General features: G+C 44.2%; 118 protein-coding genes and 1 tRNA gene (1 of these 119 only partly in view). 58 read left to right on the top strand and 61 right to left on the bottom strand.

What is annotated here, in order from left to right:
• The 6 genes from B3V56_RS02590 to ylqF form a co-directional block, all read right to left on the bottom strand.
• Positions 1 to 1,674 carry the 5' portion of a TonB-dependent receptor family protein gene (locus B3V56_RS02590; RefSeq protein WP_289283935.1) on the bottom strand. Its footprint begins 486 nt before the window's first position, so 1,674 of the gene's 2,160 nt are visible here — the first part of the coding sequence; the start codon lies at positions 1,672 to 1,674; its stop codon lies off the left edge, out of view.
• 124 nt (positions 1,675 to 1,798) lie between these two features.
• A complete protein-coding gene (locus B3V56_RS02585) occupies positions 1,799 to 2,017 on the bottom strand; it encodes a hypothetical protein (RefSeq protein ID WP_286303710.1) in 219 nt (72 codons plus the stop codon).
• 18 nt (positions 2,018 to 2,035) lie between these two features.
• Entirely contained in the window at positions 2,036 to 2,290 is a 255-nt protein-coding gene (locus B3V56_RS02580; protein WP_289282013.1) for a hypothetical protein, read from the bottom strand.
• Entirely contained in the window at positions 2,287 to 2,475 is a 189-nt protein-coding gene (locus tag B3V56_RS02575) for a hypothetical protein (protein WP_286303708.1), read from the bottom strand. The genes B3V56_RS02580 and B3V56_RS02575 overlap by 4 nt, the downstream gene beginning before the upstream one ends.
• Before the next feature lie 95 nt (positions 2,476 to 2,570).
• Positions 2,571 to 3,092, bottom strand: coding sequence for a Slp family lipoprotein (locus B3V56_RS02570; protein ID WP_289282014.1), 522 nt, complete (start codon positions 3,090 to 3,092; stop codon positions 2,571 to 2,573).
• A gap of 54 nt (positions 3,093 to 3,146) precedes the next feature.
• Positions 3,147 to 4,064: a ribosome biogenesis GTPase YlqF gene (gene ylqF / locus B3V56_RS02565; RefSeq protein ID WP_289282015.1), complete on the bottom strand. Its 918-nt coding sequence runs from the start codon at positions 4,062 to 4,064 to the stop codon at positions 3,147 to 3,149.
• A gap of 158 nt (positions 4,065 to 4,222) precedes the next feature.
• On the opposite strand from ylqF, the gene yeiP reads away from it, so the two are divergent.
• The 3 genes from yeiP (at position 4,223) to B3V56_RS02550 (ending at position 5,690) form a co-directional block, all read left to right on the top strand.
• Complete coding sequence (gene yeiP / locus B3V56_RS02560) at positions 4,223 to 4,789, top strand: elongation factor P-like protein YeiP (protein ID WP_286303705.1); 567 nt, start codon at positions 4,223 to 4,225, stop codon at positions 4,787 to 4,789.
• A 10-nt stretch (positions 4,790 to 4,799) separates the two neighbouring features.
• Entirely contained in the window at positions 4,800 to 5,174 is a 375-nt protein-coding gene (locus tag B3V56_RS02555; RefSeq protein ID WP_286303704.1) for a YbaN family protein, read from the top strand.
• Between the two features lie 78 nt (positions 5,175 to 5,252).
• Entirely contained in the window at positions 5,253 to 5,690 is a 438-nt protein-coding gene (locus B3V56_RS02550) for a HopJ type III effector protein (protein ID WP_343749522.1), read from the top strand.
• Positions 5,691 to 5,754: 64 nt separating this feature from the next.
• Here B3V56_RS02550 and B3V56_RS02545 read toward each other — a convergent pair whose 3' ends face one another.
• Positions 5,755 to 9,612 (bottom strand): FAD/FMN-binding oxidoreductase, encoded by a 3,858-nt coding sequence (locus B3V56_RS02545; RefSeq protein WP_289283934.1) that lies wholly within the window; start codon positions 9,610 to 9,612, stop codon positions 5,755 to 5,757.
• A gap of 129 nt (positions 9,613 to 9,741) precedes the next feature.
• On the opposite strand from B3V56_RS02545, the gene B3V56_RS02540 reads away from it, so the two are divergent.
• The 4 genes from B3V56_RS02540 to B3V56_RS02525 all read left to right on the top strand — a co-directional run bounded on the left by B3V56_RS02540 (position 9,742) and on the right by B3V56_RS02525 (position 12,066).
• Positions 9,742 to 10,539: an undecaprenyl-diphosphate phosphatase gene (locus B3V56_RS02540; protein ID WP_286303702.1), complete on the top strand. Its 798-nt coding sequence runs from the start codon at positions 9,742 to 9,744 to the stop codon at positions 10,537 to 10,539.
• A gap of 85 nt (positions 10,540 to 10,624) precedes the next feature.
• Entirely contained in the window at positions 10,625 to 11,053 is a 429-nt protein-coding gene (gene rplM, locus B3V56_RS02535) for a 50S ribosomal protein L13 (protein ID WP_286303701.1), read from the top strand.
• 12 nt (positions 11,054 to 11,065) lie between these two features.
• On the top strand, positions 11,066 to 11,455 hold the full coding sequence (rpsI, locus tag B3V56_RS02530) for a 30S ribosomal protein S9 (protein ID WP_007146943.1): 390 nt from the start codon (positions 11,066 to 11,068) through the stop codon (positions 11,453 to 11,455).
• A gap of 128 nt (positions 11,456 to 11,583) precedes the next feature.
• The gene (locus tag B3V56_RS02525) at positions 11,584 to 12,066 is read left to right on the top strand and encodes an acyloxyacyl hydrolase (protein ID WP_286303700.1); all 483 of its coding nucleotides are present in this window, start codon (positions 11,584 to 11,586) and stop codon (positions 12,064 to 12,066) included.
• On the opposite strand, the gene lpxL is transcribed toward B3V56_RS02525, so the two are convergent.
• Positions 12,067 to 12,984: an LpxL/LpxP family Kdo(2)-lipid IV(A) lauroyl/palmitoleoyl acyltransferase gene (gene lpxL / locus B3V56_RS02520; protein ID WP_286303699.1), complete on the bottom strand. Its 918-nt coding sequence runs from the start codon at positions 12,982 to 12,984 to the stop codon at positions 12,067 to 12,069.
• A 76-nt stretch (positions 12,985 to 13,060) separates the two neighbouring features.
• On the opposite strand from lpxL, the gene waaA reads away from it, so the two are divergent.
• Positions 13,061 to 14,329 (top strand): lipid IV(A) 3-deoxy-D-manno-octulosonic acid transferase, encoded by a 1,269-nt coding sequence (gene waaA / locus B3V56_RS02515; protein ID WP_286303698.1) that lies wholly within the window; start codon positions 13,061 to 13,063, stop codon positions 14,327 to 14,329.
• Positions 14,322 to 14,774 (top strand): tRNA adenosine(34) deaminase TadA, encoded by a 453-nt coding sequence (gene tadA / locus B3V56_RS02510; RefSeq protein ID WP_289244465.1) that lies wholly within the window; start codon positions 14,322 to 14,324, stop codon positions 14,772 to 14,774. The genes waaA and tadA overlap by 8 nt, the downstream gene beginning before the upstream one ends.
• On the opposite strand, the gene yegQ is transcribed toward tadA, so the two are convergent.
• Positions 14,771 to 16,117 (bottom strand): tRNA 5-hydroxyuridine modification protein YegQ, encoded by a 1,347-nt coding sequence (yegQ, locus tag B3V56_RS02505; RefSeq protein ID WP_289283933.1) that lies wholly within the window; start codon positions 16,115 to 16,117, stop codon positions 14,771 to 14,773. The two genes, tadA and yegQ, sit on opposite strands and share 4 nt — an antisense overlap.
• 158 nt (positions 16,118 to 16,275) lie before the next feature.
• On the opposite strand from yegQ, the gene mltF reads away from it, so the two are divergent.
• On the top strand, positions 16,276 to 17,676 hold the full coding sequence (gene mltF, locus B3V56_RS02500) for a membrane-bound lytic murein transglycosylase MltF (protein WP_289282019.1): 1,401 nt from the start codon (positions 16,276 to 16,278) through the stop codon (positions 17,674 to 17,676).
• A 184-nt stretch (positions 17,677 to 17,860) separates the two neighbouring features.
• Here mltF and B3V56_RS02495 read toward each other — a convergent pair whose 3' ends face one another.
• From B3V56_RS02495 to B3V56_RS02480, 4 genes are all read right to left on the bottom strand, one after another.
• Positions 17,861 to 18,496 (bottom strand): thiol:disulfide interchange protein DsbA/DsbL, encoded by a 636-nt coding sequence (locus B3V56_RS02495; protein WP_289282020.1) that lies wholly within the window; start codon positions 18,494 to 18,496, stop codon positions 17,861 to 17,863.
• Positions 18,497 to 18,526: 30 nt separating this feature from the next.
• A complete protein-coding gene (gene ccsB / locus B3V56_RS02490; RefSeq protein WP_286303693.1) occupies positions 18,527 to 19,684 on the bottom strand; it encodes a c-type cytochrome biogenesis protein CcsB in 1,158 nt (385 codons plus the stop codon).
• A 37-nt stretch (positions 19,685 to 19,721) separates the two neighbouring features.
• Complete coding sequence (locus B3V56_RS02485) at positions 19,722 to 21,734, bottom strand: cytochrome c biogenesis protein ResB (RefSeq protein WP_289283932.1); 2,013 nt, start codon at positions 21,732 to 21,734, stop codon at positions 19,722 to 19,724.
• A gap of 87 nt (positions 21,735 to 21,821) precedes the next feature.
• On the bottom strand, positions 21,822 to 22,430 hold the full coding sequence (locus B3V56_RS02480) for a c-type cytochrome (protein WP_286303691.1): 609 nt from the start codon (positions 22,428 to 22,430) through the stop codon (positions 21,822 to 21,824).
• Between the two features lie 91 nt (positions 22,431 to 22,521).
• Here B3V56_RS02480 and yihA point away from each other — a divergent pair, with 91 nt between their 5' ends.
• The 5 genes from yihA (at position 22,522) to B3V56_RS02455 (ending at position 27,630) form a co-directional block, all read left to right on the top strand.
• The gene (gene yihA / locus B3V56_RS02475) at positions 22,522 to 23,148 is read left to right on the top strand and encodes a ribosome biogenesis GTP-binding protein YihA/YsxC (protein ID WP_289282024.1); all 627 of its coding nucleotides are present in this window, start codon (positions 22,522 to 22,524) and stop codon (positions 23,146 to 23,148) included.
• A gap of 11 nt (positions 23,149 to 23,159) precedes the next feature.
• Positions 23,160 to 24,416, top strand: coding sequence for a sulfite dehydrogenase (gene soxC / locus B3V56_RS02470; RefSeq protein ID WP_289282025.1), 1,257 nt, complete (start codon positions 23,160 to 23,162; stop codon positions 24,414 to 24,416).
• Complete coding sequence (locus B3V56_RS02465; protein ID WP_289283931.1) at positions 24,382 to 24,930, top strand: c-type cytochrome; 549 nt, start codon at positions 24,382 to 24,384, stop codon at positions 24,928 to 24,930. Before soxC ends, B3V56_RS02465 begins: the two co-directional genes overlap by 35 nt.
• Positions 24,931 to 24,950: 20 nt before the next feature.
• On the top strand, positions 24,951 to 27,452 hold the full coding sequence (locus tag B3V56_RS02460; RefSeq protein ID WP_286303687.1) for a glycogen/starch/alpha-glucan phosphorylase: 2,502 nt from the start codon (positions 24,951 to 24,953) through the stop codon (positions 27,450 to 27,452).
• A 101-nt stretch (positions 27,453 to 27,553) separates the two neighbouring features.
• Positions 27,554 to 27,630: transfer RNA gene (locus B3V56_RS02455), tRNA-Arg, on the top strand.
• Positions 27,631 to 27,718: 88 nt separating this feature from the next.
• On the opposite strand, the gene B3V56_RS02450 is transcribed toward B3V56_RS02455, so the two are convergent.
• The 5 genes from B3V56_RS02450 to B3V56_RS02430 all read right to left on the bottom strand — a co-directional run bounded on the left by B3V56_RS02450 (position 27,719) and on the right by B3V56_RS02430 (position 32,461).
• Positions 27,719 to 29,821: a methyl-accepting chemotaxis protein gene (locus tag B3V56_RS02450; protein ID WP_289282030.1), complete on the bottom strand. Its 2,103-nt coding sequence runs from the start codon at positions 29,819 to 29,821 to the stop codon at positions 27,719 to 27,721.
• Between the two features lie 227 nt (positions 29,822 to 30,048).
• Positions 30,049 to 30,789: a twin-arginine translocase subunit TatC gene (tatC, locus tag B3V56_RS02445; RefSeq protein ID WP_286303685.1), complete on the bottom strand. Its 741-nt coding sequence runs from the start codon at positions 30,787 to 30,789 to the stop codon at positions 30,049 to 30,051.
• Complete coding sequence (gene tatB, locus B3V56_RS02440; protein WP_286303684.1) at positions 30,782 to 31,162, bottom strand: Sec-independent protein translocase protein TatB; 381 nt, start codon at positions 31,160 to 31,162, stop codon at positions 30,782 to 30,784. Before tatB ends, tatC begins: the two co-directional genes overlap by 8 nt.
• Before the next feature lie 17 nt (positions 31,163 to 31,179).
• A complete protein-coding gene (gene tatA / locus B3V56_RS02435) occupies positions 31,180 to 31,392 on the bottom strand; it encodes a Sec-independent protein translocase subunit TatA (protein ID WP_286303683.1) in 213 nt (70 codons plus the stop codon).
• Between the two features lie 64 nt (positions 31,393 to 31,456).
• Positions 31,457 to 32,461 (bottom strand): helix-turn-helix domain-containing protein, encoded by a 1,005-nt coding sequence (locus B3V56_RS02430; protein WP_286303682.1) that lies wholly within the window; start codon positions 32,459 to 32,461, stop codon positions 31,457 to 31,459.
• Between the two features lie 540 nt (positions 32,462 to 33,001).
• On the opposite strand from B3V56_RS02430, the gene B3V56_RS02425 reads away from it, so the two are divergent.
• Genes B3V56_RS02425 through napH form a run of 9 tightly spaced genes read left to right on the top strand, consistent with a single transcriptional unit; the run spans position 33,002 to position 39,866 of the window.
• Positions 33,002 to 33,853, top strand: a complete 852-nt coding sequence (locus B3V56_RS02425) for a methylamine utilization protein MauF (RefSeq protein ID WP_286303681.1) — start codon at positions 33,002 to 33,004, stop codon at positions 33,851 to 33,853.
• A gap of 56 nt (positions 33,854 to 33,909) precedes the next feature.
• Positions 33,910 to 35,088 (top strand): methylamine dehydrogenase (amicyanin) large subunit, encoded by a 1,179-nt coding sequence (gene mauB, locus B3V56_RS02420; RefSeq protein WP_289244471.1) that lies wholly within the window; start codon positions 33,910 to 33,912, stop codon positions 35,086 to 35,088.
• A gap of 3 nt (positions 35,089 to 35,091) precedes the next feature.
• Positions 35,092 to 35,640: a MauE/DoxX family redox-associated membrane protein gene (locus B3V56_RS02415; RefSeq protein ID WP_286303679.1), complete on the top strand. Its 549-nt coding sequence runs from the start codon at positions 35,092 to 35,094 to the stop codon at positions 35,638 to 35,640.
• Between the two features lie 23 nt (positions 35,641 to 35,663).
• Complete coding sequence (mauD, locus tag B3V56_RS02410; RefSeq protein ID WP_286303678.1) at positions 35,664 to 36,296, top strand: methylamine dehydrogenase accessory protein MauD; 633 nt, start codon at positions 35,664 to 35,666, stop codon at positions 36,294 to 36,296.
• 45 nt (positions 36,297 to 36,341) lie between these two features.
• Positions 36,342 to 36,908, top strand: a complete 567-nt coding sequence (gene mauA / locus B3V56_RS02405; protein WP_286303677.1) for a methylamine dehydrogenase (amicyanin) small subunit — start codon at positions 36,342 to 36,344, stop codon at positions 36,906 to 36,908.
• 24 nt (positions 36,909 to 36,932) lie between these two features.
• Positions 36,933 to 37,937 carry a tryptophan tryptophylquinone biosynthesis enzyme MauG gene (gene mauG, locus B3V56_RS02400; protein ID WP_286303676.1) on the top strand — a complete coding sequence of 335 codons (1,005 nt, stop codon included), beginning with the start codon at positions 36,933 to 36,935 and terminating at the stop codon, positions 37,935 to 37,937.
• Between the two features lie 50 nt (positions 37,938 to 37,987).
• Complete coding sequence (locus B3V56_RS02395) at positions 37,988 to 38,305, top strand: hypothetical protein (RefSeq protein ID WP_289244472.1); 318 nt, start codon at positions 37,988 to 37,990, stop codon at positions 38,303 to 38,305.
• A 29-nt stretch (positions 38,306 to 38,334) separates the two neighbouring features.
• Positions 38,335 to 39,018 (top strand): ferredoxin-type protein NapG, encoded by a 684-nt coding sequence (napG, locus tag B3V56_RS02390; RefSeq protein ID WP_286303674.1) that lies wholly within the window; start codon positions 38,335 to 38,337, stop codon positions 39,016 to 39,018.
• Positions 39,019 to 39,020: 2 nt separating this feature from the next.
• Positions 39,021 to 39,866: a quinol dehydrogenase ferredoxin subunit NapH gene (gene napH, locus B3V56_RS02385; protein ID WP_289282035.1), complete on the top strand. Its 846-nt coding sequence runs from the start codon at positions 39,021 to 39,023 to the stop codon at positions 39,864 to 39,866.
• Positions 39,867 to 39,941: 75 nt separating this feature from the next.
• Here napH and azu read toward each other — a convergent pair whose 3' ends face one another.
• Positions 39,942 to 40,391 (bottom strand): azurin, encoded by a 450-nt coding sequence (gene azu, locus B3V56_RS02380; protein ID WP_286303672.1) that lies wholly within the window; start codon positions 40,389 to 40,391, stop codon positions 39,942 to 39,944.
• A 356-nt stretch (positions 40,392 to 40,747) separates the two neighbouring features.
• On the opposite strand from azu, the gene B3V56_RS02375 reads away from it, so the two are divergent.
• From B3V56_RS02375 to B3V56_RS02350, 6 genes are all read left to right on the top strand, one after another.
• Positions 40,748 to 40,960, top strand: a complete 213-nt coding sequence (locus B3V56_RS02375; RefSeq protein WP_289282036.1) for a hypothetical protein — start codon at positions 40,748 to 40,750, stop codon at positions 40,958 to 40,960.
• Positions 40,961 to 41,455: 495 nt separating this feature from the next.
• Positions 41,456 to 42,514: a phosphate ABC transporter substrate-binding protein PstS gene (pstS, locus tag B3V56_RS02370; RefSeq protein WP_286303670.1), complete on the top strand. Its 1,059-nt coding sequence runs from the start codon at positions 41,456 to 41,458 to the stop codon at positions 42,512 to 42,514.
• Between the two features lie 123 nt (positions 42,515 to 42,637).
• Positions 42,638 to 43,615 (top strand): phosphate ABC transporter permease subunit PstC, encoded by a 978-nt coding sequence (gene pstC / locus B3V56_RS02365; RefSeq protein ID WP_289244475.1) that lies wholly within the window; start codon positions 42,638 to 42,640, stop codon positions 43,613 to 43,615.
• Positions 43,612 to 44,517, top strand: a complete 906-nt coding sequence (gene pstA / locus B3V56_RS02360; protein ID WP_286303668.1) for a phosphate ABC transporter permease PstA — start codon at positions 43,612 to 43,614, stop codon at positions 44,515 to 44,517. The genes pstC and pstA overlap by 4 nt, the downstream gene beginning before the upstream one ends.
• Positions 44,518 to 44,537: 20 nt before the next feature.
• Complete coding sequence (gene pstB / locus B3V56_RS02355; RefSeq protein ID WP_414673374.1) at positions 44,538 to 45,359, top strand: phosphate ABC transporter ATP-binding protein PstB; 822 nt, start codon at positions 44,538 to 44,540, stop codon at positions 45,357 to 45,359.
• A gap of 14 nt (positions 45,360 to 45,373) precedes the next feature.
• Positions 45,374 to 46,090, top strand: coding sequence for a hypothetical protein (locus B3V56_RS02350; protein ID WP_289282037.1), 717 nt, complete (start codon positions 45,374 to 45,376; stop codon positions 46,088 to 46,090).
• Here the strand turns inward: B3V56_RS02350 and B3V56_RS02345 are convergent, their stop codons facing one another.
• From B3V56_RS02345 to B3V56_RS02255, 19 genes are all read right to left on the bottom strand, one after another.
• On the bottom strand, positions 46,091 to 46,390 hold the full coding sequence (locus B3V56_RS02345; protein WP_289282038.1) for a hypothetical protein: 300 nt from the start codon (positions 46,388 to 46,390) through the stop codon (positions 46,091 to 46,093). It abuts the gene before it with no gap.
• A 66-nt stretch (positions 46,391 to 46,456) separates the two neighbouring features.
• A complete protein-coding gene (locus B3V56_RS02340) occupies positions 46,457 to 47,188 on the bottom strand; it encodes a hypothetical protein (RefSeq protein ID WP_289282039.1) in 732 nt (243 codons plus the stop codon).
• 11 nt (positions 47,189 to 47,199) lie between these two features.
• Entirely contained in the window at positions 47,200 to 48,426 is a 1,227-nt protein-coding gene (locus tag B3V56_RS02335; RefSeq protein WP_339608399.1) for a beta-ketoacyl-ACP synthase, read from the bottom strand.
• Positions 48,426 to 49,151, bottom strand: a complete 726-nt coding sequence (locus B3V56_RS02330) for a 3-ketoacyl-ACP reductase FabG2 (RefSeq protein WP_286303663.1) — start codon at positions 49,149 to 49,151, stop codon at positions 48,426 to 48,428. Before B3V56_RS02330 ends, B3V56_RS02335 begins: the two co-directional genes overlap by 1 nt.
• Positions 49,148 to 49,600, bottom strand: a complete 453-nt coding sequence (locus B3V56_RS02325; protein WP_289282040.1) for a hypothetical protein — start codon at positions 49,598 to 49,600, stop codon at positions 49,148 to 49,150. The genes B3V56_RS02330 and B3V56_RS02325 overlap by 4 nt, the downstream gene beginning before the upstream one ends.
• Positions 49,597 to 50,778 (bottom strand): beta-ketoacyl-[acyl-carrier-protein] synthase family protein, encoded by a 1,182-nt coding sequence (locus tag B3V56_RS02320; RefSeq protein WP_289282041.1) that lies wholly within the window; start codon positions 50,776 to 50,778, stop codon positions 49,597 to 49,599. Before B3V56_RS02320 ends, B3V56_RS02325 begins: the two co-directional genes overlap by 4 nt.
• 7 nt (positions 50,779 to 50,785) lie before the next feature.
• Positions 50,786 to 51,334 carry a DUF3261 domain-containing protein gene (locus B3V56_RS02315; RefSeq protein WP_289282042.1) on the bottom strand — a complete coding sequence of 183 codons (549 nt, stop codon included), beginning with the start codon at positions 51,332 to 51,334 and terminating at the stop codon, positions 50,786 to 50,788.
• Positions 51,319 to 52,554: an NAD(P)/FAD-dependent oxidoreductase gene (locus tag B3V56_RS02310; RefSeq protein WP_289282043.1), complete on the bottom strand. Its 1,236-nt coding sequence runs from the start codon at positions 52,552 to 52,554 to the stop codon at positions 51,319 to 51,321. Before B3V56_RS02310 ends, B3V56_RS02315 begins: the two co-directional genes overlap by 16 nt.
• Complete coding sequence (locus tag B3V56_RS02305; RefSeq protein WP_289283930.1) at positions 52,529 to 54,847, bottom strand: MMPL family transporter; 2,319 nt, start codon at positions 54,845 to 54,847, stop codon at positions 52,529 to 52,531. Before B3V56_RS02305 ends, B3V56_RS02310 begins: the two co-directional genes overlap by 26 nt.
• Entirely contained in the window at positions 54,847 to 55,413 is a 567-nt protein-coding gene (locus B3V56_RS02300; protein WP_286303656.1) for an outer membrane lipoprotein carrier protein LolA, read from the bottom strand. Before B3V56_RS02300 ends, B3V56_RS02305 begins: the two co-directional genes overlap by 1 nt.
• A complete protein-coding gene (locus B3V56_RS02295) occupies positions 55,410 to 55,817 on the bottom strand; it encodes an acyl-CoA thioesterase (protein ID WP_286303655.1) in 408 nt (135 codons plus the stop codon). The genes B3V56_RS02300 and B3V56_RS02295 overlap by 4 nt, the downstream gene beginning before the upstream one ends.
• On the bottom strand, positions 55,814 to 56,761 hold the full coding sequence (locus B3V56_RS02290) for a hypothetical protein (protein WP_289283929.1): 948 nt from the start codon (positions 56,759 to 56,761) through the stop codon (positions 55,814 to 55,816). The genes B3V56_RS02295 and B3V56_RS02290 overlap by 4 nt, the downstream gene beginning before the upstream one ends.
• Positions 56,751 to 57,500, bottom strand: a complete 750-nt coding sequence (locus B3V56_RS02285; RefSeq protein WP_289282046.1) for a glycosyltransferase family 2 protein — start codon at positions 57,498 to 57,500, stop codon at positions 56,751 to 56,753. Before B3V56_RS02285 ends, B3V56_RS02290 begins: the two co-directional genes overlap by 11 nt.
• Positions 57,493 to 59,178 carry an AMP-binding protein gene (locus B3V56_RS02280; protein ID WP_289282047.1) on the bottom strand — a complete coding sequence of 562 codons (1,686 nt, stop codon included), beginning with the start codon at positions 59,176 to 59,178 and terminating at the stop codon, positions 57,493 to 57,495. The genes B3V56_RS02285 and B3V56_RS02280 overlap by 8 nt, the downstream gene beginning before the upstream one ends.
• A complete protein-coding gene (locus B3V56_RS02275; RefSeq protein WP_289282048.1) occupies positions 59,175 to 59,717 on the bottom strand; it encodes a hypothetical protein in 543 nt (180 codons plus the stop codon). Before B3V56_RS02275 ends, B3V56_RS02280 begins: the two co-directional genes overlap by 4 nt.
• Positions 59,714 to 59,968 (bottom strand): acyl carrier protein, encoded by a 255-nt coding sequence (locus B3V56_RS02270; RefSeq protein WP_289282049.1) that lies wholly within the window; start codon positions 59,966 to 59,968, stop codon positions 59,714 to 59,716. Before B3V56_RS02270 ends, B3V56_RS02275 begins: the two co-directional genes overlap by 4 nt.
• A gap of 9 nt (positions 59,969 to 59,977) precedes the next feature.
• Positions 59,978 to 60,238 (bottom strand): phosphopantetheine-binding protein, encoded by a 261-nt coding sequence (locus B3V56_RS02265; protein ID WP_289244491.1) that lies wholly within the window; start codon positions 60,236 to 60,238, stop codon positions 59,978 to 59,980.
• Positions 60,222 to 60,989 (bottom strand): lysophospholipid acyltransferase family protein, encoded by a 768-nt coding sequence (locus B3V56_RS02260; RefSeq protein ID WP_289244492.1) that lies wholly within the window; start codon positions 60,987 to 60,989, stop codon positions 60,222 to 60,224. Before B3V56_RS02260 ends, B3V56_RS02265 begins: the two co-directional genes overlap by 17 nt.
• 5 nt (positions 60,990 to 60,994) lie before the next feature.
• A complete protein-coding gene (locus B3V56_RS02255) occupies positions 60,995 to 61,678 on the bottom strand; it encodes a beta-ketoacyl synthase chain length factor (RefSeq protein WP_289282050.1) in 684 nt (227 codons plus the stop codon).
• 232 nt (positions 61,679 to 61,910) lie between these two features.
• On the opposite strand from B3V56_RS02255, the gene B3V56_RS02250 reads away from it, so the two are divergent.
• From B3V56_RS02250 to B3V56_RS02240, 3 genes are all read left to right on the top strand, one after another.
• Complete coding sequence (locus B3V56_RS02250) at positions 61,911 to 62,351, top strand: hypothetical protein (protein WP_289244494.1); 441 nt, start codon at positions 61,911 to 61,913, stop codon at positions 62,349 to 62,351.
• Entirely contained in the window at positions 62,341 to 63,072 is a 732-nt protein-coding gene (locus B3V56_RS02245; protein ID WP_286303645.1) for a 4'-phosphopantetheinyl transferase family protein, read from the top strand. Before B3V56_RS02250 ends, B3V56_RS02245 begins: the two co-directional genes overlap by 11 nt.
• Before the next feature lie 261 nt (positions 63,073 to 63,333).
• Entirely contained in the window at positions 63,334 to 65,106 is a 1,773-nt protein-coding gene (locus B3V56_RS02240) for a methanol/ethanol family PQQ-dependent dehydrogenase (RefSeq protein ID WP_289283928.1), read from the top strand.
• Between the two features lie 588 nt (positions 65,107 to 65,694).
• Here the strand turns inward: B3V56_RS02240 and B3V56_RS02235 are convergent.
• The 3 genes from B3V56_RS02235 to B3V56_RS02225 form a co-directional block, all read right to left on the bottom strand.
• On the bottom strand, positions 65,695 to 66,528 hold the full coding sequence (locus B3V56_RS02235; protein ID WP_286303644.1) for an OmpA family protein: 834 nt from the start codon (positions 66,526 to 66,528) through the stop codon (positions 65,695 to 65,697).
• A gap of 160 nt (positions 66,529 to 66,688) precedes the next feature.
• The gene (locus B3V56_RS02230; protein WP_289244497.1) at positions 66,689 to 67,831 is read right to left on the bottom strand and encodes a PilT/PilU family type 4a pilus ATPase; all 1,143 of its coding nucleotides are present in this window, start codon (positions 67,829 to 67,831) and stop codon (positions 66,689 to 66,691) included.
• An 11-nt stretch (positions 67,832 to 67,842) separates the two neighbouring features.
• Complete coding sequence (locus B3V56_RS02225) at positions 67,843 to 68,880, bottom strand: type IV pilus twitching motility protein PilT (RefSeq protein ID WP_286303641.1); 1,038 nt, start codon at positions 68,878 to 68,880, stop codon at positions 67,843 to 67,845.
• A 90-nt stretch (positions 68,881 to 68,970) separates the two neighbouring features.
• Between B3V56_RS02225 and B3V56_RS02220 the strand changes: the two genes are divergently transcribed.
• The 6 genes from B3V56_RS02220 to pyrE all read left to right on the top strand — a co-directional run bounded on the left by B3V56_RS02220 (position 68,971) and on the right by pyrE (position 73,558).
• Positions 68,971 to 69,660, top strand: a complete 690-nt coding sequence (locus B3V56_RS02220; protein WP_286303640.1) for a YggS family pyridoxal phosphate-dependent enzyme — start codon at positions 68,971 to 68,973, stop codon at positions 69,658 to 69,660.
• Positions 69,661 to 69,708: 48 nt separating this feature from the next.
• Positions 69,709 to 70,542: a pyrroline-5-carboxylate reductase gene (gene proC / locus B3V56_RS02215; RefSeq protein ID WP_289282414.1), complete on the top strand. Its 834-nt coding sequence runs from the start codon at positions 69,709 to 69,711 to the stop codon at positions 70,540 to 70,542.
• A complete protein-coding gene (locus B3V56_RS02210) occupies positions 70,535 to 71,104 on the top strand; it encodes a YggT family protein (protein WP_289282413.1) in 570 nt (189 codons plus the stop codon). Before proC ends, B3V56_RS02210 begins: the two co-directional genes overlap by 8 nt.
• Before the next feature lie 63 nt (positions 71,105 to 71,167).
• Positions 71,168 to 72,316 carry a homoserine O-succinyltransferase MetX gene (metX, locus tag B3V56_RS02205; protein WP_289282412.1) on the top strand — a complete coding sequence of 383 codons (1,149 nt, stop codon included), beginning with the start codon at positions 71,168 to 71,170 and terminating at the stop codon, positions 72,314 to 72,316.
• Positions 72,316 to 72,918 carry a methionine biosynthesis protein MetW gene (metW, locus tag B3V56_RS02200; protein ID WP_286303636.1) on the top strand — a complete coding sequence of 201 codons (603 nt, stop codon included), beginning with the start codon at positions 72,316 to 72,318 and terminating at the stop codon, positions 72,916 to 72,918. The genes metX and metW overlap by 1 nt, the downstream gene beginning before the upstream one ends.
• A complete protein-coding gene (gene pyrE / locus B3V56_RS02195) occupies positions 72,914 to 73,558 on the top strand; it encodes an orotate phosphoribosyltransferase (RefSeq protein WP_289244543.1) in 645 nt (214 codons plus the stop codon). Before metW ends, pyrE begins: the two co-directional genes overlap by 5 nt.
• Positions 73,559 to 73,561: 3 nt before the next feature.
• Here pyrE and B3V56_RS02190 read toward each other — a convergent pair whose 3' ends face one another.
• A complete protein-coding gene (locus B3V56_RS02190; RefSeq protein ID WP_289244501.1) occupies positions 73,562 to 74,317 on the bottom strand; it encodes a sulfite exporter TauE/SafE family protein in 756 nt (251 codons plus the stop codon).
• Between the two features lie 28 nt (positions 74,318 to 74,345).
• Here B3V56_RS02190 and B3V56_RS02185 point away from each other — a divergent pair, with 28 nt between their 5' ends.
• Positions 74,346 to 74,999, top strand: a complete 654-nt coding sequence (locus tag B3V56_RS02185) for a DUF4124 domain-containing protein (RefSeq protein ID WP_289244502.1) — start codon at positions 74,346 to 74,348, stop codon at positions 74,997 to 74,999.
• On the opposite strand, the gene hisC is transcribed toward B3V56_RS02185, so the two are convergent.
• From hisC to B3V56_RS02135, 10 genes are read right to left on the bottom strand one after another with little or no spacing between them, the layout of a single operon-like run.
• Positions 75,000 to 76,055, bottom strand: a complete 1,056-nt coding sequence (hisC, locus tag B3V56_RS02180; RefSeq protein ID WP_289282410.1) for a histidinol-phosphate transaminase — start codon at positions 76,053 to 76,055, stop codon at positions 75,000 to 75,002.
• 2 nt (positions 76,056 to 76,057) lie between these two features.
• Positions 76,058 to 77,359: a histidinol dehydrogenase gene (gene hisD / locus B3V56_RS02175; RefSeq protein ID WP_289283927.1), complete on the bottom strand. Its 1,302-nt coding sequence runs from the start codon at positions 77,357 to 77,359 to the stop codon at positions 76,058 to 76,060.
• Entirely contained in the window at positions 77,352 to 77,996 is a 645-nt protein-coding gene (gene hisG, locus B3V56_RS02170) for an ATP phosphoribosyltransferase (protein ID WP_289244505.1), read from the bottom strand. Before hisG ends, hisD begins: the two co-directional genes overlap by 8 nt.
• A complete protein-coding gene (murA, locus tag B3V56_RS02165; protein ID WP_286303629.1) occupies positions 77,989 to 79,272 on the bottom strand; it encodes a UDP-N-acetylglucosamine 1-carboxyvinyltransferase in 1,284 nt (427 codons plus the stop codon). Before murA ends, hisG begins: the two co-directional genes overlap by 8 nt.
• A gap of 23 nt (positions 79,273 to 79,295) precedes the next feature.
• On the bottom strand, positions 79,296 to 79,517 hold the full coding sequence (locus B3V56_RS02160; RefSeq protein WP_286303628.1) for a BolA family protein: 222 nt from the start codon (positions 79,515 to 79,517) through the stop codon (positions 79,296 to 79,298).
• A gap of 18 nt (positions 79,518 to 79,535) precedes the next feature.
• Entirely contained in the window at positions 79,536 to 79,841 is a 306-nt protein-coding gene (locus B3V56_RS02155) for an STAS domain-containing protein (protein ID WP_289282407.1), read from the bottom strand.
• The gene (locus tag B3V56_RS02150) at positions 79,838 to 80,473 is read right to left on the bottom strand and encodes an MlaC/ttg2D family ABC transporter substrate-binding protein (protein ID WP_289282406.1); all 636 of its coding nucleotides are present in this window, start codon (positions 80,471 to 80,473) and stop codon (positions 79,838 to 79,840) included. Before B3V56_RS02150 ends, B3V56_RS02155 begins: the two co-directional genes overlap by 4 nt.
• Positions 80,474 to 80,935 (bottom strand): outer membrane lipid asymmetry maintenance protein MlaD, encoded by a 462-nt coding sequence (mlaD, locus tag B3V56_RS02145; RefSeq protein ID WP_349676202.1) that lies wholly within the window; start codon positions 80,933 to 80,935, stop codon positions 80,474 to 80,476.
• A gap of 8 nt (positions 80,936 to 80,943) precedes the next feature.
• On the bottom strand, positions 80,944 to 81,723 hold the full coding sequence (gene mlaE, locus B3V56_RS02140) for a lipid asymmetry maintenance ABC transporter permease subunit MlaE (RefSeq protein ID WP_286303624.1): 780 nt from the start codon (positions 81,721 to 81,723) through the stop codon (positions 80,944 to 80,946).
• Complete coding sequence (locus tag B3V56_RS02135) at positions 81,720 to 82,523, bottom strand: ABC transporter ATP-binding protein (protein ID WP_289244510.1); 804 nt, start codon at positions 82,521 to 82,523, stop codon at positions 81,720 to 81,722. The genes mlaE and B3V56_RS02135 overlap by 4 nt, the downstream gene beginning before the upstream one ends.
• 216 nt (positions 82,524 to 82,739) lie before the next feature.
• On the opposite strand from B3V56_RS02135, the gene B3V56_RS02130 reads away from it, so the two are divergent.
• The 3 genes from B3V56_RS02130 (at position 82,740) to B3V56_RS02120 (ending at position 85,039) form a co-directional block, all read left to right on the top strand.
• Positions 82,740 to 83,303: an SRPBCC family protein gene (locus B3V56_RS02130; RefSeq protein WP_289244511.1), complete on the top strand. Its 564-nt coding sequence runs from the start codon at positions 82,740 to 82,742 to the stop codon at positions 83,301 to 83,303.
• A gap of 7 nt (positions 83,304 to 83,310) precedes the next feature.
• The gene (locus B3V56_RS02125; protein WP_289244512.1) at positions 83,311 to 84,294 is read left to right on the top strand and encodes a glutaminyl-peptide cyclotransferase; all 984 of its coding nucleotides are present in this window, start codon (positions 83,311 to 83,313) and stop codon (positions 84,292 to 84,294) included.
• Between the two features lie 130 nt (positions 84,295 to 84,424).
• Positions 84,425 to 85,039: a class I SAM-dependent methyltransferase gene (locus B3V56_RS02120; RefSeq protein WP_414673373.1), complete on the top strand. Its 615-nt coding sequence runs from the start codon at positions 84,425 to 84,427 to the stop codon at positions 85,037 to 85,039.
• Position 85,040: 1 nt separating this feature from the next.
• On the opposite strand, the gene B3V56_RS02115 is transcribed toward B3V56_RS02120, so the two are convergent.
• The 3 genes from B3V56_RS02115 to B3V56_RS02105 form a co-directional block, all read right to left on the bottom strand.
• The gene (locus tag B3V56_RS02115; protein ID WP_289282402.1) at positions 85,041 to 86,369 is read right to left on the bottom strand and encodes a replication-associated recombination protein A; all 1,329 of its coding nucleotides are present in this window, start codon (positions 86,367 to 86,369) and stop codon (positions 85,041 to 85,043) included.
• Complete coding sequence (gene lolA / locus B3V56_RS02110) at positions 86,366 to 86,998, bottom strand: outer membrane lipoprotein chaperone LolA (protein WP_289282401.1); 633 nt, start codon at positions 86,996 to 86,998, stop codon at positions 86,366 to 86,368. Before lolA ends, B3V56_RS02115 begins: the two co-directional genes overlap by 4 nt.
• 64 nt (positions 86,999 to 87,062) lie before the next feature.
• Positions 87,063 to 89,360, bottom strand: a complete 2,298-nt coding sequence (locus B3V56_RS02105) for a DNA translocase FtsK (RefSeq protein ID WP_286303618.1) — start codon at positions 89,358 to 89,360, stop codon at positions 87,063 to 87,065.
• Positions 89,361 to 89,494: 134 nt separating this feature from the next.
• Between B3V56_RS02105 and trxB the strand changes: the two genes are divergently transcribed.
• From trxB to B3V56_RS02085, 4 genes are read left to right on the top strand one after another with little or no spacing between them, the layout of a single operon-like run.
• On the top strand, positions 89,495 to 90,430 hold the full coding sequence (trxB, locus tag B3V56_RS02100) for a thioredoxin-disulfide reductase (protein WP_286303617.1): 936 nt from the start codon (positions 89,495 to 89,497) through the stop codon (positions 90,428 to 90,430).
• 50 nt (positions 90,431 to 90,480) lie between these two features.
• On the top strand, positions 90,481 to 90,921 hold the full coding sequence (locus B3V56_RS02095) for a universal stress protein (RefSeq protein WP_289283926.1): 441 nt from the start codon (positions 90,481 to 90,483) through the stop codon (positions 90,919 to 90,921).
• A gap of 4 nt (positions 90,922 to 90,925) precedes the next feature.
• A complete protein-coding gene (locus B3V56_RS02090) occupies positions 90,926 to 92,203 on the top strand; it encodes an MFS transporter (protein WP_286303614.1) in 1,278 nt (425 codons plus the stop codon).
• A gap of 56 nt (positions 92,204 to 92,259) precedes the next feature.
• Complete coding sequence (locus tag B3V56_RS02085; RefSeq protein WP_289282398.1) at positions 92,260 to 93,291, top strand: GGDEF domain-containing protein; 1,032 nt, start codon at positions 92,260 to 92,262, stop codon at positions 93,289 to 93,291.
• On the opposite strand, the gene B3V56_RS02080 is transcribed toward B3V56_RS02085, so the two are convergent.
• The gene (locus tag B3V56_RS02080; protein ID WP_289283925.1) at positions 93,284 to 93,568 is read right to left on the bottom strand and encodes a hypothetical protein; all 285 of its coding nucleotides are present in this window, start codon (positions 93,566 to 93,568) and stop codon (positions 93,284 to 93,286) included. The two genes, B3V56_RS02085 and B3V56_RS02080, sit on opposite strands and share 8 nt — an antisense overlap.
• A gap of 1 nt (position 93,569) precedes the next feature.
• Positions 93,570 to 94,814, bottom strand: coding sequence for a M48 family metallopeptidase (locus B3V56_RS02075; protein ID WP_289282396.1), 1,245 nt, complete (start codon positions 94,812 to 94,814; stop codon positions 93,570 to 93,572).
• A gap of 114 nt (positions 94,815 to 94,928) precedes the next feature.
• Here B3V56_RS02075 and orn point away from each other — a divergent pair, with 114 nt between their 5' ends.
• The 6 genes from orn to B3V56_RS02045 all read left to right on the top strand — a co-directional run bounded on the left by orn (position 94,929) and on the right by B3V56_RS02045 (position 101,550).
• Complete coding sequence (gene orn / locus B3V56_RS02070) at positions 94,929 to 95,486, top strand: oligoribonuclease (RefSeq protein ID WP_289244523.1); 558 nt, start codon at positions 94,929 to 94,931, stop codon at positions 95,484 to 95,486.
• 64 nt (positions 95,487 to 95,550) lie between these two features.
• Positions 95,551 to 95,709 carry a DUF2256 domain-containing protein gene (locus B3V56_RS02065; RefSeq protein WP_289244524.1) on the top strand — a complete coding sequence of 53 codons (159 nt, stop codon included), beginning with the start codon at positions 95,551 to 95,553 and terminating at the stop codon, positions 95,707 to 95,709.
• Positions 95,645 to 97,177: an exonuclease domain-containing protein gene (locus B3V56_RS02060; RefSeq protein ID WP_289283924.1), complete on the top strand. Its 1,533-nt coding sequence runs from the start codon at positions 95,645 to 95,647 to the stop codon at positions 97,175 to 97,177. The genes B3V56_RS02065 and B3V56_RS02060 overlap by 65 nt, the downstream gene beginning before the upstream one ends.
• A 5-nt stretch (positions 97,178 to 97,182) precedes the next feature.
• The gene (locus tag B3V56_RS02055; protein WP_289282393.1) at positions 97,183 to 98,721 is read left to right on the top strand and encodes a cryptochrome/photolyase family protein; all 1,539 of its coding nucleotides are present in this window, start codon (positions 97,183 to 97,185) and stop codon (positions 98,719 to 98,721) included.
• Positions 98,721 to 100,112: a deoxyribodipyrimidine photo-lyase gene (gene phrB, locus B3V56_RS02050; RefSeq protein WP_289283923.1), complete on the top strand. Its 1,392-nt coding sequence runs from the start codon at positions 98,721 to 98,723 to the stop codon at positions 100,110 to 100,112. The genes B3V56_RS02055 and phrB overlap by 1 nt, the downstream gene beginning before the upstream one ends.
• Before the next feature lie 58 nt (positions 100,113 to 100,170).
• Positions 100,171 to 101,550: a sensor histidine kinase gene (locus B3V56_RS02045; protein WP_289283922.1), complete on the top strand. Its 1,380-nt coding sequence runs from the start codon at positions 100,171 to 100,173 to the stop codon at positions 101,548 to 101,550.
• Here B3V56_RS02045 and B3V56_RS02040 read toward each other — a convergent pair whose 3' ends face one another.
• Both B3V56_RS02040 and queG read right to left on the bottom strand, forming a co-directional pair.
• On the bottom strand, positions 101,551 to 103,488 hold the full coding sequence (locus tag B3V56_RS02040) for a methyl-accepting chemotaxis protein (protein WP_289282388.1): 1,938 nt from the start codon (positions 103,486 to 103,488) through the stop codon (positions 101,551 to 101,553). It abuts the gene before it with no gap.
• Between the two features lie 54 nt (positions 103,489 to 103,542).
• Positions 103,543 to 104,613 carry a tRNA epoxyqueuosine(34) reductase QueG gene (queG, locus tag B3V56_RS02035; RefSeq protein WP_289282387.1) on the bottom strand — a complete coding sequence of 357 codons (1,071 nt, stop codon included), beginning with the start codon at positions 104,611 to 104,613 and terminating at the stop codon, positions 103,543 to 103,545.
• 45 nt (positions 104,614 to 104,658) lie between these two features.
• On the opposite strand from queG, the gene B3V56_RS02030 reads away from it, so the two are divergent.
• The 5 genes from B3V56_RS02030 (at position 104,659) to B3V56_RS02010 (ending at position 110,872) form a co-directional block, all read left to right on the top strand.
• Positions 104,659 to 106,140 (top strand): NAD(P)H-hydrate dehydratase, encoded by a 1,482-nt coding sequence (locus tag B3V56_RS02030; RefSeq protein WP_289282386.1) that lies wholly within the window; start codon positions 104,659 to 104,661, stop codon positions 106,138 to 106,140.
• A gap of 9 nt (positions 106,141 to 106,149) precedes the next feature.
• Positions 106,150 to 106,605, top strand: coding sequence for a tRNA (adenosine(37)-N6)-threonylcarbamoyltransferase complex ATPase subunit type 1 TsaE (gene tsaE, locus B3V56_RS02025; RefSeq protein ID WP_289282385.1), 456 nt, complete (start codon positions 106,150 to 106,152; stop codon positions 106,603 to 106,605).
• Between the two features lie 98 nt (positions 106,606 to 106,703).
• On the top strand, positions 106,704 to 108,050 hold the full coding sequence (locus B3V56_RS02020; protein WP_289282384.1) for an N-acetylmuramoyl-L-alanine amidase: 1,347 nt from the start codon (positions 106,704 to 106,706) through the stop codon (positions 108,048 to 108,050).
• Positions 108,051 to 108,083: 33 nt separating this feature from the next.
• Positions 108,084 to 109,739 carry a DNA mismatch repair endonuclease MutL gene (mutL, locus tag B3V56_RS02015; protein WP_289282383.1) on the top strand — a complete coding sequence of 552 codons (1,656 nt, stop codon included), beginning with the start codon at positions 108,084 to 108,086 and terminating at the stop codon, positions 109,737 to 109,739.
• 32 nt (positions 109,740 to 109,771) lie between these two features.
• Entirely contained in the window at positions 109,772 to 110,872 is a 1,101-nt protein-coding gene (locus B3V56_RS02010; RefSeq protein WP_289283921.1) for a hypothetical protein, read from the top strand.
• Positions 110,873 to 110,953: 81 nt separating this feature from the next.
• Here B3V56_RS02010 and B3V56_RS02005 read toward each other — a convergent pair whose 3' ends face one another.
• Positions 110,954 to 114,055 (bottom strand): efflux RND transporter permease subunit, encoded by a 3,102-nt coding sequence (locus tag B3V56_RS02005; protein ID WP_289283920.1) that lies wholly within the window; start codon positions 114,053 to 114,055, stop codon positions 110,954 to 110,956.
• A 41-nt stretch (positions 114,056 to 114,096) separates the two neighbouring features.
• Entirely contained in the window at positions 114,097 to 115,179 is a 1,083-nt protein-coding gene (locus B3V56_RS02000) for a hypothetical protein (RefSeq protein WP_289282379.1), read from the bottom strand.
• Positions 115,180 to 115,343 lie beyond the last annotated feature (164 nt).

The following is a 115,343-nucleotide window of genomic DNA, read 5'->3' as shown; positions in this document are numbered from 1 at the left end:
ACCATTGCTACATTGCACGGCGACTGAACATTGCTCCACCAGGTTGCTGAAATCTGAATAGAAAGCAATGGCTTCACCATAGAATACGCCATGGTTGAAGCGCAGACCAAATTCATAGTTGTCACTTTTACCCGGCTCAGTACCATCTTTTTCACCGGCACTAAGTGGAATCATCCCTTCGTGAAAACCTGCGAGAACCTGCCAGTTGTCGGTCAGATCAAACGTCCCGGAGATACCAGCCAGATATTCACGGTAATCATTATCCACTCTATCGGTCACTAATGAACGAGCCGCACCACCAGCATACCGACGAGCTTTGGTCTCAACATCTTCCATTCGCAATGACAAGTTCAATAACAGACGGTCTGTGACTTGATAGTCATCTGTAATCCAGAGACTGAGTGCTTGAGCTTCTTCAAGACGGTTGTCACTGGAGCCAACTGCATTTGTGCCCTGATAGACAAGCTGACCATTAACCTGGTCATACACTTCTACTGGTTGGAAACGATCCGTCTCATCATAATGCTGGCGGGCACCAAAGTTGACATCATGCTCACCTACCAGCCAGTTGAAGTTAGCCTGCACACCGTATGAATCATAGGTGCGATCATTATTCTTGTAACGTAAGCCAGTGACATCACGAGTCCCATCCAGAATTGCTTGTGCGTTAGTGTTGCCATTATTAGCATCTTCAAGAATATTGTCACCGGTTTCCGGGTTACGACCATCAAATTTAAACCAGTTACGCTTGAACTCATTACGATAGGCTGTGACGGTAGAGGTAAGGTTATCGCTCCAGTCAAACACATGAGTCAGGTTAATACCAGTGTGTTGGTTATCCATCTCATCGATATGAGTCAGCCCATAGCGACGGTTTTCATCACGATGGAAATCTACATCAGTCAACCCGGCATAAGTTTCATCAGAGTTTTCCATCGAACGTTGAATTTTAAATAAGAACTTATTACGTTCACCTTCCCATGAGAGTTTAGCGACGTAATCTTCAAGTTGAAAGCCACTGTTATCATCATTACGGTCAATATCTTTAAACCCTTGATAATGGCGCTGAGCTGTTTCAATAGAGTAGCCCCATGGACCAGTTTTACCGCCATAATTGAGATGCAAATCAGCAGAGCCGCGATCGTTCATCATAAACATCGCACTGCCTTGATTAGTTTCAGGAATCGGAGTGGATACTAAATTGACAACACCGCCCACGGTTTGAGGACCGTAACGCAGTAATGGCGCCCCTTTAAGCACTTCAATAGAGTGCAATCTTGATGTGGTAGGAAAATAATATGCTGCGGGATTTGAGTATGGAGCCGGCGCAATCAGCACACCATCTTCCATCAAAGTAATATTCTGACTGCGTTCTGGCGAGGCTGCACGGATACCAATATTAGGACGAAGCCCAAACCCATCTTCTTCTTGAATATAAACGCCTGGTACAGTTTTCAACACCTGATGAATATCTGTTGTTGCTTCGGTCCTTAATTGCTCATGACTAACGACAGCTGCTGAACCTGGTAATTTACGTGCAGCTTCATCGTCACCAATAACCGTTACAGTATCTAACTCGGCAGCCTTACCCTCAGCAATTGACGATGATGAATAAAGGCCGATAGAAGTCGCAAGCGCTACACCACTTGCCAACACAGTCAGTCTTGATTTCACTTATATTCCCCTAATGTTAAATCTTTACAAAACTTTACAGAGGGGAAACATACACTAGTTAATAATGATTATCATTATTTCTTCTTGTTTTTTTAATAAATTTCTGCTTATTGTTGCAAAATTGCTACATCATCACGCGCAAACTTGGTTGCTCATTGATCGTTGTGTTGAATTCAAATAAGCCGCGGCTAAGGTCTTTAGCAAACTCAGAAAAATGATGTTCACTCATTCTGACTGTAATCGACCCCATTGTGAGATGAATCATTTTGCAATCAGGACAATGTTGGATATCAACTGTTTTTGATTCGAAAATGGTCGCTGGTTTACATGCTCTACTGGCCATGGTGACTCCGTAAAAAAATTAAGAAAAGGAAAATGCTGTGCGCTGCTTGAGGTTCCGGTGACGACAGTAAACATTCCACCAACTTTTCGCATAAGATTGCCAAAGTGTTTTGATAGAAAGACCATCGTCTTGTGTGATCAACAAACGGTAGTTACGGCTTATTTGTAATGCCAAGCATGCTGATGGACTAAGTTGATAGTAAGCCACCAGTTCCTTGATGGCGACTAACAGACAGTCACGCTGCCACTCGGGTCGACTAAGTGGCATATTCATGATTGTAATTTCCTTGCTGCTGCAGACAGCAACATATTCCAAACGGTTTTCTTTGAGCTTCTATCCAGGCAATTGAAGTCTGCTGCGTGGAGCTTACCTTCACGGATTAGGGTTTCAAGTGTCGTCTCATCAAATGCCAGATGAATGCTGTGTCTTCCATGTGTATTAAATTGTGCCGTTTTCATAACTCACCTCGTCCTGACAATGTGGAGATGAGTATAGATACATTTAAATCTAAATGCAAATCATTCTTATTTAATTAAATAGATTTCACTCATTTTTATGGGGAGTAGGATCCCGTTCCATAGTAGCCATAACCGACAAATGGCCAGTCATGTTTCGGATTATATGGCAGACCTGAAACGGGATTATTGGCAGGCCAACGCTGATCTTTGAGTAATTGAATCACAGGTAAAGTGAGTTGCTTTTGATCAACGATCATTTTTTTCTCGTCAACGACCTGCCCTAAAACGGTAATAAAACTATCTGGTTTGTAGACTTCCGGATCAAGGAAGTTGGCACTCCGCACATAAAACCGACCATCGCTATTAAGGCTATCATCAGGTCGTCCAGCGCGATTAAGAGGAAATTGGACAACCAGTATTTCTGATTGTTGGTCGGTGTTCTCGACGGCAATAATTTTGCCTCCCCAACGAACACGTTTACCGCTATTAGCTTGAATATCCATAGCGACTTGTTGAAGTGATAAATCCCCCTCTGCCGGTGGTTTTATCGAGGGTGACATATGACTACAGGCCACCAATAAAGATAAAGACAGTATGCTTGTTAATAAACGTATCATAGGTCGTTCTCCTATTATTTGTATGCGATGCCGATGTGATTCAACAGACGTCGCTTATCTCTTCTTTCTATTATTTTTTCTGGCTGCTTTTTTTGCTGCTTTTTCTTCCCGAGCCACTAAAACCTGCAGCCATTCAGCTTCAATCATCTCAGGTGTTTCCATCGTTATCCTACCCAACATACCGGCTCTCAGCTCTGTCAGAATAATTTTCGCTGTGCGATCTAAGTCCACTCGGCCACCAGCTCGTAAACACCCGCGTTTTGTGCCTATAGTTTCCATGTTTTCAAGTGCATGCTCTGAAAGTTCAGACAAGCCAAATCGTTCTTTGAGTTGAGCCGGATAGGCTTTCATTAGATATTCAACGGCATATAAAGCAATATCATCATTATCAATTGCTGTTTCTTTGATTGCACCTGTGACTGCCAGACGATAGCCGCTATGAGGATTTTCCAGGTTTGGCCATAACACGCCAGGGGTATCATGCAAAACGACACCTTGCTCCAGGCGAATCCGCTGCTGCATTTTGGTGATAGCAGGTTCATTTCCTGTCTTAGCAATTTGCCTACCGGCCAGGCTATTAATCAATGTCGATTTTCCCACATTGGGAATCCCCATTATCATCGTATTGATTGGTCTACCCGCTTCTGCTTTTGCTGGCACCATATTTCTACATAGTGTAAGCAAATCAGCGATACCGTCATATTGCTGAGCCACCATGGTTAATGTCTTGGTATGACTCTGTTGTTCAAAATACTGCTGCCAGCGCTCAGTGAGAGAAACATCCGCGAGATCAAATTTATTTAATAATTTGATGCAAGGTTTATCCTTGCGAATCTCTGCCAGCATAGGATTCTGGCTACTGAAAGGAATTCGGGCATCCAGCACTTCAATAATCAGATCCACCTGAGGCAGAATCTCTTTTATTTCTTTACTGGCTTTGTGCATATGGCCGGGATACCACTGAATTGCCATTCATGTTCCTTTTTAATTATCGATAAACAATAGGTAACATTCTAACGTAAAGCCGCAATAACGCCGATTTGCTTTAATGACTTCTAGATGAAGACGCATTCCGCTGTGACTTGGGTAACGTATAATGCGGATTTTTCTATGATAACCGGAACAAAAATATGCCCAAGGCCAGTGATCTTAAACGTGGAATGGTAGTCGAAGTGCATGATGAGCCTTATGTTGTTAAGGATATTGATATTCGTAACCCATCTTCACGCGGCGCATCCACACTTTATAAAGTTCGTTTTAACCATCTTAAAACCAAACAAAAACGTGATGAATCTTTCAAAGGGGAGGACTTCCTTAAAGAAGTCGACTGTGAGCGTCTGCTAGTGCAGTTCTCTTATCAGGATGGTGACAGTTATATTTTCATGAATAACGAAAGCTATGAACAATATGCGATTAATGCTGCTGATATTGAAGATGCGCTAGGCTTTATTCATGATGGCTTGGACAATATTGTGGCGGTTTTATTAGAACAACAACTCGTTGCTATTGAGTTGCCAGCCGCGGTGTCATTGACTATCGTTGAAACTTCACCGGGTATAAAAGGTGCTACTGCTGCGGCGCGAACTAAACCAGCCACATTATCAACAGGACTGGAAGTTCAAGTGCCAGAGTATATCGAGAATGGTGAAATTATCAGGGTCAATACTGACACAGGTAAATTTATGTCGAGAGCGTAAACCGGGCAATATGAAGACACGCATCAAACATCTCATTTTAATCTGCTTGGGTTGGATGTTTGTCAGTCTTGGCATCATTGGCGTTATTTTACCTTTGATGCCAACCACGATTTTTCTGATTTTAGCGCTGGGATGTTTTGCTGAAAGCTCACCTCGTTTTCACCAAATGCTGCTCGATCATAAGTGGTTTGGTCCCCCTTTGAAGCAGTGGCAACACACGCATAGCATGCGTCGTGATGTAAAAAAGAAAGTCTATCTAATTGTCGTTTTGTCTTTTGCTATTTCAATCGGTGCTGTCTGGGGTCATGTCTGGTTACAGCTCATGTTGTTTGTCATAGGGCTGGTTCTGTTAGCTTGTCTTTCTCGTATAAAAGAATCCAATTGAAACATGAGTGGTATGACGCTCTTACAGCGTCTCTGATACAGTGCCCGGATTCAAATATACAAGCCATGACAGATGGCTATGAAAGAGACTATACCGACCTTAATTAAGTTAGATCAGAGCACCAAATTAGAGAAAATTTCACCCGATTTATTAATGAACAATGGAGATAATATGGAATTGCAGTCTTTTATCACGCAATTAAAAACTCAACCAGAAAGTATAGAGTTTGAAGACACAATGTCGGTCATCGATGCAAATTATGTCTTTACGCCTACCGCATTTAAAAATGGTGGAACCACGAATGAAGCCGGACAAAATAACGGCTCATGCAAAATTCTTGGATTTGGCAAAAAGCATTCTCTAAGCGTTGACGACACTTTGGCTTGCTTTGGTAAGTATTATCGAGAGGATGTATTAGCTAACCCAACAGGTGATGATCATCAAAATATCCGTCATTTTATGAAGACGGGTTGGGATGGTGTCATCTTTGAAGGCGATCCATTAACTGCTCTTTAATATTCACCCGGCAAAAACAAAAAAGGGAGCAATTGCTCCCTTTTTTTGGTTATGTCATCACGCATTAAAGTAAGACGCGTTCGATACCACCTTGTTTCACACTGTCGATAAAGTCTTTATGCCAGTTATCCCCTTTCAGATGCTTGGCAATTTCCACGACGATGTAGTCAGTATCAATCCCAGTATCTTCACTATAACGGCTCAGACCTTGTTGGCAGGCCGGACATGAGGTCAGCATTTTCACATTGCCATTTTTCGCTTTATCCTGACCCGTCAGATCCTGAATCCCTTTAGTGATTTCCTCTTCTTTACGGAAACGCACCTGAGTCGCAATATCTGGACGCGCCACAGCAAACGAGCCGGCTTCACCACAGCAACGGTCATTTAATGCCACATCTTGTCCCATCAATGTGCTCGCTACCGAAGTCGGCTGATAGGTCTTCATTGGTGTATGGCAAGGATCATGGTACATATACTGTACCCCTTCCACACCTTCTAGCTTCACGCCTTTTTCCATCAGATATTCGTGAATATCCAACAGACGACAGCCAGGGAAGATCGCTTCAAACTGATACTTCAGCAATTGATCCATACAGGTACCACAAGACACAATAACCGTCTTAATATCCATATAATTCAGTGTATTAGCCAGACGATGGAATAATACCTGATTAGATGTCGAAATCGATGTCGCTTTTTCCTGATCACCCGTTGATGCTTGTGGGTAACCACAGCATAGATAGCCTGGTGGTAACACGGTTTCAGTCCCCACTTCGTAGAGCATAGCTAAAGTAGCCAAGCCTACCTGACTGAACAAGCGCTCAGAACCACAACCTGGGAAATAGAACACCGCATCTGATTCATCATTGACCTTTTTCGGGTCACGGAGAATCGGGATCATCTTCTCATCTTCGACCCCCAACATCGCACGTGTTGTTTGCGTTGGTAAGCCAGTTGGCATCGGTTTTTTCATGAAATGAACGACTTGCTCACGAATCGGCGTTTTACCCGTTGTCGGCATGGGTCGTTTTTTCTTACTTCCCAATAAGCCCAGCGTTTTGGCAACACCATGTGCCATTTTCTGAGCCTGATAGCCCCATTCGATCATGGTTTTACGCATGATTTTCACGGTGAGTGGATCAGTCGCATTTAGATACGCCATTGACGTCCAGGTACCAATATTAGGTCGACGTTTGCCTTGTTTCTTCAGCACTTCGCGTAACTTAATACTGACATCACCAAAGTCGATATTGACCGGACAAGGGTTCAGACAACGATGACACACCGTACAGTGGTCCGCCACATCATTCATTTCTTCAAAGTGACGTACTGAGATACCACGACGTGTTTGTTCTTCGTACAGGAAGGCTTCAATAATCAAACCAGTACCAAGAATCTTATTTCGTGGTGAATACAGCAAGTTGGCTCGAGGCACGTGTGTTGTACACTCTGGTTTACATTTACCGCATCTCAGACAATCTTTAATATCATTGTTGATATCACCCAGATCACTGGCTTCAAGAATCAAAGCTTCCTGTTCTAACAAACGCAATGACGGTGTATAAGCATTATCCAGACCAGAACCTGCCAATAATTTACCCGCATTGAAATGACCGTTCGGGTCCACTTTCTGTTTATAACTAGCAAATGCATCGATCGTGGCTTTATCCAGATACTGCATTTTGGTCAGACCGATACCATGCTCACCAGAAATAACACCACCCAGCCGTGAAGCCAGCTCCATGACTTCATCCACAATACCTTCAGCATCATGCATCATTTCATAATCATTGGAGTTAACCGGAATATTCGTATGAACATTACCATCACCAGCATGCATATGAGTGGCGACAAATAAACGACCTGAACGGTTTTCTTTGTGAATACTATCCAGTTTATTCCTTAATACACTCAACGCTTGTCCCTGGAATAACTCTTTTAAGGGTTTTTCCATTTCCTCGCGATAGGAAATGCGTAAATCACGACGTTGCAGTACATCAAATAAGGTATCGCCATCAACGATATTTGCTTTTGCTGTATCCGATAGTAAGTCAGCCAGCTCAACAGCAGGTGTATCCAGACTATCTAATATTTTCTGCCAGCGGGCCATGACCACATCAACATGTTTACATGCGGCTTCATTCTTGGAATTCACGATGGCATCGTTTTCAGCGCTATCACCCAAATCTTTATTGCCACAGTCTTTCAGTTCTTTTGGATTAGAACTCAAATACGTTTTCACGGCTTTTGCTGTTTTCAGCTTATTGCGTGTGGACTGAACAATATTGATGCGTTCAATACCGTCATTGTATTCAGCCAGGCGGTCCAGAGGAATAACCACATCTTCGTTAATTTTGAAGGCATTAGTATGACGCGCAATCGCTGCAGTCCGTGAACGGTCGGCCCAAAAACGCTTGCGAGCTTCAGGACTGGCAGCCACAAAACCTTCACCATCACGGGCATTAGCCAGTCGAACCACTTCAGAGCATGCTTCTGCTACCGCATCTTCATCATCACCAACCACATCAATCAGCAAGACCATCTTCGGTGCGACAGAGCGTGGGGCTTTAGTTGAATAGTCAACCGCTTTGACATAGCGCTCATCAAGATGCTCCATCCCTGCCAGCAGCACGTTTTTGTTATTGTCGAGATAGTCTTTCGTCTCCACAATTGCTGGCACAGCTTTACTCAGATCGTTACCAAAAAACTCCAGACAAACGGTACGGATATAATCCGGCATGCGGTGCAGAACAAAAACCGAAGACGTGATTAAGCCATCACAGCCTTCTTTTTGTATGCCTGGCAAACCACCAAGAAATTTATTGGTGACATCTTTCCCTAAGCCAATTTTTCGTAACTCTTTGGCTGGAATTTTCATCACCTCGGGTTCGCCAATAACCGTTTTACCGTCCGGTTGAAAACGCGTTACTTTGAACTCAGCGAACTCGATATCATGAATTTTGCTCAGATTATGATTAAGCCGTTCGACTTCCATCCAGGTAGCATCCGGCGTCACCATTCTCCATGAGAGCAGATTGTCGAGCGCCGTGCCCCACATCACAGCTTTTTTACCGCCTGCATTCATCGCGACATTACCACCGATAGTCGAGGCATCTTGCGAGGTGGGATCAACAGCAAACACTAATCCATTACGATCGGCTAGATCAGATACGCGGCGTGTGACCACGCCCGCTTCAGCGCGGACGGTTGGTACTTTTTCTTCACGACCAGGAATATGGCGGTAAACAACATCACCTAATCCTTCCAGTTTTTCGGTGTTGACGACAACACTCTCTGCCGTTAATGGAATAGCACCACCGGTATAACCAGTACCGCCACCACGCGGAATGACTGTCAGACCTAGGTCGATACAGGCAGCAATAATTTTTGCCATCTCTTCTTCTGAATCGGGCGTGACTACCGCAAGTGGATATTCAACACGCCAGTCGGTCGCATCAGTGACGTGGGAAACACGTGCCAGACCGTCAAACTGGATGTTGTGTTTTTTTGTCGTTTTCGATAAACGACGCATCACCATTTTTCTACGCTCAGCAGTGCTTAATAAGTTACGTTCGAAGCGTTCTACAGCTTGTCGAGCACTTTTCTCCAGCTGTAAAGCCAATTCATTGTTATTTTCTTCAGCGCGATTGCGAATTTGGTCCAATCGATGATGCAAAGCATGACGAAGTGAGCCCCAGCGTTTTTGGTTTTCAACTAAATCATCCTGAATAAATGGGTTACGTTGAATGACCCACATATCACCTAATACTTCAAACAGCATTTTTGCTGAGCGGCCAGTTTTGCGCTGCTCACTTAGCTGCTGCAAAACCTCCCACATTGGTTCCCCTAGGAAACGAATGACGATTTCACGATCAGAAAATGAGGTATAGTTGTACGGAATCTCGCGAATTCGGTTAGACATGTTGACTGATAAGCCTCTTTCTAAATAAGAGTGATTTTAAGAGCGGCAATTTTAACACGGGCGCGACTATAATATGACCCACATAAAATAAGCCTTTTCTAAATTACGCTTTTGGACGACAGTTTCTCTATGGATTTGCTACATATTATTGCCTTGGCCTTATTACAAGGTCTGACTGAGTTCTTGCCCATCTCCAGCTCAGCTCACCTTATTTTATTACCCATTATTGCTAACTGGCAGGATCAAGGACTTGCTTTTGATGTGGCCGTTCATGTCGGCACATTGTTGGCTGTCATGATTTATTTTCGCCAGACCATAAAAACATTGATCGCTGACTGGTTTCAATCCCTTGCGCAAAAACAAACCGTAGGGGACAGCAAATTAGCTTGGGCAGTATTGTTTGGCACCATTCCTGTTGGCTTGGCAGGCTTACTTTTAGGTGATTTGGTCGAAACCAGCTTACGTAGTCCTCTTGTCATAGCCACTACAACTGTTGTGTTTGGTTTACTGTTAGGTTGGGCGGACTGGCGAGGAAAGCGTATTCGAAGTGAAAATAAACTCAATTGGTTTGATGTCTTGTTTATCGGTATCGCTCAAGCGATTGCACTCATCCCTGGTACATCACGCTCTGGAATTACAATTACAGCAGGCTTGATGCTCGGTTTAACGCGCGAAGCTGCTGCCCGTTTCTCCTTTTTATTGTCCATCCCCGTTATCGTTCTAGCGGGTGGATTGAAAATTATTGAACTAATAGAGTCACAACTTGTGATAGACTGGTTTTCTTTATGTGCTGGCGCATTATTTTCTGCCGTTAGCGCCTATCTGTGCATTTTCTTATTTCTTAAAATGCTTGATCGTATAGGGATGTGGCCATTCGTCATATATCGTTTGGTGCTTGGCGCAATATTGTTTTGGTTGTTTACTTAAATAAGGTTGACAGCTTTTTCCTTAATGCGTAATATTCTCCCTCTTTATTTAGCCCGCCTGCGTAATTATCAGGAGCAACTCGCGGATGAAAACCATAAGTGCAAAACCAGCAGAAGTTCGTCGTGACTGGTTCGTTATTGATGCTGACGGCAAAACATTAGGCCGTATGGCTACTGAAATCGCACGTCGTTTACGTGGAAAGCATAAAGCTATCTACACACCACATGTCGACACTGGCGATTACATTGTTGTTATCAACGCTGAAAAACTGCGTGTATCTGGTAACAAAATGAAAGATAAAATTTATTATCACCACACAGGTCATATCGGTGGTATCAAGTCTATCTCGCTGGAAAAACAACTCGATAAAGCACCTGAGCGTGTTATCCAGACGGCTGTCAAAGGTATGCTTCCTAAAAACCCGCTGGGTCGCGCAATGTTCGGCAAACTGAAAGTTTACGCTGGCGCAGAACACCCTCACACAGCTCAACAGCCTAAAGTGCTGGAAATCTAATCGGATATTGTCATGGCAGATTCATACTACGCTACAGGTCGCCGCAAAAGCTCAACAGCTCGAGTTTTCCTGAAACCAGGCAGCGGCAACATTTCAATTAATACTCGCACACTTGAAGATTATTTCGGTCGTGAAACTTCTCGCATGGTGGTTCGTCAGCCGTTAGAGCTAGTCGACATGCTTGAAAAATTTGACCTTAAAATCACCGTTCGTGGCGGTGGTAACAATGGTCAAGCTGGCGCGATTCGTCACGGCATCAGTCGTGCATTGGTCGAATACGACAACGAATTAAAAGCAGAGTTACGTAAAGCTGGCTTCATCACTCGTGATGCTCGTGCCGTTGAACGTAAGAAAATTGGTCTTCACAAAGCACGTAAACGTCCACAGTTCTCAAAACGTTAATTGTTGGCTGCTTTGCAGGATCAAAAAAAGGTCACTTCGGTGGCCTTTTTTTCTGTCTGAAGTTATTGCCTGCGAAATAAGCAGCATGATATAAAACGTTTTTATTTTATATGTCATGGAACCTGACAATGAGTAGAAATCTTCGTTATGCTTCAATTGCTCTCGCCTTTCTTTTCCCCTCCATTGCTCTTGCAGAACAAGAATCTCAAATCGCATTATCTCTAGGTGCCTTTGAGGTATTCGACGATAATACCGCTGCTGAAGTCGGTGTAGAGTATCGTTTTGCACCGCAGTCATCCATTTTTGGTTTAATTCCTACTCTTGGGGCAACATTAACTTCTGATGGTGGTTATTGGGGCTACGCTGGTGTGAGATATGACATTTATCTTAATGCCAACTGGATACTCACTCCTAACTTCGCTATTGCTGCTTACGAGCAAGGTGGCGGCGTTGATTTAGGATACGATATGGAGTTTAGAACAGGCGCCGAATTAGCGTATCAATTCAATGATAAAAGCCGACTTGGTCTAGGCTTGTATCATTTATCTAATGGCAATATTGGTGAAAATAATCCGGGTGCAGAATCATTGATTTTGAGTTACAGTTTCTGATTATCGAACTTTCTTATATAAACGCCCTTTCCCATCAGGTTGTGTTTTAAAGCGGCGATGAAGCCAGAAATATTGCTCTGGCATGAGTCGAATCTGGGACTCAAGCCAATCATTGATACGTTGAGCATCGGCAACATCATCACCTGATGGATAGTCCCGCCACGCGGGGAATATTTGAATATGGTAACTACCATCTTCGTTGCGTTTAGGTACAAAAGGGACAACCTGTGCACTGGTCATTTTGACCATACGTGCTGTCGCCGGAACAGTCGCCGCGGTCACGCCAAAGAACTTGGCGAAAATACTATTTCTCGGGCCAAAATCTTGATCGGGTGCATACCACACGACCTTATTTTTTCGTAATGCACGTAACATCGCCCTCACATCATCTCGCATCACAATACCCTCACTATGATAAATCCGCGAACGCATCATGACAGCATTAAAGAGTGGATTTTTTAGGTGTCTGAACATTACATAGGCAGGGGTTTGTAGCATAATTAATCGCCCACCTATTTCCATACTGGTGAAGTGTCCGGTTAGTAAAATAACACCTTTGCCTTTTTGTTTTGCCGCTTCCAAATGTTCCAGCCCATCGTAAGTCACGCGTGGGAAGAGTTGTTTGTCTGATGCCCACCAGCTTACTGCTGTTTCGATCATCATCATCCCCGTATTATTCAGGATGCTTTTGACCAGGGTTTCTCTTTCTTCCTGACTCATTTCAGGAAAGCAGAGTTCTAAATTTCTTCGCACCACTTTTGCTCTGGAACGCATAAAGGGTTGCATCATCTGCCCAAGCAACAAGCCTAAACGGTACTGTAATTTAGCCGGCAAATAGACTGATAAGCGCATGAGTAACAGTCCAAGCCAGCTCGGCCAATAGCGAGGGTGTAAAAATTGTTTCTGGAAAATATTCATTCAGGCTATGTTGCTTTCACAAAGTAGCGCCTATGCTATCATTCCTGCTTACTTTTCGCTGCTTTATGAGTCTGATTTGAGAGTTTTTTATAATATCGTCTTTACTTTGGCTGTGCCTCTGATCCTGCTGCGGTTGATATGGCGAGGAACAAAAGCCAGTGCCTATTTCAAACGTTGGAATGAACGGTTCGCTATCAGCCTGCCCAAGCTTGAGAAAAGTAAATCGCTTATCTGGGTTCATGCTGTTTCCATGGGAGAGGTAGAAGCTTGCCGACCTTTAGTGGCCGCTATTCAATCGTCATTCCCAGGCCATCAGATACTCATCACCACAATGACACCAACGGGAAGTGCTCGAGTAAAAGATCTTTACGCTGATGATGTGCTGCACTGCTATCTGCCGTATGATCTGCCGATACTCATGCGGCGTTTTATCGATGCGATTCAGCCTGCATTTGCTGTCATTATGGAAACAGAACTTTGGCCTAATCTTATCTATCATTGTCATAAAAAAAGCATTCCCTTAGTGCTGGCCAACGCTCGAATGTCAGAGCGTTCTTTAAAAGGCTATCAACGCATTCCTAACTTAACACGCGACATTCTGCAAAGCTTTACCTTGATAGCCGCTCAAGCTCAGCAAGATAAAGAGCGTTTTATAGCGCTTGGTGCCAACAGAGAAAAAGTGCATGCTGTCGGAAACCTTAAATTCGAAGTGAATTTATCGGCAAGTATTGTCGAACAGGCTGAGGCGATTCGTTCAATGTGGGGAAACCGCCCGGTTTTTATTGCCGCCAGTACACATGAAGGCGAAGATGAGATTATTCTGAATGCCTCTCGCCAGATTCGTGCACAGGTACCCGATCTCTTGCTGATTATTGTCCCTCGTCACCCTGAGCGCTTTGACAAAGTGGCAGCGCTTTGCCAACGCTCTGGCTTTAAAATTCTCAGACGAAGTGAAAATGGCTTATGCCGAAGTGATATTCAAATTCTTGTGATTGATAGCATGGGTGAGCTACCTATATTCTATGCCTGTTCTGATGTTGCTTTTGTGGGTGGGAGTTTGGTACCTACTGGTGGACATAATATCCTTGAGCCAGCCGCATTAGCTCGTCCCGTTATTGTTGGTCCGCATGTATTTAATTTCGCTGAAATTACACAACAGTTTATTGATGCCTATGCAGTGATTCAGGTAGATAACGCTGAAAGCCTAGCGACAACAGTCACTGATTTATTAAAAAACCCACCCAAACGCACCTCTATGGGTGAAGCCGGACAACAACTGATTAAGCAAAGCCAGGGCGCAAGCCAGCGCTTACTTAACTTAATCAAATACAATATCCATGTCTGATAAAGACCATTATTGGATGCAAAGAGCCTTGGAGCTTGCCCGTAATGCAGAAGCAAATGGCGAAGTCCCTGTTGGGGCTGTCATTGTTTTAGATGATCGTATTATTGGTGAAGGTTGGAACCAACCTATAGCCGGTCAGGATGCAACAGCACATGCAGAAATAATGGCATTAAGGCAGGCATGCCAAACAATGCAAAACTACCGCCTACCGGGAGCAGATATTTATATCACACTCGAGCCTTGCCTCATGTGTGCTGGCGCATTGATACATGCCCGTATCGCTCGCTGTATTTATGCCACACCAGAGCCTAAAACAGGGGCCGCAGGGAGTTGTATCGATGCCTTTTCTCTGCCTAATATCAACCACCGAGTGGAATGTAAAACCGGTATTTTACAAGAAGAAAGCAGCCAACTGATTAAACAGTTTTTTAAAGCCAGGCGTTAAAGATAGCGAGCCAGCAGTGCTTTCTCCGGTGCGTGTCCATGATATGGAATATAGACTTTGTGGCCGCTACCTGGCGCTAGTTGAATATCATGAAGCTCCTTATCGAATAACTTATCCAACACTAAGGTTTTGTTTCCTTCAGGCATTACCAATTCTAACTTATCTCCTATGGCAAACCGGTTTTTTACATCAATCTCCAGACACTGCTTATCTTCATCATAAGCTAATACTTCGCCTACATATTGTTGTTGTTTATTACTGGAGTAGCCGTGTAAATAATTTTGCTGTTCTTGTGTGGGATGCCGCTGATAGAAACCATCGGTATAACCACGGTTGGACAGGTTATCAAGCTGACCGATAAGTGCTGGATTAAAGCGTCGTCCTGCCAGAGCATCATCTATCGCCTGACGATATATCTGTGCTGTGCGGGCGACATAATAAACTGACTTCGTTCGCCCTTCTATTTTTAATGAATCTACACCGATATTGACCAGTCTTTCAATATGCTGAATAGCACGGAGATCTTTGGAGTTCATGATATAAGTGCCATGCTCATCTTCAAAAATCGGCATGAGTTCGCCAGGGCGGTTGGCTTCCTCTATTAAATACACATCATCCGCCAAAGGATGCCTTTCTTGCTGACCGCAGTCAGAGAAACTATGCTGATTCATGGCATCAAAAGCTTTAAATTCGATTTTTTGTGGCGAATCATCATTATTATCGCTGGCGTGTGTTTTATAATCCCAACGACAAGCATTGGTGCAGGTACCTTGGTTCGGATCGCGATGGTTGAAGTAACCAGACAATAAACAACGCCCTGAATACGCAATACACAATGCACCGTGGACAAACACTTCCAGTTCCATGTCTGGACAAAGCTGGCGTATTTCCTCAATTTCATCCAACGATAATTCACGAGACAAGATAACTCTGGACAAGCCCATAGACTGCCAGAATTTTACTGCCTGGTAATTGACTGTATTGGCTTGTACAGATAAGTGAACCGGCATTTCCGGCCAACGCTCACGCACCATCATAATTAACCCCGGATCCGCCATGATAAGCGCATCAGGCTTCATCTCAATCACCGGTTCCATGTCGGCCATATAGGTCTTAATTTTTGCATTATGTGGCATCAGATTGCTTGCCACAAAAAACTGCTTACCCAAGGCATGTGCTTCTTCAATACCTTGCTGCAAGACGGGTAATTTATGGAAATCATTATTACGCACTCGTAAACTATAGCGCGGCTGACCGGCATAAACGGCATCGGCACCATATGCATAGGCATAACGCATATGTTGCAAGCTTCCTGCTGGTAATAGTAATTCCGGCGCATTCATCGCATGATTTCCCATATAAAAAAAGTGGGTAATTATAATCTAAATCTACAAAAAACCAATAAAAACAGTAGTCTCATCACAAATACAGCTCACGCATGGATGCATTCAATTCAATATAAGGTAATAATCATCGCCAAGTAATACATTAAGGAAGCTCTTTGAGAATATTGATCATTTCTCTACTAGCAACCGTTCTATTAACGGCATGTCGAGAAACACCACCACAACTCGAGCAAATAAAAGAACGTGGCAAGTTACGTGTACTGAGTCGCTATAGTCTCACCAGCTATTATGTTAAGGGCAATGAAGCTCTGGCAGGTTTTGAATACGAGCTGGCTGAGCGATTTGCCGATCGCCTCGGTGTCAAACTCAAGATTATCGTGCCGGATAACCTTGGCACGATGCTGCATATGATTGAACAAGGTCGAGCAGATATCGCGGCGGCCGGTTTAACCGTTACAGAGCAGCGTAAAGAGTTATTACGTTTTGGTCCCGTTTATCATGAAGTCACACAGCAGCTTGTTTATAAACACGGCAGCAAAAAACCAAAAGACATCACTGACATCATCACTGGCACACTTGAAGTGGTCGCAGATAGCAGTCACGTCGAACAATTACATGAATTACAGCAAGAAATACCCGAACTCAGCTGGCGTGAAAATCAAGAGTTAGATAGTCGAGGCTTACTTGAACTGGTTCAGCTAGAACTGATTGATTACACGATTGTTGACTCAAATGAGATGTCTGCCAACCAGTCTTTGTTCCCTGAGTTACGTGTAGCCTTTGATATATCTGAACCGCAACCGCTTGCATGGGCCATGTCGCCAACAAATGACGAGTCACTCTATCTCGAAGTCGTGGACTTCTTTCATGATATGGAAGCATCAGGCGAGCTCGATAAACTGATTGAGAAATACTATGGGCACATCCGGCGCTTTGATTATGTCGACACACGTGCCATCCATCGTCGTATCCAGACGCATTTACCACTCTATAAAGACCTATTCCAAGCAGCAGCGGATGAGTATGGCTTCGACTGGCACTTACTGGCTGCGATGGCTTATCAAGAATCCCATTGGAACCCTGAAGCCGTATCCAGCACAGGTGTGAGGGGATTGATGATGCTTACCCGCGCCACAGCCAAGCAGATGGGCGTCACTGACCGGGAAGATCCTGAACAAAGTATTTTTGCAGGCGCAGCCTACCTAGCCTCATTGTATAGTCGACTGCCTAAACGTATTAAAGATCCTGACCGCACCTGGTTTGCGTTGGCTGCATACAACACCGGGCTCGGTCATCTTGAAGATGCACGAGTCATCACTCAGACTCGTGGCAAAAATCCTGATTCCTGGACAGATGTTAGAGAAAACCTGCCCTTACTTTCTAAGAAAAAATGGTACTCAAAGACTCGACATGGTTATGCACGTGGCAATGAACCCGTGAGGTATGTACAAAATACTCGACGCTATTTAAATATTATTTTGCATCATGAAGATATCATCACACCAATAGAACAATCTATTCCGGCTGTTGATGAAAAGTTACCCGCTGCATTGTAAAAAATGCCGGCTGAGCGGCAGTGACCGAAAAGAGATCATGATCACTCTGCTATATCTGATAGGAAGGCATGAATGGAAATAAAAAAACTCCAGTGATATGACTATCACTGGAGTCTTATCTGTTTACTGAATCAGTCAAGTTTTCTTAACTGATCAGCATTGCGGTTAAACCCGGCGTTTTTATTTAGTTGTCTGATGACTCTTGAATAAGAAAGTTAATCACATTAAACAATTCAGGCACGCCACCTGCTGTGCTGGCATCGGTGCGATAAGCACCATTCACAATAAATGATGGTACACCAGTAATGCCTGATGTCTGACTCATAACCAGCGCTTTTTTCACTTTGCTTTTTACGCTGAAAGAATTCATGGTTTTTTTGAATTCATCACGGTCAATACCTTGCTCAGCCACAAAATCAAGTAATTGATCTTCTGTACTAAGACGACGTTTTTCGACATGGATAGCGTTAAATAATTTTGAATGAACTTTATCAAAATTACCTATGGCTTGAGCAGCGTAATAGACTTTTGCTAACTCTAACCAACTGTCTCTGAAAATAGCAGGCACCTTCACAAAATGCACATTCTCTGGCAGTGTTTCTTTCCATGCTTCCACTTCTGGCTCTAACTTAAAGCAATGTGGGCAGGTATAAGAAAACATTTCTACGACTTCGATCTTGCCATTGTCAGGTGTTGCTAACTTCTCAGCTGTTGGAAAATAATGGGTTCCTTCAACGAAGTTCATCGGAACAGCTGATGCTGCCGTTGAAATCAGACCCAGAAAGAGTCCTGTTGCAAGGGTTTTCACTAATCTCATCATCGTTGAGTATCCTTTACTTTCAATTAATTATTACAACGTACCATAGGAATGAAGGCCGCTCAGGAACATATTGACACCAAGAAAGGCAAATAGCGTCACAAATAATCCGACTATTGCCCACCAGGCCATAGGTTTACCATTCCAGCCTTTGGTTAAGCGCATGTGTAACCAGGCCGCATAATTCAACCAAACGATCAATGCCCAGGTTTCTTTAGGATCCCATGACCAATAACCACCCCAAGCTTCTGCGGCCCACAATGCTCCTAAAATGGTTGCCAGGGTAAAAAAGGCAAAGCCAAGAGCAATTGTCTTGTACATCAAATCATCCATCAGACTTAACTCTGGCATGGCTTTCACCCAACGGCTATCAGGGTTTACCTCTTGTCTCCAGACGACCAACACGTAGGCCACACCAATCATGGCAGCCATAGCAAAAGCACCATAACCGATAAAGTTGGCTGGCACATGGATTTTCATCCAATAACTCTGTAACGCAGGTACTAAAGGTTGGATTTCATGAGCATTGCGTTCAAAGCTGTACCAAAGCTGAAATACTACCGCTGCACTAATCACCAGTAAAACAAAGCCACCCAGACTACGTGTCTGATAACGACGTTCGTAAAAGAGGTATAACAAGGCTGTTACAACAGAAAACAGTATAAAGACTTCGTATAAGTTACTGACAGGAATGTATCCAATGTCTGCACCATGTAGATAGGTTTCACGCCAACGCACCATTAGACCAATCATGCCCATAGTGACAGCGGCCCAGGTTAACCCGGTGCCTACTTTTTCTGTGAAACTCGAGCGGAAAACGGTGCCGGCAAAATAAGTCAATGTCGCCATCACAAATAAGGCACTCATCCACATAAAGGCAGATTGACTCGCCAGAATATAGTTGAGCCAAAAGTTCGACTCAGCGGCGTCTAAACTTTGACCATACAAAGAAACAGCAAACAAACTGAATACGGCGACAGCCAGACTATGCCAGCGGAAACCTGGCCAGTATTGGCCCAGGAATCCCATTCCAATCGCTGTTAATACAATGATAGTAATTTCATAATAATCGAGAATATCGTAATACGTACCAATAAGCCCTATAGCTGTGACCAACATTAAGATTCGCCAGAACCAAACAGACCAAGGTGTCTGTAGTGTTGATTTCATTGTTGAGAGGTGTGCCGTCATATTTTAATGCCTCATCGCATAGCAGAAACTAAGAACATCATCCTTCGTCAGAGTTCCGTGACTTTGACTGTAGTTTTGCTTTGATATCCTCAAAGTAATTATCAAATTCTCGAGGATTTCTATTCGTCATCCCCGCCAAATAAACCTGTGATTTGCCGTCTTTTTCTCTTACCCAGACCCAGAAACGCCGCTGAGGCAGATAGAACAATAAGAAGACACCGGCAATTAAAAATGCACAACCAAGATAGACTATGCTTTTGCCTGGTGCATGTGCTATTTGCAAGCCGGTTGATTGGATTTGCGTGAAATCAGTCATTTCTAAATACACAGGAGAGCCATATCGAGGTAATGTGCCAATCGCATCAATCGCATCCTGTAAAAACAGAACCTCGGATTGATCAACCGTTTCCCCCTGCTTGAGCTCTAAACCTGAAAAATAAATACGTCCAAGCATTTCTCTGAGCATGGCCAGATATGCCGGAGCTAAAGCATCACGTTCAGCTTCCGGTAGCGTTTTTTCAATGAACTCACTGACCTCACCAAAACCGCCACGATTAAACATCTCGATGAGTGTTTCTAAGGTTTTTTGTAGGCTATCAGCCAAAACAACATCGTCTGTTGTTTGCAAGCTAGATAATGTAGCGAGTTTCATTTCCTCAGCGATATCCTTCACAACACTTTTATTATGAAGTCGTTTCAAAAACTGATAGAAGCCCTCAATGCTGTCATTCTCATCAGCAGGTATATACAAATAAGCAAATTCTTCAGATGGCGAGCCACGTACACCACTCAAGAAATAATATCGGCCATCCCGTTCAACCGGATTCATATAGTTTTGATATTCAAGTGCCTCACCAGTAGGTTGACGTAGCTTAAAAGTCACACTAGGACCAAAATTACGAACATTGTTAGGATTATCATCCGTAGGATCAGGGTTAATATTGAAAGGTCTGAAATCGGTGATTTCTAACTGCATTTCTTTATCACCCCAGAGCATCTGCTGTGTGTTAAAGACTTTTGTTTCTAAGCTAACGGGCTCACCTTTATCAGAAAATAAAGGCCAGGCTTTCAAAGTCAGTTCAGAGCCACCATCCCCAAAACTAGCTTGATAAATGGCATAACCTTTATATATAAGCGGATGATTCACCGCGATGGTAGATTCAAGCGGTTTCTCCAAATCAGTATCATGAATCACTAGATCTGACTCAAATGATTTCGGCTGCCCTGTTGGATAGTGCTCTATACGGAATTCCTTTACTTCAATAGTGAAAGGTAAATTTTGCACTAAATACCCATCGCGCATGGCTAGATAAGCCACACTCGCCGCTCTTCCTTCTGGAATACTGACACTGCCTCTAAAGGCTTGTGGCCCAACAGGAAGACGGCTTTCTTTTGGAACCTGGGGAAGAGGTAAATTTCGGGTTTCAACCTGAATTTTGCCCTGCCATTCGGCAAGTTTCAGTGGCAGGTTACTATCAAACAGGCCGCCAACACAGATCACAATAATCGCAACATGTGTCAGGATATAGCCAAGGCGATTCATGCCACCACGCATTGCTGAGACTAAGGTATTTCCTTCACTTTTCTCAGTGACTCGTGTCCTAAAGCCATCAGAGGCGAGCGCTGCGTTTACGGCATCGACAGTCTGCTCTGGTGACGTCGGAGTTTCCCACTCACTACGGTGATGCATGGAACGTAAAGATTTAAGCTGCACATGTGTTCTCAGATTAAACATATCTTTGAACATGGAAGGCGCGTGGCGGATGACACAGACAGTTGTGGAAACCACCAGCAATGCCAATATGGCTAAAAACCACAAAGCACTGTAAACATCATACAAACCCAGTTTTTCAAATACTTCAAACCAATAAGGACCGAATTTGATTAGATAATCAGGATAAGGTTGATTTTGCTGAAGAACAGTACCTATGACAGAGGCGATAGCTAAGGTAATTAGCAATGTAATTGCCAATTCCATCGTGCCTAAAAAATGAAAAACTCGCCAAGCTAAACTGCGATGAGAAACTGATGAATCCTGATTTTGTGACATGAAGTGAGCCTTAAAACGAGTTCGTTACTCGATTTTAATCTCTCTACATAGCTAAGAATGATTAGCTATGTAGAGAAAGTGTGACGATTATTTCAAACCAAAGACATAAGCTGAAACCGCTTTAATTTCGGCTTCACTCATTTTGCTGGCAATATCACGCATCATGCTATTAGGATCATTGGCTCTTTCCCCTTTAGCAAATGCATGAAGCTGTGCTTCCACATACGTGCTGTATTGTGATGATAACTTAGGCCATTTCGCCGCAGGCACGCCATTACCATTTGGTCCATGACAAGCCATACAAGCGGGCACGCCTGTTTCTTTGTTGCCGGCACGGTAGATTTGCTCGCCTTGTTTAACTAGTTCTTCAGAAACAGCACCTGGTGCCATTTTTTTACTCGCAAAATATGCCGCCAAATCAGCCATATCTTGTTCTGATAAGTTGGCCACCATCGGTGCCATCAACGCATTCTGGCGCTCACCACTCTTGAAGTTGGCTAATTGTTTTTCGAGGTAACCGGCACCTTGTCCGGCTAATTTGGGAAAAGCATCAGAAGGACTATTTCCATCTGCGCCATGACAGCTTGCACATACAGCCGCTTTTTTCTTACCAGCATTGATATCGCCGGCCGCCATCACTTGAGTGCTCATCGTAACCGCCACACCGAGCATGGCTATCTTCACTAATTTTTTCATTATTTTATTACCTGAAAACTAAGCTAAATCATCATCGAGAACTTTGGGTATGCTACTCTTGTTAGGATAATTTTTCACCCAAAATGGTTCCATGTCACAACTATATAGAAAAGCCTATTATAACGGCAGTGCTACTGAGCTGTCCCAGTTACCTGAAGATCAAGGTTATGAGGTGGCATTTGCTGGTAGATCCAATGCCGGAAAATCCAGTGCGATCAATTGCATAACGGAAATCAGCGCGCTCGCCAGGACAAGTAAAACGCCTGGCCGTACACAAATGATTAATTTTTTTAGCTTCGACGATGAGCGAGCGTTAGTCGATCTTCCTGGTTATGGCTATGCCAAAGTCCCTGAGAAAATGAAGCTAAAATGGCAGCATACTTTGGCTCAATATCTTGAAACCAGGCAGTGTTTGCAGGGAATGATGTTAATGATGGATATTCGTCACCCATTAAAACCATTCGATATACAGATGCTAACCTGGGCTAACCAAGCTGATTTGCCAGTACATATACTGCTCACTAAGTCTGACAAACTCAAAAAAGGCGCGGGTAAACAAAGTCTGTTATCTGTACGCAATGAACTTAAAAAGCTCTCCTTAAACGCCTCTGTACAGCTATTTTCATCCTTGAACAAATCGGGCAAAGAGGAAGCCACTCAAAAGCTTGATGATTGGTTCGAAGTGAATCAGGGAATAGACTCTTCCCCAGGTGACTGAAGGATATCTAAATGAATAAATCACTACTTAAAAGCCGACGCCAGTTTCTACAAGGTACGGCTTTGAGTAGTGTTTTTCTCGGTTTCAGCTTACCTGTGCAAGCACAGCCAGTCTCAGCAGAGTTACAGCAACCCCTCCCCGACTCTATGCTGAAAGCGGGAGCGAATTTCAGTAACTATAGTCAACCTTCTATTTACGAAAAAGATATTATTCGCTGGATATCTGCCAACCCAAACGTACCCGGTAATGGTGTGTCATGGACACCATTAGAAGAGTTACAAGGTACTATTACGCCTAATGGTTTGCATTATGAACGGCACCATAATGGTGTGCCTGATATCAATCCATCCTCACATGAAATCATGATTGATGGTTTAGTAGACAAGCCACTAACATTTTCGATTGATGCCTTAAAACGCTACCCGCAAATAACAAAAATCTGCTTTATCGAGTGCGGAGGCAATAGTAATGCTGGCTGGCGTAGCGCTCCCATTCAATCAGCTGCAGGCTATGTGCATGGCCTTGTCTCTAATGCCGAGTGGACTGGTGTTCCACTCAGACTGCTCTTAAATGAATGTGGCATTCAAGCTGAAGCGAAATGGGCCATTGCTGAAGCAGCGGATGGTGCCGCATTAAATGTGAGCCTTCCCATTGAAAAATTACTCGATGATGCAATTTTGGCCCTATACCAGAACGGCGAACGCCTGCGACCTGAAAATGGTTATCCGGTTCGATTGTTACTCCCGGGTTGGGAAGGCATCGTCAATGTGAAGTGGTTAAGACAGTTAAAGTTAGTTGATCAACCTGCGATGACCCGGGATGAAACGGCCCAGTACACTGACTTACTGCCTACAAGTAAAGCAAGACAATTCAGCTTCACTATGCAAGCCAAGTCACTTATTACCAGTCCTTCAGTTGGGATGACACTGCCGGATAACCCCGGCATTTATCAGGTCACCGGGCTTGCCTGGTCAGGTAATGGCAAAATCCGCAAAGTCGAGGTATCAGCAGATGGCGGTGATACATGGGTCCAAGCAGAACTAAGCGATCCTGTTTTAGATAGAGCTTTTACTCGTTTTAGTCTGCCGTGGCAGTGGCAAGGTCAATACGCAATATTACAAAGCCGAGCTACCGATGAAACGGGTTATCAGCAACCATCTCGAAATACGCTCATTTCAGAGCGCGGTGACAATAGTTTTTTTCATTACAACGCGATTGTCAGCTGGGAAATCAATGAAGACGGTCAGATTAGTCATATTTATGTATAGACACATTCTATTCTTTTTACTGTTTTCTCCAGCACTTGTCGCCGAGCCATTAGTCCAGCCATTGGGTAAAGATGCTGTGCAACAATCACAGCAAACAGCATGGAACCTTACTATAACCCCTGATGGCAAAAATTTACCTGTGGGACATGGCACTGCAGAGCAAGGCAAACAACTATTTAATCAGCACTGTGCCAGCTGTCATGGATTTGGTGCCATCGGCGCCAGCGCTATGCCGCTGGTCGGTTACGTTGGCTCGCTCACGGATGACTACCCAGAGAAAACCGTAAATAGCTATTGGCCTTATGCAACAACACTTTATGACTACATTCGGCGAGCCATGCCCCCCTCAGCACCTTTTTCTTTGAGTAGTAATGAAATCTACGCACTTTGCGCTTATATTTTAAATCAGGATGATATACTCGAGAACGATGTGGAACTCAATGAAGTCACACTACCTCAGGTAAAGATGCCTAATCGGGATGGGTTTTCTCCCATCTATCCAAACAAACGCTGAAATAATTTAAGGATCTGTCTATGAGCCCACGTTACGCATGTACTGCTAACCCCGCCCCGGAATTATTCGACACTGAAAAACTGGGAATGAATAGCGATGCTCTCATCAAAGATTTCAAACGTTATTACGGTACACACTTAGCTCAGGATAAAGGCTGTGCTTCGGGTCATTATCTCTATTCGTCATTAGCACTGACATTAAGAGATCGCCTGTTCAACCGAATGAAACACACCAAGCACACCTATGCAGAAAAGCACTGTAAACATGCTTATTACTTATCAATGGAATTTCTGATGGGCCGAGCCATGGGTAATGCCGTGCTCAACTTAGGCCTGGAAAAAGAAACGACCAAAGCATTGAATGAGCTGAATTTGGATTTTGAAAACCTGATTGAAATGGAACATGACGCCGGTCTCGGTAATGGTGGCTTGGGTCGCTTAGCCGCCTGCTTCATAGATAGTTGTGCCACGTTACAATTACCGGTAACAGGTTATGGTCTGCGTTATGAATATGGCATGTTCCAACAACGCATCGAAAATGGATTTCAGGTAGAAAAACCTGATCACTGGTTGCAAGATGGTAACCCGTGGGAATTGGAGCGGCCTGAATTTACTCAGCGCATTAAATTTGGGGGTCATACCGAGTATCATCCAAGTGATAGTGGTGATATGCGTGTTCACTGGGTAAACACCAATGATGTCTTAGCTATCCCATTTGATCTGCCCATCCCCGGTTATCAAAATGGCACTGTTAATGTGCTGCGGTTATGGAAAGCCGGTGCCACTGATGAGTTCAACTTGGAAGACTTCAACTCCGGCTCCTACACAGAAGCCGTGGCGGCTAAAAATGAAGCTGAAAATATCAGCATGGTGCTCTATCCGAATGATGCCAGCGAGAATGGTAAAGAGCTCCGTCTACGCCAGCAGTACTTCTTAGCCTCAGCCAGTTTGCAAGACATTATCGACTACTGGGTCACCACCCATGGTGAGTCATTCGATAATTTTGCCGAGAAAAATTGTTTCCAGCTAAATGATACTCACCCTACTGTGGCAGTTGCCGAACTCATGCGTTTATTAATGGATGAACATGGACTGAGCTGGGATAAAGCCTGGGACATCACCTCCAACACGATGGCCTATACTAACCATACTCTGTTACCAGAAGCTTTGGAGCGCTGGCCGGTCAATATGTTTGGGCGTCTGCTGCCACGCATTCTGGAAATTATTTACGAAATTAATGCCCGCTTCCTGCGTGAAGTCGCCAGACGCTGGCCGGGAGATAAAACCAGATTAGCAAGAATGTCGATTATTGAGGAAGGCGATGAAAAGCAAGTGCGCATGGCCCATCTTGCCATTATCGGCAGTTACTCGATAAACGGTGTCGCCGCCTTGCACTCTGAGTTACTGAAAAAAGGCTTATTCCATGATTTTTATGAACTCTGGCCGCATAAATTCAATAATAAAACCAACGGTGTAACCCAACGTCGCTGGCTAGCCTGGTGTAATCCGGACTTAAGTGAACTGATTACAGACACCATTGGTGATAAATGGATTACTCAACTCACCGAGCTGAAAAAACTGGAAGAGTATGCCCATGACAAAACGTTCCAGAAGAAATGGCATGCGGCTAAACTTGCTAATAAACAGCGCTTGGCAAAATTAGTGAAAGATAGCTGCGGCGTCGAGTTTAATCCTGAAGCGATGTTTGATATTCAGGTTAAACGTATTCACGAATACAAACGTCAGTTACTTAACATCCTGCATGTTATTCATCTCTATGACCGTATCAAACGTGGCGATACGAAAAACATGACGCCACGTTGTGTCCTATTCGGTGGCAAAGCCGCACCGGGTTATGTCATGGCAAAACGTATCATTAAATTGATAAATAATGTCGCCAGTACAGTAAATAATGATCCGGATGTGGGTGATCTGTTAAAAGTCGTGTTTTTGCCAAACTACCAGGTCTCAGCCATGGAAGTGATTTGTCCTGCAGCTGATTTATCTGAGCAAATTTCTACTGCCGGTAAAGAAGCCTCTGGTACAGGCAATATGAAATTTATGATGAACGGTGCAATGACCATTGGTACGCTCGATGGTGCCAATATTGAAATTCGTGATGAAGCCGGCGCAGAAAACTTCTTCCTGTTCGGCCTGACTGAAGATGAAGTAACTGAGCTTAAACCAACATATAATCCACGGTTTATTATTGATAACGATGCTGACCTGAAACGTGTTGTCGACTTATTGGAGTCTGGACACTTCAACCAATGTGAAGAAGGCTGTTTTGATGACATCATTGCTGCCTTTACCAGCCCCAATGATCCGTGGATGACCGTCGCCGATTTCCATAGCTATGTCGAAGCCCAACAACGCGCCGCAGAAGTTTATCAAGACAAAGAACGCTGGATTGCAATGAGTATTATGAACAGTGCCAATAGCGGTATGTTCTCTACTGACAGAACCATGGAAGAGTACAACAACGATATCTGGAAGCTGGAAAAAATTAACCCACGCTATTAATTGATTGATGCCAAGAGAGTGTTATCACTCTCTTGGTAAAAGACACTGTGAGCCGTAGCAGATTACGGGCAAAGTCCGTATAATCTTCGGCTCAACTTCACGCGCCTGTAGCTCAGTTGGATAGAGTACCAGTTTCCGAAGCTGGGGGTCACAGGTTCGATTCCTGTCAGGCGCGCCATTTTGTTTATCAAACACCTTCTCCCAATCATAAGAAGGCCGGCTTGGTTATGAATCCATTTGCCAGCATATCAGAGCTGGAAAAAAACCTAAACCTTGAATAACACCAGTTTCTCTTGCAGTCTGCCAGCAGCTAGATCCAGTTCATTCCCCACGCCACGCAATTGTTGCGCTCCTTTTGAGGTCAGGTGCACCAGTCGCGAAACCTCGGAAAGATTATGATTAACTTCATCACAAGCGGCTGACTGTTGTTCTGTGGCTGCAGCAATTTCCAGCGTCATTTCAGTCACTTCTTCGATAGCCTGATTAATATCATTTAACGCTGATTCTGCCTGCTGTGCCAACTCTACTGTTTCTGATACGTGTTGACCGCTTAGATCTATTGTATTTAATGCTAGCTGATTACTTTGCTGCATGATGGTTAGTTGCTTACGCATATCAGCCACAACCTGGTGAGTCTGACTCGCCAGATTTCTAATCTGCTCTGTAACGGGGTCTGACTCAGCTTTATTCTTACTGACCGTAGGATTATCTGTGGATTGGCTCGCCAGATGATTGATTTTTAGTGCAATCTCATCAAAAACTGAGATAACTTTCAATATATTATCGACATTTTTTGCCATACTCTGCACGGCAACTTCCGACTGGCGAACCGACTGACTGATGTGATCAATGGTTACAGTTCTTTTTTGAAGAACTTCTGTCCCTACTGTTGTTGCATCATTAGCATATTGCACAAATTGTGATGTTCGTTCAGCACTTGCAGCGATTTGCTGTGCTGATGCAGCCATCTCATTCATCATCAGTACCATATCCTCGATCAGGCTTTCTTGTTCTAACATCTGAATGCTCGTTTCTACACTGATCTGTCGGCCTTCCGAAGATAATTCACTGACATCACTGGCAACTGGAAGCAACTGCTTAACCAGATTTTGTAGCTTTTCAATAAAGGTATTTAATAGAAGAGATAGTTTGCCTGTTTCATCACGATAACTAATATTCAATCGCTGTGTGAGATCGCCTTCTCCTTCAGCTATGGAAGTCACCAGTGTGGTCATTTCTGTCAGTGGTCGGATACTTTTGCGAGCCACCAGCCATATCGTAAACACCCCAAGTAGTGAAAGAAATAAGCCTAATATTGTTGTTGTCGTTATAAACCGTTCTTGTGCGAGTTCAAGGAACTGATTTTGCTTGATTACATCAGCCATCACAATTTCTTCGGGTACTTCCATATATGCAATCCAACGTTGCTCATTGCCCGGCAGATGGAATGGTTTCATGACGATGAATTGTTGCTTGGAGTGTAGAATTCTGGTTTCATCACTGGCCGCCACTTCTCTGAGATTGTCGCGTATTGATGCTTCCAACACTCTCAAGTTCTGACCAATTAAATAAGGATGTTGACTATGTCCTGAGATCACACCTCTGGGACTGACCAATAATGTCCTTCCCCGGCCATCGTATAGTCGTGACTCAACGTCACTGATCACTGATTGCAAGAAGCTGGCAGAGATATCCACACCAGCAATACCGATAAATTGCTCATGCACTTTTATCGGAGCGACAAGACTACTCAATAAGACTTCCTTGTCATCTACAGGGTAAAGATAGGGATCAATTACACAACTTTTGCCACTCTCTTTTGAACAGAGATAATATTCCCCAACTCTGTTGCCGTTCTCATCCAGGTTTTTGTCCTCCAACCCTTCCAGCAAAGCCACCATAAAATCATTATTGTCTCTCGTCACATAGGGCATGAAGCGACCTGCAGCATCACTTCCCTTTGTCTGTTTTGCCAGTTTATCTGCCCCATCAAGTGCATTGGGTTCAAAAGCCACGTAGGTCGCCAGAAAGTTTGGGTGGTCCGATAAAGTTTGCTCAAGCATGCGAATGGCCAACTCTCGTCTATCATGGTTGCCTTCGGACTTCACAACAGCATTCATTGCAGAGGCAACACCCTGTATTGAATGCATTGCAGATAAAAGCGGTGTAGATAATTCCCCGGCTGTATCACTAGCCAGTACCTGAAGATAGTCTTCAACCTGACCACGTGTCACCTCATAACTCTGAGCAGCAAGCGTTTGTTTTATCTTGTCAAACTGCCATAGTCCGACCAAGACCGCCATCAAAACAACGCTAAGAAGCCCGAGTCCAGCCCAGATGCTAAAACGTTGTTGAATGGAAAAATGCATTGTTTATTCCCGACATGTCACATACCGAACACTGGCTGATGCCAGAGCTATCTCAGAGCACTCTAATTACGGTGGACAAATCTGTCACATTTTCTATTACAGCGCAATTATCCCCCCCCCTTTCTCCAAAGGAATCACATACGCTTCAATCAAACGGTGTTGCTCTTAAACCCCATTCAGCAAGGAGCACATGAAAGACATTTTAAGAGTAGGCTAATCATTAACTTTCAGGATGTATGCTCATACTGATGATGCTTTTTTTGCTGTAAGGCATGGGCGACTAATATGCCAATTTCGTACAACACCCACATGGGAATAGCCAACATAAACTGAGAAATAATGTCAGGCGGCGTAATAATAGCGCCAATAACAAACGCACCAACAATGACGTAGGAACGCGCTTGCTTCAATGCCGTCACACTTACCATCCCAGCCGCGACCATCAGTACCACCGCGATAGGTGTTTCAAATGCCAGGCTGAAAGCAATAAAAAGCACAATGATGAAATCTAAATATTTACCAATATCAGTCATCACCGCGACTCCTTCGGGAGCTGTACTGGTGATAAAACCGAACACGACAGGAAAGACCAAGAAAAAAGCAAAAGCCATCCCACAAATAAATAGAAAAACACTGGTGATGACTAAAGGTGCAATAAGATGGCGCTCATTGCTATACAAACCAGGCGCGATGAAAGCCCAGATCTGGTAAAGCGTATAGGGAGATGAAATGATAAAGGCGGCTAACATCACCACCTTGAGAGGAACAAAGAAAGGGGTAGTCACTTCAGTGGCAATCATTTGTCCCCCTGCTGGCAAAGCTTGTAGTAAAGGGGTTGCCAAAAACTGATAAATATCATTTGCAAAGGGAAATAATGCGAGCATGATGAAGAAAATCCCAGCCACAATTTTCAGCAATCGTTGTCGAAGTTCTAACAAGTGACTGAAAAATTCTTCTTTACTACTCACTTAGCGATTCCTTCTGTTGGGTCACACTTTTTTTATGCTCAGCGACTTTGGTTGTTGTAGCACTAGGGTTTTCCCTGGCTGTTTCTGAAGCAGGCGTTTCAGAGCGGCGAATCACTTCGGCAACCGGCTGCATGCCTTTACGAAGCTCATCATTCAAGCCTTCTTTTTGTTGTTTTAGCTCTTCCTGCAACCGTAAAAGATCGTCAGATCTCATTTCTTGATCGATATCGTCTTTAACAGCCGTCATAAACCGTTGAATACGCCCCACCATCACACCTAGAGTCTGCGCTACCTTTGGAAGTTTATCGGGACCAATAACAACCAGCGATACCAATAGAATGACGATAAGCTCGGGGAAGGCGATATTAAACATAGTCAAATACGCTGGTGTTACTGTTTATGCCTGGCTTTGTTATTCACACTGTCAGTTTGATTGACAGCATGATCGATAACACTGATGTCTTGCTCTTCACTCATCGCTTGTTTAAATCCTTTGACAGCACCGCCCAAATCTCCACCTAAATTCCGTAATTTTTTGGTGCCAAAAACAAGCGCTACAACCGCCAGAACAACGAGCCAATGCCAAATACTAAAAGACCCCATTTAACTGTCTCCTTAAATGATGTGGATATACTAAGTTTCTATAATTATGATTGGGCGTACGTAATCAAAGCCGTGATCGCTCCAGTGTCTCACTCGGACACTCCCCGAATAGCTCACGGTAATAACGTGCGAACAAACTCATATGCCAAAACCCCCAATGCGATGCCACACAGGCGATATTACTGATTTGCTCCGACTTGTATTGAAGCTCAGCCCGAATCTTGTGAAGACGAATATTTCGCATATAAGCAACAGGAGTGATGCCAAGCACTTGCTGAAAAGCATGGTTCAATGTCCGGCGACTAATATTCAGAGTGGTACAAATTTCACCAATGGTAATGGGATCACAATGCTGGGCTAGCGTGAGCTCACGTACACTTTTGACGATATAGCGATGTACTCTGTACTCATGTCGTCGGCCGTTGTTGTTGCTGACCGCTGACAGTGCCTGCACACACACACTGAAAACGGTATCTTCAAAGTGTCGCCAACTGTTTGGATGACTGGTGCCATCATCAAGATTTTTCGCCATATGCTCTGTGCCGATGTATAAGATTGCCAACAAACGGCTTTGTATAGCAGGAGGAAGCGCCTCTACTGGATTTGCCCTATCCATAATGGGGCGAAGATCCACCTTTTCTACTCTTTCTGCATATTCCTCTAGCCTTTGCTCAGCAATGACGGCAACATTGATTTCAGACGAATGTGAAGTCCTGAATAAGAGTTCATCATTTTTATCCAGAGTAATCAGCGAATTTTTGTCTAGCTTACTGCCACACCATAAAGCCTCACCCTCAACAATAGTTGGTAATCCAATCACATAACTGCCTGGTGGTGGACTGGCAAGCTCATCCACAGAACGATTCATCGCTTCACGAAAGATCTGTACTCCCTGACAAGCAACACTGGTCACCGTACCTGAAAACTGCCCTTTATCTAGTTGCGTGTAATCTTGTGACCACATTGGCAAAGCTGCTGCTTGCTCTAAGACATCAGTTAATTTAGAGCGTACTGCTTTTATTTCAATTTTAGCTAGGTCGTCATCTACCCATATCTTTTCTTGATTCATATTTCTCTCCCTCGGAACCAAGCCATCAAACAAACCATAACTTATTATTTTTATTAAGAATATATTGGTTTACCTGTCTTATTATTTTTATCAGGTTGATAACTGGCACTTACGATAATAGGCCTTTTCTGGGATAGCTAATAGTAGAAATCGGCAATATGTCAGTCTGAATAATGAACTGAGTTTGATCATGGCTGTAGGGAGAGGACCAGTATCATCACTCAGACCATCGATGAACCATCATGGCATGAGCGAAGAATTGAGCAGATGACAGACTATCGAAGGTAAAACAGACAGTTAGCCCAATCATCACTCATCCACTCACATGTTAGATAACATCCTCACTGTGTTATGCCGTTAACACAAAGTTTCAATTGAAATAGCGTTTGACTAGCAAGAATCGGCAACATCAATAGTAGTTATCCCCATTCTGATACTTCAATGCCAGTTTTTGATACGGCAGGGATTTCCCTCTGGCTATAGTTGTTACGAAATTATTTCATCAACAACAAGTGACCGGCAGGTCCGAGGAGGTAGAGAGTGAGAGCAGATACACACGCTGGTGATTATAGCCAGACATCGACTGTTGAGAACAGCTCAACATGTGTGCCTGATGCGATTAGTTTTTCTGAGTCAAAATCATCAGGACAGCGATTTGCCATTATGTTATCGGCAATAACCATAGGTGTTGCAACAGGCATTGCACTGAATACACAAGCGTCATCGATGCTGACGGCAATGTTTTTCGTTTTAACTTTTGTTGGTGGCCTGTTATCCACTTGGTCTCCATGTGGGTACTCAAGCCTGAGCCTGCTGCGACCAGCCGGGAAATATTCTTTTGGTTCAGTCGCTCGCTGGACCCCCACCTTCATTACTCATGCGATTGGCTATGCCATCGGTGCACTCATGTTGGGTGGTGCACTAGGTTTAGTGGGTGCTTTCTTATTCGAACAGTTAGCTTTCAGTCATATGATAATGGGACTGGCGATACTAGCAATTGGTTATGGGGCACATCAACTTGGCTTTCTAAAAATGCCCTACCCACAGCGTCGAGCTCAGGTTCCACATGATGCTCGTTTTCGTTTTCGCTCCTCAACAATTGGCCTGCTTTATGGCTATGCGCTGGGGATGAACTACCTGACTTACGTACAGACACCGATCCTCTACATCGTGACCGGTGCTGCGTTGCTGAGTGCTGATGTCACTACAGCAATCACTATCATCGCCATCTTCAACATCGGGCGCTGTCTGCCTGTTGCGGTGAACTTTCTGCCTATTTCCAACCAGTCCGTTCAAGCTTGGCTAGCGAAATGGCAGGAACGTGCTGTTGAACTGGATGGGTTTCTTCTGCTGTCAATCGGTGCAGCCGCATTAACCATGTTATCGCTGTAAACACAGGTGAGACCTCATCCTTAACTCATAATAAACCAAAATAGTTTGGAGAAGATATGACACTATTTAACCTTAAATCAAAGCTGCGACAAAAAAGTCTAGCAGGGGGCATTGCTACGGCAGCGCTGATGGCTACCACTTATCCAGCACTAGCTGATATTGCTGTTGAACAACAGACCATTGAAGTTGCCCCAGCCAGTGACTCAAAGCGTGTTTATGTCACTGACCCTGGCCATTTCCAGATGACCTCTCAGGTGTTCACCATCGACGGTAACAACAACAAGATCCTGGGTATGTCTGATGCCGGTAAGCTGCCTCATGTGCTGCTCGGTGACCAGGGTAACTTCATGGCGATTGCTAACACCTGGTATGACCGCATCGCCCGGGGTAACCGTGATGATTACATCGAAGTCTTTGATACACAGACTCACGATGTGACAGCAGACATTGATATCCCTGAAGGTCGCTTCCTGACCGCTGTTTTTACCCACATGGCAACGCTGAGCACTGATGACAAGCACATGATGTTCCAGCAGTTTTCACCGATACCGGCAGTGGGTCTGGTTGATCTGGAACAAAACAAGTTCGTCAAAATGATGGATACCCCGGACTGTTACCACCTGTTCCCGGCACCGGAACAGAACGTGTATATGCACTGCCGTGACGGTTCAATGCTGAAAATCAATTACGACGATGAGGGTAATTCCACTCAGACTCACAGCGAAGTGTTCCATCCGGAAGACAGTTATCTGGTCAATGAGCCTTACTACTCGGATGTCACTAACCGTCTGGTATGGCCGGATTACGAAGGCCGTATCTATCGGGCAACCCTGACTGCTGATGGCGCTGAATTCAAGGAGCCTATCGAAGTCTTCACTGAAGAAGAGAAAGCAGACAGATGGCGTCCAGGTGGCTGGCAGCTGGTCACTGTTCATAACGACAGTAATGAACTGTACCTGCTGGCAGATCAGCGTGGTGAATTCACCCACAAAACACCAAGCCGTTACGTGTTTGTAGTCGACGCCGATACCGGTGAACGCCTGCGCAAGATGGAACTGAACCATGAAATCGATTCCATTGCTGTCAGCCAGGACGACAAACCGTATCTGTTCGCCTTATCCGCTAACGAACAGACTCTGTACACCTTTGATGCTAAGACAGGTAAGAAAATCGGCGAAACGGCAGGACTCGGCCGCTATCCGCACATTCTCACCCTGCCTCAGGATAGCGAGTAAGACATGAACTGGCTTACTAACGATCCTGCCCTGTCAGTACTGGCCACACTTTTTGTGGGGCTGGTACTGGCGGTAGCAGCCATTTCCAAGTTGCGTAGCCCTGACGAGTTCCAGGGTGTGGTCGACAACTACCGTTTGTTGCCGGGCTTTCTGGTTAAACCGGTAGCCAAGCTTCTGCCTTGGATTGAACTGGCATGTGCCGTCGCTTTGATGGTGCCGCCTGTACGTGAAATAGCTGCCTGGGTAGCAGTGGGACTGTTCGTGATGTTCTCGCTGGCATTGGCCATCAATGTCGGCAGGGGCCGAACCCATATTGACTGCGGTTGTGTAAGACGTCCGACCAGTCGGAGCCGAATCGGCATGTTCCATGTGCTGCGTGCGCTCTTTCTTGCCGGCGTCAGCATCTACATCGCTTTTAGTTCACTGGAAATAGCCAATATCTCCCTCGCATCGTGGCTGATTGGTATGGCCTCAGCAGCACTGCTGGCCATGCTTTATATAGCTGCAGATGTGATGGTGGGATTGCCAAATTCCCGTGAATCAAGAACTTAATTTTTTAGTAAGGAAAATTTACAATGAGTTTCGATATTCTTATTGCTTCAAATGTGTTGCTTTGGGCAGCTTTTCTGGCTCTGGCTGCACTTATGGTAGGTGTTATTCGCCAAATTGGTCTGCTACACGAACGGTCAGCACCACTGGGTGCCATGATGGTCGATCACGGACCCGATATTGGTGACAAATCACCTGTGTTCAACGTGAAAACCTTCACCGATGAAAAAGACTTGCTGGTCGGTCGCGCTATCACGCCTGGACGTCCAAGCCTGTTGATGTTCACCGGTCCTTCCTGCCCTGTTTGTGCCAAGCTGCTGCCAATTATTCGTGATGTCGCAGCAAGTGAAGGCGCAGATGTCATTCTGATCAGTGACGGTACGGCTGCTGAACACCGTGAGTTCCTGAGCAACCACCCACTGAAAAATGAGTATTACGTGAACTCACCAGAAATTGGCATGCGCTACCAGGTTTCCAAAGTCCCTTACGGTGTACTGCTGGATGCCGATGGCGTGATAAAAGGCAAAGGTCTGTGCAACACACGTGAGCATGTTGAAAGCCTGTTTGAAACCGTACGACTGGGTCACGCTTCACTGCAGAGCTACCTCAAAGACAGCTCTACTGCCAAGGAAGTGACAGTGGGCGAGCAACTGCACTAATCATTGATTTGAGAGTAGAACCAAAAAACATAACGGAGAAGGCAAATGACAAAGAAATTAGGATTTGACGCTGCTATTGAGAAACTGAGCCGTCGTACCGCAAACAAAACCGGTCGTCGTGGCTTCGTGGGTAAACTGGGTGGCTTCCTGGTAGGTGCGACACTGCTTCCCTTGCTGCCAGTTGATCGCCGTGGTCGTCTGAACAGCGCCCACGCCGCTGACGCCAGTGACCTGGATGCGGCCAGAGCAGGTTGGCAACCACAGGATCAGGATCCACAAGCCTGTGACTACTGGCGGCACTGTTCTATCGACGGGAACGTCTGTGACTGCTGTGGTGGTACGCTGACTTCCTGTCCTCCGGGCACCAGCCTGTCACCGAGCTCATGGGTGGCCAGCTGTTACAACCCGGGTGACGGTCAGACTTACCTGATCGCTTACCGTGACTGCTGTGGTAAGCAAACCTGTGGTCAATGTGCGTGTCTGAACACAGAAGGTGAACTGCCGGTTTACCGTCCTGAGTTCTCCAACGACATCGTATGGTGCTTCGGTGCAGAAAATGATGATATGACCTATCACTGCACCATCTCACCAGTCGTTGGTAAAGCCAGCTAAGTTGGCCTGAGGCATTCTTACATCATGAAGATCAGAATCCTCGTCATGTTGGCATGCACGGTATTTTCCGTGCATGCCAGTTTGGCTGATGACACAATCAAGCGGAGTGATTATCAACGTCCCGAGGCCATTCCGGCGCCGGACTCCAACCCGCTTACTATAGAAAAAACAACGCTGGGTAAAGCCCTGTTTTTTGACCCGCGTTTGTCCCGAGATAAAGGTATGTCCTGTGCGACCTGCCACTCACCGGATCATCGCTGGAGCGATGGCCGCGTTGTGCCGCTGGGTTCGGAAGAACTTGAGCAGCCGAGACGAACGCCCACTGTCATGAACAGCGCCTGGCTTAAAGCATTAATGTGGGATGGCCGAGCCAACTCACTGGAAGCGCAGGCAGTGCTTCCCATCACCACGCCACACGAAATGAACTACAACATGGATGAATTAGTTCAGCGACTAGGTGAAATTAAAGGTTATCGCCCCTTATTTGAGTCTGCCTATGGTGATGCAGAAATCACTACACAGCGCATTGCGATGGCATTAGCGACTTTTCAACGTACCTTGGTCTCCAATGTTTCAAGCTTTGATCGTTGGGTAGAAGGTGATGATGAAGCTATCAGTGTCAGTGCTCAACGTGGTTTTCAAGTATTTAACAATAAAGCCCAGTGCGCCGCTTGTCATAAGTCATGGCGTTTTACTGATGATAGTTTCCATGACATTGGGCTGGATAGCCCGGATCTGGGTCGTGGCAATACCATCCCTGTCGAGGTGACGATTATGCAGCATGCTTTTAAAACCCCGACCTTACGTGATCTGCCAGAAAACGGACCTTTTATGCATGATGGTTCCATGACCAATCTGGAGCAAGTGATCAAACATTATGAAGACGGTGGTCTCAAACGTCCCAGCCTGTCTAAAGAAATGTCGCCATTTGAACTAACTGAACAACAAAAAGCCGATCTGATTGCCTTTTTGAAAACCTTAAATGGTGGTCCATTAGCACTTTCTCCACCCGAATTACCCGAGGAGTAGCATACGTGAACAGACAAGTAACACTTTGGCTCATGACTATAGCTTGCATTATGAGTACGCTCATTCTACCCGTTGCCAGTGCCGAACAAGCAAGCGACTCAGAACAGATTATTCGAGAGTTATCGCTGACCCATCACGATTTCGATGAATGGCACTTTACCCCGCAAGTCAATGACAAACTACTGATTCATAACAAAGCGAATATCGCACACAGTATTTATGTCACCTACCCCGATGGCAAAGTGGTGAACTTAGGCGTACAGCTTCCGGGAGAAACCGTCAGCTTGACTATTCCAGCAGCCGGTGATTACCTTTTGCAATGCTGGATACATCCGGTTATCAGAGCCGAAATGACGGTAGCTCCCTGATATTTGCTGTTTATCTGCTGGAGGTACTAATGGCAGAAAATCAACGAGACACTAACCATCAATTAGACGATCCCGGAAAACGGGAAACCTTTCGTCATCTATTCAAACGTTTTGGAGTGGTACTGGTGGGTACCATCATTGGACAATCCATGATTCTATCCCGTCCAGCACGCGCTGCAGAAGCGCTTCGCCCACCAGGCGCATTGCCGGATCTGGACTTCGACTCATCATGTATACGATGTGGCTTATGTGTTGAAGACTGCCCCTACGATATTCTGAAGTTAGCCAGTTGGGCTGACCCTGCTCCACAAGGCACGCCTTATTTTGTAGCCAGAGAAGAACCGTGCCGGATGTGCACCGATATTCCCTGTGCCAAGGCCTGCCCAACCGGTGCACTTGATCGTCATATGACCGATATAAAAAAAGCGGATATGGGCGTCGCTGTACTTGTTGACCATGAAACCTGCCTCAATTACAAAGGTTTGACCTGTAGTATTTGCTGGCGAGTTTGCCCCATTCGTGATGAAGCCATCACCATTGAACCTATCCAGACTGAGGCAGGAAAATTGATGATTCCTACCGTGCATTCAGACATCTGTACTGGATGCGGCACCTGTGAAAAACATTGTGTCTTGTCTGAAGCAGCAATTCGCGTACTTCCACGCGAACTGGGCTTAGGCTTGTCTGGCAGGAATGCCGTTGGGAGGAGCTAAGTATGTTACATCGTCTGAAGCGTGGTCTCTATCGGCATCGCTGGTTGTTGACGCGCCGTATCGTACAAATCTCCATTTTACTTGCCTTTATTGTTGCAATACCGGGTTATGGCAAGATTGCTGATGGCAATTTATCGTCTAGTCTCTGGTTTGAACAACTCAAACTGACCGATCCTTTTATTCTTCTCCAGTCTTTTTTTGCAGGTTCCCCTATTGCCTTGCCCGCGCTTATGGGGGCGATACTGGTCGGAGGATTTTATGCCTTCTTTGCCGGTCGTCTTTACTGTAGCTGGGTATGTCCCATCAACTTACTGACTGATTTAGCCTATTGGTTACGTAAACGTCTCAATGTTAAAGGCAATATGAATTTATCGCGTCATTTACGACTCTGGATCTTAGCCTTATCTCTGGTGCTTTCTTTTTTAGGCGGGACCTTGGCGTGGGAAATAGTGAACCCTATTACACGATTCCAGCGAGAGTTAATATGGTTTTCTTTAAGTGGGGCGATGCTGCTAGGCGCTTTGTTTTTGTTTGATTTATTTGTCAGTCGTCGTGCCTGGTGCGGCCATCTGTGCCCAGTAGGTGCTTTCTATGGCATTTTAGGACGCTATGGTCGACTCAAAGTGACATCCACACCGACAGAAAGCTGTGATACCAGTGGCTGTTCACGTTGCGTTGCTGTTTGTCCTGAACCACATGTACTGGCTCCCGTAGTGTCCAAACAAGCCTTATCCGTTACTTCAAGTGATTGTACTCGTTGCGGTGCTTGTCTTGATGAATGTAGCGAGGGAGTACTGTCAATGAAAATTGACTTAGTGGGGATGGCGAATAGAAAAGCTGACGATTAAATAAAAAGATAAAGGTGGGCGGCAAACCACCACACCTTTATAACAGGGGATACAAGAGGAAGCTGAAAGGTATTTTTATTCTGCTTGTTTCACGGTGCCGCGCATCATAAATGTGTGACCAGGGAATGAGCAGAAAAAGCTATAGTCCTCATTTTTATTTAACACACTCGTTTTAAAGGTTGTTGAGGCACTTTCACCGCCACCGATGATCGGTGTGAATGCGAGCACACGCTCATCATCCTTTGGAAGGAAATCATTTTCGAGCCCTTCTGGTGCACCGGCTTGAGCAATGGCATTCACATCTGAAGTCTTGGCTAATACCCAGTTATGACCAAGCCCATCTTTAGATAGCTTACCTGTATGCGTGAAATTGACAGTAAATTCATCACAATCAGATGGCACAGTGATTGTCTTAGTGTTGTATGACCATGAATCACCCGCAGTAATTTCTACTTCACAAGTATTGGCACTTGCTAAGTTAGGTAAGGCAAATGCTAAAGGAATAAAAAAATAAGAAAAACGCATATTAACTCCATGAAAAAAATCACAATGTGAGCAATAAGTTTAATGGCAGCGTTTATATCTCAGTAGCAAAAATGGGCATTGTTCGAGTCATGTCATGTTTCTTAGCGAATGTTTGAATCCCACCATCATAAAAGCCGAAACAAAACTATTTTCGACGTTCAAATTGAGAGAGCTAATGGTGCTACTTTTTCTACTAAACTCCCCTCCGCTCCTCTAGCGACACAAAGCTCCAATCGCATGCGACTAACCGCTATGTAGAGATAATGGGCTATTTACCTGAAAATCTGGGGTAATTATCAGCTGCTGCCAGCTATGTAATCATTTTTAATATGCTCTCCAATACAAAGGAGAGAGAAATGAATGTTTTATTAATAGGTGCTGTTGCTATGATTGCAGCATTGATTCTATCGGCATGGTTAATGACATTTGCCAGATGGTTTCCCATCAAAGGGATAGACGGCGACTTTTTAGTCGATTACAAAACCATGATCAGGGCTCACGTAGATTATGCACTCATGGCATTATTCAGCTTAGGTTTTTTATGGCGCTGCGACTGGGGCCGATATTGAGTTATCAAAGTTCGCCTGTCTTTGTTTCGCCATTGGCGGATTCACTAACCCAACCATTTTTGTGATTGCCGCTTTTGATATCGATTTCTGGAATAAAACTATCTGGAAAATATTCTCAGCATTGAGCTTTATTATTACAACTATTGGCTTTGTCTGGATTGCCTTCAGATTACTTATGTTTGCAATTCAGTAGAAGTAACAATACTGCTATTAAGACTATAGAGTCCCTAATAATGACGCTCTATTTAGTCATAATGTCACTTTAATTTATCCATTTTGTGAAAAGAGACGAATTAAAAAAACTGACATTGATACATTATTAATAAGCAAAAAGATCTATAGATAATTGATTTTAATATAAATTATTAGATACAACCTTCTACTGATATAAAAAATTCTGACTAAATTTGCTTTTGTCATAAATCTTTAACTTAAGACCGATACTCTGTTCGAGTTAAAGATTTTTATTGCTTAATTAACTAGTCAGGAGTTTCTATGAAACTATTTGCAAAAAATGCAAAGTCAGTTTTTCTTATCACTGCCCTTGTTGGTGCGATGTCATCAACTGCTGCACATGCCGAACTGAAGTTGAACGGTTCTGGTGCCAGTTTTCCAGCCCCTCTTTATAACAAATGGTTTAAAGATTACAGCAAGCAAACTGATGGTGTGCGTGTAGATTACCAATCTAAAGGTAGTGGCGCAGGTATTCGTGATTTCATCAATGAAACAGTTGACTTTGCAGCAAGTGACGCGGCGATGAAAGACAGCGAAATCGAGCAAGTCAAAAAAGGTGCGATTCTGTTACCAATGACAGCCGGTGAAGTGGTTCTGTCTTACAACCTGGAAGGTGTTAAAGAATTAAAACTGCCACGTGATGTTTACCCAGCCATTTTCATGGGCAAAATCACTCAATGGAATGACCCAAAAATCCAAGCAGCCAACCCAGGTGTTAAATTACCTGACGAAAAAATCACTGTAGTCGTTCGCTCTGACTCAAGTGGTACAAGTTATGTTTACACCAACCACTTGTCTGCCATCAATGCAGAATTTAAAGAAACTATCGGTGCAGCTAAATCACCTAACTGGCCTTCTTCTGCATTAATCGTCAAAGCGCCAAAAAATGATGGTGTGACAGCGACTATCAAACAAACGCCTGGTTCAATTGGTTACATTGAATATGGCTTTGCAAAATTAACCAAAATGCCAACCGCTATTCTTGAAAACCAAAAAGGTAAATTCGTTGAAGCCGGTGGTGAAACAGGTGCTGCTGCATTAGCAACAACAACGTTCCCAGAAGGTAATTTACCAGGTAGTGATGTACCTGATTTACGTGCTTGGTCTACTGACCCTGCTGGTGAAGATGCTTACCCAATCGCCTCGTTCACATGGTTGTTGGTCTACAAAGATCAAGAAGATGATAAAGCAAAAGCTTTACGTGACTTAATCGAATACATGGTAACAACAGGTCAAGAATCATCTGAAGCAATGGGTTATATCCCACTACCAGAAAACGTGGTTGAGAAAGTTCGCAACGCAGCGAAAATGATCAAGTAATCACATCGTTGAAAACTCAGATAAAAATGCTGCAAGGCTGGAAAGTCCTTGCAGCATTTTCTCTGTTTTTACACGCCATAAAACATGTTTAAAAACACGAATGAATAATTGATAGGAACGCACATGGTTTACGATCCATTTAAAGAAGCCAGCAGTGATAAAACACTGTCTGCTCCGCCATCATCGACGGATTACTTAAAAGACTCGGTATTTCGTTCTTTTGCTTATTTTTGCGCCCTATCGATTGTCCTTTTGGTTGCCTATATCGTTTTTGAATTAGGTTCACAGGCATTACCGGCCATCAAAACACATGGCCTTGGCTTTATTACTGGTACTACATGGGATACCAACCAAGGGGTGTTTGGTGTGTTACCTGAAATTTGGGGCACATTATATAGTTCGCTCTTAGCTTTACTTCTGGGTGGTTTATTAGGTGTTTCAATAGCGATCTTCCTGACTCAAGGATTTGTACACGCTAAGTTCGAAATGATTTTCAGAACCGTCATCGAATTGTTAGCAGCTATCCCCTCTGTTGTTTATGGTTTATGGGGCATTTATGTACTGATTCCATTGATAAGACCTGGCGCTGAGTGGTTACATGACACCTTAGGCTGGTTTCCCCTATTTGGCACAGAGTTGAGTGGTCCAGGTCTTGCTCCTGCGGCATTGGTACTCGCTATTATGATTTTACCTACCGTAGCAGCGATTTCTGCAGATGCTTTCCGCCGTATCCCCTACAAAGTGAAAGAAGCCGCTTACGGTATGGGCGCTACCAAGTGGGAAGTCATTTTAAAAGTAATGCTCCCTACAGCCTCTTCCGGCATTTTGGCTGGTTTAGTGCTTGGATTCGGTCGCGCTCTTGGTGAAACCATGGCGCTCGCCATGTTGATTGGTAACGTCAACAATATCGATGTTTCACTGTTTGCTCCGGCCAATACCTTAGCGTCACTTCTTGCTTCTACTTTCCCTGAAGCAGGTGAAATCGAAATACAGGCTTTAATGTATGCCGCGCTGGTTCTACTGGTCATCACCTTTATGGTCAACGTTGTCGGTTTGGCAGTACAGCAATACACCATGCGTAAGTTTGAGGGTAAAAAATGAGTCAAATACAATTAGAAGAGCAGGTATTGCCACCAAGAATTCAGTTACCGGCTCTAGAAAAAAATATTTTTGAAGTCAGGGCATTAAAAAACTACTTTCTGACATCCTTAGTTTGGTTGTTAGCTGTTCTAGCCAGTATCCCTCTATTTTCAGTGATTTATATGCTACTCGTACAAGGTGGCGCCAGACTGGATATGGAAGCGATTACCGCCCTGCCACCCGCTGGTTTTGAAATGGGTGGTGGCTTTGGTAATGCCATTGTCGGTACATTAACCATGGTGGGTATTGCCTCGGCCATCAGTATTCCTATTGGCATTATGGCAGCACTGTATTTATCGATACTTAATCCTTCCAGCAAAATAGCAACCATCTCACGCTTTTTAGCCAAAGTATTGACGGGCTTTCCTTCAATCCTGGCGGGTGTTTTTGTTTATGCCGTTATCGTTATCACAACAGGGACTTACTCTGCCTGGGCAGGTGGTGTGGCCTTAGCTGTTCTGATGTTGCCTACGGTGACTTTGGCAGCAGAAGAAGCCATGAAACAAGTACCACAAAAAATGAAAGATGCCGCGTTTGGTATGGGGTGTACGCGTACACAAGTCATATTAAAAGTGGTTTTACCTACAGCATTACCCGGCATTTTGACCGGTGTGATATTGGCTGTAGCGGGTGCCGCTGGTGAGTCAGCTCCGTTACTGTTTACTGCCTTGTTTAGTAATTACTACATGGCTGAACTGGCAGAGCCAACAGCCTCTTTATCCATTTTGATTTACAACTTCTCCGGCATGCCGTTTGAGAATCAGATTGAGCTTGCTTGGGCAGCCTCTCTGGTACTTGTAATACTCGTCCTCTTTTTCAATATTCTGGCCCGCGTTGTCGGCAGATCGAAATTTAAAGAATAACGTAAGGAAAACCTATGAATATGCAAACCGATACCGCTGAATTTATTGCTGAAAAGTACGTCCCAAAAGGCCCTGTGGTTTTAGATTGCCATGTAAAAAATATCTACTATGGCGACTTCAGAGCGGTCAGAGACACCACCATTCCTATTGAGAAAAATAAAGTCACCGGCTTTATTGGTCCATCAGGTTGCGGTAAAAGTACCGTTCTACGCAGCATGAATCGTATGAATGATCTGATCGACTCCTTCCGTTTTGAAGGTCATATCCAATATCACAAACATGATATCTACAGCAAAAAGGTCGATGCGGTCATCGTCAGACGTTATATCGGCATGGTGTTCCAGTTACCTAATCCTTTTTCTATGAGCATTTACGATAATGTTGCCTTTGGTCTGAGACTGAATGGCTATAAAGGCGATGAAGAAGAGATGGTCGTAAAAGCACTAAAACGTGCGGCTATCTGGAATGATGTTAAAGATAAATTAAAAAACAGCGGATTATCTTTATCAGGTGGTCAGCAACAACGTTTGTGTATTGCCAGAGCCATTGCCACAGAACCTGATGTGTTATTAATGGATGAACCTTGTTCAGCTCTAGACCCGATTGCAACACGTCAGATCGAAGAGTTGATGGTAGAACTGAAACAACACTACAGCGTGGCTTTAGTCACACATAATATGCAACAAGCCATGCGTGTGGCTGATACAACAGCGTTTCTGGGTGTGGATATTTCACAAGGTGGTCGTACTGGCTATCTAGTAGAAATGGACGATACCAAAAAGATTTTTGAAGATCCTCAACAGTTATTAACCAAACAGTATGTGCGAGGTGAGTTTAGTTAATCTAAACCATTATTATGGGTTCATCATCACTTAATGCTGTTCACAGTGCGACACAACATGATCTGACAGGCAATATTGCTCGACTCAATATTAGCGCTGTCAGATCACGTCTGCTTGATACTCAAAAACACTTTGATAAGATTAATAAAACCCTCACCGTACAAAGAACACCCCCCTCTAATGAAGTGATTGAAAATATTGTTGCCGGCTACGCCAAGATAGATTTTTATCTGGCGAATGGCATTGATCTTTTCGCCATGGGTAATTCACATTTACTGTTAGAACTTAATCACATAGTGCTTTATCACACTTCATCAATATCTGAAGAAGAATCGCAGCATCAATTTGAAGCAACAAAGGCCCACTTCTACGCAGCACGTAATGGTGGTATTGGTCAGCTTATGGACTGGTTGGCACTCAATCAACATACCAATATTTGGAAGCGAACGGCCGGTTTATTCACTAATATACTGAGTCAGCCCCAGCTGTTTCTGGAAGGCAATCATCGTACAGGTTCGCTCATCATGAGTTATTTATTGATGCATGAAGGCTATCAACCGTTTGTGTTGTCTTACGAGAATGCCAGACATTTTTTCGAGCCTGCTGAACTGACCAAAAAACGTCGTAAGAAATCATTAGTCGACGATTTTATTTATCTGCCAAAACAAACACGTAAATTTGCCAAGCTGCTGAAAGACGAGCAAAAAAGACAATCTTTTTTGAAAAATTAGCTAGTGATAACGGGTCGTAGACGTTTTTTCTTTTAATTCACCGCGATTGGATTCAATAATTCTCTGAAACTTCTCCGGATCTTTACGAAGAATATCGATATATTCACTGACCAAGTCATGCCACTGATTACCACCATGAATAGCAAACTTTTCCAAAGCAACTAATAATAACTTGGCTGCCACTCTAAGTTCTTTGCTATCAGCCTCACCATACCATCCAAGCAACTCATTATAGAGTTCTTCGATTTTTTCCAGAGGCGTAAACTCCACAACCATTCCTTCAGAATCTTTGTCACTCATCTCAGCACTCTTTAAATGAAGTTGTCTCTGGGCAAACAGTTATGTAGAAAAAAGCACTCACACCAGTTACTTAGCATATTTTTGAATTTTTCGATGTGGCGTCTTCTCAGCTACTTCCGCCAACAGAGCTTCATGTCCAGAGTTTTGTTTAAGCACTTTACAGATCCAAGCGGCCGTATCTTGCCCCAAGGCATCCAAATCAGGGTTCATGTACATACTCTCTAACTGCTCAGTAAATAAAGCCATAAGCTCAGGGTCATGAATATTTTCATGAAAAGAAGCTCGCGCGGCCAGTCGCTGTGTGTAGCTATCACCTGTTTGTATCATCCGCATATACATCTGAACTTCAAACGGTTTTTCCGGTTGTTCGATAACCACATGACTTAACTGACGCTGGACCGAAATATAAGTACTTAAGTCGCTCAAGGCCTTTTTGGCATGTCGTTTAACTTTTGACTCCGCTGCTTTTTTTGCTAACAGTTCAAGCGTCGATGTGTATTTTGGGTTACCACTGTATCCTAGCGCTCTTACCTCATAGGCCATCAAATTTCGCTTATCTGAGTCATATAGCTTTTCTTGGTAATTCGCCAATAAATCGGCTTCCAACACATCATATAAGCGAGGATCTGAGATACCTGACCACTGTAATCGTTCCAAGACAGTCTCTTTGCGTTCTTGTGAACCTGTTTGCACCACATTTAATACTGCATCAATCTGCTCATCTTTACTCTGATAAGCCGCAGCATTCATTGAAAGTGCGGTGAATAGTAATGGAATAAGCTTCTTCCCTAAAGTCATAAGTTATCCTTTTAGTTCCATCGTTGAAAAATAAGTGACGTGTTAATACCGCCAAATGCAAAGTTATTCGACATCACATAATCGGTATGAATTTGCCTGGGAGCATTCATGATGTAATCCAGCGTGCCACAATCGGGATCGACTTCATCCAGATTTGCCGTCGCATGAAACCAATCACTGTTCATCATTTCAATAGCGACCCAGGCTTCTAATGCACCACATGCACCTAATGTATGACCAGTATAACTTTTAAATGAGCTTATCGGCGTACTGGAACCAAACACGGCTTCGGTTGCCGTGGTTTCAGCAATGTCTCCACGATCGGTAGCCGTTCCATGAGCACTGATATAGCCAATATTTTCAGGCTCAATAGCGGCATCTTGTAGCGCTAATTCTATGGCCTTTTGCATGGTAGCGGCTGAAGGTTGAGTCACATGACTGCCATCCGAATTTGTGCCAAAACCAATCAGCTCAGCATAAATAGTCGCCCCTCTGACTTGAGCATGTTCCAGCTCTTCCAAGATCAAGGTGCAGGCTCCTTCACCTATAACCAATCCGTCTCTGTCTTTATCAAAAGGTCTGGGAGATAAATGTGGTGTGTCATTCTTAATACTGGTGGCATATAAGGTATCGAACACTGCGGCTTCAGTCGCACATAAGGCCTCACAGCCACCCGCAATCATAATTGTTTGTTGACCGGCTTTGATGGCCTCATAAGCATAGCCAATGGCCTGACTGCCAGAAGTACAGGCACTTGATGTTGTTAATACACGACCTCGCAAACCAAAATAGATACCGATATTCACGGGAGAGGTATGCGCCATCATTTTAATATAAGAGTTTGCATTCAATCCTTCGCATGAGTGATTCAATAGCATATTGCCAAAATCGGCGACAGCACCGGTATCACCAGCCGAAGAGCCATATGCCACACCAACATCGCCACTATTAAGAATGGGATCATTGAGTAAACCAGCTTTATCTAAAGCCAACTCGGTACTCAACACGGCTAACTGAGCGACCCGTCCCATGCTCCGTAAATCCTTACGCTTATAATGCGCCGGCATTTGAAAGTCCCGAACGGGTGCGCCAAGGCGCGTATTTAACTCAGCATATTTATCCCACTCATCAATGCGGCAAATTCCCGTTGTCATCGTTTCCAGGTGATGGCGAATAGTGGCCCAATCATTTCCTATAGGCGAAAAACCCGCTACGCCTGTTACAACTACGCGTTTCATCAGACCATTCCACCATTCACTGAAATGACTTGGCGCGTAATATAGGCAGCACCTTCTGACATTAAAAAACTCACCGTCGCTGCGACTTCTTCGACTTTACCAACACGTTGCATCGGTATTAGTTTCATCGCTTCATCCATGAAAACATCTTCTGTCATCTCTGTATCAATTAACCCCGGCGCGACACAGTTCACTGTGATTTTACGTTTAGCTAATTCAATAGCGAGGGCTTTGGTCGCACCGATAATACCGGCTTTGGCAGCACTATAATTAACCTGTCCACGATTACCAGCCACGCCAGAAACGGATGACATAGTGACAATCCGACCTGGTTTACGTCTTCTCACCATCGGCATGGTGAGTGGTTGTAATACATTATAAAAACCATCAAGGTTCGTTCTTAATACCAGATCCCATTCTTCACCAGGCATAGCAGGAAAAGCATTGTCTCGTGCAAGGCCAGCATTACAAACCACACCATAATAAGCACCATATTCTTCAACATCCGCTTCAAGCACTGCCTGGCATTGCTCTCTATCAGCTATATCAAACTGTAATATGCGAACCTGCCGACCAAGGGCTTTAACCTCTTCAGCCACGGCCTCAGCTTCAGTCCACTTGCTACGGCAATGCAGCACGATGTCATAGCCATCATTCGCTAGCTTAATCGCAACAGCGCGGCCGATACCTCGGCTTGAGCCTGTTACTAATATGGTTTCGCTCATTGTTTTGCTTCCTTAATAAACTGACTGGCATCGTCTGGTTGAAATACATTTAAATTCGCTGTGGCTTCCACATTGAATGCCGTCAACATGCCTTTAAATACATGTAATCCATTTTCAGCCACCATGTCTCGCTCGACTCTCACTGTTAACGTCAGTCCAGTAGCAAACCATGGCACGTTCGATTCATAACGCCGTGTGCCGAGTAGAAACCCAAGCTTGGGTGGCTGATTTTGTTTTCTTTCCTGCACACCTGAAAAAGCCGCGATGGCTTGGGCAAGGTATTCCAAACCAACCCATGCCGGCACGCCCTGTTCCTCTGCAAATAACGTGGCTGAGGAGATATCGACTTCCGCTTCCAACCAGTCATCGCCATAGGCTGTCACACGACTTAACAATGACATGGAGCCTGAATGGGGTACAAGGTCGTCTACAGAATACTCAATACTCATTCTGCTCGTTCCATGACTAAGGCCACATTATTACCGCCAAAAGCAAAGGAATTGCTTAATACGCGTCGTACTGGTGTTGATGTGTGCTGACGCGTCACAAAATTCAGTTCTGGCAATTCAGGATCAGCATTGCGATCCCAGTGATGAACTGGCAACACAGCATTGTCCATCAATGTTAGCCAGCAAATAGCCGCTTCTACTGCACCCGCAGCACCTAGTGTATGTCCTGTCATGGGCTTGGTAGAGCTACATAAAACCGATGCAGGAAAAACACGACTAACAGCTCGCGACTCCATTTGATCATTCAACAGCGTCGCTGTGCCATGTAGATTCACATAATCAATGTCATCAGCTTTCAGACCAGCATCAGCCAATGCCATTCTCATAGCTCGTTCGGCTCCAGTTCCTTCTGGTTCTGGGGCAGAAATATGGTGGGCATCACTACTTTCACCAACGCCTGATAACTTAACACCTTCAGGATTAGCAGAAACAATAAACAACGCACCAGCCTCCCCAATATTGATGCCATTTCTATTCTGACTAAATGGGTTACAAATCGATTTGCTGACCGCTTCCAATGCTGAAAAGCCTTGTAGAGTGAGCTTACACAGTGTGTCGACACCACCCGCAATAACCACATCACAAAGCCCGGCAGTAATAAGCCTCTTGGCTGAAGCCAAGGCTTTGGCACCTGATGAACAGGCTGTAGATACAGCATAGACCGGACCTAAAGCGCCAGATAGTGTTGCAATGAACTCGGCCGTATTGGCCATTTCCTGAATCCTGTAATGATAGTTTTCAGGTAAGTCTTTTCCTTCGACATAAGACTGGATAGCGTTCTCAGCATCAGAAATACCCGATGTACTGGTTCCAATGACCACACCGACTCGCTCAGCACCATAGTTTTTTATGGCCTCATCAACCCTTTCCTGAATCTGATGATATACCGCCAAAGCCAATTGGTTATTTCGACTTTGCCAGCATGCCTCTTCCATTGGAATATCAGGTAATACTTGTTGACACATAGCGACAGGCACAGGCTCTGTACCATAGGCATCGGTCAGGGTCATGAGATCGTTTGGTTCAGCCTCAAGTCCACACTTAAGTTCCAGTATATTGTGTCCGGCAGCACACACTACCCCAACCTGATTCAGGTAAACATTTTTTTTATCAGTCACACTGTTATCAACTCTGTAAGGGCGAAATCATCACACGGTAATGATGCTGTTTATGGTGAATATCAACGTTATCATCAGACATCCTTACGTCAAGGATAAGTGTATTACCTTTATATAAACGGCGATAATTCGGAGTAAGTTCAACTTGCCAATTTAACCGTTCATTATAATACTTGTGCACCGTTTTTTCTGGCCACAACGCAAATTGCATAACAGACATCACTTCTTCGAGAGGTAATGTCATATCCGTCAGATTAGTCGCTTGAAAATGGCTACCGTCATAGTTCATTTTCAGCAGAGTCTGGCCAGTTGGTGTTATCACAGCCACACGAAAATCCGACGCTGTAAACCGACTCAAGGCAATAAACGACTGTGGCTGCTTATCCTGAATCACGGTGACTTTTTGTTTCATCAGTCCCGCCTTTGGTCCCTCAGCGGGTGGTAACAATAACAGCGTATTTTCTGGCATCAGTAATGGCCGAAACAGACTACACGCTGTCAGCGTAAAAAATAAAAGGCCTAAGAATAGGATGCGCGGCATTATCTGTTTCTGCATAACTCTGCCAGAGAACTTAACCGCTTCACATCTTTCACGTATGGGTTGTGCGTGTCCCAAGCGTATCCGGCCAAAATAGAACTAATCATCCGTTTTATAGGTGCATTTTTATTTCGGGTAAAAATAACATCCTGTAGCCTGCCGTCGTACCAGGCTTCAACAAACTCTTTAAAAGTATGAATCCCCTGCTGTAGCGGCAAAACAAAGGCGTTATGCCAGTCTACTTCTTCACCCTGTAACTGCTTATCAAGCACGGAAGCAGCCAAACTGGAGGACTTGAGTGCTATCGTTACCCCAGAAGAAAAAACAGGATCCAGAAACTCACCCGCATTGCCCAATAAGGCGTAACCATCCCCATAAAGCTGTGAAACATCACAGGCATAGCCGGTAAGCTCACCAACCCGAGTATCAAAGTTTGCCTGTTTTAGTAACGTCGCCATCCAGCCTGATTCGTTAATGAGCTGTTTGAGTTTATCCTCAGTATCACCATCCAGTTGCTGAATAAATGTCTGTGTAGCAACGACACCAACGGATGAACGGCCATTACTAAACGGTATCAACCAATACCAGACATCTTGGAAGTCGGGATGCACTGTAATGAGAATTTTATTGCGATCATAAGTTTCATCCTGTATCCGGTCTTCAATGTGTGTAAACAACGATGTCCTTGATGGAAAGTTTGACGGTTTATCCAAGCCTAATAAGCGAGGTAATACACGCCCATAACCGCTAGCATCCAACACAAACTGACTTCTCAGTTTATAGACATCGCCATCTTCATCCGCTACGGTGACATACGCCGTTTTCTCGTGATATTCAAATGCAGTGACGGTCTGTCCATAACAAATCTCAACACCTTGCTGCTCAGCAGTATCAGCCAGAATTTTGTCAAACTTATCGCGTTGTACCTGATATGTCGTCCCCCACCCCTCAGTGAACTTCTCGTTAAAATCAAATGATTCATAACGTTCTGCGCAGCTGAAGGCGGCGCCATTTTTAAATTGGAAACCGGCCGCATGAACGGCATCCAACATATTGGCCTGCTCAAGAAAACGCATACTCTGCGGCAGCAAACTTTCACCAATGGAGAATCGCGGGAAATACGTCTTCTCCAATACTAATACTCGGTAACCACGCTGATTTAATAACGCAGAAACAACTGCACCTGCTGGCCCAGCGCCAATGACGATAATGTCATACTGACTTTGTGTTGCCTTCAACACTCTCTCCTTGAGTTATACGACGAAAAAAGGTCGCTAAAATCCATACCCATGACAATCCCAATAATACTGTCAAACCAAAATGCATTAATACCGGTGTCTGACTCAACGCTAATAGACCAAAAGCCATTAAACTTGTCAGCACCGACAATGTGACCGCTAACCAGGTTTGAGTCGCCCCTGAGGTTTCTGTCAAAAAGATTCCCATATCAATGCCAATACCTAACACCAGAATTAAGGCCATAAAATGAAACAAATTCACGTCAGGTAGCACAGCCATTAATATCGCTAAAGTAAAGAAGGAGGCTAACATGGGCGGCAAAATAATTCGCCAAGTGGCGTTTTTATAACGCCAAAATAAAATGGCAAAAACACCAATATAGGCCAAACACATCCACAACATAATTTGTTGTCGATAATCCTGCATCAAGTTTGAAATGGCATCGACCTGATCCACTAAAATCAGTTTTGGCACCGTCGCTTGTAACTGCACTAATGCCTGTGCTGATAATGAGTTCGAGGAGGCGAGACTGATAACTGTCGCTAAACCGGCTTGTTCTGACTCAATAATCGGTGAGGACAGTAATCCCCCCTGCTCATCTTTTCTATCAGGTGTTAAGCGGTTCAGTTTGTCATTATCAAGTTTATGCCAAGCTTGCCCAGTCATCTGCTCGGAAGCGTTCAGCAATTTATATAGCGAACTCAATTCTTGCTGGTATAAGCGTGCCACTCGTTGACTATTATTAGTCTGTGTTTTCTTCGATGGCACCGATTCCGAAAGCATGCGGTAATGAGAAATTTGACCTTGTTGCTGTAGCCTTTCTAATACGGGTTTGAGTTGCTCTTCTTGTTGTAGACAGAGTTCTATTTGCTCGCAGGGGTTTAACAAAAACTGTGTACTACTGTTAAGACCTAAAGCGTGTTGGACATATTGCTCTTGAGCTAGCAACTCAGGGGGAGATGTTTGTAATAGCCGGATATCATCTTCTGTTTCGCCATAAAACACACTGGTTGCAGCGGCAATAGTAAGGAAAATTAAGAGAATACGGACAGAGAGATTCTGATCAACACTTGGTAGTTGTTGTTGCCAATGATAAATCTTATTGCTCAATCGAGTCGTGCTGGTTGGCAAACGTTTTGTTAATAATGGCAACCATAACACCACGGTTAACCACGCTGAAACCAGTCCAACGATAGAAAAAAGTGCCATCTGTCGAAGCCCTGGGAAAGGGGTAATCGCTTGAGCAGCATACGCCAAAACACTTGAAAGCAGACCTAATGTTAGTCCTGGCAAGATATGCGAAATAACATCTCGCCGTTGCTGTCGTTCACATAAAAAATGCAGTGCATAATCAATCGCCACACCGATTAAGCCCGCCCCAAAGGCAAATGTCACGATATGTACGCGTTCAAACACCAAAAACGCTACTGATGAGGCCACGATTAAGCCAATAAAGACAGGGAGTAATAATAAAATGACACTATAAAATCGTTTAAACACCCACCACATCAGCAGCACAATGCCGAGCAGCGAACCGATACCTATCGTCGACATTTCTTTTTGTGCTTGCTTGGCACCAGCATCGGCATGAACCAGTAAACCAGATAGCTGCAGGGAAACACCTTTATCTTCCAACTTGTCTTTTTGCTGCCCATAAACACCTAAAACCGCTTTCTGGGTAGCCATCGAAAAAGCATCATCCGCTAAGTTCACTATCATTAGATAGGTATCATTTTTTTCTGTGAGCTTTAGATAATCATCTTCTGAAGTGACCTTAATGGGTGATTCCAACTGCTCTAACCACGATGACATCAGACCAAAAGGGTCATCAACCAGCGAATGTCCACCAAGACTCACGGGATTCAAAATGCGTGACAATGCTCGTTGTTTAACGATATCGCTTTTGTCAGTATCAATAAGTGCGACTAACTCATCTGTCAGCAAACCATAACGATAAGGGTAAAGCGTCTGTTGATAGTGTGTGAGCGTGGAAGCTTCAAATTGTGACAGCACAGAACTGACTTGTGGCAATGCACGAAGAGAATCCGCCAGAGCTGTCGAAGACGCTTGTCTGATTTCTTTATCCGATGCTGTCACCAGAATAAGTAGTCGCTGAGAAAACTGCCGCCCCATCTGCTCAGAAGCGGCTTTAACGAGAGGCTGCTGCTCGGATTGTGGCAACAGACTCATCATACTGGTATCTAATACTGGCCGATTAACGGCTGTAATACCTATTAGCAGTAGGACAACAAGTAGCCAAACCCAAGCCAAGAATTTAAAGAAGTTGTTCATCAGTGCGACTGCGATAATTCACTAAATGTAATATGTGTTTTATCACCATTATGTTCGTTCAATGTGACTTCTCTAAGCCATTTATCTCCTGATAACTCCACACTGCTGACAACTTGTTTTAAGGTCTGTTTTTTGGGCGTTAAGGTCACATGCCACTGCTCACCATGCTGTTCACCATTGGCATAGAAAAACTCGGCTAAGTCGTGCCATTGCGCGGTTAACACAGCAAAAAAGATGTTACTCAGGATCTGAACTGAGGGATTTTTATCCGTTTTGATATGCAAAATTTCATTATTTCCCTGACGGCTGACAATATCATCAGGTGTCATTGTCAGTTCATTTTCTATCGGTGTTTCAGTCATCCAATGGATGAACTGATGACGTTGGTATTCAAATCTCCCTTGGGACGTTAAGGTAGTATCAAACTCGACAATCTGCTTCTGTTGCTCGAACCGCCCCTGAAGAGAGGCCGGAGAATCGGTGAGTTTGGCAAGTAAGTCGTAAGATAATTCTGCCTGTGCGGAAAAACTAATGAACAGCATCATGAGCATAGAGAGTCTGATCATGCTGTCACCCCAATTTTTTCAAATAAAATAGCGGGTGAGACAAATAACATTTCATTATTTGACATATCCACGGCGACTTGTACGGTATAGCCTTTGGTCAGTCTTTGCCCTGTAACCAAGTCATCAATCTGATAGTTTATTTTCAGACGATTCTCCCACTCCACCAGCGTTGCTATCACCTTCACTTTTTGTTGAAACTTTAGTGGGTGTGCATAACGAATACGTAAATCAATCACAGGCCAGGCATACCCTGACTGTTCCATTTCCGGATAGTTATATTCAATTTTATCCAATAAGGCACAGCGAGCAATTTCAAAATATTTCACATAATGACCGTGCCAGGCAACGCGCATCACATCAACATCGTGAAAAGGGACTTCAATAATCGTTTCTACCTGAATCACTGTTGCTCCTCAGTTTGCTGAGTTTGTGGTGTCATTTTTTGCCAAAACGGATAAAAATTAAACCATTGCAGAGGGGCAATATGGCAATAATGAGCCAATCTATCAGCATATTGTTGGACAGTATTTGTTAATAAAGCCTGCCGTTGCTGGCGAGTAAAAGATAACTTTTCAGAAAATAACTCTGTGTAGATGTGATACATCTTGTCTTGCTTAAGGCAAAACATCAGATAGACCGGACACTTTAATAAACTCGCTAATAGAAAGGCGCCTTGAGGCAAAGCCGCTTGTTCACCTAAAAAGGTGACTTCAGAGACTCGTTGCTGCCCAGTGACCGGTGTTCTATCACCAGCAATAACAAGAAACTCTCCAGCTTCAACACGTTCAGCCATCATCATGGCAAAGGCCGGGCTCATATCAGTCACTTGATACATCTTAACCTGTGTCGTATTGCCTACCTTTTTCATTAAGGCATTAAATTTTTCAGCATGTTGGGTGTAGACCAGCAAGGTCAATTTCAAATTCGGCTGTTGATGTGCCAATGCATTACAGACTTCGGTATTCCCCAGATGGGATACCACAATAATACCGCCCTGCTTTTGTTCAATAGCCGCTTCAAACTGACCGTCACTATGAAAGCGTACATCTTTGAGTTGAATACGTCCCATCCATGCCAGTAATTTATCCAGCAGAATGTCAGCAAACATAAGAAAGTGTTTAAATGACGATAACCTACCTAAGTCAGGATAGGTCTCGGTTAGTCGTGATAAATAATGTTGTGAAGCTTTTCTAGCTTCTCGACGGGTTAAATAATAGTAAGTCATCACCGGAAATAAGCAGAGACGAAAAGCCCATCGACCAAAGACCCGATAACAAAATAATAGAATCTGCATGCCGATGACCGTCCCGGACTCGGCCACACGCGACCAATGCGAATTATTGACCATCACGTTTACGCCATAATAAACACGGCATACGCCACAACATGCCAAAAAACAGCCGTGTATGCATGAGCGTAATCAAACCATTATCCTTCCATAAAAGAAAGTGAGAAACACCATCCAGCGGATAATGCACTTTCGTCGGTAAATTAGTGACTTTCTGATAACGCCATAGCCATCTGACGATGACTTCCGGATCAAAGTCCATACGGTTACCACAGTGAGAAAGCAGCGTTACAGTCTGTTGCAGCGGATAAACCCGAAACCCACACATACTATCTTTAATGCTAAAGGATAAGGTATTAATCCAGATCCATATATGAGTCAGATAACGACTGTATAAACGTATTTTAGGCACTGATTCATCATACTGAGGGTAGCCAGTGATAAGCGAGTCTGGCTCACTTTCTGCTGCTTGAATAAAGCGGGTAATATCTGCCACATCGTGTTGACCATCCGCATCGATTTGCAATCCATGTGAATAGCCATTATCCAACAACCATCGCAGACCCGCCTTCACCGCGGCGCCTTTACCGCCGTTCACTTCTAGGCGAAGCAAACTTAACTGATGCGGAAACTGTTCAGCAAGAGCAATCAATGTTTGCTGACAGGGTATATCACTGCCATCATCCACCAATAGAATAGGCAATCCAGAGGCCATGACTTGGGCCACAATCGTCCCAATCGCATGTTCATGGTTATACACTGGGATCACAATGGCAGGATTAAAGATATACTCAGGCATAACAAACCTTTCCGCTTGAGTGAACGCCCTTCTCAGAGGAAAAACTGAAACTCAATTTCTGCTTGGAGTGGTCATAACTTAACGATAAGCTGACTACACTTCCGGGCAGGATCAGTTGTTGAAACTTAATCGCTTCCAGTCGATGGAAATGACCAGAAATATTAAGATATTTTTGTCCGAGCTTGGCTGCCCAGTGCAATTGCACAACGCCAGGTAAAATAGCCTGCTGTTGAAAGTGCCCATCAAAATACAGAAGCTCTTCAGGTATGCGACAGCTGAAATCCGCCGCCTGTTCACTCACAGTTTCAGCTTCAATGATAGGCCAAACTGTATCGGGCTTATCAAACAATGCTGTGAGCGCATTCATGGTTAATTTTCCTTGTGTATTCACTGGCATCGCCTCAATAAAACGCCAGCGTCTCGGCAATAAAACAGGCTCAAACTGATCGGCTAATGAGTGTTTCATGCTTTTTATAAGTGCTTTTCTTCCCTGAGTGATGAGCTGCTGCTGACCGCTCTCAGATAACACGGCCACCACGGCTGTTTCTGTACGCTTTCTGCTCAAGAGTATGGCTCTTGCTTCAGCAATCCATGGGTGCTCTATTACTGCATTGGCTAATTCAGTCAATGAGAGGCGTTTTCCCTCGACTTTCACGATAGGGTCATGCCTGCCTAGCAAAGCAAAATCACCCTGAGGATCAAATTCAATATGATCAGCTAATACATATGAATTTCCACCCTGAACAAATCTTACTTCAAGCCCACCCGTCTCCACTGTCTTTAACTGAACATGAGAAAGTTTATGCCACAAAGCATCGTGCTCAGTATCTTGTTGACAGCGCCAAGCGATGGCCCCGGTTTCAGTACTGCCATATATCTCCTTAACTCGCACATCGAGATAAGCAGACACATTCATACTCTCGGTTCGGGTTAATGGTGCGGCTGATGAATAAACCTCAACACAATTATTTTTTACTAAATTCCAGTCCTGCTCGGCATTCATTCTTGCTAGATGCGCCGGGCTGGAAATCAAACAGAATCGTCCGTACAACGAAGCAGAACGGATCAATTCCTCAGGATACTCATGTAACTTCGCGCTAAATGCCTGCTGATAGCAAAAAGGTCTTAATAAACGAAATATCACGCCATACATATGCTGATGTGTGACTGTAGCAAGCACCACTTCAACGTCTTCACATGAAAGACAATCCAATGCGGCTATTTCTCTATCTAGCGCCTGTAGAGATTTATCAATACATTTCGGCTGCCCCTGCGAACCGGAAGTAAATACCTGTAAGGCAATCAAGTCAGTACTGGCTTTCTGCCACTGCCATACCTCGTGATGCTCATCGCTTGGCTGGGCAAACGTATTTTGCTCAAACTCCCCAACAAAGCCATCGACATGGTGTTGAAGTCTGGCAACCGTTGCAGGAAGCTTGTCAGCAGAAAGGCATACCGTCCGTTCTAATTGCCATAGCGCTAGCATGATAGCCAGACACTCAAACGCATCTGAGTGATAGACGGCCCAGTATTGTCCTTCATGTTCTTTAATACTTGCTATCCAGGCGGTAACACGTCGTTTTAATTCTGCACGATCCCGCTTTCTGTCACCATCGATAGCGATCACGACATCATCATTATCTTGCCACCAGCTAAACAAACTATAAGGAATCGTCATTGTCGCCTTACTCTTTGTCGAATAAGCCATTCAACACTGAACATGACAGCGATAAGCACATAAGCAATCACGCCGTTATATAACATCCAGGCTTGGGATGACATAAAAAAGACGGTGATAAAAGCGATTATCGCATTTAAAAGAAAAAAGACACTCCAGGCGATAGTGACCTTCCGAGTATAGGCTACCCCTTCTGCCGGTAAATCAGGTTCTCTGAGTTTCGCCAGTTTTTCAATCACTGACTCCTTGGCATGTAAACTCATCACAAATACGGTAAATAAGCTCAGGTTGATCATCACCGGATATAGTTTTAATGCGGTACTCGTTTCACTGAATAAGACAAGACTCACGAGCAAGGCCACCATCAGCGTAAGCATGAGTCGCTCCTGCCACAAAGTGGCGAGCCAGAACCGACTCAGTAATAAGAGCCCCAAAAAAACAATTAATGTTTGATAGTGATTACTGTGTAAGCCCCAAAACACAATAAACGGATAGGCGATAGATAACAGGACAGAAAACAGCCTGATAGCAGTCATCATTGCTCGTTATTCAATAACTTATCTACTTGCTCAACAATATCCTGAACGGTACGAACCATTTTAAAATCGTCTGGCTGAATTTTTTTCTTGGTCATTTTTCTTAACTCGATAACAAGATCAACCGCATCAATACTATCGATATCCAAGTCTTCATATAAATTCGATTCAGGGCTGATATCTGCTGGCTCGATTTCAAACAGCTCCTCAAAAACCGCCACTACTTTTTCGTATATTTCTTGCTGACTTTTCATGATGTTGTTCTATTTTGTTCTATGTTCTTCAACCAGAGCAGCTAAAGCACTCACACTGGCAAAATGTTGCCTTGTCTCTTCCGAGTCTGACTTAAGTTTAATGCCATATTGCTTTTGTAGCGCTAAACCAATCTCCAGTGCATCAATCGAGTCGAGTCCAAGTCCATCCACAAATAAGGGTTCGTCACTGTCGATATCCTCAACATCGATATCTTCCAGATCGAGGCTGTTGATAATCATTAATTTTATTTCATTATGCAGTGCGTTCACGCAATCCTATCTCCTCATTAAAATACTGACTTAACGCAGAGGTTAAGTTTCTTGCGGCAACAGAAGGTTTATCCTGTTTTATAAAATCGGTAATAGCTATCGGCTCTGCCACTGTAATCTTGAAATGTGGCTTGCTATCAGGGATTTGGTACCAAGGTTGTCCTTTGGTCAACGTGACAGGCTGACAATCAATTAAAACCGGGGTAACGTCAACTTGAGTCCTAACTGCAACATTGGCTGCACCACGCTTTAAGGTTAATACTTTTCCAGGAATTGAACGTGTTCCCTCAGGAAAAATAATCAGCACATCACCATGTTTAAACGCAGCTTCAGCCGCTGCAATCACATCGTCCACGCTATCATCATTAACAATGTAGCCAGCGGCTTTCAGTGGGCCTCGCGTGAACGGATTACGCATCAACGCACTTTTTACCACGCAGTTTGCTTGTGGGATCAGAGAGATCAGAAAAACGACATCTATCAAAGTCGGGTGATTGGCTAAAACAAGCTTGGCTTCCTTTAATCGATCAATATCTTCAAGCTCATATGAAAGGATGCCCATGCTTTTCATTAATCGAATATAAACCCGAAAGCTATGATGAATAAAGGCTTTGCCTCGTCTTTCTCTGCGCTGTACATCTCCAGGCAACAGATAAATAACAGGAATGACGACCAACGGAATGATAATTCCGCCCAAGCCAAAGAGTAAGAAACTAACAGCTGTTGCTAATAATCGCCAAAGTCGCTGCACATTTCTCACCGTTCTAACCTTCTAACACGCCAACAACTTGCTGCTGTGGTGAGCTTAATCTCTTGCTGATAGCTCATTAACAGCGAAATAAAATCAAACAGTCCTTGCTCAGAACTGAATGAAGAATCAAATGTGGGTTCACGTGCAAACTCTATGGCTGAATCAAGGGTTTCATCATGACTGACAATAAAGGCAACGGCCACAGGAAAAGGTAAACTTTGAGAAAACCGTTGATAAATATCGGGTAATGGTACGTCATAGATAACACATAACACCTTGCCATAGACTTCTAGCTGTGCAGCAGCCTCATGCAATGTGCTCAGTACTAAATTTTCAGTACTGGCTATCGCTGTAATAGGAGCAACATCCTGACGAGCGATCGACAACAATCCGCCTACCGCATTATGCACAGCCAGACTGAAACTGGTTGGTGATAAAGGCTCACTGTTACCAATATCTTTTAATAATGATAATGTCAGCGGCGTATCACCATGACGGGTAGCGAAGATCGTAGAAATCCCCTGTTTACTCTCCATCAGGTTAAACGTGGCTTTCGCAGCAATTTTACCCAGCGTCGTAAAACGACGACGCAACAAAGCCGGTACTTGTTTTATCTGGATAGGTGTATTTTCGGATGGTTTGCTATCAATATCATCAAACCACTTCATCCATGCGTCTGTATCTTCCATGCCAGGTGCCAAGGCGGACCATGACTCCAACTTCAGCTTAATCAATGAGTCAACCTCTGTGATGTCATGCGAGTCCGTTCGGTTAGCGTTTGTGTCTAACGTTTGTCATAAAGTAATCAAGTGTTGGAAGAATTCTACTTTCATCATTGATATATGCAAGAAAAAACATGGAAATTGTAGTAAAACAGCCGATGAACTATACTGCTCGCTTTTTACACATGGACGTTATCTCATGAAAAAAGTCTTTTCGATATTGATTCTTGCCACTATGGTGTTATCTAGCCAAGCATTTGCTCGAGATACAAAACACCTTTTTTCAATCAAAGAGGCAATGGAATCGGCTGACTTCAAAGAAAAGCTGGACCCCACCATTCGCTTTATTTTTGGTCAACCAGCAGATACAAAAGTCCTTGAAGACAAAGGTAACTTCGTAAGCAATAAAAAAACGAACGCCTTTAATAAAACCGACAAAGAGGCGTGTGAATGGGTTCTCCTCAGTGCACTACTCTCATTCCAAGATAGAGTCCGAGCTGAAGGTGGTAATGCCGTTATAAATATAGAGAGCTATTACAAAAAGAACGCATTTATCAGCACAAGCGAGTATGAGTGCCATGCAGGCGCTATTATCGCTGGCGTCGCTTTGAAGGGTGATGTCGTTAAACTTGCTGAATAAACACCTACACTGCCCTCAACTCTGGTTAGCCAACCTTGAGGGCAGTTCAGATTCTCTTAATTCAGATTTTTTAGACGAATCGAGTACTCAAAGATATCACCGACTATCCTCCCCCAAAAAGCGACAACAATTTTTATTAAGCCGATGGTTAATTAAATACGCCGTTAATCATCTGTTTGGTATTCACTTTGAGGATGTGGTTATTGATGACAACACGGATACCTGTCCCAAACTCCCCCAATTAACCAGCCCCTTCTTTTGTAGCCTGTCCCATAGCCATGACTGGGTAGCTATTGTGTTTGCAGACTTACCATGTGGTGTTGATATAGAAATTAAGAAACCACGTAACAATATGATTGGCATGGCCAAAAGTTTTATGTCTGAGAGAGAATATGAACTTTACTCCTCAAACACATCTCAAGATTATTTTTACCAATGCTGGTGCATAAAAGAAGCGTTTTATAAATCTCTGCCGAGATCAACACAATTCAAAACACCTTTCCATACTATTGATACTGGGAGGTTGAGCCAGTCTCCTAACTGTACTTTATCTTCATTCACATCTGAGCAATATCAGCTCGCAGTCTTTATCTCATCCACAATAGAAATAATGGACGCTTATTTAGTTACGCCCCCAAGCAATGCCACTCAACCTTTTACATCCACAAGTCCAATGATTGTTAACTGGGAGCAACTCCCCATACGCTCTCTTTATAAATAGTTTGCTCTAAGATACTCCCCCTACCATCGTTACTTGTCTGAGATTCCAATCGGCCATTATTTTTGGAAACTAGTGCAATTAGTTCCTTTTTTTGACTGTTAGTCTTTCCCTACCCCTTGGGGATTATCAAACATGATTTTGTGTTTGGTAAATGATGACTTATAGAAAAACCTTCTGTTTTTTTATACGTCAGCGTTTGGTAAAGAAGTGGCGACTTCAGCTTCCGCTTACTTCTATATCTTAAGTTTGAAGGGAAAAATGATGAAAAAAACAACAATATCTCTGGCTTTAATGTCAGTTGCTCTACCCATGACAAGTTATGCAGATGAATTGCTTTCTATGCAAAAAGACCCGAATGAGTGGGTGATGTCAGCAGGTAACTATGAAAATCATCGCTATAGTGAATTAACGGATATCAATAAAGAGAACGTTAAAGATCTGAATATGGCCTGGTCATTTTCAACAGGTGTATTAAAGGGTCATGAAGGTAATTCACTTGTTATTGGCGATACCTTATACATTCATACGCCATTTCCAAACATTGTGTATGCATTAGACCTAAATAATGACGGTGCCATCAAATGGAAATATGAACCCAAACAAAACTATGATGACACCGTACCTGTTATGTGCTGTGACGTCATCAATCGTGGTTTAGCTTATGGTGATGGCAAAATCTTCCTAAACCAGGCCGATACTACCTTGGTAGCTTTAGACGCGGAAACCGGCAAAATAGTTTGGTCTGATAAACGCGATGATCCCAGAGTCGGTGCAACTAACACGGGGGTTGCTCATGTATTTAAAGATAAAATCGTTGTTGGTATCTCTGGTGGTGAATTTGGTGTTCGTGGTTATGTTCAGACTTACGATTTAAATGGTAAGTCTTTATATAAAGCCTACAGCACAGGTCCTGATGCAGAGATGTTGGTAGATCCTGAAAAAACAACATCGATGCTGAAACCTGTTGGTGAAAATTCATCATTAAACACCTGGAAAGGTGATCAATGGAAAATTGGTGGTGGTACGACTTGGGGATGGTATTCATACGATCCGGATCTGAACCTGTTTTACTATGGTACGGGTAACCCATCGACATGGAATCCACTGCAACGTCCTGGTGATAACAAATGGACTATGTCATTGTTTGCCCGTGATTTAGATACAGGCATGGCGAAATGGATTTATCAAATGACGCCACATGATGAATGGGATTACGACGGTGTCAACGAAGTCATTCTTGCCGATCAAAAAGTCAAAGGCAAAATGCGCAAAACAGCAGTGCATTTTGACCGTAATGGTTTTGGCTACACCATGGATCGTGCATCAGGTGAATTATTAGTCGCCAACAAGTTTGATCCTTCGGTTAACTGGGCGAATAGCGTTAATCTGAAAACAGGCTTACCCGACCGTAATAAACAGTTCTCTCCTGAACATAATGGTGAAGATACAAACACGACTGGAATCTGCCCGGCAGCACATGGTGCTAAGGATCAACAACCTGCTGCATACTCACCAAAAACGGGCCTGTTCTATGTGCCAACAAACCATATTTGTATGGACCTGGAACCATTTGAGGTGGAATATTTAGCGGGTCAACCTTATGTAGGCGCCTCAGTCAATATGTTTGCTGCTGAAAAAGACAATATGGGCAACTTTATTGCCTGGGATGCACGTGAAGGTAAAATCGTCTGGTCTGATAAAGAAAGATTCTCAGTATGGTCAGGTGCTTTAGCGACAGCCGGTGATGTCGTCTTCTACGGTACTTTAGAAGGATATTTAAAAGCAGTTGATGCTCAAACTGGACGTGAGCTATGGCGTTTCAAAACCCCATCAGGCATCGTGGGCAATGTGAACACCTATAAACACGATGGCAAACAATATATTGCTATCTTGTCAGGCATTGGTGGCTGGGCTGGTATCGGCATGACCAACAACCTGGAAAATGACACCGATGGCTTAGGTGCTGTTGGTGCCTACAAATCGTTATCAAGCTGGACTTCTTTAGGTGGCGTTCTGAGCGTGTTCAGCCTATAAGATCATCCTAATACTATAGATTGACACAGTGCATAAGACTCCGGTGATAGACATATCATCGGAGTCTTTTTTTATGGGGGATCAATTTATTTTCTCTGCTTCCAAAGAAAACAGCTTGCACGTTGAGGTAACCTTATTAATCCTCAATCTTTTTAAATGGATTTTCTTCAGGCAAAAAAAAGCCCTCATCAGAAAACTGAGAGGGCGAAGGGAAAACCAATGAAAGCCGTAAAGCTGAATTTAATAATAGATAAACACGGCTTATTCTAATATAGGAAAAACTCCTTTTATCTCTCAGCTCAAGTCAGTTTTTTCTCTCCTCTTGGATAATAGAATTGTTCCACTCAAACCTTAGAGGAGTACTTGTAGTCAAGAATCGACCACTAAGAGAGGGCTTACAGCTCAAAGCAAACAGATATAACTCGCCTAGTGTTCTCCATACCCATTGCAAACCAAGTCTGCATGAGTGCTTAACTACTCTTCAGTGGCTGATGGCTACTATAACGATTTAATCATTCTTCTGGATATGGATAAAAAAAAGGCCCTGCAAGCAGGGCCTTTTATCATCACTTGTAATGTTGTCTTGTTTTATTCGTTAACAACGAAATCAACACGACGGTTTTTCGCTCTTCCAGCGTCTGTATCATTTGTAGCAACTGGGAATTTTTCACCCATACCTACTGGGATAAGGTAGCTACCGTTAATACCACGAGAAGTCAGGTAGTCAACAACAGACTGAGCACGTTCTTGTGACAGTTTTTGGTTGTATGCTTCACTACCGATGCTATCAGTGTGACCTTCAACACGTACTTCAACAACGCTATCAGTATCTTTCAGAACAGAAACAGCTTCTTCAAGAATTTGTTTCGCATCGTCAGTCAACGTCGCTTTATCAAATGCGAAATTAACGCCTTCTAAAGACAGCACTTTTTCACCTGCTAATGGGCAACCATCTTGGTCAACAATGACGCCTTTAGGTGTATTAGGGCACAGATCTTTGTAGTCAGGCACTGCATCACCATCAGAGTCAAGCGCACAACCTACGCGGTCAACAGTCACACCAGGAGGTGTTTGTTGGCACATGTCGATACCGTCGTACACACCATCTTTATCTGTGTCATATGCACAACCATTTTGATCAACTAAGGCACCTGGAGGTGGCTCTACAGCACATACTGGTTTTTCTACTGCTGCTTCTTGTTCTTCTTCACCGTTAGGGCAAAGTAATAGTGCGAGCATTGAACCTACTACAGCACTTCCAGCTGCAGCATCAGAATCACCTGCGGCAGCGCCTGCGGCACCACCAACTAGAGCACCACCTACTGCACACATAATGTTTTGGTTAGTTGTTTTCGGATTACCCGCACAACCAGCCAGCAAAGCTATTGCAAACGCTGCTGACAGGAGTTTTGATAATTTCATATTGCCTTCCTTTTCCGTAGAAAAATAAATGAACACGTCTTAAATTTTGATTTGCTCAATACCGAGTGTGGTACTTTCGCTACATATTAAACCAGTATTTGCTTGACGTCTAATAGATCTTATTAGTGATTGCGTGAATGCTGTGTCAAAAAAACAACAGCTACATACGCCCTATTACATCCTCAGGTTCAGCTTGTAAGGATAAACTGGAAACAGCACTGTCTTTAGCCAGTTCCCCCGACTCCATACCCAATTTAATCATTAGCCGTACTTCATTAGCTGAATCAGCGTTACGTAAGGCTTCCTCGTAGCTGATTTCACCGGCTTTGTACAAGTCATAGACGGCCTGATCAAATGTCTGCATACCCAGCTCTTTAGAGCGTTTCATCACTTCTTTAATTTCATAAACCTTGCCCTTCTCGATTAAATCAGCAATCAGCGGCGTATTCAGAAGCACCTCAACCGCAACAGCCCTGCCCGAGCCATCTTTTTTAGGGATTAGTCGCTGAGCGATAACGGCTTTCAGATTTAAGGAAAGATCTAAAAATAACTGTTGATGACGCTCTTCAGGAAAAAAGTTGATAATCCTGTCCATAGCCTGGTTCGCGTTATTTGCATGTAAGGTGGATAAACAAAGATGACCGGTTTCGGCAAATGCGACACCGTAATCCATCGTCTCACGGGTACGTATCTCACCAATCATGATCACATCCGGCGCCTGCCGCAAAGAGTTACGAAGCGCGATTTCATACGAGTCAGTGTCTATTCCAACTTCTCGTTGTGTAACAACACAGCCAGCGTGTTTATGGTCAAACTCAATAGGATCTTCAATCGTCAAAATGTGACCCGTACTATTCTGATTACGGTAACCGATCATGGCAGCCAATGTCGTTGACTTACCACTGCCTGTTGCACCGACAAAAATGACTAAACCACGTTTTGTCATCGATAATTCTTTGATGACTTGAGGCACATGGATGTCTTCAATAGTAGGAATCTCGTCTTTAATTCGACGCATCACCATGGCAATTTTATTGCGTTGATAAAGCGCACTGATACGAAAACGACCTGCACCTTTAGTCTCCAGTGCGTAGTTACACTCTTTTTCACGCTCAAATGTTTTTTTCTGAGCATCAGACATCGTGCTTAATACTAAATCTCTGGCCTCATCATCCTGCAGTGCATCTTGTGAGAGTGTCGCCATACGTCCATTGACCTTTAAGGTGACGGGCCGACCAGCGGTGATGAACACATCTGAAGCATCATGTTTCACAGCGGCTTTTAAAATTGTGACAATTTCCATATCACACCTCTTTAACGGAATAAGTCTTTATTAACAGCACGTGGTAATGCTTCCTGTTTTGTCACTTTTTGTCTTCTGACCAAATCTTGTAAACACTGATCTAACGTTTGCATTCCAATAGCGCCGCCCGTCTGAATAGCAGAGTACATCTGCGGTACTTTATCTTCGCGTATTAGATTTCTGATGGCAGGCGTGCCAATCATGATTTCATGCGCAGCAATTCGACCACCGCCGACTTTTTTCATTAATGTTTGCGAAATAACCGCGCGCAATGATTCAGATAACATAGAACGCACCATATCTTTTTCCGCAGCAGGGAACACGTCAATGATGCGGTCAATGGTTTTTGCTGCAGACGAGGTATGTAAGGTACCAAAGACTAAATGCCCGGTTTCAGCGGCTGTCAACGCCAATCTAATTGTCTCCAGATCACGTAACTCACCTACCAGAATGATATCTGGATCTTCACGCAAAGCACTTCTAAGCGCTTCACTAAAACCATGTGTATCACGATGCACTTCACGCTGATTGATCAAACATTTTTTACTTTGATGTACGAATTCGATCGGGTCTTCAATGGTTAAAATATGTTCATTATCTTTTTCATTTCGATAATTAATCATGCCTGCCAGCGTTGTGGATTTACCCGAACCGGTTGGCCCAGTCACCAATACAATCCCACGATGATTATCCGCAATAGTTTTGAATATGTCGGGAGCGCCAAGATCTTCAAGACTCAGTACTTTGGATGGAATCGTTCTAAAAACAGCCGCCGCACCGCGGTTCTGATTGAAAGCATTGACACGAAAACGTGCCAAGCCCGGCACCTCAAATGAGAAATCAGCTTCCAGGAACTCTTCAAAGTCCTTGCGCTGTTTGTCATTCATAATGTCATAAATCATCGCGTGAACATCTTTATGTTCCATCGCTGGCAGGTTAATGCGCTTGATATCACCATCGACACGGATCATTGGCGGCTCACCTGATGAAACATGTAAATCCGAGGCATTGTTTTTTGCGCTGAACGCAAGCAATTCAGTAATATCCATCAACGATTCCTATGCGGTTTGGTGTAGTCTAGTTAATTGAAAATTTAAGCAATGTGTATAAAGGTATCGCGCCCTTATGAGGCTTGCAACATGACAGATGTAAAAAAACGTTTCCAACAAATTCATCACGAAATATCGACATCGGCATCTTCCGCACAACGTGATCCGAAAAGCATACAATTATTGGCCGTCAGCAAAACATGGCCTGCAGAGGCATTGCGTGAAGTGGCGTTACTCGGTCAGCGCCAGTTTGGTGAAAACTATTTGCAGGAAGCCTTGGATAAGATTGATGCTTTGGCTGATCTTGATCTGGAATGGCATTTCATTGGTCCTATCCAATCGAATAAAACCCGTGATATCGCCGGGCATTTTGATTGGGTTCAGAGCGTTGATAGAGAAAAAATTGCCCGCCGTTTAGATGAGCACAGACCGGATTCACTTGCGCCTCTCAATGTCTGCATACAAATCAATATTGATGAAGAAGACACCAAGTCAGGCACCAGTCCGGAAAAGCTACAGACATTAGCTGACTATATCGCCACTCTCGATAAGCTTTGCCTAAGAGGATTGATGGTTATTCCCTCTCCCAAACAATCCACCGACGAAGAAAAAGACAGCTTCTCACGTGCTTATGAATTGTTTCAGCAATTACGTCAGACATACCCGCAGGTTGATACTCTATCTATGGGAATGAGTGCAGATATGTCTACAGCCATCGCTTGTGGCAGTACAATGGTACGCATCGGGACAGCATTATTTGGACAACGTGATAAACGTTAAGCATTTAATGCATCAAATTCCAACTAATACAGATACAAAGGTGAACAAATGAAGCAATGCACAATCGCATTTATTGGTGGCGGCAATATGGCGCGCAGCCTGATAGGCGGGCTGATTAGTAATGACTTTGCCGCTGATAACATTCATGTTTCTGATGCAAACACTGAAACACTGGATAATTTAACATCACGCTACAGTGTCAAAACATTCACTGACAATCTGGCTGCGATTGCTGATGCTGATGTAGTGATTCTGGCGGTAAAACCGCAGCAGTTGCAATCCGTCATTCGCCAAATATCACCAGCTTGGCAACAAGATAAATTACTCATTTCTATTGCGGCAGGTATTCGATTGGATGACATCACTCGCTGGTTAGACTTTGAACAAGCTGCGATTGTCAGAGCCATGCCAAATACACCCTCTTTGGTTCAGGCGGGCGCTACCGCTCTATGTGCCAATGATTACGTGACATCTGCTCAACATGAATTAGCGGAATCCATGTTAAGAGCGGTTGGCCTTGCTTTGTGGATTAGCGATGAAAAACAGATGGATGCCGTAACAGCTCTATCTGGCAGTGGCCCTGCTTATTTTTTCCTGGTGCTGGAAGCGCTGCAAACAGCAGGTATGGAATTAGGTCTACCTGAAGAAACGGCACGTTTACTCGCGCTGGAAACCAGCTTTGGTGCAGCCAAAATGGCATTGGAAAGTGATGAGTCAGCCTGCGTACTTCGCCAACGTGTGACATCGCCCGGCGGCACAACAGAGCGAGCGCTCGATGTGTTTGAAAAAGGCGATCTACGCGGATTATTTAGCAAAGCACTCACGGCAGCAGCTCAACGCGCTGATGAACTCGCTGAACAATTAGGACAAGACTATGACTAGTGGTTATATAAGCAACCCTCTGATTTTCCTGATTGATACACTCATCTATCTATACATGGTGGTGGTTGCTCTGCGTTTGATAATGCAATGGGCACATTGGGAATATCACAACCCGATGGTGCAGTTTATTATCAAACTCACTCAGGTACCGGTGAAGTTTCTTCGCCGCTTTATCCCTGCTGCAGGTCGCTGGGATACAGCCACGCTGGTATTACTCATCAGTGTGACACTTATAAAAATGATCGCTGTGGGTATACTCGCTGGCATAATGCCTCAAGGTCTTTTATGGCTCACCATTCTCCTGGCAGAATTATTTCAACTATTCATCAATATTTTTACTGTCAGTATCATCATCGAAGTGATTTTAAGCTGGGTAACCCCGGCAGGCACCTACAACCCTGTCGCGCCATTAGTCAGTAAGATGAATGCTCCATTACTTAGACCTGTCAGAAGGACCATCCCTCCTATTGCAGGAGTAGACTTATCTCCGCTGTTTGTATTACTGGGGTTACAAGTTTTATCAATGTTAGTCATGCCATTATTAGCAGGTCGCTATATATGATCCAGATTGCGCTACAACGGCAGTCTGATTAGACTTAACGCTTTTTACGGGAATCAACCATATATGCCGGAATCTATACCAGCTGACTCTGTTGGTCTGGTGAAACCATCGACAATTCATATCGATATACCACTTCAATTGGACTGTGGTAAGACGTTGTCAAGTTATGACTTAGTCTATGAAACCTATGGCTCATTAAATGAAGATGGCAGCAATGCTGTACTGATTTGTCACGCTCTTTCGGGTGATCATCATGCCGCCGGTTACCATACGATGGAAGACCGCAAACCCGGTTGGTGGGATACGGCTATTGGTCCGGGTAAGGCGATCGATACCAACCATTTTTATGTTGTGTGTCTGAATAATTTGGGTGGCTGTAAAGGTTCCACAGGCCCCAACACCATCAACCCGGAAACAGGTGAACTCTTCGGCCCTGACTTTCCTATTCTGACCGTGCCTGATTGGGTTCGTAGTCAAGCAATGCTGGCTGATCGTCTAGACATTGAGCAATGGGCAGCCGTCATTGGTGGCAGCTTAGGTGGCATGCAGGCTTTGCAGTGGTCAATCAGCCTGCCAGAACGTGTTCGCCATGCTATCGTCATCGCGGCTGCACCTAAACTTTCAGCACAAAATATTGCGTTTAATGAAGTGGCTAGAACGGCAATAAAATCTGATCCTGATTTCCATGATGGTTATTACATAAAACATAACACCCTGCCACGCCATGGCTTGGGATTAGCTCGTATGTTAGGACATATTACCTATCTGTCAGATGAGGCCATGGGTGAAAAGTTTGGTCGCGAATTACGTAATGGTGCCATTCAATATGGCTACGACGTCGAGTTTCAAATTGAAAGTTACCTACGTTATCAAAGTACCAGTTTCGTTGAACGCTTTGATGCCAACACCTATTTATTAATGACCAAAGCACTGGATTATTTTGACCCGGCACAGGACTTTAACGATGATCTTGTCGCGACTGTCGATAAGATTCAGGCGAAATCGCTCATTATCTCGTTCACAAGTGATTGGCGCTTTTCACCAGAGCGCTCAAAAGAAATTGTTAATGCGATGCTGGCTGCCGGTAAATCCGTCTGTTATGCCGAAATCGAGGCTCACCAGGGTCATGATGCGTTTTTGATGCCAATACCTCGTTACTTAGAAATCTTTGGTACCTATATGCAGCAAATTGCTGCTGAGGGGGCGAAGTGATGGCCTTACGTGTTGACCAGCAAATTATCAGTGACTGGATTCCTAATGGTGCCAAAGTTCTGGACTTAGGGTGTGGTAATGGCAGCCTGCTCAAGCATTTGCAACAACGAGATATCACTGGCTACGGTCTGGAAATCGATAACAGTAAGTTTGCAGAATGTATTCAGGCCGGCATCAACGTTATCCAGGCAGACTTGGATCAAGGTTTAGCGCAATTTGCCGATCAGAGTTTTGACTTTGTTATCTTGTCGCAAACCTTACAAGCGATTCAACGCCCAGACTTCTTACTGCAGGAAATCGTCCGTGTTGGCAAGAATGGCATTATTGGTTTCCCAAACTTTGGACACTGGCAATGTCGAATGCAATTAGCGCTGGGTGGCAAAATGCCGGTCTCAAAGACACTGCCGAATGCCTGGTTTGAAACACCGAATATCCATTTATGTACGATTAAAGATTTTGAAAATCTTTGTGATGACTATCACCTTAACGTGCTTAACAGAAGCATTGTTAATCACAACAATAAAGACAGTCTAGGAATACGTTGTCTGCCTAACTTATTTGGTCAGGTCGCGATTTACCGAGTTCAAAAACAACATGATTAAACAGTATCAAAAAGAATTTATCGAGTTTGCCTTAGCCACAGGTGTTTTACGATTTGGCTCATTTACGCTCAAATCAGGCCGTCAAAGTCCCTATTTTTTCAATAGCGGCTTATTTAACAGTGGTGCCAGCCTGGCTAAACTCGGCCGATTCTACGCTCAAACTATTGCTGATTCTGAACTGAAATTTGATGTGTTATTCGGCCCCGCCTATAAAGGCATACCTCTCGCCTCTACCACCGTTGTTGCGCTGGCCGATCAGCATAATCAAGATATGCCATATGTGTTTAACCGAAAAGAAATCAAAGATCACGGTGAAGGTGGTCAATTGGTTGGCGCAGAACTCAAAGGCAAAGTACTTATCATCGATGATGTCATTTCTGCCGGAACCTCCGTAAGAGAGTCTGTTGAGATCATCCGTGCCGCAGGTGCAGAACCCGCCGGCGTGATTATCGCTTTAGATAGACAGGAACGCGGTCAGGGTGAATTATCAGCCATACAAGAAGTTCAAGCCGAACATAATATTCCTGTATTGAATATCATTTCTCTCAACGATCTTCTGGGTTATTTGAAAGACAATCCTGATTTTGGTGAGTTTTTGCCAGCCGTGGCGGCTTATCGAGAACAATTTGGTGTGGCTTAAACATTAGCCGTAGATTAATTTCACAGATATACACAAAGTCACGATTTCAAATGCACGTTTAATCCAACGATTACCATGTTTTATTGCCAGATGAGATCCCAGATAACCGCCCAGTAATGAGCCAAGTAGCAATGCTGGCAACCAATCCCAACGAATATCACCTAGCAGCCCCAGAGTGATAGCACCTGCACCATTCCAAAACAACCCGACCATTATCAGCGTGTAAGCGACTGCACGCTGATAATCCATACCAAACCAACCTACCAGCCATAATGTCACAAAAAGCCCGGTACCTGAGGTCAGAGAGCCATTTAAGAAGCCTATCAGAAATAAAACCAATCCCCCCATGATGCAGCCGCTCCAATCTCTGTGTACAGGCACGTAATGTTGACCTAACTGTGGTTTGAGAATGGAGTAAATCCCCAATCCACCGGTTAACATGCCCAATGCTATTTCTGCCCAACGATCAGGGACCAGCAAAATAATATTTCCACCCAGTACGACTCCCGGCAGTCCTGTTAGTAACATTAATAAAACAAATTGGCGTTCTAATCGGCTTGTTTTCAAATAGCGCAAAACAGCGCCAATTCCTAGAGCCACACTCGCGACTTTATGAGTCGCTAATGCAATAGAAAAACTTAATCCGAGAAAGATTAATACGGGAAATTGGATAAGCCCGGCACCACCACCTGAGAAGGCAGAAAAAGTATTGGCTACCAATGAAACCAAAAACAAGATAAATTGATCGAGAAAACTCAAAGATGACTCCAATCACACAGACATTATCATGATACGTAAATTATTCCTGTTCTTATTCTTCTGCTTATTCAGCCTTTCCGTCTCAGCAGGTCAGCTATACCGCTTCCCTGACGAGAATGGTGTGATGACATTAAGTACCTCGCTGCCATCTGCTGCAGCACAGAAAGGCTACGACATCATTGATGCTGAAACCATGCGTCTTATTGAGCGTGTACCAGCGGCCCTAACAGAGCAAGAATTGCTCGAGCAGGCTGCACAGCAAAAAGTCGAAGAAGAAGCGCGTCTGCAAGCCGAAGCACAAGCCAAACAGGCAGAGGAAGCCCGTCAGGCACAACAGGCTTATGATAAAACATTACTGATTACGTATCGCTCGGAAGCTGATCTTATTCGCGCACGTGATAGTGATATAGCTTATCGACAAGAACAGATTGAGATGCATCAACAAAAGCTACCTGATCTCAAACAATATCTCTATCAACTACAAAATGAAGCTGCTCAACGTGAGCTAAGTGGCGCCAAAATCACTGCTAATATGCAAAAACGCTTAGATGCAGCAAAAGAAGAAATTCAAGTAAGACAGCAAGCTATTAATGATCTGAAAGCCGAGATCACACAGTTAGAAAGTAAATATGATCATGATCTCAAACGACTGAAATACCTGTTTAAACCTAACAAACAATAGTTAAACTAACGTATCCATAACCGATAATAATTGCTGGTTTTCAGTTGCAGTGCCAATAGAAATCCGTAAAAACTGTTCAATTCGCGGTTTGTTAAAGTGTCTAACGATAATGCCTTCTTTTCTAAGTCCAGCCGCAATATCAGCGGCCTTGGCCTGCTTATGCGAAGCAAAAACAAAATTGGCGGCTGAAGGCAGCACATCAAACCCTAACTCTTGAAGCCCTGTTACCACTTTATTTCGTTCATCAATGACTGCCTGACAGGTGTCTTTGAAATAGGCTTTATCTTTCATCGCTGCAATCCCAGCAGCAGAGGCCAAACTGTCAACGGGATAAGAATTAAAACTGTCTTTAACCCGAATCAATGCTTCAATCAGTTCAGGTTGACCAATCGCATAACCTATCCTGAGACCAGCTAGGGACCGCGACTTTGACATTGTCTGTACAACCAAAAGATTAGGATAATCTTTGACCAGACTGACGGCAGACTCACCACCAAAATCAATATATGCTTCATCAATCACTACAACTGAATCGGTATTCTTTCGTAGTAATTTTTCGATGTCAGAAAGCGCTAATAAACAGCCTGTAGGCGCGTTGGGATTAGGAAAAATAATCCCACCGTTGGTATTGCTATAGTCATCCACATCAATCTCAAATGCATCATTTAACGGTACTTTGTCAAAGCTTATCTGATAAAGCTGACAATAGACCGGATAAAAGCTATAGCTGATGTCTGGAAATAAGATAGGCGATTCATGCCTAAACAGCGCATTAAACACATGTCCAAGAACTTCGTCAGAGCCATTTCCGACAAACACATACGCGCTATCGATCTGATAAAAATCAGCGATTGCTTGCCGTAGCTCGGCTGATGTCGGGTCCGGGTATAAACGCAAGCGATCACTTGCCGCCATGCGAATGGCCTCAATCACTTTTGGTGATGGGCCGTACGGATTTTCATTGGTATTGAGCTTCGTTAAATTGGCCAGTTTGGGTTGTTCACCTGGCACATAAGGGTCTAACTCTTTAACAAAACCGCTCCAAAAGCGACTCATGATTAATCCTTAAGACGATATTCTGCTGATCTAGCATGTGCTGTGAGACTTTCACCGCGAGCTAATACCGATGCTACCTTACCTAAGCTCTGTGCACCCTGCTCCGATACCTGAATCAGACTAGAACGTTTCTGAAAGTCATAAACACCCAATGGTGAACTAAATCTTGCTGTTCTTGATGTAGGAAGAACATGGTTCGGTCCGGCACAATAGTCACCTAGTGCTTCAGGCGTATAACGGCCCAAGAAGATAGCACCTGCATGGCGGATTTTTTTAGCCATCTCCATCGGCTCATCAACAGACAATTCTAAATGCTCAGCAGCAATAAAGTTGGCGACTTCTATAGCGGTATCCATATCTTCAACATGAATCATCGCAGCACGGTTCTGCAATGATATCGTGATGATATCTTTGCGTTCCATTGTCGGCAAAAGCTTAGCAATGGAGGCGTTCACTTTTTCCAGGAAATCTGCATCAGGTGAGATAAGTATCGATTGTGCGTCTTCATCATGCTCGGCTTGCGAAAACAGGTCCATCGCAATCCAATCTGGATCGGTTTTACCATCACAAATAACTAAAATCTCAGAAGGTCCAGCAATCATATCAATACCCACAGTACCGAAAACCATGCCTTTTGCTGTCGCGACAAAGATATTGCCTGGGCCGACTATCTTATCGACTTGTGGAATCGTTTCTGTACCATAGGCCAGTGCAGCTACAGCCTGAGCACCCCCAACAGCAAAAATACGGTCAACGCCAGCAACTGCCGCCGCGGCGAGTACTAACTCATTCACTTCGCCATTAGGCGTCGGGACCACCATAATCAACTCTTGGACACCAGCCACTTTTGCTGGAATCGCATTCATCAATACGGATGATGGATAAGCCGCTTTACCACCAGGCACATAGAGTCCTGCCCGATCTAAAGGCGTCACTTGTTGACCAAGTAAGGTGCCATCTTCTTCGGTATAGCTCCATGAGCTCTGTTTTTGATGATCGTGATACTGACGTACGCGCTGAGCAGCGGCTTCAAGGGCTTGTCTTTGTTCTGACGGAATATTTTCTAATGCGGCTTTAGCACGATCCAAACTAATCTCAAGATCAGACATCGTTTCAGCAGTGACGCGATCAAACCGGCGACTATACTCAAGCACAGCCTCATCACCACGGGACTTCACCTCTGCAAGAATTTCTTTGACAATGTCCGTCACTTTGTCATCTGACACACCTTCCCAGGCGAGGATATCTTCCAAAGCGGTCCAAAAATCAGCTTGTGAGGCACTGAGCTGTTTTATTTCAATCATTATTTTGTTCTCTAACTGCGTCTCTAATGTGTTCAATAAAAGATTGCATTCGTTTATGTTTCATTTTCATTGATGCTTTATTGACCACTAATCTTGAGCTTATATCCGCAATATGTTCCATTGGAATCAGCCCATTCGCACGTAAGGTATTACCTGTATCGACGACATCCACGATACGATCTGCCAGCCCAACCAATGGCGCCAGCTCCATAGAGCCATAAAGCTTGATGATTTCGACCTGTTCACCCTTTTCAGCATAAAAACGACGGGTACTCTCAACAAATTTTGTAGCAACTCGTAACCTGCCAGAACGCATTTCATCATCAGGCTTACCAGCTGTCATCAATTTGCAACGAGCTATATTTAGATCAACAGGTTCATATAACTCTGCATGAGGGTGCTCCATCAATACATCTTTACCCGCGACACCAATATCAGCACCACCATATTCCACATAGGTTGGGACATCTGATGCTCTGACAATAATCAATTTTACATCTGGCAGATTAGTATCCAGGATAAGTTTACGACTGGTTTCCGGATCATCTACGGGAACGATTCCGGCAGCGGCGAGCAAAGGTAAGGTTTCTTTGAAAATACGTCCCTTTGACAAAGCTAGCGTTAAGGTATCAGACATCTGCAGATCTCGCTGAGCTCGGAATTCGACGAATTTTCGCACCTAATTGTTGCAGTTTTTCTTCAATACATTCATAACCACGATCAATATGATAAATACGTTCAACGACTGTTTCGCCTTCAGCAACTAAAGCTGCCAAGACTAAACAGGCTGAAGCACGTAAATCCGTCGCCATGACGGGAGCAGCCGTTAGATAATCACGACCTTTACATACCACCGTATTACCCTCGATCTGAAGGTTGGCACCCATCCGCTGCATTTCCTGAACATGCATAAAGCGATTTTCAAAAACGGTTTCAACGATAGTAGCCTGCCCTTCAGCAATACTGTTTAGCGCAGTAAATTGTGCCTGCATATCAGTTGGGAAAGCGGGATATGGAGCAGTTCTGATATTGACTGCTTTAGGTCTATTGCCATGCATATCCAGAGAAATCCAGTCATCACCGACACTGACAGAAGCGCCCGCTTCTTCAAGCTTCAGCAGAACAGATTCCAGTTGGTTGGCATCTGTATCTTTTAATTTGACACGACCCCGCGTGATGGCCGCAGCCACGAGATAAGTGCCGGTTTCGATACGGTCAGGCAATATCTGGTATTTGGTACCTGAAAGCGATTTAACACCTTCAATCACCAGCGTAGCGGTGCCAATACCAGATATTTTCGCTCCCATCTGGTTGAGATAATTTGCTAGATCAACAACTTCAGGCTCTCTGGCAGCATTCTCAATCGTGGTTGTACCTTGCGCCAATGTAGCCGCCATCATCAGGTTCTCTGTACCGGTAACGGTCACCTGATCCATGAAAATATGAGCCCCCTTTAAACCCTTACCACTGGTAGCACGGATATAACCATTTTCTACGCGTATATCTGCACCCATTTGCTGTAAGCCACGCAAATGTAAATCAACCGGACGTGAACCAATCGCACAACCGCCAGGGAGTGACACATCCGCTTTACCGTATTTTGCTAATAAAGGACCTAAAACAAGGATCGAAGCACGCATAGTTTTCACAAGATCATAAGCGGCTTCGGTATCGGTTAGTGTCGTGGGATCAATCACGACACCTGAGCGTTCATCGACAGTAAGTGTGACACCCATGCGACCTAATAACTCTAGAGTGGTGGTGATATCATGCAGATGTGGCACATTCCCGATACGTACCGGAGAATCGGCCAGTAACGCGCCCATTAAAATCGGAAGCGCAGCATTTTTTGCACCTGATATTCGTATTTCACCATCAAGCGCTACACCGCCACTAATAATCAATTTGTCCATAACAGTCTTTGTGTTGTCTACTGCTAGGCTGCAGAAGTTTTTAGTGATAAGGCGTGAATTTCACCACTGGTAAATTTATCACCCAGCGTTTCTTTCACCATTTTGTGCTGTTGTACTAAGGTCTTTCCAGCAAATGACGGGCATACAACGCGCGCATCAAAATGCTGTCCATCGTCACCAAATACCTGTACATCAGCATCAGGTAAACCCGCTTCAATCATTTCTTTAATATCAGATGCTTTCATAAGTTATAACTTTCAACTTTATTTTAGGGGCAACAATTCATCTAGGCCTGAGGCCTTGGCAATCGCGTCCATCTGTTCAGGCAGGTGCTTGAATGTGATGGGCTTGTTGGCATTTTTCGCGGCTCTCATCCAATCAAGAAGAAGTGCCAATCCTGCACTGTCTGACTCGGTGACTCCTTGCAAGTCGACTTCGATGTCTGACACCGAATCAAAAACACCTTTTGTTTTTATTAAGGCATCTTTTGCTGAGTCCAGTGTGACTGGACCAGAGACCAAGAAAGCCTTGCTGGCATCATCATATTTGATAGCGAACGGTTTACTCATGATTTCAATTTTGCATTACGTTCAGCTAAATCGCTGATAAGGCTGTCAACGCCTTTGTTACGAATCTCTGTAGCAAAGCTTGAACGATAATTGGTCACTAAACTGATGCCATCAATCTTCACATCGTAAACTTTCCACTCACTGCTATCATTTTGAAAAAGTGATAGCGCCATTGGAATGGATGGACCGGCAGGCTGAATGACTTCCATAGGAACAGTAACACGTTTTCTGGATACATCATCACGGAAAGGTAATAAACGAATCTCTTCGTTTGTATATTCAAGCATGGCTGTCGAGTAAGTTCTAATCAATAGCAGGCGAAACTCTTCAACAAATTGAACGCGTTGTTCTTTATCCAGTTGACGCCAGTTTTTTCCTAGAGCTAATTTAGACATCTTTTCAAAGTCAAAATATGGCATGAGAATATCTTCAACCAATGAATAGATTTTCTCAGGACTTTTCTCAAGCTCAGCTTGGTTATCTTCTAACGCTTTGAGCATTTTATCGGATGCATTTTTTACTAGCGTTTGAGGTTCAGACATATTCTCAGCTGAAGCGACCATACTTGTCGCCAGGAAAAAACATGTGATCAGAGATAACAGTGATTTGCTCATTATTTTGTAAATGTTCATTTATTCGCCTTCAGCTTTACTGTACAAAAATTGGCCGATAACCTGTTCTAACACAAGTGCCGGTTGAGTCAGGGTTATGACATCACCATTTTTTAAAGATTCATCTTCAGCACCGGCAACGAGACCAATATACTGCTCACCTAATAAACCAGACGTATAGATACTGGCAGAGGTATCGAGTGGAATATTATCAAACTGTGGATACATATTGAGCGTCACTTTGGCATCAAACGTTTGAGGGTCAAGCGTAATGTTGGCCACACGCCCCACTCTGACTCCCGCCATAGTGACAGGGGAACGCACTTTCAAACCACCAATATTTTCAAACTCAGCGATGAGTTCATACCCACTTTCTTCTGTTAAATCTCCCAAATTGCTGACTTTCATTGCCAACATAAACAATGCTGCAATACCCGCCGCGACAAACATTCCAACAGTAATTTCAGTACTTTTACTCTGCATCATTCTCTCTAATCTCCAAACATCAACGCAGTCAGTACAAAGTCCAGCCCCAAAATGGCAAAGGCTGAATGTACTACTGTACGAGTTGTCGCTCTCCCCACACCTTCTGATGTGGGCATAGCATCATACCCTTCAAATAAGGCAATCCATGTCACAACGAAACCAAAAACAATACTTTTGATAACGCCATTAAAAATATCTTCGTATAAATCTGTTTTTGCCTGCATCTGTGACCAAAAAGCGCCGTCATCAACGCCTAACAGACCATGCCCAACCAGAAAACCACCTAGTACACCGACGGCACTGAAGATGGCAGCCAGTAAAGGCATTGAAATGACCCCGGCAAAAAAACGGGGAGCAATAATTCGTTTCACAGGATCAACAGCCATCATTTCCATGCCTGATAACTGTTCTGTACTTTTCATTAAGCCTATTTCTGCAGTCAAGGCTGAGCCTGCACGTCCGGCAAAAAGTAATGCTGTCACCACAGGACCGAGTTCACGCACTAGAGACAGAGAAACCATGACACCCAGTGACTCTTCGGCACCGAAATCAACAAGCGTATTATACCCTTGCAGCCCCAAAACCATACCAACAAACAAGCCAGAAATGACGATGAGCATGACAGAGAGTACGCCAATCGAAAACAGTTGCTGGATAACAAGCGAAAACCGCAAGAACAAACCAGGAATGCCAGCGATCATTGAAGCCAATAAAATGTGGGCACGTCCCAGCCGCTCGAACAGACCCAGTCCCCAACGACCAAGGCCTCGAATATAATTTATCATGCATTGTCCTCAGGGTTGAGTAAGTCCTCAGCAAAGTCCGGGCCGCCGTAATGGAAGGGTACGGGCCCATCTGGTAACCCCTGCATAAACTGCTTAACCCATTCTGAACCTGAGCGTTCCAGTTGTGCCGGTGAACCATGTTCGATAATTTTGCCTGCCGACATAAGATAGATGTAATCAGCAATTTCAGCCGTTTCGGCTACATCGTGAGAGACGACAATACTCGTCAACTTCATGGCGTCATTCATACGATGAATCAAATTCACCAGCGTCCCCATTGAGATAGGGTCCTGACCGGTAAAAGGTTCGTCATACATTATCATCATCGGCTCGAGAGCGATTGCACGAGCAAGGGCAACGCGTCTTGCCATACCGCCTGATAATTCATTAGGCGAAAGGTGACGCGCATTACGAAGCCCTACAGCTTGCAACTTCATCAGAACAAGATCGCGAATCATGGACTCTGGCAGGTTGGTGTGCTCACGGAGTGGGAAAGCGACATTATCAAATACATTGATATCTGTTAGTAGCGCACCGCTTTGAAACAGCATTCCCATTCGTTTCCGGAGTTCGTAGAGTTCGGAATGTGACAGCTTGTGAACATTCTGACCATCGACTTCTATCGTGCCTTTATCTGGTCGAAGTTGACCACCAATCAGCTTAAGTAACGTTGTCTTGCCGGTACCACTCGGGCCCATAATCGCAGTCACTTTACCGCGTTCGATATCGATATTCACGCCATCAAAGATGGCTCGATCACCACGATAAAAGTGCAAGTCCCTGATTTTTATCAGTGGCACAGGCTTCTCCGCTTGTTGAGTTAGACATAAAGGGGGTTAATTTTCATTAATATGTATGACTAAGTCAAATATCCATGTGGAAAATATTAGATACTTCCGCTAGAGTGTGCAGTCCAACTTATGGTGATATGTGTTCGATGACATTTGTTCAGACTGTGTTCAGGATGGCTTTGTTAACGTCACTGTCGGATTTATTAAAAAACGGAGATAGAAATAATGAAAAAATTATTGCAGTTTTTTGCCATAGCAGTTGCACTGTTACCAATGGTAGCCAGCGCTCATGGTCCAACACGACAGTCAGTTAAAGAAACAGTACTTATTAATGCCTCTCCTGAAAAAGTTTGGGCTGTTCTGGGTGATTTCACAGCCATTGACAAGTGGCATCCAGCTGTTGCGAGCGTTGAAATGTTAAGTGATAAGCAACGTAAGCTGACTTTAAAAGGTGAAGGTCACCCAACCATCACTGAAGAGTTGCAAAAACTTGATAACGAAAAAATGATGATGATCTACAAGATCGAAGATATGAGCGTTATCAAAACAATTACATACAATAGTAAAGATACTCCTTACTACACACTACCAGTAAACAACTACAAATCTTGGTTATCAGTTAAAGCAAAAGATGGTGGTTCAGAAGTCACATGGAAAGGTAAGTTTTATCGTTCTTTCATGGATAACCCACCTGTTCCAGAAGGCCAAAGTGATGAAGATGCGGTTAACGCTGTTAAAGGTGTTTACACATCGGGTCTGAACAACCTGAAAACAATGCTGGAAAAATAATTCCATCATGTGTTTCAAAAATATTCAAAAGGCGGCTCTTAGAGTCGCCTTTTTTCTTACAGTCGTTTTCACTTTATCTGCCTGTGCTGATGATAAGACTGAATATGCTCTAATCACTAATCAGCTCTCCAGTACTGTCAGCGTCATAGATTTAAGCACTCAGACGGTTATCAAAACGATTCCAGTAGGTGAGCACCCTGCCGGCATCAGTGTGAGCCCGCACCATGATATGGCTTTTGTTACCAATCCCGATGGACAAACGATTTCAGTGCTTGACCTAAAGTCATTAACGGAAACACGTCAAATCAAAGTCGGACCTGGACCAGTCGGTGTAACCGCCTCTAAAAGTGGTACACGCGTCTATGTAGCAGACTGGTATGAAAATAATATTCGTATCATTAATCCTGATTCTGGCGAGTTGATAGATACGATTGCAGTAGGCAAATCCCCTGCCGGCCTGGTTATTGATGAAGAAAACCAGCGTCTTTACGTTTCCAATCGTGACGATAACACAGTGTCATTTATTGACCTGAGCAATGATCAAGTGACACATACAATTGAGGTTGGAGAGTCACCATTCGGGCTGGCGATTTCACCAGATGGCTCACGCGTTTATAGTGTGAATGTCAAAAGTAGCAATGTCACAGCCATCGATACCAACACAGCAAAAGTTGTTGAGACAATTCAAGTCGGTGACTGGCCATACTGCGCTGTTGTCAGCAAAGATAATAAAAAACTCTACGTTATTAACCAAGATGAGGCCACCATCTCTGTCGTTGACACGACCTCTTTTGACGTCAGCAACACAATCGACATTGAAGACACACCTGAAGGCATTGATATTAGTGCCGATGGTTCACAGCTTTATGCTGTCAACTGGGGTGATAACACCGTTTCTGTCATTGACACTAAAACAGAAAAAGTTATCAATTCAATCAAAACAGGCAAAGGCCCTCGCTCCTTTGGACAATTTATTACGACCGTTGAATAACGCATTAGATAGTCTCGTGGCAGTAAACTCACAGTCACTGCCACGAGCACAGTCCCTCGAAAAAAGACTCTCCGTTCCAATCAAGACTCTTGATAAGTCACTAGTACAATTATTGATTGAAGAGCACCGTTTGAGTCTTCAGATACCTGATATCGGTAATCCTGTTTTTATCGATTTCACGTCAGGCAAGTATGATCATCGGCGTAAATTTGGTGGTGGTAAAGGTCAGCCACTAGCCAAAGCTGTTGGCATGAAACAAGGCCATATCCCAAGCATCATTGATGCTACCGCAGGCTTTGCCAGAGATGGTTTTGTCCTAGCCTCCCTAGGCAGCACGGTCACTATGCTTGAGCAAAGCCAGGTGATAAGTTTGCTCATCGAAGATGCCTTACAACAGCAGGAAATGGATCCCGAAGTAAAAGTTATTACACAACGAATGACCATTCATTATGCCAATGCTATTGATTTTTTATCGACAGTGCAGGAACAGCCGGATGTCATTTATATGGATCCTATGTATCCCAGTCGGGATAAATCGGCGTTAGTTAAAAAAGAGATGCAGGCACTACACCAACTAATTGGACCGGATACACATAGTGCAGAATTACTCACTGTGGCTAGACATGTAGCTCTACGACGAGTCGTAGTGAAACGTCCCAAAGGTGCTGAGTTTGTTGGTAATCAGAAGCCAAGTGCCAGTATTCAGAGTAAAAATACTCGCTATGATCTTTATGTTAACAGCTAGATTATTTTTGACGGGCCTGCTTATCCATGGCTCTTAACCTGTCTAGTTTTTCAGCTATTTTTATTTCAAGACCACGATTCACGGGTTGATAGTATTCACGTTCGCGCATTGATTCTGGGAAGTAGGTTTCCTCCACAGCATAAGCATCGGGTTCATCATGAGCATAACGGTATTCTCTGCCATACCCTAATTCTTTCATCAATTTGGTGGGCGCATTTCTTAGATGTACCGGTACTTCAGCCGAACCATGTGCTTTGGCATCATGCATGGCCGCTTTAAAGGCGGTATACACCGCATTACTTTTGGGGGCACAGGCTAAATAAACAACTGCTTGGGCTATCGCCAGTTCGCCTTCCGGACTACCGAGTTTGTCAAAGCTTTCCCAAGCATCGAGAGCAATACGTAAGCCTCTGGGATCAGCATTACCGATATCTTCAGCCGCCATTCTAACCACTCTTCGCATCAGGTAAACAGGATCGCAACCGCCATCCAGCATTCGGCACAGCCAATAGAGTGCAGCATCAGGCGCTGAGCCTCGCACGGATTTATGAAGTGCTGAAATTTGATCGTAAAAAGCTTCACCGCCTTTATCAAAGCGTCGAATCGTGCCGGATAACACTTCAGCAAGATCATGCTCATAGACGGCTTTCTGACCTTTGCTATCGGCCAAATCGACGGCTATTTCAAGTAGATTTAACACTCTGCGGCCATCACCATCAGCAGTTTGTGCTAATTGATCTCGCAAAGTCTCGCCCACCTCAATGCCTCTGTCGGCCAACCCTAACTCCTCATCTGACATGGCTCTATCAATGATTTGGCGTAAATCTTCAGCCTCTAAGGATTTGAGTACATAGACCCTGGCTCGGGATAGCAAGGCATTATTTAATTCAAAGGAAGGATTTTCTGTAGTAGCGCCAATAAAGGTAAACGTACCATCTTCAACATAAGGTAAAAATGCATCTTGCTGAGATTTATTAAAGCGGTGCACTTCATCCACAAACAGCATGGTTCTACGACCACGCTCCTGCAATAACTGCTGAGCACGTGCAACCGCCGCTCGGACCTCTTTCACGCCCGCCAACACGGCTGAGATAGTAATAAACTCAGCATCACAATAACCGGCGATGAGTTTAGCCAAAGTGGTTTTACCAGTACCGGGTGGCCCCCAGAAGATCATTGAATGCGGATGGCCTGAAGCAATCGCCTGACGCAACGGCTTACCCGCTCCCAACAAATGTGTCTGCCCGATATACTGGTCAAGCGTCTTTGGACGCATACGATCCGCTAACGGACGCCCAGCTAAGTCATCAACTTGATCAAACAAACTCACTGTTGCGCTTCACCTACAATATCTATGCCTTCAGGCGCACTAAATTTAAACGTGTCTTTTTTAAATGTCGGATTAATTTTCACCTGAGTGAACATCAAACGTGTTCTTTGGTCGAAGCTGTCACGCATGATCATTTGCTGTAATTCATCTTGATTAAAAGCCAGCATAACGGATTGAAAGTTACTGCTGCTCTGTTTTGGCGTTAACTCCACCCAGGTTAAGCCATCATCCGATTTTAAGTTACGAATATTGTAGCTATCTTCGGGTAAAGCTTGTCCTGATAATAAGGTTGCAGGCGTATCTTCTAACGCTTCGTTTTGCGCCTTCACGGTAACTTGTTCTAAGTCCACATCATAAAACCAAACATTCATACCATCAGCCACGATATGCTGAGGGTATGGGTCATTGTAATCCCAACGAAACTTGCCAGGTCTTGCCAATTGAAACTGACCTTGGGCCTGTTCAACTATATTGCCATCAGGATCCAGAACGGTTTGTTCAAAGTGAGCCTGAAAGGTATTCACCTGTTTAACAAAATGGTTGAGCTTTTCTGTGCCGCTCATATCTGCCATGGCAACAACAGGAAGCAACAATAGCAAAAAGCCTTGTGCTAATTTTTTTATGGTCATTCAATGACTCCGAAAGATAAATTGCATGTTCTACTGACTCCGGTTTGCCAGCCTGGTTCCTGATTTAATCGCGTGGCGGTGGTGCCAGAACTTCACGGCTACCATTACCCTGCATGGCAGAAACAACGCCAGCTGCTTCCATAGCCTCTACGATACGTGCAGCCCGGTTATAACCGATTTTCAGTCTGCGCTGGATACCTGAAACCGATGCCCGGCGACTTTCGACGACGATTTGCACAGCCTGATCATAGAGCGGATCTGACTCTGCATCACTTGGGTCACCGATACCACCATCGCCGTCATCACTGCTCTGATCTTGGGTAATTTCTTCAAGATAGTTAGGCTGTGAATTTTTCTTTAAATGCTCAACAACATTATGGACTTCATGGTCATCCACAAATGCACCATGGACACGTTCAGGCAGTCCACTCCCCGGAGGTAAATAGAGCATATCGCCCTGCCCTAGCAGCTGCTCAGCCCCCATTTGATCAAGAATGGTTCGAGAATCAATTCGCGAAGACACTTGGAAAGCCATACGTGTCGGAATATTGGCTTTAATTAACCCGGTGATAACGTCAACAGAAGGTCGTTGTGTCGCCAAGATAAGATGAATCCCTGATGCCCGTGCTTTTTGCGCCAAACGTGCAATCAGCTCTTCAACTTGTTTACCGACCACCATCATCATGTCAGCAAGCTCATCGATAATCACAACGATAAAAGGGAGTGGCTCTAAAGTGGGCCCAACTTCACCCGGCTCCACCTCAATTGTTGGATCTTTAATTGGCTCACCGCGTTCAATCGCCTCTCTGACTTTTTTGTTATAACCAGCGATATTACGCACGCCTAAAGCAGCCATTAATGGATAACGACGCTCCATCTCAGCAACACACCAACGCAGAGCATTAGCGGCTTCTTTCATATCCGTTACAACTGGCGCTAATAAATGTGGAATATCTTCATAAACCGACAGCTCCAGCATTTTTGGATCGACCATGATCATACGCACATCTTCTGGTGTTGCCTTGTACAGCAAACTCAGAATCATCGCATTTACAGCCACCGATTTACCTGAGCCAGTCGTCCCTGCCACCAGTAAGTGAGGCATTTTTTCTAAGTTAGCGACCACTGGACGGCCAGCAATATCTTTACCCAGCGCCATCATTAGCAATGATTTGCTATTCTCGTATTCATCACAGGCCAGAATTTCACGAAGACGAACAATTTCACGACTCTCATTAGGGATTTCTAGACCCACAACAGGTTTACCCGGAATGACTTCAACGATACGAACACTGCTGATGGATAGCGCTCTTGCTAAGTCTTTAGCAAGGCCACTGATACGACTGACTTTAATCCCAGGAGCCGGTTGCAATTCAAACCGCGTGACTACAGGACCCGGCTGAACTTCTACAACCTGAACATCTACGCCAAAGTCTTTTAGTTTCAGCTCGACTTGTCGAGACATGGCTTGCAAGACTTCTTCGCTATAGGCCTGCTTACTCGGCTGAGCCATATCTAATAAAGCTAAGGCTGGCATACCTGGCGCATCTGGTGTTTCAAACAATGGCACTTGTTTTTCTTTTTCTTCGCGCTTGCTTGGCTCTTTTTTCTCTAAGACTGGCTCAATGCGCACTTTTGCCTTGTGCTGTAACTTTTCTTTTTCCTGATGAAAAGTCTCTTCCCGTTTTTGACGAGTACGCTTGGCTTCCAACTCTTCCTTGATTTCACGCACCCAGCGGGCCACATGAATGGCGACGATCATGGCCATCGCTCCTAACTTATCAATCACCATCAACCAGGATAGTCCGGTGAAAAGCGTGACCCCAGTGAGTAGGACCGCCAGCAATAGCAAACTAGTGCCAGAGGCGCCAAATACCGACTCAAAACCATGCCCTACCACTTCGCCTAACACACCACCAGCGCCGAGAGGCAATAGCGAGGCATAGTCGCTCAGACTAAGAGTAGACAGACCACTGGCTGCAGCCAGAGCCATCAATAAGCCGACCATTTTTAATACCCAGAAATGCAGAGCATCTTCTGTATCAGCGCGTTTTCCCCAGCTAAACAATAACCAGCCACTGAAACCAATCATTAATGGTGATAGATAGGCGGGAAAACCAAAGCCATAGAGCAAAGCATCAGCTAACCAAGCGCCGACTATGCCACCGCTATTGGCAATGATGTCATCGGTTCCGGTCGTTGACCAACCAGGATCGGTAGGCTGATATGACCATAAAGACAAGAGTAAGTATGCCGCTAATGCGACTGACAAAATCAGTGCTGCCTCACGCAGACGGAAGCCGACTGCGCCAGAGTTGAGTTCTTGTTTCTGCTTGTCATTTACACGTGTCGACTGTGCCACTGTGATATTTCCAACCCTGCCAATAAATTAACGCTTGATTTTAACACAGCTTTTGAAGTTAGATGCTTGTCCAAAATCATCGCAATGGTTACTCTAACTATACATATCTGATAACTCTCTTGGAGGCTCCACTTATGGCAGACAGCAAACACTGTCGTTTACTGATTTTAGGCTCAGGTCCAGCGGGATATACTGCCGCGGTTTATGCTGCTAGAGCAGCATTAGAGCCTGTATTAATTACCGGTATCGAACAAGGTGGACAGCTAACCACCACTACCGATGTCGACAATTGGCCAGGTGATGATGAAGGTGTACAGGGCCCAGAATTGATGCAACGTATGCAGCGCCATGCAGAACGTTTTGGTACAGATATTATCTTTGATCATATCCACACCACCGATTTAACTCAGCGTCCTTTCCGTTTGATCGGTGATGCAGGTGAATATACGGCAGATGCCTTGATTATTGCGACAGGTGCCTCAGCCAAATATTTAGGTATGGAATCGGAAGAGGCCTTTAAAGGTCGTGGTGTGTCTGCCTGTGCAACCTGTGATGGTTTCTTTTATAAAGGTCAACACGTCGCTGTTGTCGGTGGTGGTAATACCGCTGTTGAAGAAGCTTTATACCTGTCCAATATTGCTTCGAAAGTCACCGTCATTCACCGCCGTGACTCGTTCCGTTCTGAAAAGATTTTGTCCAATAAACTGCTGAAAAAAGCAGAAGAAGGTAATGTAGAAATCTTGTGGAATCACACGTTGGACGAAGTCATTGGTAATGAGTCTGGTGTCACCGGTATTCGTGTGAAAAGCACGGAAGATGGCTCAACACAGGAGGTTCCTGTACTTGGTGTCTTTATTGCGATTGGTCATCAGCCTAACACCGGTATATTCAAAGGCCAGTTAGAAATGGAACATGACTACATCATCCTTAAAAAAGGAACACAAACCAGCGTGCCAGGCGTGTTTGCAGCAGGTGATGTATCCGATCCTATTTACCGTCAAGCGATTACTTCGGCGGGAGCTGGATGTATGGCGGCATTAGATGCCGAACGTTTTTTGGATAATGATTAAATAATACGATGAGGGGGCTGACCAGCCCCCTTTTTCATGAGGGAATAGACATGAAATATCAGCATATTTTGATTGCAACTGACTTTTCAAAACAAAAAGATCTGATTAGCGCAAAAGCACAAGAACTTGCTGAACAACATCAGGCAAAGCTGAGTATTTGCCACATTATCGAAGATTTCCCTTTAACTGATTTTGCTTATGAACCGATGATCAGTGTTGATATTGATATGCGTGATGCTTTGTTAGAGTCAGGGAAAAAACAACTGGCGACATTGGCTGAAAAATTATCCATTCCGGCTTCACAACAGTGGGTTGAATTGGGAACACCGGGACATGATATTGTCCGTGTGGCTGATGAGAATAATGTTGATCTGATTATTGTTGGCTCACATGGCAGACATGGTTTTAAGCGTCTCTTGGGGTCAACAGCTAATGCCGTATTACATCATGCTCATTGTGATGTCCTTGCCGTCAGGTTAAAGGACGACTAACCATTTGAAACATTCTTCCTTATTAAGCACGGTAAAATTACCGGGCTTTATGAGCTTTATTGCCGTCGCTTTTATTAATGCCATGGTGGATTTGGGCCATAAAATCATCATTCAGAACACGATTTTTAAGATATATGATGATCAAACGCAGGTGGCGTTGACGGCGATTGTGAATGGACTCATTCTCTTACCCTTTATTTTCTTATTCAGCCCGGCCGGCTATCTTTCTGATCGTTTTTCCAAACCTTTCATCATGAAAGCATCGGCTTTCTCAGCCATCATCATTACCTTGTTGATTACGCTAGCTTACTATCAGGGCTGGTTTTTATTTGCCTTTTTCATGACGTTAATACTGGCCATTCAAAGTGCGCTCTATTCTCCCGCCAAGTATGGTTATATACGGCAACTTGGTGGTGACAAGCATTTATCCGCAGCCAATGGCTTTATTCAAGCGACGACGATTGTTGCCATCTTGGGTGGAATTATTGTTTTTACCGTGTTGTTTGAATGGTTGTTGATAGACCAGCCATATCATGATGAGGTTTCGTTACTGCGTCATATCGCCCCGGCAGGTTGGTTGTTGGTGATTCTATCTATTGTAGAGTGGCGCCTCGCTTGCCGATTGACTGATACAAAGAAGTCGACTGATTTCACACGGTTTCCCTGGAAAGATTACATCAAAGGTTATTTGCTAAAAACAAATGTGAAAAACTTATATACCAATCCGGTTATTTGGTACTCCGTATTGGGGCTGTCATTCTTTTGGGGAATTTCGCAAACATTTCTCGCCGTATTTCCTGCCTTTGCAAAAATGGTATTGGCTGAAAATAATACGATGATAATTCAAGGCTTATTGGCTTGCTCAGGCATTGGCATTGTCGTCGGTTCGTTATTGGCAGGTACAGGCAAGCATGGCCTGATAAAAACCTCTCTCATACCTTTGGGTGCGATAGGTATGAGTATTATTCTTTTTATTATCCCTACACTGAGTTCCGTCTCGGCATTTGCAGTCTCAATTTTCTGCTTTGGTTTATTTGGTGGCCTATTTATTATTCCGCTCAATGCGCTTATACAGTCACATTCTCCTGAGCGAATACTCGGCACTGTATTGGCAGGTAATAACTGGATCCAAAATCTCGTGATGATAGCTTGTCTGATTGTGACGTTTATCGCAGCTCAGCTAATGTTATCCAGCAAAACGATCTTAACTGTTTTACCCTTCATCACCGTTCTACTGGCGTGCCTTGTCTGGTGGTGCAGTAAACGACCACGAGATACTTGATTTAATTAACAAATTAGTGAATTCTTCTAAAGAGTTGCCAACATGGAATATAGCAAGTGAGCAAAACTTTATCGTTCCCCCCTGTTTATCAACACGCGTTTCAACAAGCCTCAGAAAATCTTCGTCAGAGCTTATTACTGGCTAATCGTTACCAGACGCCGATCACCCCCGTGAACTATGCCGTCTGGTACGAATATGTGTCAGGTGACAATCAGGATTTGGTGAACAGCATTGATACCCGTTTAAAGAAAAATGACCCCATTACCCCGGAAGTGACACAATATCTTTATGAGAAATATGTGCTGATGGGCATGCCTGAACGTCTCAGTAATACGAATAATGGGCTGAAGCTGGTTGTTGATAATACGCTGGAAAATATCAGTAGAGTTGAAGCTGCAGCCTCAGAATGTAATGAAGGCCTGACTCAAAGCCAGGTAAAACTAGAAAGCTGTAATGATATTGATGAACTAAAAACACTGGTCAGCCAGATCTTGACCAATACCCAACAAATTACCAATAGCAGTGGTGAGCTAAAGACTGAATTGACGCGCTCAACAGAAGAGATAATGAAACTCAGACAAGAGTTGGAAGCTGTTAAAGAAATGGCAAGAACAGATAATCTAACGGGGCTGCTTAATCGGGGAGCTTTTGATAATGAGCTTCAAAAGCTATGTAGCAAAGGTCATGCGTTTAGTCTTGTTTTATTCGATATCGATAAGTTCAAACGACTGAATGACAGTTTTGGACATTTACTGGGTGATAAAGTCCTACAGTTTTTTGCCTCACTATTAAAAAGTCACTCTAATGACATTCATATTGCGGCTCGTTTTGGCGGTGAAGAATTGGCTATGCTATTTGTTCATTGCAGTCTCGAAGAGACCTTTATGATCACGGAAAAGATTCGTGAGAAATTTGCGGCAAGCCGCCTGAAGAAAAAAGGCAGCCATGAGTCTATTGGACAAGTGACAGTGTCTGCAGGCATCAGCACTTATCAAAACAACGATACACCGATTAGTTTGATTGAACGTGCTGATCAGGCGCTTTATCGCTCAAAAGCAGACGGCCGTAATCAAGTGAATTTTATTTAAGGTGATAAAAAGTCGAATTTAAATAATCAACCACCGCGCGTTTTTGTTGCTCATTCCAGCTAACATCTGCTGCTTTGGCACAATACGAAACACGCTTCTCAAGCGCGGCTAAACTTTTAATATTTTTCTCATCTCGGCTGTATAACTGGTATGGATCACCACCGCTCAGTGATGCATGACACTGCAAGCAAGCAGCATCATGCAACTGTTTACCATTGGCATGCACGATAGTGCATAACACCAGTCCGCCAAAAAAGGTCACTGTTTTTTGCAACATATCAGGCAGAGTTCGTTTGTAAGTGAGCAATCCGCATAGCCGCCGGAGGATGCGAATCATAAACAGCAGAAACCAGTGGATCCGGAGTTAAGGTACTGGCATTTTCTTTATATAACGCCACCAATGCCGCGATCAGATCATCTGCACTTGATACCGAGGCAGCATAGGCATCGGCTTCATACTCATATTTACGAGACAAGGATGTCATCAGTGGGTGTAAAAAGAACATAAATACGGGGATGACTAACATGAACAAGGCAAGTGCCATAGCATTCGACTGCTGGCTAACCCCCAAGCCTTCATAGAACCAGGTCTGATTTGATGCCCAGCCCAGCAATGCCAGACCAATCAAACTAATCACAGCCATCACCACCATATTTTTGACCACATGCTTGCGACGGAAATGGCCCAACTCGTGCGCTAATACAGCTTCAATTTGGTCTTCATTTAACGTATTGAGTAAGGTATCGAAGAAAACAATGCGTTTATTGCTTCCCAGTCCTGTAAAGTAAGCGTTGCCATGACCGCTGCGACGTGAACCATCCATCACAAAAATACCTTGGCTTTTGAAACCACACCGGGCTAATAAATTTTCCACACGTTGCTGTAAATTGGCATCCTCCAGTGGCGTAAATTTATTGAACAAAGGGGCAATAAAGGCAGGATAAGCCCACATCATAAACAAGGCAAAGCCAATCCAAGCCGCCCAAAGGTACAGCCACCAGAATTCACCTGTGCTTTGCATCATCCACAAGGCGACCCAAATCAATAAGGCACCCATGATAAGGGTCAACAATGTTTGTTTAATAAAGTCAGAGAAGAACAGAGCCGGGGTATTACGGTTGAAACCAAACTTATCCTCTAAAACAAATGTTCTGTAATAAGAAAATGGTAAGTCTAATAATGAACCAATGACAATAAAGCTCAATAGAAATAATATACCGGTCAGCATGGGCGATAGACCCAGTCCATCCCAAGCTGTCGAGAGTAAGGACAGACCACCGCCAAATGTCCATGCCAGCAGGATAATCACGCCATAAACATTTTCTTTGCGGCCAAAGCGACCTTTTGCCACAGTATAATCTGCCGCTTTTTGGTGAGCGCTAAGACTAATCTGTTCTTCAAAGGCTTTTGGCACTTTATTGCGATGCGCCTGAACATGTTTACCTTGACGCATTGATAACCAGAGTTCAGTTGCTGTCATCAAAAACAAAGCCGCTAAAAATATCCAGCTAAATTCGTTCATAAATATCTATCCAATTTGAATCTTTATAAAATGTCATGCAGAGTAGCCTTTGATACAATCACAGGCAAGTAAGTTCAACCAGTCTAAGTCCAACTCAAAAAAAAGACGGAGCCCATGGCCAAAAGTAAAAACAATCTCATATGGATCGATCTGGAGATGACCGGTCTTGATACTAATAATGACTATATCATTGAAATAGCCACCATTGTGACAGATGCACATCTCAATGTGTTAGCAGAAGGCCCGATATTAGCCATTCATCAAGACGATGCTATTCTTGATGGCATGGATGAGTGGAATACCCGCCAGCATGGCAAATCCGGTTTGGTTGAGCGTGTTCGTAACAGCACACTTAATGAAGCGGATGCTGAACAACAGACCATTGAATTTCTGAAAAAATACGTTCCTGCAGGTGTCTCGCCAATGTGCGGAAACAGCATCTGTCAGGATCGTCGATTCCTGGCTCGATGCATGCCTGATCTGGAAGCCTATTTTCATTACCGCAACCTTGATGTCAGCAGCCTTAAAGAACTGGCTCGACGCTGGGCTCCTAAGGTCGAAAAAAGTTTTAAAAAACGCTCATCACATCTTGCTATGGATGACATCAAAGACTCTATTCGCGAATTAGAACATTACCGCGAACTCTTTATTAAGCTTCCTGAAGCAGAATAAGCTGTTCACATTGATTTCACAGATAGCACGACAAGCTATCTGTGAAATTATTTAGTGAATAGTTGTGACACACACCAAAGCCACACTCCCCGTCAAAATTTGTCCTATCTGTCAAAGGCCGTTTACATGGCGTAAAAAATGGCAGCGAAATTGGGATAATGTCGTCTATTGTTCACAACGCTGTCGTCGACATACTCGTTCATCCGTCTCGCATCATGACTAAGCTGACTTGTTTCCCTGAGCACATGATTTTATTGGACTGTGAAACCACCGGTGGTCGGGCCAGTCGGGATCGCATTACTGAAATAGGACTGATTGAGATTAAAGGCGGTGAAGTTCAGTCGCGCTGGCAAAGCTTAATTAATCCTGGGCGCCCCATCCCACCATGGATTCACAAAATCACAGGCATTAATGATGAGATGGTGGCTAATGCTCCCGCCTTTGAGGATATAGCTGAATCCTTATATCAACGTCTGCAAAACGTTATTCTGGTTGCTCACAATGCCCGTTTTGACTACAGTTTCCTCAAGCAGGAATTTAAACGCGCAGGCTATGATTATTCAGCCAAAACACTGTGCTCGGTAAAACTTAGTCGACGACTTTTCCCTCAACATCAAAGGCATAGCCTGGATAAAATCATCCAGCGCCATCAGATTGCCGTGAAAGATCGGCATCGAGCAATGGCTGATACGGAAGTTATTCTGACGTATTTCACTCTCATCCAACAACAAATCGATGCAGCAGTCATCCAGCAGACAATTGCCGATATATTAAAACGACCCAGTCTACCGAGCCATCTTGATAATACGCTTATACAGAAATTACCCGAAAAGCCGGGTATTTATCAGTTCTATGATGAAGGCGGCACACTGCTCTACATCGGTAAATCTGTCAATATTAAGGAGCGTGTACTCAGCCATTTTTCAGCAGATCATCGGCATCACAAAGAACTTGATATCAGCCAGCAGTTACATCATATCGATTGGATTGAAACACCCTCTGATTTTGGCGCTCAGTTATTGGAAAACAGCTACATCAAACAAACTTCACCGCGTTACAACCGTCGCCAAACCAAAATAAAAAAACTGTATCAAATCAACAAAACGCTTAATAAAGACGGTTATGCTGAATTAGATATTATGCTGGCTGATATGACGGATGCTTTTGATATTACTAGCAAATACGGGCTGTTTCGCAGTAAAAAACAAGCACAAACCAAGTTATTAGACCTCATCTCTCAATACAAACTATGCCAACGTCTCTGCCACATAGAAAAGAAAGCATCCGGTCCTTGTTTTAGTTATCAGCTAAAAAAATGTCTCGGTGCCTGTTGTGGTAAAGAGCAAGCAAAGCTTTATAATCTGCGTGTCGATATGGCCTTGACCCACATCAAAAATCAGCAATGGCCATGGTCAACGCCAATTATTGTGGAAGAACAATCTCCAATGAACAACGGCGTCGATAGTCATTTTCATCTTATCGATCAATGGTGTTATCTGGGACAGGTAGACAGTCATAACACGCCAAACACCCGGTTGTTGAAGCAGCCGCAGGATTCGATCTTCTTTGATATTGATACCTATAAAATTTTATTACGCTTCCTGGCCCCTACGAAACTGAGTCACTTTCCCTATCTCAGGATTCATCCACTGGAAAATTCAACCAGTGTTTCCATGAATAGTTGGGGGTAACACGGGTGAGGCTGAATATCATTCTAGGCGATCAACTCAATTGGAATAGTCTTATCTGGCAGGATGTTGATAAAGCCACTGATATTTTCTGGATGGCAGAAGTCGCTCAAGCCTCTCTGCAGCCAGCATCAAATAAAAACAGAACCGTTATCTTCCTCTCTGCCATGCGGCACTTTGCTAAAGAGATAGAAAAAAAAGCGTTTGATTTAATCTACTATCGCATCACGGATGGCTTCAACTCGTTTTCCGAGGTTTTAACTCATACATTTAATCAGCACGACATTACGGAAATACGTTGCGTATTACCTGGCGATTATCTGGTTATGCAGGAAATTGAACACGTCGTAAAACAACATCATTTAAAGATAGACTGGTTAGAAGACAAACATTTCATCGCCAAACGTGGCGAGTTCAGTCAGTGGTTAAAACAACGTAAAAAACCCACCATGGAATACTGGTATCGCCATTTACGTGAATCACGCCACATTCTGATGGAACAGGACAAACCCACTGGCGGGCAATGGAATTTTGATAAATCGAATCGGCAAAGCTTTGCCAAACAGGGTCCAGACCCAATCAAAGAGAATCCAAACTATTCTGTCGATGACATCACACAGGATGTTATCGACATCGTAGAGAAACACTTCTCACAACTGCCAGGCAAGCTCGATACGTTTAACTGGCCAGTTACGCGTCGCCAGGCGTTGATTCAATTACGCCACTTTATCGACCACTATCTGCCTTCGTTCGGCGATTACCAAGATGCAATGTGGACGGATCAGCCTTTTTTATATCACGCGCGCTTATCGGCCAGCTTAAACCTTAAACTGTTAGATCCGCAGGAAGTGATCGATGCTGCAGAAGAGCTTTATCAAAAAAACAAAGCACCTCTCAACGCGGTAGAAGGTTTTATTCGACAAATATTGGGCTGGCGAGAATATGTCAGGGGCTTATATTGGGCACATCGAAAGGATTGGCTTCAGTTTAACGCGCTCGATGCCAAACGTGATTTACCTGCGTTTTACTGGACAGCAGATACGGATATGCACTGTTTACATCAAGCCATAAAACAAGTCATTGATTATGGTTACGGACATCACATTCAGCGGCTTATGGTAACGGGCTTATTTGCTCTGTTGTGGCAAGTCGCCCCCAAACACATTCATCAATGGTATCTGGGCATGTATGTTGATGCCGTCAGTTGGGTAGAAGTGCCGAATACGCTAGGTATGAGTCAATACGCTGATGGCGGAATAGTTGGCAGTAAACCGTATATTGCCAGCGGTGCTTATATCAACCGCATGTCAAACTACTGTCAGCATTGTCCATTCGACCCAAAACAAGCTTCTGGCGATAAAGCTTGCCCTTTTACTACCTTGTATTGGTATTTTATCGATCAGCATAATGACCTCATTAGTCACAACCCTCGGCTGGCGATGCAAGCAAAAAACTGGGAAAAGAAATCACATAAAGAACAACACGCCATCCGTGAACGAGCCGCATGGTTATTTCAGCATATCGACAAAAAGAATAAGGATACCTAATGTCAGCATCACATTTAGTCTGGTTAAGAAATGATCTACGTTTAGATGACAATCCTGCCTTCGCTTTAGCACAGCAGCGTGGCGATATTCAGGTTTTGTTTATTGCGACACCCAAACAATGGCTGCAACATAATGAGTCTGAGGCCAAACTTGGTTTGAAAGCAGCCTCACTGAATGATTTAAATCACAACCTTGCTAAGAAAGGTATTCAATTCACACTGTTAGAAGTGGATTATTTTGTTGATGTCCCCGCTGCTTTAGGTCAGTTTTGTGACGACAATAAGATTGAGTCTGTCTGGTTTCAGCAAGAAACCGCCTTGGATGAGTGTAGACGTGATGAACAGGTTGGACAGACTTTATTAGCCAACCATATCGAATGTCATGCCCTTGAGTCTGATCTGCTTGTACCGATTCCAGTACTAACTCAACAGGACGAACCTTATAAGGTATTTACTCCCTACTATCGTCGTTGGCGTACGATTCTTGAAGACCGGGCACGCCCTCCATTTGATGAACCAGAAAAACAAGGTAAGCCGATAAAAGTCAACGATATAAAGCCTGGCTGGGCTGGCGACTATCGCGAAGATCTATGGCTGGCTGAAGAATCAGACATCCTGCAAAAGCTACAGCAATTTTGTCAGAAAAAACTTAAAGCCTACCCAGAAAAGCGTGACATACCAGCCACACCAGCGACCAGCACACTGTCACCGTATCTAGCGATGGGTCGTTTGGGTCCGAGACGCCTTCTACATAATATTCAATATTATTGCGCGGAGCAGAATCTGCACTGGCAGGATAATGACTGGCTAAGAGAATTAGCTTGGCGTGACTTTTATCGACAATTACTCACGCATTTCCCCGAACTTAATAAAGAAAAGCCCTTCAAACCAGAAACGGAAAATCTGGTCTGGAATGACAGCGAATCAGCCTTTGATGCCTGGTGTGAAGGCAAAACGGGCTTTCCGATTGTGGATGCGGCCATGTGCCAATTAAATCAAACCGGCTGGATGCATAACCGCTTACGCATGGTTGCGGCCAGTTTTTTAACCAAACTTTTGTTTATCGACTGGCGTAAAGGGGAAAAATATTTCATGCAAACCCTGATTGATGGTGAGTTTGCGGCAAATAATGGTGGCTGGCAATGGAGTGCCTCCACAGGTTGTGATGCTGCACCGTATTTCAGAGTATTTAATCCTCAGCGGCAATCTGAAAAATTTGATCCTGATGGTGAATTTATTCGACGCTTTGTACCAGAGTTAAAGTCTCTTTCTGCAAAACAGATACATGCACCAAGCTCGGCACAACGAAAAGAATGTGATTACCCTGAACCAATCATAGATTACAAAAAAGCCAGACAAGAGGCGATCTCGGCATTCGACTCATTGAAGTAGATAGCGGAGACGCATTTTAAGTATTTGAAATTCGTCGAAATTGACATATGATTCGCTGATGTTCTATGGCGAATCACACGGTTATGTAGATCCCGCTCTGCCAGAGCTGGACTCAGATGCCTTAAACCAAGTTAAGCAACAAGCGGCAAAAGATCTGGCCAAACGCACCATATCCGGCGGCCTGATCGTGTTTTTAGCTCTGCTTATTTCCGCCTATTATTCGCCGATCATGAATGATGCCCCCTTTTTTACCTATTTTTTGTTTGGGTTGATGGGCCTCCTCTTTTTATGCCGCCTGTACGTTGTCTTCTCCATCCTGAACACACCACATGCTGTAGACATGAAACTAAAACAGCTTTTTGTGGTGTTCTTTTTCTCAGCTCTGACTTGGGGTATTTACGTCGCGGTTTGCCTCTACCTGTATCAAACCTTATTTACTAATATGGTCGTACTGATGTTTACCATTGGTATCGGTGCAGGTGCATTGACTAGCCTGTTTATCTGGAAAAAGCTGGCTCGAATGTATTTATGCATGATTTTTCTGCCCATCATCGTATCGACCATGCTCAAATGGAACCTGAGTACAGTGAGTATCTTATTTGGACTGATTTCGTATATGATTTTTTTGCTGATACAAGCATCTCGTGCTAACGCAGAGTATTGGCAGTCACTCTATTTAACCAAAATACTTCAACAACAGACCTCTGCGCTTCAACAAGCAAAAGAACTCGCTGAAACGGCCAATCGGGCCAAGACAGAGTTTTTATCCAGTATGAGCCATGAGTTAAGAACCCCTCTGAATGCCATATTGGGTTTTACACAATTACTCAGAACTGACCCAAAATCGCCCCCACATTCGCAACAGGCCGAGAGCCTTGACCACATCATGAAAGCAAGTAAGCACCTACTAACATTAGTTAATCAGGTGCTTGATCTGGCAAAAGTGGAAAGTGGTCATCTGGATTTAAAATTAAAGCCCACCCATATGGGCAACACCGTCACAGATTGTCTGTCGCTGGTAGATAGCTTAGCCAGTCAGAAACAAATCAAACTCTTTATCGCCGACGATCCCAAGGTTTATGTCAATGCTGATCCTATGCGCTTAAAACAAATCCTGATTAATTTGTTGAGTAATGCCATCAAATATAACCGACCGGAAGGCAGTTTAATGCTGGAGTATAAAAAGCAGACAGATTCACTTCGTGTGCTGGTGATCGATACCGGGTCAGGTATTTCTCATGAAAATCAGCAATTATTGTTTTCTAGTTTTTCTCGATTAGGGCAAGAAAATTCGACAACAGAAGGCAGTGGTGTAGGCCTGGTTATCACCAAAAAACTCATTGAAGCAATGGGTGGACGAATTGGTTATCAAAGTAAAGAACAGCTTGGTTCAACCTTTTGGTTTGAACTGCCATTGGCTGCTCAGCCTGTATCCTGATCACTGCTTTAAGGCCAGCACTAATAGTTTCAGCTCTTCACTGATAGTCGTTAAGCCTCTTCCAGACTGACCAATACCCACAATATGTTGATTCACATCAATTGAACTTGATTTAATCTGCTCTGCCGCACGGGCAATGTCATCAACGGTCGCCGTTTGCTGTTGGGTGGCCGTAGCAATCGATGAATTCATTTGCGTAATATTATCCATTGCCGAAACAACGGGTGCCATGGCGAGATTCGCGTCATCGGTCTGCGCTGAGCAACGTTTTGCGGCAGCACTTTGGCGACCAACAATACTGGTCGCCTCCGCGCCGGAAGTAGCGAGTTGCTCAATAATCGCTTTAATTTCTTCCGTTGATTCAGTGGTTCTCGATGCCAGCAATCGAACTTCGTCTGCCACAACGGCGAAACCTCTGCCATGTTCACCAGCTCTGGCGGCCTCAATAGCCGCATTTAATGCTAATAAATTGGTTTGTTCTGCCACCCCCTGAATGACTTCCAGTACAGACTGAATATTTTGACTGTTTTGCTCAAGGCGATGAATAACCGTTTCTGCATCAAGTAAATCCATAGCAAGTTGTTGTGTCGCCGTTGATGCCAGGCTGAGCTTATGCCGAGCTGAATATGTGGCTTCGTTTGCTTGCCCAGCAAACTCTGATGCATCTATCGCGTTATTGGCGACCTCCTTAAATGAATATGACAACTGCATAACAGCAGTAGCCACCTGATCAGTCGTATGTTGTTGCTGTTGTGTCAGTGTCGAAGTAGCTTCGGACTCCTCTTGCAAGGTTCGACTGGCGTTAATCAACGTTTGCGCCTGATGGTCTAATTTATCAATCAAGTCGCCGAGATACTGCTGCAAGTGAAGTGCTGCCTCGACAACGGAGTTGGTCTCACTAAAAGCCAGTTCAGAAGTCAAGCTCTGCTGATAATAACCAGCAAGCATGGCTTTAAAAAAGCCATCAAGTTTGAGCAAAAAACGCATCAAACGATTTTGCATCACAAACTGTAGACAAAGCGCGGGGATAATAAAGACAAGAGCCAGCAATACTAGCCACTGCAAGCGTTGCGTAATATCCGCCTTTATCTGGCTAATTTTGCTCTCATAGTCAGCCAGCATCGCTTGAAAAGCCAGCATTTCTTGATTCAAGTCTTCTCTGCTTGCCGTGACTTGTTGCTGCATGGCCTGGGTATTGCGGAGTTCTTTTTCGTAACGCTGAGTCAGGCTATGTAAAGAAGCAATACTGAGCTCGCCGATCTCATCGGGCTCTTGTGGAATTAATGCCTCTTCATCTACCTCTGTGTAGATACCAAATCGCGGCATGGCTTCCAGTTGCTTAACCAACTCTGCGAAATGCTGATTTTCGTCCAATAAGGTTTTCTCAATCGCTTTATCCTGGGTCTCAAGATATCGCTGTCGATATAAAGAGATTTGATTCAGGCTATGCTCAAGCTCCACCAGCTTCTGCAGAAAATCCGCAATCTGCCATGCTGGGGTAGATTGTGCTTTTTCTGCGTAACGATTCAAGCTCAGTAAGTCACCGTTACGTTCCCGCTCGTTATTCATTAACAAGGTTTGAGGATTAGCTGAAAGTTTGCCTGCAGAGCGCACTTGTTGAACTTCTGACTGCAATGCATCGATACCACTCTGTATGGCTGTATTATCCGACTCACTCAGCCAGTCAAACGTTTTTGTTTTCATTGCATCGAGCTGATTTTCTGCATCCTGAAGTAAATTGGCCTGGCCCGAGGCTAAATAACGTTCCAGCAAAATACGTGTATCAATATCAAACACATTTCGATATTGCTTAAATTCCTGAGTGATTTGATAAGGCTTATCGAGTTGATACCAACCCCAGACAGCAACAACAGCCGATAATATGAGTGCAAAAACAATAACAAAACTAATCAGGCGGGATACAAACGATAACTTCACTTAACTTCTCAGCAGTCAAAAACACGCTGAGTGTAAAGTGTATCAATGACAGCTTTATGACATTTTATGCTGCTGTAATGCCCAATCAATATGCTCTTGGACCATATCTGACACCTGATTTGAACGAGTCATTAATGCCTCAATGACTGACGGACTGGTTTGGGCATTACCCAGAGCAACAGCAATATTCCGTAACCAGCAGTCATAGCCAATTCGCCGGATAGGACTTCCTTCCAGGCGTGACAAAAAGGTTTGTTCTGACCACATAAATAAATCAACAAGCTGCGGCGCATCTAAACCCTCACGGGGTGAATAGTCTGACTCTGTGGTCGCCTGAGCATACTTATTCCATGGACAGACCAACTGGCAATCATCACAGCCATAAATCCGGTTCCCCATTAAGGGTCTGAACTCTTCCGGAATCGAATCGCGCAATTCAATGGTTAAGTAAGAAATACATCGACGTGCATCGACTTCATAGGGTGCTACAATGGCTTTTGTTGGGCAAATATCGATACAGGCGGTACAGCTACCGCAGTGAGCGGCTACTGACTGTGTTGGTGGCAATGGTAAGTCCGTATAAATTTCACCCAGGAAAAAGTATGAGCCATGATCACGATTTAGCACATTGCTGTGTTTGCCTATCCACCCCAGCCCCGCTTTTTCCGCGATTGCTTTTTCCATCACCGGTGCACTATCTGTAAAAACACGATAACCAAACTCGCCGACTTCTTTTTGAATGTGCTGGGCAAGTTTGGCCAGGCGTTTTCGCATCAATTTATGATAATCACGACCCAAAGCATAACGGGAAATAAAGGCTTTCTCATCATCATCAAGCACGGACCAGGGCTCGGCTGCTTCCCCAGGCCAATAATCCATTCTGACACTGATAATACTGACTGTGCCTTCAACTAATTGGGTTGGGTGAGTCCGTTTACTACCATGCTTTTCCATAAAGCCCATGTCGCCATGAAAGCCTTTTTCCAGCCAGTTTTGTAATCGCTGATCTGCCTCTGACAAATCAAGATCACTGACACCCAGCGCCTGAAATCCCAGCGAACGCGCCCAACGTTGCATACGTAAGATAAAATCCTGCCATTCGATGTCAGTGTTTTGTTTGTCCATAAACCTATTATAAGCTGTCGGGATTGAATTAGAGGGGATCGACTTATGCACATCTTGCCGGATCGTTTATATACTGCCGCGCAAACACGTGAAATTGATCGCACCATCATTGAAGACCATCACATTAGCGGTAGCGAACTCATGTCTCGTGCAGCAAAAGCCGCACTGGATATTTTGATGAGGTCTTGGCCGCAAGCCAAACATATCACCGTATTTTGCGGAGCAGGGAATAACGGTGGGGATGGGTATGACCTTGCTCATCAGGCGATTAATAAAGGTTTCCTTGTCGACCTTATCGAGCTGGGTCAGCCTGATAAAATGAGTGATGAAGCCGCCCATGCGAGACAAGGCTTTTTAAGTACAGGTCATAAGCCTCAAGCTTTTAGTGGTCAAGTTGCGGAGACCGATGTCATTGTTGACGCGCTGTTCGGTACAGGCTTGGATCGCCCTGTAACAGGTCATTATGCAGAAGCTATCGCCGCCATCAATAATACGGTTCAGGCTCGCATTTTATCGATCGATATCGCCTCAGGCCTCAATGCGGATACCGGAAAAGTCATGGGCATCGCTGTGAAAGCGGATATCACCGTGAGCTTTCTGGGATTGAACCAAGGCTTGTTCACGGGAGACGGTCCACACTATAGCGGACGCATTTATTTTGATGATTTAGAAACACCAGAGAGCCTATATAAAACATTACCTACATCAAGCCAACTCGCCCGCTTCGAGCACTATAAACAACAATTAAAACCAAGAGCGCGTTCAGCCCATAAAGGGGACTTTGGTCATTTACTGGTCGTGGGTGGCAATCGTGGCATGTCAGGTGCTGCGAGAATTTGTGCTGAAGCAGGAGCCCGCACTGGAGCAGGACTTATCAGTGTTGCCACACATCCTGAGCATGCTCACTGGCTGAATATAGACCGTCCTGAGTTAATGGTGAGCGCAATAGATTCAGCGACTGATTTAGCAAAGTTATTAGAGAAAGCCTCAGTAATAAGTTTTGGCCCGGGCTTAGGTCAAGATGCCTGGTCTAACCCTATGTTTAATGCGCTTCTTGAAATAGAAAAACCGATGGTCATGGATGCAGATGCCCTGAACTTACTCAGTCAGCGTCCTGCTTACAAATCAAACTGGATTCTGACGCCTCATCCTGGTGAAGCAGGCAGATTGTTGGGTATGAGCAGCAGTGAAATAGAAGCAGACCGCTTTCATGCTGTGAAACTTATTCAGCAGAAATACGGAGGCGTTGTTGTGCTTAAAGGATCAGGGTCATTGATTTGTGATGGCAGCACCACACTAGTATCAACGGTAGGCAATCCTGGTATGGCAAGTGGGGGAATGGGTGATGCATTGACCGGTATTATCGGTGGCTTACTTGCACAAAAAATATCACTCTTTGATGCTGCCAGCCTTGGTGTCATACTTCATGGTATGGCCGCTGACAGAGCAGCCAAAGAACATGGAGAACGGGGATTACTGGCATTAGACTTATTACCTCATCTTCGTCATCTGTTGAATTTAAAATAAGAAAAGAACGTGCATAGATATCTTGATAACGAAAAAGCGACCATCAGCCTAGGTAGAGACCTTGCCATGCTGATGCCTGACAAGCTCTTCACCATTCATCTTGAAGGTGAACTGGGTGCAGGAAAAACGACCTTCACCAGAGGCTTTGTGCAAGCGCTTGGGCATCAGGGTAATGTCAAAAGTCCCACCTATACTCTTGTTGAACACTACCAGCTTGATCACAGGGATATTTACCACTTTGATTTATATCGTCTCAGCGATCCCGGTGAGCTTGAATTTATGGGTATCGATGATTACTTTCATAACAATGCCATATCATTGATTGAATGGGCGCAACGCGGTCAGGATTTTTTACCAGCGCCAGATCTGATGATTCACTTATCGTACCAATCAACCGGAAGACAGGTAGATATTCAAGCAATGACAGCTTTGGGTGAAGAAGTCTGTGGAAAACTTCACAAATAGTTCAACTTTCCCTTGTATCTCATTTATTTAGAAAGAAAACTTGATTTTAATTTTAAGCAAAGAGAAAATAACGGCCAAGTGATCATAAGGGTGTTGAGATGGTCCGTCTCCTACTAAGTTTTTTTCTGCTATTTTTTACAGCGCCAACATGGGCTGATGCCATTCAAGGTCTGCGCGTGTCTTCAGATAATCAGAGTGCACGCTTAGTATTTGATCTTGATAACAAAGTCAGTTACAACGCATTTACTTTAGCCAACCCCGATCGTCTGGTCATTGACTTAAAAGGCTTTCAACAACGTGATAAGTTGACGATTCCATCGTTGATAAATACCCCAATAAAAGCTGTGCGCTATGCCGCCTATGATCAAAATACGTTACGAGTGGTATTGGATTTAGCTCATGAAGTGAAATACCAAACCCAAACGCTACCACCGCAGAAAAACTACCCTAACCGCTTAGTGGTTGATCTTCTGTACACACAGCAACAACTCAAACAATCTATTGCTGAAGTCAAAGAAGAAGCCTTGAACACGCCTTCGGAGGCTGCTCAGAATAAGGTTGAACAAGAACAAAAAGTCATCAAAACCAATAAAATTCTACCGCGCAGAGATATTGTTGTAGCCATCGATCCTGGACATGGTGGTCAGGATTCTGGCGCAGTAGGAGCTCACGGCACTAAAGAGAAAGACGTGGTGCTTGCTATCGGTAAACGACTGGCCAAACTGGTAGATCAAGAGCCAGGAATGCGTTCGTATTTAACCCGAGACAGTGATGTATTTATCAGTTTGCGACAGCGTATCCGCCGCGCTCGGGAAAACGGTGCTGACATGTTCATTTCCATCCATGCTGATGCTTTCACCAATCGCAAAGCCCGAGGATCGTCTGTCTATGTTTTATCCAGTCGTGGTGCGAGTAGTGAAGCAGCGCAGATTCTTGCAGACAGAGAAAATGCGGCTGATTTAGCCGGAGGCATCAGCCTGGAAGATAAGGATGATTTATTGGCGTCGGTCTTACTTGATCTGTCTCAAACAGCCAGCTTGGAAGGCAGTTTGGAAGTCGGTCAGACTGTCTTGTCAGGTCTTAAACGTGTCGGTCATGTTCACAAAAAACACGTCGAATCCGCTGCTTTTGTGGTGCTCAAATCACCTGATATCCCCTCTATTCTAGTCGAAACAGCCTTTATTTCTAATCCAGAAGAGGAAAGGAAACTCAAAAATGCTAGCCATCAGAATAAATTGGCTCACGCCATGATGGTCGGCATTCGTAATTATTTCCAACAAAACCCGATTCCCGGCACTAGCCTGCCACAACAACATATTGTCAGTCGCGGTGATACTCTGAGCATGATTGCTCAGCGCTATCGCGTGAAGATGGCAGATATCAAATCAGTGAATAATCTGGCCTCTTCCGAAATTCACGTTGGCGATGTCTTAAAAATCCCCTAAACCTCTTGGCGTTCATACGTTAAACTTTAACGTATGAACGCGACTAGAATTCACGCCCTACCTCTTCACCTAGCCAACCAAATTGCTGCTGGCGAAGTAGTAGAGCGCCCAGCTTCAGTACTTAAGGAGCTTGTTGAAAACAGTATTGATGCTGGTGCAACTCAAGTAGATATCGTGATCGAGGGTGCGGGCAGTCAGCTTATAAAAGTCACTGATAATGGCGCTGGCATTCATCCTGATGATTTAGCACTTGCCTTAAGCCGGCATGCCACCAGTAAATTACATAGTAGCGAACAACTCAGTGTGATTGGCAGCTTGGGGTTTCGCGGTGAAGCCTTACCCAGTATTGCCTCTGTCACACGTTTGAGTCTCACCTCAAAACAAGCAGAACAGCCATGTGCCTGGCAAGTGCGATCCGATAAGCTAGAGCCGGAACCTGCTGCTCATCCTGATGGGACAACCGTGAGCGTAGCAGAGCTCTTTTTTAATTTACCCGCGCGTCGCCGCTTTCTGCGAAGTGATAAAACAGAGCTTCATCATCTAATGACAACTTTCTATCGACTCGCTTTGAGTCGATTTGATATTGGGTTCAGTGCACGCTTTGATGAGCAAAGTTATATCAAACTACCCGCACTCAAATCAGCCGATTTATATCCTCAACGACTGGCAAAAATCTGTGGTCAGGCTTTTGTTCGTCAGGCCAACTATCTAGAACAATCCTTTGAAGATACTCATTTATCAGGCTGGGTGAGTAAAGCCTCTGCCCATCGCGCTCAAACCGATGTGCAATACTTTTTTATTAATGGTCGTGTCATCAAAGATCGGGTGATTAATCATGCAATACGCCAGGCCTATGGAGATTGGCTTCCACCCGGACGTCAGGCAGCATACGTACTGTATTTGAACATGCCTCTGGACCGAGTGGATGTCAATGTACACCCGACGAAACATGAAGTCCGTTTTAGAGATGCACGTTTGATTCACGGCCTGATAAACAAAGCCATTCAGGAGGCTATAGCAGAAACACCGGCACCAGATCAGCTCCAGACAGAGTTAAGTTTGCCAGATTCCGAACAGGTGAATGAGCAAGCATCAACTTATCAGGCAGAAAGCACATCTGTAGACAAGGCTAAAGCTGTTAAGTCATTACCTGAGACCATTAATTGGTCATCAGCCTCAATCTTACATGGCCGGTTTATGGTTCTGAATACGCCAGAGCCAGCATTGATTGATCTGCAACGAGCAGACAAAAAGATTCGCCAGCAACAACTTAAACAAGCGATTGCTCAGAATAACCTGACCTCCAGACCGATTTTAGTGCCTGTACGCTTGCCTATTTCTACTGCTCAAATCGGCCAATTCCAACGCTATAAAACAGATTTATCTGCGTTCGGTATTGAGTTTGAAACCGACAATGAGACTCTGACCATTAAACGTATCCCCTTTCTGTTATCACAAGTCGGCCTTCCAGAATTGGTTCATCGTTTAGCCACTGTACTTGAAACTCAAAACAGTGATCATGCCTCATTAATAACAGATGCATTAATGCAGTTATTACCAGATAACCCGGTTCATAGTCCTGAACAGGCGAAATCTATTATTGAATGCGTGTTAAATAATAAAATCGATAAAACAGACTGCTATCAGAAACTTGATCCCGCCTTACTGACTGGCTTATTCTCGTCTTAAATAATAATGACACTAATCCAGAGAGAAATTTTATGGCTAAGTCTGCACGATCAGTTCCATCCCTTGTCCCTGCTATTCTGGCCTTAATGGTACTGCTGGGTCTGGCCTATTTACTCTTTGCAGACTTACAACCCTCTCGCACGGAACACACGGTTTCGCCACCGATAGAAATCGAAGATCCAGAAATAGAAGAAGTCACCATTGAACCTGTCGCACCTACCGAAGATCAGCAAGCCATCATAGAAAAAGAAGCAGAACAATTTGTGGATCATCTGGGTAGTAAAGCCGTGACGTTAAATGACAAACAAGGTGAGTTCGTGCGGAAAGATGGCACTATTGTGATCCCCAAAATAGAAAAACGCGAGACGACCCTCGGTCAGTTACTTGCCGATAAAAGTCTGAGCGCAGACACCCCAGTCACCATCAAATACACAGAAACTGAAAAACAACAAACGACATTACAAGCGCTTGATGACAGTACTGAAGATAAAAATACCTTTGTCACCATTGAACAAGCCGATGGCAGTCGACAACAGCGGCCGCTTATTGATTTGCTCAACGCTGATAATGTCGACAAAAGTGCACCTATTACGGTGATTACTGAGCAAGATGTACAGAAGAAAACGACCATTGGCCAATTATCACAATCAGATTTACCTGAAGATCGCCTGCTTGAGGCGGAAATAGATAAAGGCTCTATCGAATTGTCAGTGAACGACATCGTCAAATCGGGTGGTTTAGAGGACAGTGCTCTATTCTATCTGCATCGTGTGACTGAGGCCGATCGTCAAGGTTTATGGGGAATTATTCAGTCTGGCTTGATTCAACGTTTTCGTCAGGGTCTGGCACTTGAAGGTATCAATAAAGATTTAGTCAGAGTCACCATTCCTGCTGATGCCGATGAACCGCTACCTACCGGACTAAGCTCATTTCTTGGCAAGGTTTTAAACAATAAAGTGGAGTCTAGCTATATCTATAACTACACCACCAGCACAATGGGACATAATCCAGATTTAATCTACCCAGGACAGCAACTGATATTGATTCATTTCTCCTCTAAGGAGCTAAAAGACATTTATCAGTTCTTTGCCGATCAACGCAATGAGCAAGCACAAACCTTTGCTATTCACTGATGATTATAGAAATTGCCTTTTTTGTCGTGGTGTTACTGATTATTGGTATCGCCTTTTTAATTCCATTTGATTAGTTGGTGCTCAGAGCTGCGCTTCTCTACTGGTTTTGAATCGTCCGTAGCGAAGCATGATACTTGGCAACACCAATAGATTTAACACCGTGGAAGAAATCAAACCACCGATAATAATACTGGCCATCGGCCCCATAATCTCACGGCCAGGGCTATCCGAGTTTATCGCAATGGGTAACATGGCGAGCGCTGTGACCAAAGCCGTAATGAGTATTGATGGTAAGCGTTCTTGTGCCCCTCGGATGGCAGTATCCAGATTCCAGGCCGCGCCCTCTTCTGTCACCATGTATTGGTAATGTGACACCAGCATAATGGCATTACGCAATGTGATACCAAATAGCGTCACGAAACCGACTAATGAACCAATCGACAACACGCCGTTGGTTAAAACCACGGCCAGCACACCGCCGACTAGAGAAAACGGTAAATTAATCAATACCAATATCATATTGCGAAAGCTTTGTAAGGCCACGTAAAGCAATAACAAAACAGCTAAGCCTGCCAAGGTGGAATGCACAATCAAATCCTCACGAGACTGCGCTTGCGCCACTGCCGCACCAGTAAACTCAGGATAGATATCTGCGGTGAAAGCGACTTCATCATGTACACGTTGTTTCAGCTCAGCAAAAAAAGAACTCAGATCACGCTCAGTGACATTAGCCGTGACCGTTTGCAAACGCTGTGACCCACGATGCTGAATCATATGGCGTCCCGAGACCTGCTGAATCACCGCAATGTCCTGTAAGCGTAACATCACGCCTTCTGGCGTCTGTATGGGTAAGGCTCTTAACTGCTGAGGTTGTTTACGCAGTTCTTCAGGTAACACAACCACCACATCAAACACCTGATTGCCTTCATAGACTTGGCCCACAACAGCCCCATCAAACCCCGTTCTCACTGCCTGCATCACTTCTGCAGGACGCAAGCCCCAATAAGCAAGCTTGTCTAAATCCAGCCGCACTTCAAGCTGTGGTTCGCCGGGAGGGGCTCGAAGCTGAACATCAGCGGCGCCATCAATATCCCTCATAACTTCTGCCACTTCTTGTGCAGTCTGGTCCAACGCATCCAAGTTCTTGCCATAGATATTGACGACAATAGGTGAGGTATAACCGGAAATAGTTTCATCAATACGTTCTGTTAAAAATGTATTCACCTCCGAGTTCACGCCGGGAAACGCTTCTAATATTTCACGAATTTCATCCAGTACCCGCTGCTGAGAGGGCCCATCCATCGGCTCAAGATCCACTTCATATTCACTGTAGTGTGTGCCAAACGTATCAGCACCACGTTCTGCTCTACCCGCCCATTGTGAGGTTGAACGTACACCGGGTATTTCTGCCACCCGCTGCTCTATACGACCACCTATTCGCAACGACTCTTCTATAGATGTTCCCGGTACGCTTGCGGTATGAATAATATAATGACCTTCACGAAGTTCCGGTAAAAAGCTACCTCCTAAGAACGGTAATATCGATAATCCCGCTACACAGAAACCCAGCACACCAAGCAAGGTTAGTCTTGGAAAATGGCTTATCGCAGATAGCACACGACCATATATAGGTTTGATCATTCGAATCAGGGGTGGCTCGTCATGACTGACATCTCCTGCTCGGGTCAGCAAGATATGACAAAGCGCTGGCGTGACCGTCAATGCCACGGCTAGTGAGGCAAAAATGGCCAGAATATAAGCTTCACCCAATGGCTCAAACATACGACCGGCAACCCCACTTAATGTCAATAATGGCACAAAGACCAGCATCACAATAAAGCTGGCATAAACCACTGAACTTCTTACTTCCATTGACGCTTCATACACCACTTCCATGGTGGGCTTAGGTGCTGCTAGCAGGGCATTTTGCCTTAATCGACGAAAAATATTTTCGGTATCAATGATGGCATCATCGACCACTTCCCCGAGTGCGATGGCCAGACCACCCAGGACCATAATGTTTATATTGATGCCAAATTCCAGCAAGACAATCATGGCTGCAAACAAAGAGAGAGGGATAGCTGTCATGGAGATCACAGCGGTACGGATATTAAATAAAAATAAAATCAGCACCAGCATGACCAGTCCACCACCGACCATCAAATGTTCTTGGATATTGACGAGTGATGTCTGGATATAGTTTGCAGGTCGGAATAAATCATCATGCAAGGTAATGCCTTCAGCACCGAAACCATCTTTGAACTCATCTAAAGCAGCCTCAATGCCTTCGGTTACTGCCAGTGTATTCGCTTTGTATTGACCAATGACCATTAACACAACGGCAGGTTTACCACCGATAGCAGCACCACCAATGGTTGGTGCTGGCGCTTCTTTTACAGACGCAATATCACCCAGTCGCAGAACAGTATTACCTTCTTTTCTCACTACAACTTTGGCTAGCTGTGTGGCATTGAGCGGTTGTCCGCTGACTTGAATGGTCATTCGTTGATTCTGGTTTTCAACAAAGCCGGTGCCCATAATGCCGGTAGCTTGCTGCGCGACTGTCGTCACTTCATCGATCGAAATACCATATTTCGCTAATTTGTCGGGTTTTATCTGAATTTGTAATTGACGTTCATGACCGCCAAACACATTAATATCTGCCACGCCATCGACGCTCAGCAACCTGGGAGCCAATGTCCAGTCTACAAGCGAGCGCAATGTCATCAAGTCTTGCGAATCAGACGTCAGTCCTATGGTCATAATCGTGCCGGATGAGGATTCTAATGGCACCATCAATGGAGCGCCCACGCCAGCCGGTAAGACTTCTTTTAACCCCAATAAGCGCTCAGATACTAACTGCCTGTCCAGATAAATATCCGTATTGTCGTAAAAGGTTAGCGTCAACACCGAAAGACTGGGGATAGACTGAGAACGGATTGATTCCATCCCCACTAGACCACCCAGCGCATTTTCTAAAGGCTGCGTCACCAAGACTTCTACTTGCTCAGCCGTTAGGCCTTGGGCTTCTGTTTGAATGATGACCTGTTTGGGGGCGAACTCTGGAAAAATATCTAAGCTGGAGTGAGATAATTTATAGACACCATAAATAAGTAACATCGAAGCCAGAGCGACCACCACGCCACGAAAGCGTACCGAAAAAGCAACGACTTTAGATAGCATGCAGACTCACCTCAATCAGCTGACTAAAACAGAAGCGGCATTTAATCATCATCGTCCTCATCATGAATCTGCCAGCGGAACTCTTCTGATAACAACATTTGAGCCCCTGAAATCACGACCTCATTACCTTCTTCAAATTCGTTTTGTGTAAATATACCGCCAGCGACCAACTTGCCCTCACTTAAAGGTATACGTTTGTAGCTTGCTTCATTCAATTGGATGTAAGCCCAAGGCTGTCCCGAATACCAGACAATAGCCTCGTCTGGAATATGAAAGCCTGAATCAGGATCACTATTTTCTGGAATCCAGGCATCCAAACGCATACCTAAACGAAGCTTGCCGGTCGCAATTCGGAAATAATACGTTTCACCCTGAATTTGTTTTGCACTGACATAGGCTGGGGAAACGAAATAAGCTTTTCTTGCAGAAGCGCGGCCCCCCGCACGAGAGACTCGAATCACATTCACATCTGCTGGCAACGATGACTCGATAGGAAGTGTCACCATTAGCAATGTGTCATGACGATTAATTAATCTTTCCAGCTCTTTCGAAGATTTATCCATAACCCAGTTTGCAATGGATTCACCCCAGCTTTGAATCAACTCTGTTTTTGCGTCTTCAAGCTGAAATGCCGCAGAGTTAAGGTTGGCCTTGGCTTCACGCCAGCTGGTTTCCGCATAGATCACATTCTTACTGGCCACACTACCAGTTCCCTTTGCCAGCTTCTTCAGTCGTTCCCACTCCAATCGGTTTGCATTTTCAGTCACGCTTGCAATAGTGACGGCCGATCTTAGCTGATTTAATCGCGCACGCCATTGAATCAGTTCGCGTATATCCACGACTTCTGCATAAGCCTTAAACTCAGGAAACAAAAGCGTTTTATGTAGTGTGAGCGTGTCAATGCCCGCGTAGGGAATCGTTTCATCCACTAGTGTGACGATGAGCGGCTGGTTAGTATTCTCTTCGTCTTCATTGTCATCATCATCCTCAAACTGCTGATGACTGGAAACCAACTCTTCGAGTCGCTCGTTCCACGATTTATCCCAAAACGACCCGACGAAAATAACCGCGAGAGCAGCTAGAATGATCAATGCCCATAACCACTTCTTATTTAATGCCGACATTCAGTTATCCATTGAATAATCAATAAAAATAGCTGGTCATTAGAGCATGCCCCACTGAAGCGGACAAGTATGGAATAGAATTAATGATGATTTCCCCTTGACATCACACCTGTCAGAAGGTTTAATACGCACCCTTATCGGCTCGATAGCTCAGTTGGTAGAGC

The sequence above is a fragment of the Methylophaga sp. UBA2513 genome, from assembly GCF_002341285.1.
GTDB lineage: Bacteria > Pseudomonadota > Gammaproteobacteria > Nitrosococcales > Methylophagaceae > Methylophaga > Methylophaga marina.
This window is presented reverse-complemented; position numbering and strand designations above follow the sequence as displayed.

What these genes read in the sequence shown, in the direction of transcription:
- B3V56_RS02585 (WP_286303710.1), bottom strand. Translation starts at nt 2,017, where the DNA reads ATGGCCAGTAGAGCATGTAAACCAGCGACCATTTTCGAATCAAAAACA.
- B3V56_RS02580 (WP_289282013.1), bottom strand. Translation starts at nt 2,290, where the DNA reads ATGAATATGCCACTTAGTCGACCCGAGTGGCAGCGTGACTGTCTGTTA.
- B3V56_RS02575 (WP_286303708.1), bottom strand. Translation starts at nt 2,475, where the DNA reads ATGAAAACGGCACAATTTAATACACATGGAAGACACAGCATTCATCTG.
- B3V56_RS02570 (WP_289282014.1), bottom strand. Translation starts at nt 3,092, where the DNA reads ATGATACGTTTATTAACAAGCATACTGTCTTTATCTTTATTGGTGGCC.
- ylqF (WP_289282015.1), bottom strand. Translation starts at nt 4,064, where the DNA reads ATGGCAATTCAGTGGTATCCCGGCCATATGCACAAAGCCAGTAAAGAA.
- yeiP (WP_286303705.1), top strand. Translation starts at nt 4,223, where the DNA reads ATGCCCAAGGCCAGTGATCTTAAACGTGGAATGGTAGTCGAAGTGCAT.
- B3V56_RS02555 (WP_286303704.1), top strand. Translation starts at nt 4,800, where the DNA reads ATGAAGACACGCATCAAACATCTCATTTTAATCTGCTTGGGTTGGATG.
- B3V56_RS02550 (WP_343749522.1), top strand. Translation starts at nt 5,253, where the DNA reads ATGAAAGAGACTATACCGACCTTAATTAAGTTAGATCAGAGCACCAAA.
- B3V56_RS02545 (WP_289283934.1), bottom strand. Translation starts at nt 9,612, where the DNA reads ATGTCTAACCGAATTCGCGAGATTCCGTACAACTATACCTCATTTTCT.
- B3V56_RS02540 (WP_286303702.1), top strand. Translation starts at nt 9,742, where the DNA reads ATGGATTTGCTACATATTATTGCCTTGGCCTTATTACAAGGTCTGACT.
- rplM (WP_286303701.1), top strand. Translation starts at nt 10,625, where the DNA reads ATGAAAACCATAAGTGCAAAACCAGCAGAAGTTCGTCGTGACTGGTTC.
- rpsI (WP_007146943.1), top strand. Translation starts at nt 11,066, where the DNA reads ATGGCAGATTCATACTACGCTACAGGTCGCCGCAAAAGCTCAACAGCT.
- B3V56_RS02525 (WP_286303700.1), top strand. Translation starts at nt 11,584, where the DNA reads ATGAGTAGAAATCTTCGTTATGCTTCAATTGCTCTCGCCTTTCTTTTC.
- lpxL (WP_286303699.1), bottom strand. Translation starts at nt 12,984, where the DNA reads ATGAATATTTTCCAGAAACAATTTTTACACCCTCGCTATTGGCCGAGC.
- tadA (WP_289244465.1), top strand. Translation starts at nt 14,322, where the DNA reads ATGTCTGATAAAGACCATTATTGGATGCAAAGAGCCTTGGAGCTTGCC.
- yegQ (WP_289283933.1), bottom strand. Translation starts at nt 16,117, where the DNA reads ATGAATGCGCCGGAATTACTATTACCAGCAGGAAGCTTGCAACATATG.
- B3V56_RS02495 (WP_289282020.1), bottom strand. Translation starts at nt 18,496, where the DNA reads ATGATGAGATTAGTGAAAACCCTTGCAACAGGACTCTTTCTGGGTCTG.
- ccsB (WP_286303693.1), bottom strand. Translation starts at nt 19,684, where the DNA reads ATGACGGCACACCTCTCAACAATGAAATCAACACTACAGACACCTTGG.
- B3V56_RS02485 (WP_289283932.1), bottom strand. Translation starts at nt 21,734, where the DNA reads ATGTCACAAAATCAGGATTCATCAGTTTCTCATCGCAGTTTAGCTTGG.
- B3V56_RS02480 (WP_286303691.1), bottom strand. Translation starts at nt 22,430, where the DNA reads ATGAAAAAATTAGTGAAGATAGCCATGCTCGGTGTGGCGGTTACGATG.
- yihA (WP_289282024.1), top strand. Translation starts at nt 22,522, where the DNA reads ATGTCACAACTATATAGAAAAGCCTATTATAACGGCAGTGCTACTGAG.
- soxC (WP_289282025.1), top strand. Translation starts at nt 23,160, where the DNA reads ATGAATAAATCACTACTTAAAAGCCGACGCCAGTTTCTACAAGGTACG.
- B3V56_RS02465 (WP_289283931.1), top strand. Translation starts at nt 24,382, where the DNA reads ATGAAGACGGTCAGATTAGTCATATTTATGTATAGACACATTCTATTC.
- B3V56_RS02460 (WP_286303687.1), top strand. Translation starts at nt 24,951, where the DNA reads ATGAGCCCACGTTACGCATGTACTGCTAACCCCGCCCCGGAATTATTC.
- B3V56_RS02450 (WP_289282030.1), bottom strand. Translation starts at nt 29,821, where the DNA reads ATGCATTTTTCCATTCAACAACGTTTTAGCATCTGGGCTGGACTCGGG.
- tatB (WP_286303684.1), bottom strand. Translation starts at nt 31,162, where the DNA reads ATGTTTAATATCGCCTTCCCCGAGCTTATCGTCATTCTATTGGTATCG.
- tatA (WP_286303683.1), bottom strand. Translation starts at nt 31,392, where the DNA reads ATGGGGTCTTTTAGTATTTGGCATTGGCTCGTTGTTCTGGCGGTTGTA.
- B3V56_RS02430 (WP_286303682.1), bottom strand. Translation starts at nt 32,461, where the DNA reads ATGAATCAAGAAAAGATATGGGTAGATGACGACCTAGCTAAAATTGAA.
- mauB (WP_289244471.1), top strand. Translation starts at nt 33,910, where the DNA reads ATGACACTATTTAACCTTAAATCAAAGCTGCGACAAAAAAGTCTAGCA.
- B3V56_RS02415 (WP_286303679.1), top strand. Translation starts at nt 35,092, where the DNA reads ATGAACTGGCTTACTAACGATCCTGCCCTGTCAGTACTGGCCACACTT.
- mauD (WP_286303678.1), top strand. Translation starts at nt 35,664, where the DNA reads ATGAGTTTCGATATTCTTATTGCTTCAAATGTGTTGCTTTGGGCAGCT.
- mauA (WP_286303677.1), top strand. Translation starts at nt 36,342, where the DNA reads ATGACAAAGAAATTAGGATTTGACGCTGCTATTGAGAAACTGAGCCGT.
- mauG (WP_286303676.1), top strand. Translation starts at nt 36,933, where the DNA reads ATGAAGATCAGAATCCTCGTCATGTTGGCATGCACGGTATTTTCCGTG.
- B3V56_RS02395 (WP_289244472.1), top strand. Translation starts at nt 37,988, where the DNA reads ATGAGTACGCTCATTCTACCCGTTGCCAGTGCCGAACAAGCAAGCGAC.
- napG (WP_286303674.1), top strand. Translation starts at nt 38,335, where the DNA reads ATGGCAGAAAATCAACGAGACACTAACCATCAATTAGACGATCCCGGA.
- napH (WP_289282035.1), top strand. Translation starts at nt 39,021, where the DNA reads ATGTTACATCGTCTGAAGCGTGGTCTCTATCGGCATCGCTGGTTGTTG.
- azu (WP_286303672.1), bottom strand. Translation starts at nt 40,391, where the DNA reads ATGCGTTTTTCTTATTTTTTTATTCCTTTAGCATTTGCCTTACCTAAC.
- B3V56_RS02375 (WP_289282036.1), top strand. Translation starts at nt 40,748, where the DNA reads ATGAATGTTTTATTAATAGGTGCTGTTGCTATGATTGCAGCATTGATT.
- pstS (WP_286303670.1), top strand. Translation starts at nt 41,456, where the DNA reads ATGAAACTATTTGCAAAAAATGCAAAGTCAGTTTTTCTTATCACTGCC.
- pstC (WP_289244475.1), top strand. Translation starts at nt 42,638, where the DNA reads ATGGTTTACGATCCATTTAAAGAAGCCAGCAGTGATAAAACACTGTCT.
- pstA (WP_286303668.1), top strand. Translation starts at nt 43,612, where the DNA reads ATGAGTCAAATACAATTAGAAGAGCAGGTATTGCCACCAAGAATTCAG.
- pstB (WP_414673374.1), top strand. Translation starts at nt 44,538, where the DNA reads ATGCAAACCGATACCGCTGAATTTATTGCTGAAAAGTACGTCCCAAAA.
- B3V56_RS02350 (WP_289282037.1), top strand. Translation starts at nt 45,374, where the DNA reads ATGGGTTCATCATCACTTAATGCTGTTCACAGTGCGACACAACATGAT.
- B3V56_RS02345 (WP_289282038.1), bottom strand. Translation starts at nt 46,390, where the DNA reads ATGAGTGACAAAGATTCTGAAGGAATGGTTGTGGAGTTTACGCCTCTG.
- B3V56_RS02340 (WP_289282039.1), bottom strand. Translation starts at nt 47,188, where the DNA reads ATGACTTTAGGGAAGAAGCTTATTCCATTACTATTCACCGCACTTTCA.
- B3V56_RS02335 (WP_339608399.1), bottom strand. Translation starts at nt 48,426, where the DNA reads ATGAAACGCGTAGTTGTAACAGGCGTAGCGGGTTTTTCGCCTATAGGA.
- B3V56_RS02330 (WP_286303663.1), bottom strand. Translation starts at nt 49,151, where the DNA reads ATGAGCGAAACCATATTAGTAACAGGCTCAAGCCGAGGTATCGGCCGC.
- B3V56_RS02325 (WP_289282040.1), bottom strand. Translation starts at nt 49,600, where the DNA reads ATGAGTATTGAGTATTCTGTAGACGACCTTGTACCCCATTCAGGCTCC.
- B3V56_RS02315 (WP_289282042.1), bottom strand. Translation starts at nt 51,334, where the DNA reads ATGCAGAAACAGATAATGCCGCGCATCCTATTCTTAGGCCTTTTATTT.
- B3V56_RS02305 (WP_289283930.1), bottom strand. Translation starts at nt 54,847, where the DNA reads ATGAACAACTTCTTTAAATTCTTGGCTTGGGTTTGGCTACTTGTTGTC.
- B3V56_RS02300 (WP_286303656.1), bottom strand. Translation starts at nt 55,413, where the DNA reads ATGATCAGACTCTCTATGCTCATGATGCTGTTCATTAGTTTTTCCGCA.
- B3V56_RS02290 (WP_289283929.1), bottom strand. Translation starts at nt 56,761, where the DNA reads ATGGTCAATAATTCGCATTGGTCGCGTGTGGCCGAGTCCGGGACGGTC.
- B3V56_RS02285 (WP_289282046.1), bottom strand. Translation starts at nt 57,500, where the DNA reads ATGCCTGAGTATATCTTTAATCCTGCCATTGTGATCCCAGTGTATAAC.
- B3V56_RS02280 (WP_289282047.1), bottom strand. Translation starts at nt 59,178, where the DNA reads ATGACGATTCCTTATAGTTTGTTTAGCTGGTGGCAAGATAATGATGAT.
- B3V56_RS02275 (WP_289282048.1), bottom strand. Translation starts at nt 59,717, where the DNA reads ATGATGACTGCTATCAGGCTGTTTTCTGTCCTGTTATCTATCGCCTAT.
- B3V56_RS02270 (WP_289282049.1), bottom strand. Translation starts at nt 59,968, where the DNA reads ATGAAAAGTCAGCAAGAAATATACGAAAAAGTAGTGGCGGTTTTTGAG.
- B3V56_RS02255 (WP_289282050.1), bottom strand. Translation starts at nt 61,678, where the DNA reads ATGGAAGATACAGACGCATGGATGAAGTGGTTTGATGATATTGATAGC.
- B3V56_RS02250 (WP_289244494.1), top strand. Translation starts at nt 61,911, where the DNA reads ATGAAAAAAGTCTTTTCGATATTGATTCTTGCCACTATGGTGTTATCT.
- B3V56_RS02240 (WP_289283928.1), top strand. Translation starts at nt 63,334, where the DNA reads ATGAAAAAAACAACAATATCTCTGGCTTTAATGTCAGTTGCTCTACCC.
- B3V56_RS02235 (WP_286303644.1), bottom strand. Translation starts at nt 66,528, where the DNA reads ATGAAATTATCAAAACTCCTGTCAGCAGCGTTTGCAATAGCTTTGCTG.
- B3V56_RS02230 (WP_289244497.1), bottom strand. Translation starts at nt 67,831, where the DNA reads ATGGAAATTGTCACAATTTTAAAAGCCGCTGTGAAACATGATGCTTCA.
- B3V56_RS02225 (WP_286303641.1), bottom strand. Translation starts at nt 68,880, where the DNA reads ATGGATATTACTGAATTGCTTGCGTTCAGCGCAAAAAACAATGCCTCG.
- B3V56_RS02220 (WP_286303640.1), top strand. Translation starts at nt 68,971, where the DNA reads ATGACAGATGTAAAAAAACGTTTCCAACAAATTCATCACGAAATATCG.
- proC (WP_289282414.1), top strand. Translation starts at nt 69,709, where the DNA reads ATGAAGCAATGCACAATCGCATTTATTGGTGGCGGCAATATGGCGCGC.
- B3V56_RS02210 (WP_289282413.1), top strand. Translation starts at nt 70,535, where the DNA reads ATGACTAGTGGTTATATAAGCAACCCTCTGATTTTCCTGATTGATACA.
- metX (WP_289282412.1), top strand. Translation starts at nt 71,168, where the DNA reads ATGCCGGAATCTATACCAGCTGACTCTGTTGGTCTGGTGAAACCATCG.
- metW (WP_286303636.1), top strand. Translation starts at nt 72,316, where the DNA reads ATGGCCTTACGTGTTGACCAGCAAATTATCAGTGACTGGATTCCTAAT.
- B3V56_RS02185 (WP_289244502.1), top strand. Translation starts at nt 74,346, where the DNA reads ATGATACGTAAATTATTCCTGTTCTTATTCTTCTGCTTATTCAGCCTT.
- hisC (WP_289282410.1), bottom strand. Translation starts at nt 76,055, where the DNA reads ATGAGTCGCTTTTGGAGCGGTTTTGTTAAAGAGTTAGACCCTTATGTG.
- hisD (WP_289283927.1), bottom strand. Translation starts at nt 77,359, where the DNA reads ATGATTGAAATAAAACAGCTCAGTGCCTCACAAGCTGATTTTTGGACC.
- hisG (WP_289244505.1), bottom strand. Translation starts at nt 77,996, where the DNA reads ATGTCTGATACCTTAACGCTAGCTTTGTCAAAGGGACGTATTTTCAAA.
- murA (WP_286303629.1), bottom strand. Translation starts at nt 79,272, where the DNA reads ATGGACAAATTGATTATTAGTGGCGGTGTAGCGCTTGATGGTGAAATA.
- B3V56_RS02160 (WP_286303628.1), bottom strand. Translation starts at nt 79,517, where the DNA reads ATGAAAGCATCTGATATTAAAGAAATGATTGAAGCGGGTTTACCTGAT.
- B3V56_RS02155 (WP_289282407.1), bottom strand. Translation starts at nt 79,841, where the DNA reads ATGAGTAAACCGTTCGCTATCAAATATGATGATGCCAGCAAGGCTTTC.
- B3V56_RS02150 (WP_289282406.1), bottom strand. Translation starts at nt 80,473, where the DNA reads ATGAACATTTACAAAATAATGAGCAAATCACTGTTATCTCTGATCACA.
- mlaD (WP_349676202.1), bottom strand. Translation starts at nt 80,935, where the DNA reads ATGCAGAGTAAAAGTACTGAAATTACTGTTGGAATGTTTGTCGCGGCG.
- mlaE (WP_286303624.1), bottom strand. Translation starts at nt 81,723, where the DNA reads ATGATAAATTATATTCGAGGCCTTGGTCGTTGGGGACTGGGTCTGTTC.
- B3V56_RS02130 (WP_289244511.1), top strand. Translation starts at nt 82,740, where the DNA reads ATGAAAAAATTATTGCAGTTTTTTGCCATAGCAGTTGCACTGTTACCA.
- B3V56_RS02125 (WP_289244512.1), top strand. Translation starts at nt 83,311, where the DNA reads ATGTGTTTCAAAAATATTCAAAAGGCGGCTCTTAGAGTCGCCTTTTTT.
- lolA (WP_289282401.1), bottom strand. Translation starts at nt 86,998, where the DNA reads ATGACCATAAAAAAATTAGCACAAGGCTTTTTGCTATTGTTGCTTCCT.
- trxB (WP_286303617.1), top strand. Translation starts at nt 89,495, where the DNA reads ATGGCAGACAGCAAACACTGTCGTTTACTGATTTTAGGCTCAGGTCCA.
- B3V56_RS02095 (WP_289283926.1), top strand. Translation starts at nt 90,481, where the DNA reads ATGAAATATCAGCATATTTTGATTGCAACTGACTTTTCAAAACAAAAA.
- B3V56_RS02080 (WP_289283925.1), bottom strand. Translation starts at nt 93,568, where the DNA reads ATGTTGCAAAAAACAGTGACCTTTTTTGGCGGACTGGTGTTATGCACT.
- B3V56_RS02075 (WP_289282396.1), bottom strand. Translation starts at nt 94,814, where the DNA reads ATGAACGAATTTAGCTGGATATTTTTAGCGGCTTTGTTTTTGATGACA.
- orn (WP_289244523.1), top strand. Translation starts at nt 94,929, where the DNA reads ATGGCCAAAAGTAAAAACAATCTCATATGGATCGATCTGGAGATGACC.
- B3V56_RS02060 (WP_289283924.1), top strand. Translation starts at nt 95,645, where the DNA reads ATGTCGTCTATTGTTCACAACGCTGTCGTCGACATACTCGTTCATCCG.
- phrB (WP_289283923.1), top strand. Translation starts at nt 98,721, where the DNA reads ATGTCAGCATCACATTTAGTCTGGTTAAGAAATGATCTACGTTTAGAT.
- B3V56_RS02045 (WP_289283922.1), top strand. Translation starts at nt 100,171, where the DNA reads ATGTTCTATGGCGAATCACACGGTTATGTAGATCCCGCTCTGCCAGAG.
- queG (WP_289282387.1), bottom strand. Translation starts at nt 104,613, where the DNA reads ATGGACAAACAAAACACTGACATCGAATGGCAGGATTTTATCTTACGT.
- B3V56_RS02030 (WP_289282386.1), top strand. Translation starts at nt 104,659, where the DNA reads ATGCACATCTTGCCGGATCGTTTATATACTGCCGCGCAAACACGTGAA.
- B3V56_RS02020 (WP_289282384.1), top strand. Translation starts at nt 106,704, where the DNA reads ATGGTCCGTCTCCTACTAAGTTTTTTTCTGCTATTTTTTACAGCGCCA.
- mutL (WP_289282383.1), top strand. Translation starts at nt 108,084, where the DNA reads ATGAACGCGACTAGAATTCACGCCCTACCTCTTCACCTAGCCAACCAA.
- B3V56_RS02010 (WP_289283921.1), top strand. Translation starts at nt 109,772, where the DNA reads ATGGCTAAGTCTGCACGATCAGTTCCATCCCTTGTCCCTGCTATTCTG.
- B3V56_RS02005 (WP_289283920.1), bottom strand. Translation starts at nt 114,055, where the DNA reads ATGCTATCTAAAGTCGTTGCTTTTTCGGTACGCTTTCGTGGCGTGGTG.
- B3V56_RS02000 (WP_289282379.1), bottom strand. Translation starts at nt 115,179, where the DNA reads ATGTCGGCATTAAATAAGAAGTGGTTATGGGCATTGATCATTCTAGCT.